We start from the raw sequence: 115,343 nt of genomic DNA on the forward strand, positions 1-115,343 counted from the left end.
TTGGCGATACCATGATCATTTCGCCGCCGCTGGTGATCAGCAAGGTGGAAATCGACGAGCTGGTGGACAAGGCGCGCAAGTGCCTGGATCTCACCGCCGATCAAATCAGTGATGCAGCAATCAACTGAGGTGCATGATGTCCGCTAAGCGCATTCGAATTTGCATCCTGGAAAACGGCAGGACGCCCGACGACTTGATCGATCGATTCGGCTCTTACCCGATGATGATTGAAAAGTGGCTGGCCCCTTTTCTGCCCCAGGCAGCATTTACCTACCTGTCTCCGGTCTCGGGAGACAAGCTGCCCTCGCCTGCCGAATTCGATGGTTACATCCTGTCCGGCTCCAAATACAGCACCTACGAACGCAGCCCCTGGATGGTCGGCTTGATCGCGTTCCTTCAGCAATTGCGCCAGGAACGCATCCCGGTTTTCGGCATCTGCTTCGGGCATCAGCTCATGGCGGATGCCTATGGGGGGCTGAACGCAAAATCCAGCAAGGGCTGGGGGGTGGGCTCGCAGCGTTATGAGCATGACACGCACACCTTGCCAGCGGAAAATGCCGCCTACGTCTTCCATCAGGACCAGGTGAACAAAATCCCGCCCGAAGCCACACGCATCGGCGGCTCGGCCCATTGTGAAAACGGTGTGTTCGCTTATTCGTTCCCGGCCATTTCAGTCCAGTATCACCCGGAGTTCACCGCTGAATATGTTCAAGCGCTCGCTGAAAAATTCCGCGGCGGGTTGCTGCCGGATCTCGTGTCGGCCAACGCGCTGGATTCAATAAGCCAATTACCCGTGGACGCAACGCCAATCGCCGAATGGGTGGCCGGTTTTTTCCAGAAGCACATTGACGGCTGATCCCGTCCCCGGAAGCAAAAGCCCGGCAGCAATTCGCATGTCGGGCTTTTTTGCGTTGGTTCAGGCAGCTTTGTAAAACCCGTGGGTCTCAAGCCTTTGGTTTTGGGCTGGCCAACGCAATGCCGGCAGCACTCAAGCGCTTGAGGATTTCAAACAGCAGCTCGCTCTTGGTCGTGCTGACGATTCTGGGGCTGCTGACATAACCGGTGATGGTCAGCGTGATGCCATCGGGCGTCAGTTGGCTGAAGCGAACCGAAGGCGCGGGTTTTTCGAGAATGGTTTCGTGCTCGGTATAGGCATCGAGCAGAAGGCTGCGGACCTGTTCCGGATCGATGTCCAATGGAAACATCAGTTCGAGTGTCGCCACGCCTTGAGCACTTCCCCCCAGGGTCACGTTGCGCAGGTTCTGCGAAATCAGCTGGGAGTTGGGGACGATGACGATCGAACGATCACTGAGCTGAATTTCCGTGGCCCGCACGTTGATCCGCCGGATATCGCCCTCGACCCCGCTGTCGCAGCCTGCTCCAGGCGCTCGTCGCCAATGCCCAGCAGTTGTTTGAGGGCTTTTCCGCTCGGGTTCCTCGGAGAAAAAATGTTATCGCAGCTATCTTTGACCAGTTTCGACAGCAGATAGAAACTCGCCACTACGATGAAAATCCAGACCAGTTCGTAAGTCAGAAAGCGTGCGAGCGTTGTATAGCCGATCAACAGGCAAAACACTGAAACCACAGTGACAATACTCGCGCCGGCGTACATCAGCCCCGCAAAGGTAGTCCCGGCTTCAGGGGCTTCACCACTGGCCGCCAGCGCCCTTCTTATGTGATTGGTGCGCAACAGCAACGCACCGATGATCAGCGTTGCGGCCAGGCCGACCACGCCACGTCCGAAGATGACGACCTGCGTACTCATGTCGGTGACAGCGCTCAGCTGGACCAGTGAGCCCAATACCATGAGCACACCGGCCAATATCCGCGGATACGGTTTGATCGCCAGTGCGACAGGGTCGGCAATGGCGGGCAAGCGCCACGAGGGATGCCGTGTACACAACAAGGCCCGGCTCAAGCCGGTAATCATGACGCAGATGAACGCCACCTTCTCGATTTCGTCCATGTAACTGAGCATTATCGGCGGCAAGGGCTGCAGCCGGGCCGGGATATAAAACACCAGTTGCAGTGCAAAGGCCGTGGTCAACACGGTGGCCAACGTTGTGGTGATCGCCAGTGAACTGCGCCGCAGTCGCCCTTCGGGTAGCCAGTGGATACAGCACCAGGTCAACATTCGCTCAGCCAATCGGCGCCCCAGGCTCCACACCGCCAGGGCCAACAGCAGCAGTGCCGCGGACATGGCCCGCTGACCCGGCAGCCACGCCGCTTGCATGGCTGGCCTGGCCTGCTCGCGGAACGCCTTCAGGCGCTGCTTGTCCACCTCGAACGGATCGAACAACGGTGACCAGAACCGGGGCCCCAGAATACTCCCGGTGCGCAGCACCAATTCGGACTCCAGTTGGTTGCGGCGGATACTGGCCAGCTGCAGGGTAAGATTGGCGGCACCCTCCTTGATCCCCGTCAGTTGTTTCAAGTCGTTATCCAACTGGGCCTTTCGACCGCTCAACTCCGCTCGCTGTAGCGCGATAGCCCCCTCTTCCGCCGCCGCCCCGACAGCGGGTGGCGGCCCCAGTACGTTCAGCTGCGCTTGCAACTGGGCCTGCTCGGGAAGCAGCAAGGTGACTTTGGTATTTACATCACTGATGAATTGATGGACCGCATCCTGGAGCCCGATCAGCTGGTTGTAATTGGTCGTGACCGAAACTTGTCGCTTGAGATCATCCAGTCGTGCCTGCAGACTTTTCAGCTCGTTTGCCGACAGGGTCGCACTTTCGTACCGGGGCGCCGCACCTGGACTATCAGCGGCCCAAAGCAACCTCGGGCTCTGGTGGAGCAGCAGTATGCACAGGACGCAGAGCGTTATTTTCAGGGCATTACACATAGGAGGGGCCCGACTCTGTGTGGTTGCCAAGCCGAAGCCTTAAGAATAGACCGAATGCGTCTGCGGATCGGGTTTTGGGACCATGCTGGCCCCATCGCTGGCAAGCCAGCTCCCACATTGGTCCGTGTCGGACCTCATACCTTTGTGGGAGCTGGCTTGCCAGCGATGGGCTGCAAAGCAGCCCCAAAAAACCGTCAACCCTCTTTCAAATTCCGACTCTCAATCCCATCCAACACCGCATCAATCAACCCCTTGGCCATCTGCACCGAATGCAAGGTAGCCCAGGCAAACCCTCGCCCGGCCTCGGCCGTGTATTCAAGGGCCTGCTGGCCGGTATCGCTGGCGCATCTCAGGTAAAGCGCAGCATGCACCAGCGCGTCTTCGGCGCTGATGCCAGGGCGGACGGTGAACAGTGGGGCGTGGCCATCGCAGGCGCCGAACAAGGTTTCGGCGGTTTCGTCGAGGTGGGAGGTGGGAGGATCGGGGACGATCTTTTTCATAGTGAACTCCAGGTCTTGATGGGAGCTACCACTGCACCGTCGCCAAACGAATGGGTGGCAGCCATGTGCGGGTTGGCGAACCGGGAAGACACTGGAGAAACCCGGCAGGGCCGAAACCCTCCCGCACACAGCTACCATTAAAGATGGAAGCGTTCTGTCAGTATCATTTTTGCCGGGTCGCCAAACCCGATCACCGAACATTCAGTGACCGAGCGAGACTAGTGTGAAGACCTTCCCCCGGGCAAGTTACTAACAGGCAACAGAATTCGTAGGGTAATTCCCAGGACCGCAGCCCCACCAGAGTTTAAATCTGCAGATACAAATTGCCGACGTAAATACCACCTCATTGAATCGACAATCGCCTTCCCTGTTGGCTTCCCCCCAACAGGAGCTCACCCATGTCGAGTACCGAACGCACAAGCGAAAGCGAAAATATCCACCAGGCCTTCATCCAGCAACATCTCCCCGGCTGGCTCAAACATGCCAGCGCCAAGGACTTGAACCGCCTGCACCAAAGCCAGGTACCCCACCAGGGCACCCCCCAGGAACAGGCCGACTGGTTCGCCAATGCCCCACCCGACCTGCGCGAAACCGTACTCGCCAGCCAGGCCCGCAGCCGCCGTTCGCGCCTGGTCCTGGCTCAGGCGCTCAAGAATTTGCAAGGCTTGGTCGAGTTTGCCGAGCCACGGCTCAAGGCACACCTTCAGACAGAATTCGAGTTAGGCCTGAGCGTCGACAAGGCCCAATTGATGCCGGTCTACATCAAGTATTACGGTCGAGGGCAAAGGGTATTGGTCAACGGCCAGCCGCAGAGCCTGCTGCAAGCGGCATTGCTGAACTTTGGCGATGACGTTCATTTCGATCCCACCAGTTACCTGCTGCGCACGCCCGAGGCTGGAGAACACCTGCCGCTCACGCCAGCGGCCTTCGCCACGCTGTGCCGCGAACTGGACCTTGGCGGGCAATATCAGGGACATCTGGCGGCGGTGTATGAATCGCCAACGACTCGGGCCCAGGTGCATGCCCTGTCCATCGACGCCTACAAGGACCAGTTGCGAGTCGACACGCATATTGCACTGATGCGCCATCGCATCAGCGGTCGCACGCAGGACAGGTTACTGACACTGCTCGACGGCCAGCCGGCGCGCTGCAGCCAGCTGAGTCTGTTCGGTGTCCCCCTGCATGACATCCTGCTGATCGCCCCGCAATCACGCAACGATGAACCACACCCGGTGGTGGCGTACATGCCCGGCGTTGTCGGCGCGCCACTGGAAGAATTCGCTTCGCTACAGGCGTTGCAAACCCACCTCAAAACCAACCTGTGCATGGCCGAGTACCGGGAGAGCTTCCAGCGCTTTGTTCCTCGCGACCAGCACGACCACTTCTTCAGTGTGCTCAAACGCAATCTCGCCGCGGACGCTTCCCAAGCCGAGGACACGACCTGGACACTTGCACCAGACGCCGACCTGCACCTGCGCGAAACGCCGATCGAACAGGAACTGTTCGGTTATCTGCAGGACCGGCACCTGGCCAGAATCAAGCAAGAAGCCAGGGCGCTGGCAGTGCCCACCGCCGACGCCGATGAAAAGGCTCGCCAGGCCCGCCTCGATTACTGGGAAAGCGCGGGGCTGAACTTCCTGAATGTGGCGGCCATGTTTGTTCCCGGCCTGGGTGAAGTGATGCTGGCGGTGGTCGCCGTGCAACTGCTCAAGGAAGTGTACGACGGGGTAGAAGCCTGGGAAGACGGCGATATCGATACGGCCATGGCCCACTTGAAGTCGGTGGCGCTTAATGTCGCGATCATTGGCGGGGGCGTGGCGATTGCCAAGGCTGCCAGCTTTCTCAAAAAGCTCGATGTCGTCACGCTGCCCAATGGCAGCAAACGCTTATGGAAAGCCGACCTTGCCCCCGACCAGAGCGACGTGACGCTGCTAGATGGGGTATACGAAGGGCTGTACCTGCCCGCGCTGGCCCTTGATGACAGCGACCGCCTGGCGCTCGCCTGCCTGGGCCGTCTCGACGGCTGGCCAGGCGAGGTATGCCTGGAGTTGCGCCGAGGTGGGCCGCAGGGGCCGCTGCTGGAGCGCGTGGGCCTGGCCTCGGCCCCGCAGCGCCGGGTTCTCGTCAAGTCCGCTGAAGGCTATTGTGCCTTTGAAGGCAGCACACCTTTGCAGCAACTGTCGGCAACGCCTGCCGACAATGACCTGTTCCAAGCCATCCTCGCTGCTTTACCCGCTGCACAGCGTAAGGCCCTCAGCCTCGACCTCCAAGCCAGCGCACAGCTCAAGGATCGTGTGCTGAACGTGGCCGAACGGTTTCGAAACGAGGCGCCCCAATGGCTCTGGTCGGGCCACACCCGCGGCTGGCCCGAACAAGGGCGCCTGCTCGGCGGAAGCGATCGACCGATCGGTTACCCCGCGGCCGCCCCCCAGGCTCCCTCCTCGCTCGTGCGCTACCGGCGGCTCTATCCCTCGGCGACCGACGCCCAGGCTCAGGCAACGCTCGACCACTGGGCCGTAGAAGGCATGCTGCCAAACCTTGAACTCAGGGCACTGGAAAACCAGCTCGGCGGCGTGCGCAGGGACCTGGCCCGCTGGGCCGGCGGCGACGCGCGACGGCGCATGGCACGGGACTTCATCATCGAGGCCTGGCAGTGCGACTCAATTCGTGAACTGGCCGATGGCAGCACGTCGGTGCAACTGAACCTGGACAGCCTGGACCTGACAACGTCCGACCTTGACGAGTTTCCCCAACTGCAGGCGTCTTTCGATCATGTACGCGAGCTGTCGATGGACGAAAACAGGCAATTGACGGAATTGCCCCACGCGTTCATTCGTCACTTTCAGAACGTGGAACGCCTGTCCCTGTGCGATTGCCGGGTTGGCAGAATTCCCACCGGCCTGAACAGCGAGCACCTGCTACTGATGGACCTGTCGAACAACCGCATTACCTGGGATGGCAACGCACAGGCGACGCTTGACGGTTATCGGAACCTGCGAACCCTGGGCCTGTCCGGCAATCCGCTGCTGACCGCGCCCGACCTGACCGCCCTGCCGGGCCTTGAGGGCGTTGATTTGTCCGAGTGCGTCCTGCCAGAGTTGCCGACGGGGCTGCACACTCTGCGGGCGCCGGTGTTGATCGATCTGTCGGCTAACGTGTTCACCGAACTACCCGACGATTTCCTCGTCCCCGAAGCCGTTGGCCAGGCCCTGCGACTGGAGCGCAATAACTTCACGGCGGCCACACGGTTGCGTATCGAGCACTATTACGCCAGTCATCGGGTCGACCTGCTGGTGGCGCAGACCGATTACGATGCGTTGCTCGAGCATGCCGGCGACGTGCAGCGCGCGGCCTGGCAGCGTCTGCGCGTGGCCGCCCCGCTGCAGTTTATCCGGGATCTGAGAGACGTCTACCAGCTCGGAGCCTATAACGTTGCACCGCAGGCAACCCGACGGCGCGTCTGGCGCCTGCTGGAGTGGATGGACAGCAGCCCGGCGGGCCAGCAGCGAATCCTGGCGCATCCTGGCAGCAGAATATTCGAACTCGAAACAGAGGCGGACGTCGCCCACGCTCTGGCAGCACTCGCACCTCGCGAACAAACCGAGCAGTTGCTCGCGGTGGTGGTCAATCGCGTCCGGGTAGACGAGGTTTCCTTTGCCTTGGACAGGCTATTTCCTGAAGCTTCGGAAGAGTCGTTCGAAGCATTGCGCCAATGGTCGTTGCAGCAGCTGGCCAGGGACCCGGCGATCGATCTGCCCCAGGCGCCGACCATTGATGAGCCGGTGTTCACCGAAGCTGCCGAGCGTGACATCCCGCTGTTGACCCCGGCGTGGCTCGAGCAGTTACGCAACCACCTGCTGAACCTCACCGGGCGTTCACAGGAGGGGCTCGATGCCATCCTGGCATTGAATCATCAGGATGAGTATGTCCATGGTTACTGGGTCGATCGGTTGCGCCAACGCTATGCCGGCCGGTTTGCGGCGCTGCGCACTGACCTGGACCACAGGCTGGAGTGGTCGGAGCAACACATGCCCGAAGGCGACTTCATCGATGAGGCCGCCCGCCTGCGTGATGAGTTCGAGCAACATACTACAGCGCTGACGAGGTACCTGACCGGGACCATAGCCGACGGGACCATGAACGAGTGGTGAGCCGCTGTTCGTGCGTACGGGCCGGGGCCTGGCGCCGACCCTGCGGTGCTGAAGGTGCAGGAAGCGATCAGCGCCTGTTTCGCTTGAGTGTTACTTGGCCGCCGCCATCAGGCGATTGACTTCGCTGCGCACCATGTTGGCGTACTCGGGCGGCGACATGCCGTCCAGTTCCGAGCGCACCCACTCGGCCCACTTGCCCTTGCGCTTGGATTTCTCGCCGATCAGGCGGGCGGCTTCGCCCTTGGCCTTGCCGAGGTTGGATTGCCATAGATCGAACAGACGCGACTTCTCGTCTTCGATCAGCGCTCGCTCGGCGAGGGTCTTGTTGGCCAGATTGAAGCTCATTGGTAATTCCTGCCGCTTGAAAATGGGCGCTATCTTACACTGTAGTCAGCCATTTCTCGGAATCACCCTTGATCGGATAGCCCCTGCAACTTTCCACGCCATCAGCTATCCATTGATCAATGCCCTTCACAATCATCAGGAGACTGGCAATGGCCCGCAAATCCGTCGAGCAAGCTGTCGAAGATCAAATCAAGGACCAGGTTTTCAGTGATCTGCAGGCACTGATCGAAGATTCGGAAAAACTGCTCAAGGACAGCGCCGCACTGGTCGGCGAAGAAGGTGAAACCCTGCGCAAGCAGGTCGGGATCAAACTCAGGCAGGCGCGCGAAGCCGTGAACCGCGTGCGTGGGCGGGCCCGGCCGGTGGTGGACGCCACGCAGGATTATATTGGCGGCCATCCATGGCAGACCGTGGTGATTTCGGCCGGGGTCGGGGTGGTGGTGGGGTTGTTGTTGGGGCGGCGTTCATAGGTCCGGGAATTTCCGTCGCCTGGCAGGGCCTCATCGCTGGCAAGCGAAGGGCCTTGGCAGGCACCCTACGAAACCGGTAATGCATGCGGCCGCAACTGTTTGGGCTTTCGGCACTGCAGTTTTGAAAATTTGAGATTGTCGCGGCCGCTACGCGCCCGCCAACTCCCGCAACCGCGCCAGCTCTTCAGCCGGCAGGCTGATACCTTCCTTCTCGACCCTGGCCCGTTCCCGGTAACGTCGATCGCCGGACAACCGCGTCTGCCCGGCCACATGCATCTGCTCGACCAGTTCGCGACTGCGCACGGCGAAGCCCTTGCCGGTCTCGCCCTTGGTCGGGTCGATCAGGATAATCAACTGCCCGGTCCAGGGCGTCTGGGCCCCTGGGTGTTTCGACCAGTCGAACTCGAACGAAAAATTCCCGCCGGTCAACGCCGCCGACAACAATTCGACCATCATCGACAATGCCGAGCCCTTGTGCCCGCCAAAAGGCAACAAGGCACCGCCATCGAGAATCGCTTTCGGGTCATCGGTCGGCTGGCCATGGCGGTCGACGCCCGTGCCCGGCGGTACCTTGACCCCCTGGCGTGCAGCGATCTGCACATCACCATGGGCCAATGCGCTGGTCGCCATGTCGAATACCAGCGGATCGTGGCCCTCGCAGGGCGCGGCAAAGGCGATCGGATTGGTGCCGAACAACGGCCGCTGGCCACCGTGGGGCACCACGCAGGTCATACTGTTGACCACGCTCAGGGCCACCAGCCCTTCGCGGGCGAACGGTTCGACGTCCGGCCAGAGCGCGGCGAAGTGATGCGAGCCGCGTATCGCCAGTATCGCTATGCCCGCCTCACGGGCCTTGGCCACCAACAAGGGGCGCGCCGCAGCCAACGCCGGCTGGGCAAACCCGTTTCTGGCATCGACCCGGACGAAGCCTGCGGCGACGTCTTCAACCACAGGTTGCGCCTGGCCATCGACCCAACCACTGGCCAGCGACGAGAGATACCCGGGAATGCGGAAGGTGCCATGACTGTGGGCGCCATCGCGCTGCGCGGTGGCGCAGTTGTGCGAGAGCACGTCGGCCACTTCGTTGGAGGTGCCATGGCGCAGGAATATCTGCCGCAGCAGCCGGACCAGATCCTCGAAAGACAGGGTTTCGCTTGCACCGCCTTCAGCGGTGTGAACAGGTGCGGACATCTGAAGCTCCATTGTTTGATTAATTCACGGGCACCAGGTTTAACCCCTCGATTAACCATGCCGGTGAAGTCCGCTGTCAAGACCCGCACCCCAGAACCAAAAGTGCACACAAAAACGTCACCATTTGTGACTTTTTTGTGCACAACCGTAGCACTCATTTCTTCGATTAAGCACCATTTTGGTGCACGATAGATTTTACAGAAAAATAAACCTGATCGAACGATCAATTTTTAAGCATTTAAAATCAACAACTTATGAGCAGAGGATGACAGTTTAAAATCGAAGAACCGAAAAATCAGCAGAAATATGGCATGGAACTGGCTTTATTCGTCACAGGTTTTGTATACACTTTTTGCACACAACAAAAACAGCGCCGTCATCAACAGCGCGCCAGGAGCCTGTCCGCATGAGCCAAAGCCCCGCACAATCGATTGCCCTGGAGGTGCCCGTCGCGGCACCGCGTTCCTCATCGCGCTCCTGCGGCGACCTGCCGCTGAGTCCGCGCCTGCACAACAGCGACCTGGCGCCCACCCAGGCCGAGGGTCGACGCTGGGGCTACTACAGCCTCTTCGCCCTGTGGACCAACGACGTCCATAACATCGCCAATTATTCGTTCGCCATCGGCCTGTATGCGCTGGGCCTGGGTGGCTGGCAGATCGTGCTGTCGCTGGCCATCGGCGCGCTGCTGGTCTACCTGTTCATGAACCTCTCCGGTTACATGGGCCAGAAGACCGGAGTGCCCTTCCCGGTGATGAGTCGCATCAGTTTCGGAATTCATGGCGCGCAGATTCCGGCGCTGATACGGGCGGTGATTGCCATCGCCTGGTTCGGGATCCAGACCTACCTGGCCTCGGTGGTGCTGCGGGTGTTGTTGACGGCACTGGCACCGAGCCTGGCGGCCTATGACCAGAATGCGATACTCGGGCTGTCGAGCCTGGGCTGGGTGTGTTTCGTCAGCATCTGGCTGGTGCAGCTGGTGATTCTCGCCTACGGGATGGAGATGGTCCGGCGCTACGAGGGCTTCGCCGGCCCGGTGATCCTGTTCACGGTGGCGGCCTTGGCGGCCTGGATGTACTTCAAGGTCGACGGAAATATCGCCTGGTCGATTCGCGAACCGCTGACCGGTGCCGAGATGTGGCGCAACATCTTCGCCGGTGGCGCACTGTGGCTGGCCATCTACGGCACGCTGATCCTCAACTTCTGCGACTTCGCCCGCTCCTCGCCGTGCCGCAAGACCATCCGCATCGGCAACTTCTGGGGCCTGCCGGTCAATATCCTGGTGTTCGCCGCTATCACCGTGCTGCTGTGCGGCGCGCAGTTCTCGATCGACGGGCGCATCATCGAAAGCCCCACCGACATCATTCGCTCGATCCCCAACACCCTGTTGCTATGCCTGGGCTGCCTGGCGTTTCTGATTGTCACCGTGGCGGTGAACATCATGGCCAACTTCGTCGCCCCGGCCTTCGTGCTCAGCAACCTGGCGCCGCGCTACCTGAACTTCCGTCGCGCCGGGATGATCAGCGCCGCCCTGGCGGTACTGATCCTGCCGTGGAACCTCTATAACAGCCCTCTGGTGATCGTGTATTTCCTTTCCGGCCTGGGCGCCCTGCTCGGCCCGTTGTACGGCGTGATCATGGTCGACTACTGGCTGGTGCGCAAAGGCCGGGTCAACGTGCCACAGCTCTACACCGAGGATCCGCAGGGAGCCTATTACTACAGCCGCGGCGTGAACCTGCGGGCAGTCGCGGCATTCATCCCGGCGGCGGTGATCGCCATTGTCCTGGCCCTGGTGCCGCACTTCGAACCGGTCTCACCGTTCTCCTGGTTGTTCGGTGCGGCAATCGCAGGTTTTGTCTATTTACTTATCGCCGACCGGCGCCGCGCCTTCGAGGAAGTCGACGGCGAGTCGATCGCCGTGGCCAACGCCAGTCATTGAATCTTGCGCAGGGCCAGCAGTGCCCTGCTTCACCCCTAACGAGGATTTCCCATGCGCATTCTGGTCGTCAACGTCAACACCACCGAATCGATTACCCACGCCATCGCCGAACAGGCGCGCCTGGTCGCAGCGCCCGGCACTGAAATCGTCGGGCTGACACCACGCTTCGGCGCCGAGTCGGTGGAAGGCAATTTCGAGAGTTACCTGGCCGCCATCGCCGTCATGGAGCGGGTGCTGTCCTACGACCAGCCCTATGACGCGGTGATCCAGGCCGGCTACGGCGAACATGGCCGCGAGGGCCTGCAGGAGTTGCTCGACGTGCCGGTGGTGGACATCACCGAAGCGGCGGCAAGCCTGGCCATGCTGCTGGGCCATGCCTATTCGGTGGTGACAACGCTGGACCGCACTGTGCCGCTGATCGAAGACCGGCTGAAGCTGGCCGGGCTTTATGAGCGTTGCGCGTCGGTGCGCGCCAGTGGCCTGGCGGTGCTGGAACTGGAAGAAGATCCGCAACGGGCGGTCGAGGCGATTGTCAGCCAGGCGGAGTTGGCGGTGAGCCAGGACAAGGCGGAAGTCATTTGCCTGGGCTGCGGCGGCATGGCCGGGCTCGACGAACAGATCCGCCAGCGCACCGGGGTGCCGGTGGTCGATGGCGTGACGGCGGCGGTAACCCTGGCTGAGTCCTTGGTGCGGCTGGGGCTTTCGACCTCCAAGGTGCGGACGTACGCCAAGCCGCGGCCGAAAAACATTGTCGGCTGGCCGGGGCAGTGGGTGCGTTGAGTCAGTCGGGATTGTGCGCTCCATTCGAAGATTTACGATCAATCTCCTGCATTTGAAGCACTCTAGCCAAAACAAACTTCAGCATTGATGCGTGATTGCCAGCAAACGCTGTTCTCGCGCACTGCGCTGGAAGGTTAGACTTGGCAAAACCAGGAGAGTCAATGAGCGAGCCACGCCCTTCCGAAGCCGACCACGACGCCATCACCGATGCCGCTGCACAGTGGTGCATGCGCTTGCATGCCGAGGATTGCACGGCGAGCGAAAGGGTGGCTTTCGAACAATGGCTCGATGCCGACCCTCTGCATGCCCTCGAGTACGAGGCCATGCGGGACATCTGGCAAACCGCCGATCATTTGCCCAGGCCCGAAACAGCCCAGGTCTTGCCCCTGCGTGCTCCGGTCGCCCGGCGCCCACGGCACTGGCGCACCTACGGCGTCGCTGCGGCCATCAGCCTGCTGGCCCTGCCACTGGCGGCCTGGACCGGCTGGAACCAGGGCTGGTTGCCCAATGCCTATGAGCGCTTCGAGAGCACCAACACGATCAGCCGGGTGATTCTGGACGACGGTAGCCATGTCGAACTGAACCTGGGTACACAACTGGTCTACAGCAACTACAAGCATGAGCGCCGGGTCACCCTGAAAAAGGGTGAGGCGTTTTTCCGCGTCGAGCATGACGGCCAGCACCCGTTCGTTGTCCAGGCGGCCGATGGCCGGGTCAAGGTTACTACAACACAGCCGACATCAAGCGCCTGGTCAGCACCCTGCCCAGGGTGTTGCCGATTTACCTGACGCAAGACACCCAGGGCAACACCCTGATCAATCAAATCACGCCCGCGCAAAAAAGCTGAAAAAAAGCTCCGGCGGTCATGCCATCGGAGCTTCTCGTGGTACTCGACGCCTATCCGATTGGCCAGGTACACCTTGTCATCCATGACCATGCGTTGCAGGTCGCGGGCGGGTGCTCAGGGCTTGACCTTGCGGCGCATGATCCCATTCAGGACGACGACGAGAATCGCCACGCCGATCGCGAGGTACTGAAACAATTGCTCGGTGATCACCCCGGCATTTTGCAGGTAGGACAGGCCCAGCATGACGCCCAGAACCACCAGGGAGATCAGGATGGAGTATTTCAAACGCTGAGATTGGGTCATTACGGAATTCCTGGATTGCAAGCGAGTCAACCGCTCAACGCGTAGCGGGTGTGCATCTTACAATGTCGGGCCTGGCAATGAACCCTTTCCGTCTGCCCCCTTTCCCTGCGACCTGAAAACATGATCGCTCCGGGCCCATGCCCGCCTGCATTGGAGAAGATCATGTTGATACGTAGCCTGCTGGGCCTGCTCGCGCTGTTGAGCTGTGCAGCCCACGCCCTGCAAACACCGGCCGCAAGCGATGCCACGCTGTTGAAGCTCGCGGCAACGCTGGAGAAAACGGCAGGCAACAGCCAATGGCAACAACTCTGGAGCCGTTCCCGGCAAGCCGGACACCTTGAAGCCAACCCCACGCAGCCGTACTTCACGGCGCCCATGCGAGAGATTCCCGCGCTGGTTTCGAAAACCCTGAACCAGGCACAGAGCGTCGAAGCCCTCAAGCAGACTCAAGCCTTGTACCGTCACGATTTCAGTCCCAGGGTCGTGGGCCAGCAGGGCTCACTGGCGCTGACGGCAGTCTGCCTCTGGGTCGATTGGCGAACCCTGCCTGAAAACCCGTCCGTCAATGAGCAGTCATCCATGCAACAGGTCGGCCTGCTGTTGACGCGGCCCTGCCGGTAGCACGGGTCGAGGTTTCGTGAAGCAGGAGCGCAGCAAAACAGGGTGCGTCGCGCGAATCCTGGCCTGTAGTACTCATGCCAGGTTTCTTACTACCGCTTGCGACATCAGAGCCTACTCAAAACCCTCCGAAAGGCTACTCACGCTGATCCGCTTGTGGCCTAGATATCGTGGCGGCGGTTGATTAAAAATCCCCTTACGCCAAGCGCAGGTTCTTCTTCGATGAAAGCCGGCGCAAACGATCACCGAATTCCATAACCGTGAACGGCATGCAGCAGGATCACCGATCCGAATCATGCCTTCGCTGCCCACCCATCGTTACAAGGACGTAAACATGGAAGTCATTGACCTCACTCAGATCGACATCAGCCAACTGCCTCATTCGCTCCAGATGCTGATCGATTGCATCGGCCTGGAGAATGCCTATCGGTTGACTTGCACCTATGGCGGCCGCCCCAAGTACATACCCAAGCATCCCGAGCGTACCTCGCTGGCCGAGATTCTGCCGCACGATGCCCTGCATGCACTGATCAAGCGCTATGCCGGCATGGCCCTGGAGATCCCCAAGTCTGACCATTTCTGCCGACAGTTGCGCAACCAGCAGATTCAGCGGGAAAGCTCCAACGGTTACTCACGCAGCGTACTGGCCGACAAATACGGCCTGAGCCTGCGTCAGATCGGCAATATTCGCCGCCAGGAATCAACAACCCACAGGTAACGTGTTCCACCTGCACCCCGTTGTGCAGGGCCCATAAGATGAAAGTGCGCACTCACGCGCATCAATGAAAAGGACTTCGCACATGGCACAAATCGATAACAGCCTGATTGGCTCCGTCATGAACGCCCTGCCGCTGGACCGGATGATTTCCGGCCCGCTGCAGGCAATGATTCAAGCCCAGATCTCGGCGAGCAAATCCTACGCCGACTTCCTCATGGGAGTCTGCATCCAGGATGGCAAGGCCGTCGCTATCCAGTTCGACTACGACGAAACCATTACCGATGAGCAAGGGGTCTACAAGGGCACCATCGCCAAGAAAATGCAGATTCCTCTGCTGGCGGCCATCACCCACCCGAACATCTGCATCGAAGAAGGCAACATCGAGTTCGAGCTGACCATCAGCCAGCAAGCCGAAAGCTCGAGCGAGACAGCTGCCGAAGCCGGCTTCCAGGCCTCAATGGGTTGGGGTGGTTTTAAACTGTCGGTCAAGGGCCAGGTCAGCCACAAATCGTCCCAGACTCGCAAGACCGACACCCGCGCCCGCTATGCATTCAACACTCGCGTGACCCGCCAGGACCCACCGGAAGCCCTGATGCGCGTCATCGACTTCCTGACCGAGGCGGCGACCAAACCCACGATGATCGCAAATACCGAAGCCAGCAATCTGGATGGCATGCCGGTCTCCGCCTTGCCGATGCCGGATAAAGCGGCCGCGAGCGCGACCGCCCCCTGACGCACCGCTTTAAACACGCAAAAAAATGCCTCGCCCCCAAGGCGGGGCGTCCTGCCGATAGCGCAAGGAGCCTAGATCCGTGGCACTTTTTTCCCGTAGCAAAGAGCCCATGACCGCCAGTGACCTGTGCGACATCACCCGCGGCCTGCAAGAGGCGGCCGCCGCTACCAACAACCTGATTGCCCAGCAGTACATCAAGCTGTTCGACCAGTTCTTCGACTATGACGCCGATGACCTGGGCACACCGATGAAAGCCAAGATGGTCGAGGTCGCGCTGGATGAGCAGCACGGCATGAAGATCCCGTTGATCGCGTTGGTCGCTCCCCGGGGCCTGGCACTCGAGCGCATGCAGGTTGATCTGTCGGTGAGGATCCAGGCCACCGAGCTGGCCACTGCGAGCCACGCACTGGAGAACGGAGTGGTCCAGAGCGAACGCTTCTTCGTCACCGTTGGGGCGGACAAGCGCCAGGGCCAGCAGCGCGACCCGAACGAGGTGCAGATCAGCATGCAGTTCCAGGCCTGCGAGCCACCGGAGGCGATCAACCGGCTGATCGAGGAATATACCCACCTGATCAGCCCTTTCCGCCCGAAGGCCTACACCAGACCGGACCCGGACCAACCCAATGAGTTCATCGAGGCCGCCACCGTGCGCTGAGAAGGACAACACCCATCAGAAGTCGCGCTTGTAAAACAGATCAAGAGAGCTGGCCAGCCCACTGGCCGCCTCCAGATACAAGCGCTTGCTCAGCATATAGCGCAAGGCGATGGTATTGGCCGGTTCAAATACGCCGACACCATAGCGCAAGCTCAGGCGTTCGGACAGGTTGCCGCTGGCAACCACGCTGGTACTGGCGCCGCTGCCTTGGGTACCGAGCTGGAAGTCATCGATGCCCAGGTCCTTGGCCAGGCTGCCGGTGAGCGAGGCACTCCCGGCCAACCCCAGGCCCAACGCCGCCTGGGCCAGCATATTGTTGTCTTCGCCGGTGGTACTGAGCGGTCGCCCCAGCACCAGATACGACAGCGCCTGCTCCTGGCTCATGGCCGGTTCCGAAAAGACCTGGGTGGTCGGCTGCTCGGCGTTGCCGGTCAGGCGGATACCGGCAATGACGTCGTCTGTCTTGCGGATGGCTTCGATATCCAGGTACGGCTGGTCGATAGGGCCGGCAAACAGCAGGCGCGCCCGGCGGATGGTCAGGCGTTGGCCATAGGCGCGATAGCGCCCGTCGATGAGCTTCAGCTCGCCGCGCGTGTCGAGGTTGTCACCGATATGAACATGCCCGGCCAGGTTCGCGGTCAAGCCGAAACCACTGAACGACAGCTTCTCCTGCCCCACCTCTACGTCGATGTCCATGGCCATCGCCAGGGGCGTCTTGCCCTCTTCGGTCTGATGGCCAATGATCACCGTATCGTCGGACAACTTGACCGTCGATGGCGGCAGTTCGCGCACGGTGATCGTCCCCTTGGGCACCAGGACCTTGCCGGCAATCGACAAGCGCTCGTCCTTGACCTGAATCTTCAGATCCGGCGCCACCTCCAGTGCAGCATAGGGTTCGACATTGACCGGCAGGCGCGTGCCCCGCAGATGAAGATCCACCGCCAGCGCCTGCTCCCAACTGACTTGTCCGTCCAGGCTGCCCTGCCCGCTATCGCCGCTTTTCCAGGTACCTTGCAGTTGGACATTTTCCCCGGCGATCAGCGCCTGTACCTGCAGATCCTTGACGCTGGTCGGCAGCTCGGCGCCACTGACCTCGCCCTCGCTGAGCCTCAGGCTGCCATTGACCTGCGGCGCTGTCAGCGTCCCGGATAGCCGGCCGCTGCCGTTCAAGTGCCCGGTCAGGCGTTCGACCATGGGCACGAAGGGCCGCGCCACCGAAAGGTCCAGCCCGGTGAGGCGGAAGTCGCCCGTCAAGGGCTTGTTCTGCGCCACGGGGTTGATCTGCGTGGTGACCGACAATTCGCCCAGCTTGTTACCCCGAAACGCCAGTTGGGTATCGATGCGCGTGGGTGCCAGCCTGCTGTCCAGGCGCAGGGTCTGATACGGGAAGTCCAGCCACCGGTCTTTCTCGCGAACACGCAGGGTACCGCCGCTGGCATCCACCACTACTTGGCCCTTGGGGCCGGAAGCCGGCAGGTCGAGTTGCACATCGGCATTGAGCCGCCCCTGCCAGGCGAAGTCCTTGGGCAACCACTGGGCCAGGCTCTCTATCGGGAACTGTTTAAGGTGATAGCGCAGACGCGGTTCAGGCATCAGGCGCTGGTCTTCGCCACACAGGCTGGCCGGCCCCGACAGCCAGCAATGAGCACCGAAATCGAGCTGGCCGCTGGCCTTGCGTTCGATTTTCGCCGGGGCCTGCAGCTTCCAGGCCTGGCCACCGGTCTGGATTTCACCGCTGGCCAGACGGCCTCGCCAGTCGCCTTTGTCCAGGTTGCCATCCAGGCCCAGGTCCAGCTTCAACTGCGGCCCTTGCAGGGCCAATTGCAATTGTTGCCGACGAGCATCGCCCTGCCCCTTGGCGGTCAGGGTGCCCAGAGAAGTTTCGCCGACCCGCAGGGTTCTGGCGCTGAGATCGATCACCGCGTGTTGTGCGCTATCGAGCCGGGCATCCAGGTCGAGGCTTTGCAGGTGATTGTCGGCCATGGTCAACCGTTGGCCCTGGAGCTTGAATTGCCCCTGTGGCGCCTTCGGCGTCCCGGCCACCTCCATCCGGCCCTTGAGCTGGCCCTGCAACCGGGGCCAGAGCTGGCCCAGGCGCGGCAGGTTGAGGTCGATCTGCCCGGCCAGGCGTTGTTGCAAACTCCCACTGCCGTTGATGCGGTTCTCACCCAGGCGGATATCCAGGGTGCCGAGGGTCCAGTTTTCGCCCGCCCCCTCAGCCTTGGCCAGCAGCACGGCGGTTTGCCCGCGCAGGCGACCCTTGAGGTCCAGGTCGGCGCTCAGTTGCAGCTTCTCGTTCTGCCATGATCCCTTGCTGCGCAACGGGCCTGCCAGGGTGCCCGGTAGCTCGCCAACCCAGTAGGCCGGGTTGATCGCGCTCAGGTCCAGCGCCGTGTCCCAGCCGATACCGTCGGCGAACTGCACCTTGAGGTATCCCTTGGCCTTGCCCTGCCCCGCGGCCAGTTCGAGCTGCGCGAGCGCAATCTGCTTGAGGTCGCCACTGAACGGGCTACCCAGCTTGAAGGGACCTGCCGGGCCCTCCAGGTCGCCATGGAAGTTGCCCTGGTAGGTGCCATCGCGGTACTGCACCTGGCCATTGAACTTGCGCAGCAGCACCTGCGGTGGCTCGTCGACGGGGTACAGCCGTTGCCAGGGAAAATCCAGCCAGTCGACCTGAACGTCGGCATCGAACCCTTCCTGCCAGGCCAGCCGGCCATTGAGCTTGAGCAGTTGTTCGGGGCTGGCAGTCAGGTCCAGCGCTGCGATATCCGCACCCCGGGCATCGACGCGACCTTGCAACTGCAGGCTGACCGGCCCCTGTTCGGCCGGCAGGCTGGCCTGCCCGGCTATTTGGTAACCCGCCTTGAGATCGCCCTTGCCGGTCAACACGACTTGATTCAAGCGCAGGGTATTGGGCAGGTCGGCGGCCGGCTTGAACCCGTCCGCGGTGATACGGACCTGTGCCGGCAGATCTTCGGCCAGCGGTTTCAGCTCGCCGCTCAGATGACCGTTGAGGTAGCCACTGCTGTCGCCGTCGAGCACCAGGGTCTTGAGCAGGTCGCCCTTGACCCTCACCGCCAGTTGCCAGGGCTGTTCACCCATACTGGGCAATTGCAGGTGCCCGCTGGCGCTCAGGGGCCAGTCTCCCCCCGGCTGCAATGAACCTTGCATAGCGAGGCGCAAGTCGTCGCGCTGTAGCTTGAGCGTATCGATCTGCAGGCCGGAAGCCGTCCAGCGAGCCGCCAACTGCAGATCGCCAAGCTGCCGGGTACCGTCAAGTTCCAGGCTGCCGATGCGCACGTCGCCCAACTCGATGGCCAGCGGCAGCTTCAGTTCCGGCAGTTGCAGCGGGCCGCTGTCGGCATTTTCGTCAGCGGGGGCGAACTGCAGCTCGATTTTTTCGACCTGCAGTTGCTCGATGCACAGGGTTCTGCGCAGCAGGCAAGCGGGTGACCAGCTGAACGATGGCGCCAGCAACTGCACCCGATCCTCGCCCTGCTGCCAGCGCAGCTTCGCCGCACGCCAGTGACCGCCCAGGCGCCCTTGAAAGTCTTCTACCTGCAATCCCGGCACTTGCGCCAATGCCCAGCGGCTGCCCGCCTCGGTGCCCAATAGCAGGACGACCGTCATCGGCACCAGCAGCAACAAGGCCAGCAGCCCGAGCAACACCCCTTTCACAACACGACTCAAAGTTCCGGCCCCATGGAGAAATGCAAGCGGATACCGCCGTCGTCATCCAGCGCCCGGGCCAGATCCAGACGCAGCGGCCCGACCGGAGAAACCCAACGCACACCGACGCCGACGCCAGTCTTGAGGCTGGGCAGCTCCAGATTATCGAACGAATTGCCCTGGTCGACGAAGGTCGCCACGCGCCACTTCTCGGCAATCGCGTATTGATACTCGACACTGCCGGCCACCAGATAGCGGCCGCCGATCCGGTCGCCATCGGAGTTCTCCGGCGACAGGCTCTGGTAATCGTAACCGCGTACGCTCTGATCGCCACCGGCGAAGAAGCGCAACGACGGCGGTATCGACTTGAAGCCGTTGGTAGCACTGCCGCCGAACTGCACCCGACCAAGCAACCGGTGGTTCTGGCCCAGGGTGGTCAAGCCCTTGAGCAGGACATTGCCGTGCAGCAGGTTGATGTCCGACAGCAGCCCTTCCTTGGCCACCTGGACATCGAACTGCAGGCGGTAGCCATTGTGCGGGTCGATGCGGTTGTCGCTGCGCAGGTAGGAATAGCTGACGCCGGGCATGAGCAAGGTACTCAACCCGGAGTCATCACCCAGGCGATACTCTTCGCGCTGCCACTTCAGGGAGATGACCCGCTGCCAGCCGCTGGGCAACTTGCTGTGCCATTCCGGGCCGAAGGTCAGCAGTTTGCTGAGACTGTCGGTATTGGCGATCTCTTCATACTGATAACCGCCAGCCCAGCGCAGCTTGTCGGTCAGCGGCGGATCGAGCGGGATGTCATAAAACAGCCCGACGTTCTGCCGGGGGGCCGACAGTTCCATTTCCCAGCCGTAACTATGCCCCTGCGGATTGACCCAATGGCGGGTCCAGTTGGCCTTGCCGCGCGGCCCGACATCGGTCGAGAAGCCAAGGCCCAGGCCCATGGTCCGGGGTTTGCGGGTTTCCAGCTGGACATCGACTGGAATCACCTGGCCGGTTGCCGCCATGGGCGCGGCATCGACCCGCACCCCTTCGAAGTAACTGCTGGACTGCAAGGCCTGGTTGAGTTCGGCAACCAGTTCGGAGTCGTAGGGTGTGTTCTCCTTGAACGGCACCATGCGCTGCAGAAGATCGTCGTCAAACGGCGTGTCACCTTCGAACTGCACCTTGCCCAATTTGTAGCGCGGCCCGCTCTGGTACACCAGCTCGATGTCGGCGACGCCGGCCTGTGGGTCTACCGCCAGGCGCTGGCGGGTGAAGCGCCCGCTGAAAAAGCCATAGCGCGAAGCCTGGTTCTGGATCAGCCGCTTGGCGTCTTCGTAATGCCCATGGTTGAGCACCGCGCCACTGCGCAGGGCCTTGCTGTCGGGAACGCGAAACGCTTTCAGCTCGCTGGCAGGGCCTTCGACCCGCACGGTGACATCGCGCAAAAGCACCGGCTCGCCCGGCTCGATGGTGAGCACCAGGCGTGGCGACTTGCCAGCTTTTACTTCGCTTTCGATCTGCGCCTGATAGTAGCCCAATGCCTGTGCGGCTTTTTTCGCCTGCTCCTCGGCACCTCGGCTGAACCGCAGCAAGGCTTCCTCGTCGCGATCGCCAAGGCTGCCGATATAGCCTTGGACGTTAGCCTTGAGTTCTTTATTGGCCGGTTTGATGTTTACGTCCAACTCACTCTGGGCGTGAGCGACGAACGTGCTGATCAACAGCATCAAACCGGCTGGGATTCGTCCTGAAAACTTCATAGGCGCGGATGCTATCACGAGCCCGATAGAAGCTCTAACTTCGGCTTTTCAGGCACGCGCCGCCACCACACGCTGTGGGTTGGAGTGAAAAAACACATGCTCAAGGACCGGTCCTATCGCAATCTGGCCGATTTCTTCATAGCCCTGACGCGTATAAAACTCCAGATAGCGCGGATTTCCGGTATCGAGCACCACCCCTTCGGAATGAGCGTCTTCGGCGCACCAGTTATGCAGCGCCTCAAGCAATTGCTCGCCATAATGCTTGCCCTGGAATTGCGGGTGAATACCCAGCAACGGCAAGACATGCACCTGCCCGGACGGCAGGCAGGCCAGGACCGCTTCGTGGTAGTCCAGGTAGCGGCGCGTACAGCGAAAACCGGTACTGAGCAGCATGCGCATGCGCCAGGCCCAGCTCTCGGTGATACCCAAACGGCGCTGCGGCGGGGCGATGAGGGCAATGCCGATCAAGCGGTCCTCAAGCAGCAGCCCCAATGCCGGCAGCTCCTGAAAGAAATGTTGCTTGACCAGCTCCCGCACCGTGGCCCGCACCCGGTGCTCATAGCCCGGCCGCTCGGCCTCCAACAGATAGCCGAACGTGGGCTCGTGCCGGTAGGCGTGGTAGAGCAACGAACAGGCCTCGCGGCCATAGCCGCCGTCGAGCAAGCGAACTTCAGCCACGGCAGTGGATGATTCAGGCATGGGACAGGACCTCGCGATAATCACGGCACTGCTCGGCTGGCAGTGTATGTTCCATTTGAGAGTCCTCCTTGCAAGCATGTTCCTGCGTGTCGATGGACCCATGTCCGACGTTAGCAGTCGATACGGCCTTGCGCCATGCTGGCGGTGGCAGATGATGTCCGCTAGCATCCCAGTTTTGCCAGGATTGCCGCCCCCATGAAGATCGTTTCATTCAACATCAACGGCCTGCGCGCCAGGCCTCATCAGTTGGCGGCGCTGATTGAAAAGCATCAGCCGGATGTCATCGGCCTGCAGGAAACCAAGGTCTCGGACGAGCAGTTCCCGCTGGCCGAGATTGAAGCGCTGGGTTATCACGTCCACTTTCATGGCCAGAAAGGCCATTACGGCGTGGCCTTGCTCTCGCGCCAGCCCCCCTTGAGCCTGAGCAAGGGCTTTGCCACGGACGAAGAAGACGCCCAGCGCCGCTTTATCTGGGGCACCTTTGCCGACGCCGATGGCCAGACCGTGACCATCATGAACGGTTACTTCCCCCAGGGTGAAAGCCGCGACCACCCCACCAAGTTCCCGGCCAAGCAACGGTTCTACAGCGACCTGCAAGCCCTGCTCGAGAGCCAGTTCCGCAATGATCAGCCACTGGTGGTGATGGGGGACGTGAATATTTCACCCGAAGACTGCGACATCGGTATCGGCCCGGACAACGCCAAGCGCTGGCTCAAGACCGGCAAATGCAGCTTCCTGCCGGAAGAGCGCGAGTGGATGGCGCGCCTGAAGAACTGGGGCCTGGTCGACAGCTTCCGGCACCTGTACCCGGAAGTGGCGGACCGATTCAGTTGGTTCGACTACCGTAGCCGCGGCTTTGACGACGAGCCCAAGCGCGGGCTGCGCATCGACCTGATCCTGACCTCCAGCCGCCTGCTGCCGCGTATCAAGGCGGCGGGGGTGGATTACGATTTGCGCGCCATGGAAAAACCGTCCGACCATGCGCCGATCTGGCTTGAGCTGAGCTGATTAGGTTGTGATCGTTGCGCCCGCTTCGCGCGCGAGCGCGTAGCGGTTGCGGTCGCGGCCTACCGTCATATTTCAGTCATCGATCTGACTTATTCTCCCGGCAGTTCCCCTCCCTTCAAGGTACTGCCGCATGCCGCTCGCCCTGACGATTCTGGCTGCCCTGCTCCTGCTCCCGGGCTTCTCGTTCGCCGAACAATCGGCACCGGTGCTGCGCATCCAGGGCTCCAACACCATCGGCGCAGTGCTCGGTCCGGCCCTGGTCAAAGGCTTGTTGCAAGAGCAGGAACTGCAGAATGTGCAGGTTCAAGCATCCGCCAACGTCAACGAACAGCAGATCAGCGGCCAGACCACCACCGGGCAAACGATCCGGATCGAGGTCGCGGCTCATGGTTCGAGCACGGGCTTCAGCGCGCTGAAGTCCGGAACCGCCGACCTTGCAGCTTCCTCTCGCCCAATCAAGGATGCCGAACTGGTCGAGCTCGAAGCGCTTGGCGACCTGAAAGACCCCGAAGCCGAGCAGGTCATCGCGATCGACGGCGTGGCCGTCATCCTGCACCCGGACAACCCGTTGCAGCAGTTGAACACCGAGCAACTGGCCGGGATTTTTTCCGGCAGGATCCAGACCTGGGAGCAACTGGGATCAGGCCAGGGTCCGATACACCTGTATGCCCGCGATGAACGCTCCGGCACGTTCGAAACCTTCAAGACGCTGATACTCGACCCGCTCGGCCAGAGCCTGTCAGCCAATGCCGTGCGTTTGGAGTCCAGCGAGCAACTCACAACCGAAGTCTGCCAGATCGTCAGGCCATCGGTTTCATCGGCCTGCCGTATGTGCACAAGGCCAAGGCGCTGGCCATCAAGGACGGCGATTCGCAACCCATGCTGCCGACGCCCGCCCTGATCGCCAGCGAAGATTATCCGCTGTCCCGTCGCCTGTATTTCTATTTACCTCCGGACAACCAAAACCCCTGGGCCCGGGCCCTGATGCGCTATGTGCAAAGCGATCAGGGCCAGGCCATCGTCAGTGCCAGCGGATTCGTCGCGCAAAGTATTCAGCCGATGCGGGTACCCCCCTTCAACGGCATGCCCCAGGCTTACCGGGCACTGGCCGATAACGCCATGCGCTTGTCGTTGAACCTGCGTTTCAGTGAAGGCAGCGCCACGCTCGACAACAAGGCCCGGGCGGACCTGGACCGGCTGTTCGCCTACCTCAAACAAACCGACAAGTTAGAGCGCAAAGTCACCCTGGTCGGCTTCGGCGACGCCAAGGACGATCCGGCGCGTGCCCTGCTGCTGTCGAAACTGCGGGCCATGGCGGTCCGCCGCGAACTGTTCAAGCAAGGGGTAATCCTGCGAGACCTGGTCGGGCTGGGTGCACAGATGCCTGTCGCCGACAATGATCAGGACCAGGGCCGGGTCAAGAATCGGCGCGTCGAGGTGTGGGTACATTGAGCAGTGCCTCAATCATTACATAGAGGCACTGGCCGCTGGTTCAGTGTTCGCTGCGCAGCAACTCCCTGGGCACGTATTTACCGATCTCGAACTTGCCGATGGCGGCGCGGTGCACTTCATCCGGACCGTCAGCCAGGCGCAGGGTGCGCTGCATGGCATACATATAGGCCAGCGGGAAATCATTGGAGACACCGGCGCCGCCATGGATCTGGATCGCCCGGTCGATCACCTTCAGGGCCACGTTCGGCGCCACCACCTTGATCTGGGCAATCTCGCTCCTGGCCACCTTGTTGCCCACGGTGTCCATCATATAGGCCGCCTTGAGCGTCAACAGACGTGCCATGTCGATCTCCATCCGCGAGTCGGCGATCTTGTCGACGTTGCCCCCCAGCCGCGCCAATGGGCGACCGAAGGCGGTGCGCTCCACCGAACGCTTGCACATCAGTTCCAACGCACGCTCGGCCATGCCGATCGAGCGCATGCAGTGGTGAATCCGGCCCGGGCCAAGCCGGCCCTGGGCGATTTCGAAGCCGCGGCCCTCGCCCAGCAATACGTTTTCATAAGGCACCCGTACGTTTTCGAACAGGACTTCGGCATGGCCGTGCGGGGCATCGTCGTAACCGAACACCGGCAGCGGGCGGACGATTTTCACGCCGGGTGCATCGGTGGGCACCAGAATCATCGAGTGCTGCTGGTGACGCGGGCCATCGGGGTTGGTCAAGCCCATGAAGATCATGATCTTGCAGCGCGGATCGCAGGCGCCGGAAGTCCACCATTTACGGCCATTGATGACCCACTCATCGCCCTGGCGCTCGGCCCGGGCGGCCATGTTGGTGGCATCCGAGGACGCCACGTCCGGCTCGGTCATCGCGAACGCCGAGCGGATCTCACCACGCAGCAGCGGCTCGAGCCATTGTTGCTTCTGCGCTTGGTTGGCATAACGCACCAGCACTTCCATGTTGCCGGTATCGGGCGCCGAACAGTTGAACGGTTCTGGCCCCAACAAGGAGCGGCCCATGATTTCTGCCAGCGGCGCGTACTCGAGGTTGGTCAGGCCGGCGCCCAGTTCAGACTCGGGCAGAAACAGGTTCCACAGGCCCTCGGCCTTGGCCCTGACCTTGAGCTCTTCCATGATCGCAGTCGGCTGCCAGCGATCGCCTTCGGCGACCTGGCGCTCGAACACCGCTTCGGCCGGGTAGACATAGGTGTCCATGAATGCGGTCACGCGTTCACGCAGTTCCTGGACCTTGGGGGAGTAGGCGAAATCCATGGGCAGCTACCTTCTGAGGGAGGTTGTCGGGTTCATGAAACCGATGCTAGATCAGCCGCCAAAATTTACCTAACCTATTCTCGGCGTGTATAAACATTCATAACCGATATATGATCGGCTGATGCAACCGCAAAAAAACACAACAAGAGCGCAGCCCATGAATCTGAGCAAGGTCGACCTGAACCTCTTCATCGTCTTCGATGCCATCTACACTGAAGCCAACCTGACCCGGGCCGGACAGATCGTCGGCATTACCCAGCCGGCGGTGTCCAACGCCCTGGCGCGCCTGCGCGAAACCTTCAATGACCCGCTGTTCGTACGCACCGCCCAGGGCATGGTGCCCACGCCCATGGCCCAGAACATCATCGGCCCGGTGCGCAATGCGCTGTCGTTGCTGCGGGTGTCGGTTCAGGAAAGTCGCATTTTCAACCCGCTGCAAGCGAACAAGACCTTCCGCATCAGCATGACCGACCTGACCGAGGCGGTGATCCTGCCGCCGCTGTTCCAGCGCCTGCGCCGCCAGGCCCCGGCCGTGGTCATCGAAAGCTTCCTGTGCAAGCGCCGGGAGACCACCAAGGAACTGGCGGCCGGGCGCCTGGATTTCGCCGTCGATGCCCCGCTCAACACCGACCCGCAGGTGCGCCACGTCAAGCTCATGCAGGACCAATACGTCTGCGCCATGCGCAAGGGCCACCCGCTGTACAAGGACAAGCTCAGCCTGGACGAGTACCTGAGCATGACCCACATCCACATCTCCAGCCGCCGCAACGGCCTCGGTTATGTGGACCTGGCCCTGGGCAAGATGGGCCTGCAGCGCAAGGTCGCCCTGCGTTCGCAGCATTACCTGATGGCCTCGCAAGTGCTGCAGCAGACGGACATGGTCATGACCGTGCCGGAGCGTTTTGCACGTCGGCATGAGCTGAATTTCGTGAGTTTGCCGGTCAAGGATGTGCCGCCGGTGGAGACGCATCTGTACTGGCATGAGAGTACGGACCAGGACCCGGCGAACCGGTGGATGAGGGAGCAGATGATTGATTTGTGTCAGTGGGTGACGGCGCAGGATGAGCGGGTGGTGAAGGCGTAAGCGACCGAAGCACTTTCGGCCGCTGAAATGTGTGGAAGGGGAGCCCCGCGTTCAAAAGCGCGGGGGTAAGTTACTTAGGTTGATGTGGTGCAAGATACGTTTTTACAAACGCTGTAGTAGCTGCTTTACGATAAACCCCACCTCCCCCCATCCCGCGTTGCTCTGGAGTCTTGAAATGAACGGCTACAAAGTCCTCCAGACGATACGGCTTTTGCTTGTAGTGTAGATGCATAAAGGCGTAATCGGTATTCTCGGCGTACCCTGCAATGCCTTTACCTATACGCAATGGGTATTCCACCACAATATCCGTCTCACCATTCCGGTTGACTTTGTTCGGCAACTCGCGCCCCTGATTTACTTTGATGGCTTTCCGATTCAGCAGTGTCTCCACGGCCTCTTCAGTGATGTTTTGAGTAAACGAATGCTTAACGAGAAGTTCATCCGCAAGTTTCGTGAGGTTGCTTTTTTCGCTACTCAGGCTAGAAAGTAACCTTTCGCGATCAACCGTGCTCAGCAATTGATCCTCCTGTATCTGTTTATGTCGAAAGGCACACTCACCCGCCAAGTCATTTGCTCTTTTTTGGGCCGCTTTCCCCTCAATTCCGGACTTAAGGGTTTGTAAGCCTGTCTTTCTGTCAGCCAGTTTGGCAATGAAACTATCCGTCTCCGTTGCGAGCTTCGCAGTCTCTTTTTTGGGTGATGCACCAGGGAACCGATCCGGTACCTTTTGCCATAGTTTCTGGTCGGCGCCTGCGGAAATCACCTCGAACCTTTCTGAGAGAGAGTCCAGGGCCTTGCTCACGCCCGAGAGATCAGCGGCTTCTATGGAGGTTCTATTGGCGAAACTTCCGATCCCGCCGTCAACCGTTCGCATCAATCCTGTGAACTCGGAATCGCCTCCCAGACGTCTGTTCATCGCCGTCTGAAATTTTCGGAATTCCTTTTGAACGCCTTGATACGCACTCGCCAGATTAGCAGCGCTGCCTGGGCTACCCAACTCGCCCAGTGTGTTCAAGCTACTCTTATAGTTCTTGATCGCCGCATCGACTGCGTCCTTGAATGCCTCCTCCCCTGCTCCCAAAGCGGTGAACGCACTGTCTGCTTGTGCAAAGCCACCCTGCCCTTCGCTCACAGCTTTTTTCGCTTGCTCAATCTTTTTCTTCAACGCCGCGGGTTTCAGCCCTCTCGACCCAGCCGGCACCGAAGGCACCCTGGCAGCAGCATCAACAACCTCATCGACCGCTTGCCGGGCGATTGCCGCTTGTCGACCCCGCCCCCCGCCGCCCCATATATCCCGAAGCATGCTCAGCACAGGGCCGCCACCTTGCAGCCCGCCATCAACTAGACGGCCGCTGAACTGGCCATGAGTCACCCATCGACCGTCATCGCCCAATCGAATCGGCTGCCGATAGAAATGGCTCGGCGTTTTAGCGAGCCGCCAGGTGCGATAGGACGCGTCCCACTCCACCTCGTAAGTCAAACCGTCGCGCTGGATGTAGTGTTTGCTCCCGACCGAGTAGGTGCCCTTGGCCTGCCCTGCGTCAATGCGCGTTTTGCCATACAGGGCCATTTTACTTTGACGTCCCTCGAAAGCGTCATAAGCATAGTGACGGACTCGGCCCGAACTGCTGGCAGCCTTGGGCGTTAGCGCCACGCTGCCATCATGCCCAAGCTTGAACGTTATCTGCCGCTGCCGGGCAATGCCTTGCAGCCTTTTGACCTTGGTGAACCGACCGGCCCCTACCACCCCCGGCGCGACATCAAGGACGACATCGACCAGGGACATCATCGCCGACGCCAAGTGGTCTATGCCTTCATTGACCCGGCCCTGGAGGAACGCATTCACCGCCCCGTTGGCAGCGATCCAAAAGTCATAGACCGAAATGACTGAGCCTAGAATCGGCATGAAGCCCAAGGTCATTTTCAAATAACCATATATTGCCTGGTGCTCCAGCGCCGCCTCCTCGAGATACAACTCTCGGTTCGAGCGTGAAGAGGCGCGATGCGCGGTAACAAGCCGGCCCATTTCCAGATTGCACAAATGCGTTGGCAGGCTGGTAGACATCGGCCAAGGGGAACTGGCTCCGACAAAGCTTCGAAACCCGCTGCGCAATGCCCGTCGAACCTTGGCGGCATGCGCGTCTGCGTTGCCGTCATCCGCATGTGCCGCCAGATAGTTCAGCATCACAGCGTCCAGGGTCATATCGGCAAGCGCCATTTGCGCTTGCTCCAAACTGCTGTATTCCCTGAATGCATTACCTCTGGGAGTACCCGGCAAATACAGTATGGTAGCGTCGGTTTGCTGGTTAACCAGGAACAACAAACCTGACAATGCGACCTCTGAAGTGCCACCCAGAGCATCTCGCCCCGGGAAGAGCGTTGCAGTCTGAATATTGATATCCAACCCTTGGCTCAAGAGTTGGGCAGGGGTCGATCCATCAGCCAATTGCTCAAGAAGCCGATACGTTGACGTCGACATCCCTCGTCCCTTGACCAACAGCAGTTCGACCTTCAACAGCAACTGCCAGGGCAGCTCCAACCTTTCGCGATGCAGTTCGCGCACGAAGGCACTGCCAACCGGAAGGCGATACGCCGAAGTGATGCGTTTTTCATACTCGCCAGCCGCATCGAGCGACTTCACCAGCTGCTTGACATAATGCTGGCTGAGTTTGCCTCCTAGACTGGCATTGCTTGCTATTGGCGAGTTGATGATGACCTCCATGAAGCTCAAACGTCGCTTCATCGCATCATCAATATTTGCCAGGGCCAAATCCGAGAGTGTCATTTGTACCCAGTCATCGCTGGGCAAATATTCAATTTTTCCAGAAGGGCGCTCGCCAACGGCCGTCGGAATATCGGGGCCCAACACCGTCTCTTCTCTTACGGACTCCGGAAGATCCAGAATCACCTGGAACGGCCAAATCATGCCGATGTCTGACTCCAGGCGTTGACGAATAAGGCCATCGACAAAAGTCTCTCGATCAGGCAGTTCCTGCCTTAATAATTCACGTGCCCCAATGAAAGCTGTGCGATACGCCGCCAAGTTGTTTTGCACGGCGGTGCGATCCGCTTCCGGCAATTGATCGAAGCGTTGTTTGATCTGCTCGGCAGCCGGTACCGTGCGCAGTTGCTCAGCCACGCGTTCAAGAGCGACCTCTCGTGCTTCGTTGACCGGGATTGCGAGCTTGGTGAATGTTTGCGACTCAAGAAAACCCTGCGACTCTGCAGTGCTGGCCGTATCAGGATACGACGCAGTACCGGCGCTGATCGCCCGTGCATGACGGGGGAAGTGGGTAAGCTGATCTTTCAGGCTTTGGATAAAAGGCTTACCCGTCACTTTGACGAGACTGAGCGCAACGTCCAGCCCTTCGTCCAAACACTTGTTCAGATAATCATCAATAGCCTGAGCCTGATCGAAAGGAACATTGTCCCGAAAAACCGACTCTGTTCTTGCCAGCAAGGTGTCGACAAGCGCCTCTTTCAATGCCCCAACGTTCGCAAAGGCCAGTAAGCCACCCTGCAGGCCTGGCATGTAGAGCAACGCACTGGTCTGTTCGTCAGGTCCACCGTCGCCATTTTCGTCGACCAGAATCAACGCCCCGGCGATTTTCCAATCGTGCACCGTCAGGTCGAATACCTGGGTCTGGCGGCCGGCATATCCGTCAGCGTCGGACGAAAACACCACCTCCTCGACCATTGCCTGTTGCGCCAGGGTCAGAATGCCGAGCTTGTGCTGCAGCCTGGCTTCATCCACCACGCCCTGCGCACGGTCGTTGCAGCAGGTCAAAAATGCAGCGTCACCTTGCGCTACCCAGCCCAAGGCGTTGCTCGCGCTGAGCAAGGCTTTCAAGCGCCCGCTGGCCTCATTACGATGGTGCGTTGCGTCGAGGCTGTCCTGCATCAACAGCCCCAACCTGAACTGTGCGGCGTCGCTCCGAGGCGACTCACCCAGGTAGGTCAGGATGGCTTCCTCCTGACGCTCTACCGCTGCCTCGCGGTAAGCCAGCGCAAGCGCCTCATCGAGGCTGCCGAAGTTAATCAACGCGCGATCGCTATGGCCTTCCCGAGCCATTCGCTCTTGGATTTGATTGCGGTCGGCGGTGGAGAGGTCCCTGGCAAGCAAGCTTGAAAGATACTCGGGGTGCTTATCCCATCGCCGCTGCGCTGACTCGAAGACAACTTCGAATGGATTGCGCAGTAGTTCTGAGAACACGATCTCTTGAGCCTGTTCAAGCTGCTCCACCGTATACATTCCCTCCCACAGACTAACTCTGTTATCGAGCAGGAACGCCTCTAGGTTAGAACGATTCGAAAACCATACAGCCCCCCTGTCCCAGCCTAGCGTGAAGAGCAGGTACGCACCCCCGCGAGACACGACAATACTACCCGGCAAGGTGTCTGAGTCCTCATCAGGTACATCCACATAAACGTAGTGATATTTCGTGCCCAGTGCCGGCAACCAACTCGGTGTGATTTCAGCGGGGCCGTCGCGCCGGGCCTTCTCGATCAGTTCCCGACCCCACCGCCATCCCTGACGCGGCAATCTGAGCAACCCATATTCGATGTCCAGCCGGGCTTCAAGGTAATCATATAGGGTATCGGCTACATACTGACGGTGGCTGACCCTCGTGCCACGCGCACGAGCGTTCCAGAATTCATCCGCCGTGCCTGTCTCTTTCGAAGCCGCGCCGAGCAACCGCTGCAGGCGCTGATGTGTTGTTTCAAATTGGTGCCATGCCCGAAACAGACCATTGCCCGATCCTTCGCGGCTCTCAAGCCACAATGGATCGACTTTCATGGTGGACGGGGCAGTGCTGAGTTTGTCTGTCATTGGGCTTCTCTTCCTTGAATCGCTCAAAAAACGTGCGCACATTTGCGCTCATGCCGACTCGGCATTTGCCGAGAAGGGATAAGTATCCTCAGACAGCCCGGCGCTGAGCACTTGGAAATACTTTCAGCATGACAGGTGCAGATGCACCTTGACGTAAACGTCAACCAGCAATTAGCTTAACGTCATGCCTTAACCCGAGCCCCACCATGAGCACCCAGACCTACAGCATTTCCGACCTGTCCCGCGAGCTGGACATCACCACCCGGGCCATCCGTTTTTATGAAGAACAAGGCCTGCTCAGCCCCGAGCGGCGTGGCCTGGAGCGGATCTATTCGGCGCGTGACAAGGTCAGCCTGAAGCTGATTCTGCGCGGCAAGCGCATCGGTTTTTCCCTGGCCGAGTGCCGCGAGCTGATCGAGCTCTATGACCCCAGCAGCGGCAACGGCAAGCAGCTCAACAGCATGCTGGTGAAGATCGCCGAGCGCCGGGCACAGCTGGAGCAGCAACTGCTGGACATCCAGCAGATGCAACTGGAGCTCGATACCGCCGAAGAACGCTGCGTGCAGGCATTGGCCGAAACCCTGAAAAATCAAAAAAATGGCCGCCAGGCCTCCTGAACAGGAATAACCCTCATGTCACTGCCAAACAAAGTGCGCCTGGTCGAAGTGGGCCCGCGCGATGGCCTGCAGAACGAAGCCCAGCCCATCAGCGTCGCGGACAAGGTCCGGCTGGTCGATGATCTGACCGCCGCAGGCCTGAGTTATATCGAGGTCGGCAGTTTCGTCTCGCCCAAGTGGGTGCCGCAGATGGCCGGCTCGGCCGAGGTGTTTGCGCAGATCCAGCGCAAGCCCGGTGTGACCTATGGCGCCCTGGCGCCGAACCTGCGTGGCTTCGAGGATGCGCTGGCGGCCGGGGTCAGGGAGATTGCGGTGTTTGCGGCGGCGTCCGAGTCGTTTTCCCAGCGCAACATCAACTGCTCGATCAGCGAAAGCCTGGAGCGCTTCGTGCCGATCATGGAGCAGGCCCGCGAACACGGGGTAAGCGTGCGCGGTTATGTTTCCTGCGTATTGGGCTGCCCTTATGAAGGCCAGGTCAAACCCGAGCAGGTCGCGGTGGTCGCCCGTGAACTGCACCTGATGGGCTGCTACGAAGTGTCCCTGGGCGACACGATCGGCACCGGCACCCCGGGCGCGACGCGCAAGATGTTCGACGTGGTGGCCGCGCATGTGCCCCGCGCACAACTGGCCGGGCACTTCCATGACACCTATGGCCAGGCCGTGGCCAACATTTACGCCAGCCTGCTGGAGGGCATCGCGGTGTTCGACAGCTCCATCGCCGGCCTCGGCGGTTGCCCCTATGCCAAGGGCGCCAGCGGCAATGTCTCGACTGAAGACGTGCTCTACATGCTCCAGGGCCTGGGCATCGAAACCGGTATCGACATGGAGTTGCTGCTCGCGGCGGGCCAGCGGATCAGTGCCGTGCTGGGACGCCCCAGCGGCTCCCGAGTGGCTCGGGCACGCAGCGCACAATGAAAGTGGGGAGGTAACGCTGGCACAGTGTTACCTCCCCCTCACATTCCCCCGGAAAAGCGAGTAACACGGAAACAATTTTCCGGCTTTTTTTCGTAAGCTATTCTTTCTCATCTGCCAAACCATTGATTTTATTGGCTTTTACAAAGCTGGCACGCGGAATGCTATATCTTTGGTACAACAACAATAAAAACTGCAAAAAACCCAATAAAAATAAGACGTAACGACTCTGACATAACAAAAACAACACGACAGAGACGCAGCTAACAGATTTTTTTGGAGAGGATGTGCTTTCCAGGGGCTTGCCCCGCGACCGGACAGAGAACAATAAAACTACCCCAAGGTAGCTGCCGTATCGGTTGGATCAGCAATGATGAAGGTAGATCAGCGCTCAAAAAAATACGTTTGCTCTTGACCCCGGATGGGGGTCGCAAAAAAGCAAGAAGGGCCAAGGTCGACAAAAACAAGAACAGGCCAACCCTCAATAACAAAAAAAGAGCATGCAACAATCCTAGAGGGGAGCTTCGGCTCCCCTCAGTGCTTTCTGGGATATGTACCCATCAGTCGCCAACCCCCTTGTGGGAGCTGGCCGGGCGGCGTTCCGCTTGCCAGCGATGCTGGCAATGCGGTCTCCCTGAATCACCGCAGCGATGCCATCGCTGGCAAGCCAGCTCCCACAGAGTCCCCCCACCCCCGCACCGCATTGCTGCTACCTGTTCGCCAACTCCTCGATACTGATCTCGCGCATCCGGAACTTCTGCACCTTGCCCGTCACGGTCATGGGGAATTCTTCGACGAAGCGGAAATACCGCGGCGTCTTGAAATGCGCGATGCGGTCCTTGCACCAGGCCTGAAGTTCCGGCTCGGTGGCGCCATGGCCGGGGTGGAACTTGATCCAGGCAACGATCTCCTCGCCGTAGCGGTCATCGGGAATGCCGATCACCTGCACATCGGCAACAGCCGGATGGGTGAAGAAAAACTCCTCCAGCTCGCGCGGGTAAATGTTCTCGCCGCCGCGAATGATCATGTCCTTGTTGCGCCCGGCAATGCACACATAGCCCTGCTCGTTCATGGTCGCCAGGTCGCCGGTGTGCATCCAGCCGGCAGGATCGATAGCCTCGGCAGTGGCCTGGGGGTTACCCCAGTAGCCGAGCATCAAGCTGTAACCCCGGGTGCACAACTCGCCAATCTGCCCGCGCGGGACAATGCAGCCCTGCTCGTCGATGATTTTGCTTTCCAGCTGCGGCTGGGTGCGCCCCACCGTGGTCACGCGCAGTTCCAGGTCGTCGCTGGGGCCGGTTTGCAGAGACACCGGGCTGGTCTCGGTCATGCCGTAGGCGATCTGCACTTCACTCATGTGCATGTCGCTGATCACTCGGCGCATCACCTCGATCGGGCACGTCGCCCCGGCCATGATTCCGGTGCGCAGGCTCGACAGGTCGAATTCCTGGCGCTGGGGGTGATCGAGCATGGCGATGAACATGGTCGGCACGCCATACAGGGCGGTGGCCCGCTCCTGGGCAACGGTGCTCAGGGTCAGCAAGGGGTCGAAGGCATCGTTGGGGTAAATCATGGTGCTGCCATGGGTCATGCAGCCGATATTGCCCATGACCATGCCGAAGCAATGGTACAGCGGCACCGGAATCACCAACCGGTCGCGGTCGGTCAAACCCAGGCTCTCACCGACCATATAGCCGTTGTTGAGGATGTTGTAGTGGCTGAGGGTGGCGCCCTTGGGGAAGCCGGTGGTGCCGGAGGTGTACTGGATGTTCACCGCCTCGTCGAACTGCAGGCTCTTCTGTCGGCCTTGATAGTCGCTATCGCTGACGCCGTCGGCCAGTGCAGCCAGCTCGGCCCAGGGCAGGAAGCCCTTCGGCGGCTGCGCGTCCAGGCTGATGACCCCACGCAACTGGGGCAGCAGCTCGCTGCGCAACTGCCCCGGCGCGTGCTCGCCCAATTCGGGCAACAAGCCCGTGAGCATCTCGTGGTAATTGGAGGACTTGAACGCCCCGGCGCAGATCAGCCACTGGCAACCGGACTGCTTGAGCACGTATTCCAGTTCACTGCTACGGTAAGCCGGGTTGATGTTGACCAGGATCACGCCGATCCTGGCGCTAGCGAACTGGGCAATGCACCACTGGGCGCAATTGGGCGCCCAGACGCCCAGCCGGTCGCCGGTCTGCAGCCCCAGGGCGAGCAAGGCCCTGGCGTGCACTTCGACCGTCTCGGCCAGTTGCCGCCAGCTGTAACGCACCTGTTGGTGACGCACCACCAGCGCCTCGCCATCGGGGAAACGGGCCACGGTGTCATCGAACGCCTGGCCGATGGTCTTGGCCAGCAGCGCTTTGTCTTGCAGGCCTTTGGAGTAGCTTGGTTGATCCATGACGATCCCTTTTTTGTTTGTATTGGGAGCATGCTTGAACTGCCCGCCGCGAGGCCGGCGACCGAAAAATCGCCTTAACTCTGGCGTAAATTAACGTTAACGTAAAGGTCAATAAACACCTTTTCCCGATCAACGATTCAAAACCAATATACAGCGTTGACAGTCCCCGGCATCAGGTTTACGTTAACGTAAAGGTTATAGCTGAATCAGCCGCGACTTTTCGCGCCCTTCCACAAGAATAAACAGCAAAGGTGCAAGCATGAATTACCCATCCCTGAACTTCGCCCTGGGCGAAACCATCGACATGCTGCGTGACCAGGTCCAGGCCTTCGTCGCCGCCGAACTGACCCCGCGCGCCGCGCAGATCGATCACGACAACCTGTTCCCCGCCGACATGTGGCGCAAGTTCGGCGACATGGGCCTGCTGGGCATCACCGTGCCGGAAGAGTACGGCGGCGCGGGCCTCGGTTACCTGGCGCACGTGGTAGCAATGGAAGAAATCAGCCGCGGTTCGGCCTCGGTCGCCCTCTCCTACGGCGCCCACTCCAACCTTTGCGTCAACCAGATCAACCGCAACGGCAACCACGAGCAGAAATCCAAATACCTGCCCAAGCTGATCAGCGGCGAACATATCGGCGCCCTGGCCATGAGCGAGCCCAATGCCGGCTCCGACGTGGTCTCGATGAAGCTGCGCGCCGACAAGCGCGGCGACCACTATGTGCTCAACGGCAGCAAGACCTGGATCACCAACGGCCCGGATGCCAACACCTATGTGATCTACGCCAAGACCGACCTGGAAAAGGGCCCGCACGGCATCACCGCCTTCATCGTCGAGCGCGACTGGAAAGGCTTCAGCCGCAGCAACAAGTTCGACAAGCTGGGCATGCGTGGCTCCAACACCTGCGAGCTGTTCTTCGATGACGTCGAAGTACCGGAAGAGAACGTGCTGGGTGTCGTCAACGGCGGCGTGAAGGTCCTGATGAGCGGCCTGGATTACGAGCGCGTGGTGCTCTCCGGCGGCCCGACCGGGATCATGCAGGCCTGCATGGACGTGGTCGTGCCTTACATTCACGACCGCAAACAGTTCGGCCAGAGCATCGGCGAGTTCCAGCTGATCCAGGGCAAGGTCGCCGACATGTACACCCATCTCAACGCCGGCCGCGCCTACCTGTATGCGGTAGCCCAGGCTTGCGAGCGCGGCGAGGCCACCCGCAAGGACGCCGCCGGGGTAATCCTCTACACCGCGGAGAAAGCCACACAAATGGCTCTCGACGCGATCCAGATCCTCGGTGGCAATGGCTACATCAACGAGTTCCCGGCCGGCCGCCTGTTGCGCGACGCCAAGCTCTACGAGATCGGCGCCGGTACCAGCGAAATCCGCCGGATGCTGATCGGTCGCGAACTGTTCAACGAAACACGCTGAGCCACCCAGATAAGGAAGTGCGCCCCATGGCAATCCTGCACACCCAGATCAACCCGCGCTCGGCGGAGTTTTCAGTCAATAGCGCGGCCATGCTCGAACAGGTCCAGGCGTTGCGCAATCTGCTCGCCAAGGTGCACCAGGGCGGTGGGCCGAAGGCCCAGGAACGGCATACTTCGCGCGGCAAATTGCTGCCGCGCGAACGGATCAACCGGCTGCTCGACCCGGGCTCGCCATTTCTCGAAATCGGCCAGTTGGCCGCCCATGAAGTCTATGGCGAAGACGTGCCCGCCGCCGGCGTGATTGCCGGCATCGGCCGGGTCGAAGGCGTCGAGTGCATGATCGTGGCCAACGACGCCACGGTCAAAGGCGGCTCGTACTATCCGCTCACGGTGAAAAAGCACCTGCGCGCCCAGGCCATCGCCCAACAGAATCGCCTGCCCTGCCTGTACCTGGTGGATTCGGGCGGCGCCAACCTGCCCCGCCAGGATGAAGTCTTCCCGGACCGCGAACACTTCGGGCGAATCTTCTTCAACCAGGCCAACATGAGCGCCCTGGGCATCCCGCAGATCGCGGTGGTCATGGGTTCCTGCACCGCCGGTGGGGCCTATGTTCCAGCCATGGCCGACGAAGCGATCATGGTCCGCCAGCAGGCGACCATCTTTCTTGCCGGCCCGCCACTGGTCAAGGCGGCCACTGGCGAGGTGGTCAGCGCCGAGGACCTGGGCGGTGCGGATGTGCATTGCAAGGTTTCCGGGGTTGCCGACCATTATGCCGACAACGACGAACATGCCCTGGCCATCGCCCGGCGCTGCATCGCCAACCTGAACTGGAAAAAGCTCGGCGAAGTCCAGCAACGCGCTCCGATTGCGCCGCTGTATGCCAGCGAAGATCTGTACGGAGTGATTCCGGCCGACGCCAAGCAACCCTTCGATGTGCGCGAAGTCATCGCCCGTCTGGTCGACGGCTCGGTGTTCGACGAGTTCAAGGCATTGTTCGGCACTACCCTGGTGTGCGGCTTCGCCCACCTGCATGGCTACCCGATCGCGATCCTGGCCAACAACGGCATCCTCTTCGCCGAAGCTGCGCAAAAAGGCGCGCACTTCATCGAGCTGGCCTGCCAGCGCGGCATCCCGCTGCTGTTCCTGCAGAACATCACCGGCTTCATGGTCGGCCAGAAGTACGAGGCCGGCGGTATCGCCAAGCACGGCGCCAAGCTGGTGACCGCGGTGGCCTGTGCCAAGGTGCCGAAGTTCACGGTGATCATCGGCGGCAGCTTCGGTGCCGGCAACTACGGCATGTGCGGCCGCGCCTACGACCCGCGCTTTCTGTGGATGTGGCCCAACGCGCGCATCGGCGTGATGGGCGCCGAACAGGCGGCCGGGGTGCTGGCGCAGGTCAAGCGCGAGCAGAGCGAACGCACCGGGCACAGCTTCAGCGCCGAGGACGAGGCCCGGTTGAAGCAACCGATCCTCGACCAGTACGAGCACCAGGGGCACCCCTACTACTCCAGCGCACGGCTGTGGGATGACGGCGTCATCGACCCGGCACAAACCCGCGACGTACTGGGCCTGGCCTTGTCGGCGGCCCTGAATGCGCCCGTCGAACAGAGCCGTTTCGGCATTTTCCGGATGTGACCCATGAACGACTTCACTACCCTTGAGTTGCACAAAGACCCTCGCGGTTTCGCCACGCTCTGGCTCAGCCGCGAAGACAAGAACAACGCCTTCAATGCCCAGATGATCCGCGAACTGATCCTGGCGCTGGACCAGGTCGCAGCCGACGCCAGCCTGCGCTTCCTGTTGCTGCGTGGCCGTGGCCGGCACTTCAGTGCCGGCGCGGACCTGGCCTGGATGCAACAGTCGGCCGAGCTCGATTACCAGACCAACCTGGACGATGCCCGGGAACTGGCCGAGCTGATGTACAACCTGGCCAAGCTGAAGATCCCGACCCTGGCCGTGGTTCAGGGCGCGGCCTTTGGCGGCGCGCTGGGCCTGATCAGTTGCTGCGACATGGCCATCGGTGCGGTGGACGCACAGCTGTGCCTGTCCGAAGTGCGCATCGGCCTGGCGCCGGCCGTTATCAGCCCCTTCGTGGTCCAGGCCATGGGCGAGCGTGCTGCCCGCCGCTATGCCTTGACCGCCGAACGCTTCAGCGGCGAACGCGCCCGTGAACTCGGTTTGCTGGCCGAAGCCTACCCGGCGGCGGAGCTGGAGCAACGACTCGGCGAATGGGTCGACAACCTGCTGCAGAACAGCCCGCAAGCCATGCGCGCCACCAAGGACCTGCTGCGTGAAGTCGGCCATGGCGAGCTGACCCCGGCCCTGCGCCGTTACTGCGAAAACGCCATCGCCCGCATCCGCGTCAGCCCCGAAGGCCAGGAAGGCTTGCGTGCCTTCCTGCAAAAACGCCCACCGAACTGGCAGCCCACTTCGACCGCGAAGGAGCCGCGCCCATGAGCCGCCCGCACCTGACTACCCTGCTGGTCGCCAACCGTGGCGAGATCGCTTGCCGGGTGATGCGCACCGCCAAGGCCATGGGCCTGACTACCGTGGCCGTGCACAGCGCCATCGACCGTGACGCCCGACACAGCCGTGAAGCCGACATCCGCGTCGACCTGGGCGGCGCCAAGGCTGCCGAAAGTTACCTGGACATCACCAAGTTGATTGCCGCGGCCAAGGCCAGCGGCGCCCAGGCGATCCACCCCGGCTATGGTTTTCTGTCGGAGAATGCCGGATTTGCCCGCGCCATCGAAGAAGCCGGGCTGATCTTCCTCGGCCCACCGGCCTCGGCCATCGACGCCATGGGCAGCAAATCAGCGGCCAAGGCTCTGATGGAAACCGCCGGCGTGCCGCTGGTGCCCGGCTATCACGGTGAAGCCCAGGACCTGGAAACCTTCCGCGCCGCCGCCGCACGCATCGGCTACCCGGTGCTGCTCAAGGCAACCGCCGGAGGTGGCGGCAAAGGGATGAAGGTGGTCGAACAGGAAAACGAGCTCGCCGAAGCCCTGGCCTCGGCCCAGCGTGAAGCCCTGTCTTCATTTGGCGACTCGCGCATGCTTGTGGAAAAATACGTTCTCAAGCCGCGCCATGTCGAGATCCAGGTGTTCGCCGACCAACACGGCAATTGCCTGTACCTCAACGAGCGCGACTGTTCGATCCAGCGCCGCCACCAGAAGGTCGTGGAAGAAGCCCCGGCCCCCGGCCTGACTCCGGAGCTGCGCCAGGCCATGGGCGAGTCGGCGGTCCGCGCCGCCCAGGCCATCGGCTACGTCGGCGCCGGCACGGTGGAGTTTCTGCTCGACGCGCGCGGCGAATTCTTCTTCATGGAGATGAACACCCGGCTGCAGGTCGAACACCCGGTGACCGAGGCCATCACTGGCCTGGATCTGGTCGCCTGGCAGATTCGCGTGGCCTGCGGTGAGCCGCTGCCGATTACCCAGCAGCAGGTACCGCTCAATGGCCACGCGATTGAAGTGCGCCTTTATGCCGAAGACCCGGGCAACGACTTCCTCCCGGCCACCGGCACCCTGCAGCTGTACCGTGAGCCGGCAGCGGGCGCGGGGCGCCGGGTCGACAGTGGCGTGGCTGAAGGCGACAGCATCTCGCCCTTCTACGACCCGATGCTGGGCAAGCTGATCGCCTGGGGTGAAGACCGCGAACAGGCGCGCCTGCGCCTGCTGAGCATGCTCGACGAATTCGCCATCGGCGGGCTGAAAACCAACATCGGCTTTCTGCGGCGCATCGTCGCCCACCCGGCCTTCGCTGCGGCCGAGCTCGATACCGGCTTCATCCCGCGCTATCAGGAGCAATTGCTGCCAGCGCCGGCGGCACTGCCGGAAACCTTCTGGCAGGCGGCGGCGCAGGCCTATATTCAAAGCCAGCCAGCCCAGGTGCGCGACGATGACCGGCATTCACCCTGGAGCTCGACCCAAGGCTTTCGTGCCGGCTTGCCCGCGCAAACCAGCCTGCACCTGAGTTGCAACAGTCAGGAACAAGCCCTCACGCTCAGCCAGAGCGCAGCGCCGACCATGCGCCTGGTCGGTGAACAGTTGCAGGTCGATGACAATGGCTTGCGTCGCCAGCACCTGGCCATCCGCCGTGGCGGCTCACTGTACCTGCACTGGCAAGGCGAGCTGCACAGCGTCAGCCTGCTCGACCCGATCGCCGAAGCCGACGCCAGCCACGCCCATCATGGCGGCCTTGCCGCGCCCATGAACGGGAGCATCGTGCGAGTGCTGGTCGAAGCCGGGCAACAGGTCGAAGCCGGCACGCAACTGGTGGTGCTCGAAGCGATGAAGATGGAGCACAGTATTCGTGCCCCGCATGCCGGCGTGGTCAAGGCGCTGTATTGCCAGGAAGGCGAGATGGTCAGCGAAGGCAGCGCCCTGGTCGAGCTGGAAGCGGCCGAGGCGTGATCGATGGCGCTTCGATGCGGTGCCCACAAGCACCGCATCGAGGCCGTCCTAGAATTTCACCGTGGCTTGCACCACCACACCGAGCAGGCAGCATTGCTCGGTGAGCAGGACCTTGGGGTACGTCGGGTTGAGCGGCCTGAGATAGCGTTGCCCGCCCTCCTCGCTCAATTGCCGGAATGTCGCCCCGGGCCGGCCATGGCACTTGGCGATGACCAGTTTGCCCACGACGGCCTCAATGGCCGGGTCCACCAGAATCAACATCCCCTCAGGCACGCTCAGCCCCAGCGGCGCCGTCATGGCATCCCCCTGCACTTCCAACCAGAAAGCGGCGCCCCTGGCCTGGTAATCGGTCGTTTCGAAGCGGCCATCGGGGTAGGTAAAAGGCCCAGGCTCGGCCAATTGCCCGGCGGCCTCCCAGCTGATCACCGGATAGCGAAAATACAATTCGTGTTGTGGGATCAGTGCCGATGGGATCGTAGTCGAATCGCCCGCCACACAGTAGGAACCATCTGGTTCGGCGATCTGAACCATCGGGCTAATGCGCAGGTGGGCCAGATCGAGGGCTGCCAGAATCTGGTTCATTACCTCGAGCTTGGGCTCCCGGCGTTTGTTCAGCCAATGGCCCACGGCGCCTTGGGAGACCCCGATGCGTTCTGCGAGTTGTTCTTGCGTGACGTTGAGTTCACGCATCCTGGCCTTGACCAGGGAAATCCATTTATCCATCGCTGGCACGATACGTACAGAAATTTCGCGCTCAATACACAAATTGTATTATGTTGGATTTGGCAACAAATACGTAGCGTACTAGCCTGATAAATCCATTTATCTGCTAACAAGGACGAACATGACCACCCTCCCCCCGGAAAACCCAAGTAACAATCAAGACCTCGAATCCGCTGCACTGATCGACAGTGACGCTGCCAGGCGTGCACTGGACTATTACCTCAACCCGGCACCGGCGAATGACAAGGAAGACGCGCTGCTGTTTACCGCACGCGAGGACTTGACCCTCGCGCAAGCCTTGATTCATGCCTCGTCGCTGCTGCGTTGCGCCGCCGCGACAGCCTATGAATCAGCCGACGGCTTGCAGGGGGCCCGAAGGGATCTGGCGTTTTCGGTGATGCACATGATCAACCTCGCCCGGGCGATGGTCGAGCGCACGCTCAACCAGCAGAACGCCTGACACCGGAGCAGGTTCGCCGGCTGCGGCGAACCTGCATGCCGGACTTTACGCTGCGTTCAGACGCTCCAGCGCCAGGCTGTCGGCGATCGCCGTGGTGTTGCGGCCCTCAGCCTCGGCCCGCTGGAAGATCTGCCGCAGGGTCTCGCCGATGCCCTCTACATGCAGACGAACCTGCTCGGGCGAACCGCCACTGTACTCGTAGGCCACATCGATGACGCCACCGGCGTTGATCGCGTAATCAGGCGCATGCAACTGCCCCCTGCGCCACAGCTCCTCGGCATGCCCGGGTCGGGCCAGCTGGTTATTGGCAGCGCCGGCAATCACCGGCGTGCGCAGCACCTGCAAGGTCTGGTCATTGATCACCGCGCCCAGGGCGCAGGGCGAGAACACATCGACATCCAGGCCATGGATCGCGTCCTGGCTGACCACCTGGGCGCCGAGCTGGTCGCGGGCGCGCTGCAGATTGCCGGCGTCAATGTCGCTGACCCAAAGCTCGGCACCGGCAGCATGCAGCTGCCGCGCGAGGTCGAAACCGACTTGCCCGACCCCTTGAATCGCCACTTTCAGGCCATTGAGGTCGCGGCCGCCCAAACGCTGCCGGACCGCCTCGCGCAGGCCGATGAATACACCCAGCGCGGTAGAGGGCGACGGGTCGCCGGTGCGCAGGCCGCCTCCGAACGCCTCCCGCTCGCCGGCACCGACCACATGCCGGGTGCGCTGGCGGATCTGGGCCATCTCGGTGACACCTGTGCCGGAGTCGGCCGCAGTGATGTAACGCCCGCCCAGGCGATCGACGAACGCGCCCATGGCCTGGAACAGTTCCGGTGTCTTGTCCTTGCGCGGGTCGGCAATGATCACCGCCTTGCCGCCACCGAGCGGCAGACCGGCCAGGGCCGATTTATAGGTCATGCCCCGCGACAGGCGCAGCACATCGTTGAGCGCCTGCTGTTCATCGGCATAGGGCCATACCCGGCAACCGCCCAGCGCCGGGCCCAGCCGCGTGTCATGGATAGCGACGATAGCCTTCAGGCCAGTGGCCTGGTCATGGCAGAAAACCACTTGTTCATGTTGATCGAATTCGGGATGAGCAAAGATCGGCATTTCCATTCCTCGGGGCTGCTTGTTGTTTTTGTGCGGCGATCGAGCCTGCGGGTAAACAGCTGTGACTCATTGGTCACACCCCAAAAATATGCCTGTAGCGGGCGGGCTTTTTCTTTCTAAATGACCGGGTTCTGGCCAATAATCTGCATGATCGATTCACCAAAAATAAAAAAACGGACTGATTCATGCAAACACCCCTGAGCAGCCTCGACCGCAAGATTCTTCGCCTGCTGCAACACGATGCCGACCTCTCCGCCGCCGAGATTGCCGAGCGTGTGGAGTTGTCACAATCGCCCTGCTGGCGTCGCATTCATCGGATGCAGGAAGAAGGTCTGATCGAGCGCAAGGTCGCCCTGCTCAACCCGAAAAAACTCGGCTTGAACATGACCGTGTTCGTCAATGTGAAGCTGTCGGGCCATGGACGACGCCACCTTGCCGAATTCGAGGAAGCCATTACCGGCTACCCCGAGGTGCTGGAGTGCTACACCATGGCCGGCAACATGGACTTCATGCTCAAGGTGGTGACGCAGGACATTGCCAGTTATGAACGCTTTCTACGCGACCATCTGTTGCAGAAGCCGCATGTTCAGGAAGCCTATTCCAACATCGCCATGAGCGAGGTCAAGCGCACCACGGAGTTGCCGCTGGATTAGCGGGCGTGGAATTTTTGGCGGATGACAGGAAATTCATTTGACTTGCAAATGATAATGATTATTATTGCAGGCAACTGGTCGCGAGATCGGTTGGGTAACCTGAAAGACCTTAGGTCGGACTTTCAGATTATCTCCTCATCAGGCTAATCACGGTTTTTGACCCGGCTTTTTGCCGGGTCTTTTTTTTGGTTTCTTCAGGCTAATGAAGAGGGGTGGTGCTTGAATGGCGGCGATGATATCAAAGGACCTTCGCCCAGCGAAAGGCTAAAAACGTTCATCTTCGCGGTGCACGCGATTTAGCACTTGAGAATCAATTGCATGTAGCCTAAGCTGCCATGGCGTCATGGAGGACGCCCCCCCTTTTCACGCCGGTTTGACCGTCACCCGCAGGGAGCTACCCATGACCAGTCTGCTTTCGTCTTTTCAGAATCTGTTCCAGCATGCGCCTGTCGATCACGAGTGCGACGCTCTATCGGCCAACCTGAAAAAACTGCCCAGACGCGTGCAACAGGTTTTCCTGCTCAGCCGCCTCGACGACCTCCCCTTCGCTGCGATTGCGCAACGGCTGGATGTGCCGCTGAGTACCGTGGAAAAGCACATGACCCTGATTCTGGAGCACACTCGGACCCCCTCCCCGGGCGACCCGTTACCAGGTACCGCCAGCCATTGGTACAGCCGACTGCAGAACCCGCTGACCACCGCCAGTGAACGCATCGACTTTCGTCGCTGGCTGGACGCCTGCGCTACCCATCGGGATGCCTTTCACACTACAGAATTGCACTGGCGCAAGCTGCTGGCCCCGGCCCGCGAACTTGGCGCCGGCCAATGGTATCGCCAGCCACGCACGCACTTGGCGCCAATCGGCTATGCACTGGCAGCGCTGGTTCTGGCCACCCTCGCGGCGGTCGCTATCTGGGCCTGACGCCGCCCCATCGCTACGGGTAAGGTAAGCTGTAGAAAAACTTCTACAGGTACCCAGGCGATGACCGTGGCGCTGACCCCTCTTGAAATCTCTGCCGACTTCGACAGCGGCAATATCACCGTGCTCGATGCCAGTGACCCTCTCCAGGTTCGCCTGGCCATCCGGCCCGACACCCGTAGCCCACACTTTCAGTGGTTTCATTTCAAGGTCGATGGGCTCACGCCGGGGCAACCCCACAGGTTCAGCCTCGAAAACGCGGGCCAGTCTTCCTATAACAAGGCCTGGAGCGGTTACCAGGCCGTGGCCTCGTACGATCACATCAACTGGTTCCGCGTACCGACCGAATTCACCGACGGCAAGGCCCTGCGGTTCACCCTGGAGCCGACCGAAACGCAAGCCTGGTTCGCCTATTTCGAACCCTACAGCCGTGCCCGCCATGACACACTCATCGAACACGCCGTGACCACGGCCGGGCTGGAGTTGCTGGCAGTGGGCAAGAGCGCCGAAGGTCGGGACATCCAGCTGCTGCGCAAGGGGGACGGTGCCGAAGGCAAATTGAAACTCTGGATGATTGCCCAGCAGCACCCGGGCGAACATATGGCCGAGTGGTTCATGGAGGGCGTGATCGAGCGCCTGCAGCAAGTGGACGATGCCGAAATACAAGCGCTGCTGGCCATTGCCGATCTGTACCTGGTACCGGACATGAACCCCGACGGTGCCTTTCATGGCCACCTGCGCACCAACGCCATGGGCAAGGACCTCAACCGCGCCTGGCAGGATTCGAGTGCCGAGCACACCCCGGAAGTGTTTTTCGCCCAGCAGCAAATGACCAAACATGGGGTCGATCTGTTCCTCGACATCCATGGCGATGAAGAGATTCCCTACGTGTTTACCGCAGGGTGCGAAGGCAACCCCGGCTTCACCTCGCGCATCGATGCGCTGGAAAAAGCCTTTCGCAGCCATCTGGGCAGCCTCACCCGCGAGTTCCAGAGCGTGCATGGCTACGCCCGCGACTTGCCTGGCGAGGCCAACATGACCCTGGCCTGCAACAGTGTCGGGCAGAAATTCGACTGCCTGTCATTGACCCTGGAGATGCCGTTCAAGGACAACAACGACGCACCCGATGCACTCACCGGCTGGTCGGGCAAGCGCTCGAAACGGCTGGCCTGGGATGTACTCAGTACCGTGGCCCATATGGCCACGACCCTGCGCTGACGATCAGTCCTGGCCTTTGAGCATGCTTTCGAGCACCCCATCGCGCCGGATCCAGCCGTGGAACAATGCCGCTGCCAGGTGCAGCAGTATGGTCAGGAAAAGCAGGTAGGCCAGGTAACCATGGGCCTTGCGCAGCACGGCAAAGGTCGCTGCATTGGCCGGGAGGATCGGCGGCAGCTGCAAGGCGCTGGTGAGCATGACCGGGTCCCCGGCCGCCGACAGCATTGCCCAGCCCAACAGCGGCAGTATCAGCATCAGGGCGTACAGCAGGAGATGCGAAAGCCTTGCCGCCAGCACCTGCCAGCCGGGCATATCGGCGGGCAGCGGCGGCTGCCGGGTGCTCAGGCGCACTACCAGGCGCAGGATCACCAGTACCAGCAGCAATGCACCCAACGGTTTATGAATATGGATCAACCATTCGTGACGTTCCGACACCGAGGCAACCATGCCCGCGCCGATGAACAACATCGTCAGGATCAATAGCGCCATCGACCAGTGCAGCAGACGCGCCAACGGCGCGAAATGGGTGGGTTGGGCGCTCATTGGCGAGACTCCTGAATGGCAGTGGTCGTGGGCAACTTGCCCACTTCACTGGTACGGCGCAGGTAGGAATTGGCATAGGCAGCGGAACGTGTGACCAACAACGGATCGTCCGAGCCCTCGATACCACCGGGCAAGATCAACGGGTCATAGTTGATATCGCGGCACTCGCCACTGTTCTGCGGCTGGATGTCTTGCAATACAACCGTACCGGCGTTCAGCACCGTTCGGTCACTGGGCCACACTTTGCTCGCATCGCTGGTCGGGTCTTCGGGGTTGCCCAACGTGATACGCAGTTGCCAGCGCAAAGGTCCGGCTGCCAAGCGCCGGGCCAGATCTTGTTCGAGAACGTCCGCACCCGGAGCGCTCACTGCATCCGCGGCATTCTGATCGAGCGGCACCACGCTCCAGCGCACGGCCTGGCGCTTGCCGGCTGCATTCACCAGATAGAAGGCATTGAGACCGTTGTAGGTTTCGGTCGCATAGCTGGCGGACGGCTTGGCGCTCTTGACCCATTGCAAAAAAGGCGCGGACTCGGGATGGGCGGCGAAAAATGTCGGCATGCCCGATGGGTCCGGTTTACCAGTGGCAGGGTCCGGGCGACTCGCCTGGAGCATCTGGTAAAACGCCTCCGGCGTACCCACCGGGAACACCGGCATGTTGTTCATGCCAGTGCGCCATTGCTCGCCATTGGCAAGCTCGAAACGCAACGCCAGGCTGCGAACCGGCGCACCGCTGTCCGGTGCAAAAGGGTTACCGCCAGCCAAGGCGAAACGCCCCACCAACGGCGTGCGGGCATCCTTGAATACCTCGGCGCTGGAGTACTCCCGCGCCAGGCCATTGTTCTCGAAATAACCGACGACGCAGACGCCCTTGGCATGGTTGCGACGATAGCCTTCATAGACACCGTTGTTGGTTTCCAGACTGTCGACCAGTTTTTTGGGTGTCAGGCGATTGGGGTCGAGACTCCCGTTGAAGTAGGCAAACGTACCGGCGATGGCCGCCACCACCAGGGCGATGCCGGTCAGGCGCATGACCTTGCTTGCAGTGCTTAAGGGGCGCCGTGATGGCGCCGAGCGGTCTTGCATGGCGAACTCCTCGGCCAGCGGCCGTAGGGTGAAGGTGCTATAGGACGTAACCCCCCTTCTCTTTATTCCCAATGGGCTGTACTTATTTTTTGCCGTATGGAATAAACCCCGGGGCTCAAGCGTCTTCCGTGTCCAATGCACAATAGCTGGCCAGGACCCGATAACACTCAATGAACGCCCTCGATGAAGAAATCAGGCAGTTGTTGCCACGCCTGCGCCGCTTCGCGCTGTCGTTGACCCGCGAGACCAGCAGCGCCGACGACCTGGTCCAGAACTGCCTGGAACGGGCCTTGTCACGCTGGCGCGGCAAGCGCCCGGAGGGCGATTTGCGGGCCTGGCTGTTCTCGATTCTCTATCGGCAGTTTCTCGATGCCCACCGCCGCGCCGGACGCTACGCGCGCATGCTGGAGTTCTTTACCGGCCGTGAAGAACACCAGCCTTCGGTCGAGCGCAGCGTGATCGCACAAACGACGCTGCAAGCTTTCGAGCAACTCAATGCAGAACAACGCGCCCTGCTCTACTGGGTCTCGGTCGAAGGCCTGAGTTACAAGGAGATCGCCGAGATTCTCGAGGTCCCCATCGGCACGGTGATGTCGCGTCTGTCCCGTGCACGCCAGGCTCTGCGTCAACTCAGCGACGGCGAAATCCCGGGCCCTGTCTTGCGGAGACTGAAATGATTACCCTGCCCCCCAACGAACACGACCTGCAAGCCTACGTCGATCATCGACTGGAGCCAGCCGATCGCCTGCGGCTCGACACCTACCTGGCCGCCCATCCGGACCTTGCCGCCCAGGTTCGGGCCTGGCAGCAGGATGCCCAACGCCTGCGCCTGGCACTGGCGGGTGGCGGGCAATTGCCGGCAAGCCCCGCACTCGACCCGGCCATGATCCGCCAACGCATGTACCGGCAATCACGACGCTATCTTGCGAGCGCTGCCGTGCTGTTGCTCGCCATCGGCGTCGGCGGGTTGAGCGGCTGGCAGGCCCGGGAAATGGCCCTGGGCGGCAGCACCCTGCCCATGACCGACGCCCTGCAGGCCTACCGAATGTTCGCCGTGCAACAAATCCTTGCGGCCGACCTGCGTGTGCAACAAGGCAGCGAACTGCAAAGCTGGCTCGATCGTTATTTCCATCACGCCCATCGCCTGCCGGACTTGCAGGCTGCCGGTTTCAAACCGGTGAGTGGCCGTCTGATGAGCACCGACCAGGGCCCTGCGGCCATGGTCCTGTACGAAGACCCGAGCGGACGACGGATCAGCTTCTACATCAGGCCGCCAGGCCCGAACAATACCCTGCTGCCCCGCGGCAGCCGTCGCGACGGCGAGCTGCAAGCCGAGTATTGGTCGAGTGCAGACTACAACTACGCGATGGTCAGCCCGATCGACGAACCGGCAATGACCCTGCTCAAGAACGCCATCGGGGGGGTGATCTGACCGGCCGTGGCGTAACACCGCACGCCTGCTTTGTTTCGATGAATTCCCATGTACACGAGCCGGGCCCTGCACGTGCCTCAACCGGCGCGCGGCAAGCTGGCCAGAACCGCCGCGATCTCATCCAGAATGGCCGGGTCGTCGATGGTCGATGGCGCGACAACGTCCTGCCCATCGGCAATCTTGCGCAGCACCGCCCGCAGGGTTTTCCCCGAACGGGTCTTGGGCAGGCGCTTGACCACTCGCACCTGGCCAAAGCAGGCCAGGGCGCCAATCTGCTCACGGACCTTGGTCACCAGCTCTATCTGCAACTGCCCCTCGGCAATCCCGGCACCATCCTTGAGCACCACCAGCGCCAGTGGCACCTGGCCCTTGATCTCGTCATGCACGCCGATCACCGCACATTCGGCCACCGCCGGATGCTGCGCCACCAGGTCCTCCATCTCGCCCGTCGAGAGGCGGTGCCCGGACACGTTAATGACATCATCGGTGCGGCCCATTAAAGGGCGAATGCTCAGTATGGACGCAACGGCCAGCCTGCCATGGGACGAAGGTCGTAACGCGCGCCCCGTATCGCTATGATGGCCGCCGCGATCGCCTGAACAAGACAGTCCCCCCGATGAATACCCTTGAAGACTTGAAAGCTGGGCGGTTGGCCAGCAATAAACGCCTCGACCTGGCCTGCGGCCTGACGGAGTTCCCCCGGGAAATTTTCGCCCTGGCCGACACTCTGGAAGTGCTCAACCTGACCGGCAACGCCCTGTGCAGCCTGCCCGACGACCTCGGTCGACTTCAGCAATTGCGTGTGCTGTTCTGCTCGGACAACCGTTTTACCGAGCTGCCGGCCAGCATTGGCCAGTGCCCGCAACTGCGCATCGTCGGCTTCAAGGCCAACCGGATCGAACGCGTGCCGGCCCGCGCACTGCCTCCCAGGCTGCGCTGGCTGATCCTCACCGACAACCGCATCAGCGAACTGCCCGAAACACTGGGCGATTGCCCTGACCTGCAGAAGCTGATGCTCGCCGGCAACCGGCTGACCTCCCTGCCCGCTTCCCTGGCCCGTTGCCAGCAATTGGAACTGGTGCGCATCGCCGCCAATCGACTGACCCAACTGCCGGACTGGTTGTTGACCCTGCCGCGCCTGGCATGGCTGGCCTATGCCGGCAACCCACTGCCCGGTGACTTCAGCACGCCCCATACTCTCGGCCTTGGCGACGATATCGACTGGCAACATCTGGCGCTGCAACAGCAACTCGGGGAAGGTGCCTCGGGGGTCATCCACCAAGCCCTGTGGCAGCCCCCGGCGCGCGCCGGCAAGGCGGTCGCGGTGAAACTGTACAAGGGCGACCTCACCAGTGACGGCTCGCCGCTCAATGAAATGAACGCGTGCATTGCCGCCGGCGTTCATCGGCACCTGATCCGCGTCGAAGGTCGGGTCAGCGGCCATCCGCAAGGGTGTCCAGGACTGGTGATGGACCTGATCGATCCAGGCTTCGCCAACCTGGCGGGCCCTCCCAGCCTGGACTCCTGTACCCGCGATATCTATGCCCCCGACACTCGCTTCGATACCGGGGTGGCGCTTCGCATGGCCCGTGGCATCGCCTCGGTTGCCACGCACCTTCATGGCCTGGGTATCGCCCATGGCGATCTGTACGCGCACAACATTCTCTGGAATGCGCAGGGTGAATGCCTGCTCGGGGATTTTGGCGCGGCGTCGTTTTATCCGCTGGAAGGTGGACAGGCTCGTGCCTTGCAGCGAATAGAAGTGCGGGCGTTTGGCGTGCTGCTGGGGGAGTTGCTGGCACGGATCGATTCAGGACCCGGCCGCGATAGACTGGAGGAACTACAGGTGCGTTGCTGCCAACCGAATGTGCTGGAGCGGCCAGACTTTGTACAGGTCAGTGAAGAGTTACTGCATGTAGCCTGAACACGCGATCGATGTAGCCGCTGCCGCCAGGCTGCGCTGGAGTCCTGCAGGGGCTCCCCGGCGACCTTCAGATCCTGCGCCTGCTCTGCACGCGAGCGCAGGCTTCGCCAGCGGCTACAGAAATCGCGCCTGTCGTAACATTACCGATAGGCGCGAGCTTTTCTTAACCCGCCAGCCCGACGAACATGTCCTGCACGTCGTCGTGGTTGTCCAGGGCTTCAAGGAAGGCTTCGACCTCGGCCATCTGCTCGTCGCTCAAGCCGCTGACCGGGTTTTTAGGCTGATAGCCCAATTTGGCCGACAACACGGTAAAGCTCTGCGCAGGCAATGCCTTTTGCACGGCATCCAGATCGGCAGGCTCGGTGAGGAACAAGGTTGCGCCGTCTTCACCGGGCTCGAAGTCCTGGGCGCCCGCTTCGATAGCGGCCAGCTCCGGGTCGGCATCCGGGCTGTCAGGGGACGCCTCGATCATGCCCACATGATTGAAGTCCCAGGCAACCGAACCCGAAGCCCCCAATTGCCCCTTGCGAAAGGCCACGCGAATTTCAGCGACGGTGCGGTTGATATTGTCGGTGACGCACTCAACGATCAGCGGAACCTGATGCGGCGCGAAGCCCTCATAAGTCACCCGATGGTATTGCACGGTTTCGCCCAGCTGGCCCGAGCCTTTCTTGATCGCACGGTCCAGGGTTTCGCGCGGCATCGACGCTTTTTTCGCCTGCTCGACGACCAGACGCAGGTGCGCGTTGGTGGCGGTATCCGCGCCGTTGCGGGCGGCAATGGTGATTTCCTTCACCAGCTTGCCAAAGATCTTGCCCTTGGCATTGGCTGCCGCTTCTTTGTGTTTAACCTTCCACTGTGCGCCCATTACTCACTCTCTCGATCGATGGCGCCGAGACAGCCGGCGCTTTGCGCCAGTTTATACGGCCTGAATTCGGCAATCGACCAAAAACTCACACTCACCCCTTGTCCGCCTTCCCCGCCGCCGCCGCAAACTTCGCCAACCGCGCGGGGTAATCGGAAAAGGAACGCTGCGACGCCGAGGGCATGGCGTCGCAGATCGAGGTGGTTCAGGTCCGCAGCGGTGTGACCGCTATCGCCTGGTTGGGAACTGTCGCTGACCCATCAGTAATGGTGACTGGGCGGCTGTTCCAGTGCGGCACCAGCACCAGGGCCGAGAACAGGGCGCAACCGGCGAAGACGAAGAACACCGTGACCGTGTCGAAATACCCCGGCAGCAGGCCGCCAAGAATGGCGCCCACCGAACCGCAGCCATTGACGAACCCGGCAGCGGTGGCGCCGGCCTTGGCGGTACCGAAGTCGATGGCGGCCGCGCCGCTGATCATCGAGTCCGGTCCGTACAGGGTCAGGCCCATGACGAACAGCAGGGCCACCACCAGGATCACGCTGCCGCTGTGCAGGGCGCCCATGAAGAACGCCAGCGAGAGGGTCAGCGCCAGCAGGCTGAGGACACAGGCCGGCATGCGGCGTGCACCGAAGATCTTGTCCGATGCCAGGCCGATCATGATCGGCCCGAGCAGGCCGGCCAATTCGAAGGCGGTCGGAATGATCGCCGCGCCGACCTTGCCCACCGATGGCATCTGTTCGAAGACGATCACCGGGCCCCAGAGCAGAATGGCATAGCGCGCAGGCTTGAGCATGAAATACGCCAGGCCCAGGGTCAGCACCGTACGATTGCGCAGGATTTCCCGCAGTGGCGCCCAGACGCTGCAAAGCGTGGAGGCACCGCCCACCGGCTCGGGCTCCGGCTCCACCGCGGGCAGGCCGACGTCTTCGGGCTTGTTGCGCTGGAAGATAAAGAACAGCACCGCCACCACGCCGACCACGGCCGCGCTGGAAATGAATGCTGCCTGCCAATTGCCGATGGCGGTATAGGCCCACCAGCCGGCGAACGGCGACGCTACCAGGCCGCCGAAGGCATAACATGAACTCCAGAGGCCGAGCACACGGCCGCGTTGCTGCGCCGGGAAGAAGCTGCCGATGTTCTTGCACAGGCCCGACCAGCCGGTCGATTGCGCCAGGCCCTGGATCAGCATGCAGGTCGCAAAAATCGGGAAGGTCGCATAACTGCCCATGGCCACTGCCGCCAGGGCCGAAATCACCAGGCCGCCCAATACCACCACGCGCGGGCCGAAGCGATCGGCGAGCATGCCCCAGGTAAACTGCCCGACCGCGTAAGCCGTCAGATAGATCGCGTCGAGGTTGGCCATGGCCATCTTGTCCAGATGGAAGGCCGGGTCCTCGCCGATACCGAGTTTGGCGACGGAGAAGGCTTTACGGGTGAAATAGAAGGCCGCGTAGGCCAACCAAGTGATGGCGAAAATCTGCATGCGCCAGCGCTTGATGGTTGCTATCTGCTTATTCATGGTGAGTCTGACCTCAGGGTTTGAGTGTGCCGGCAGAATTGGAAAAAAACGCCTGTTTTTTTATTGTGTTGAGCACTTGAGTGACGATCGGTACGGATCGCACTTGGTCAGATGAGTCTTGGCAGGCACGCGACTGTTGTTGGCGTTGTTGCGCGCCAAGGCTCATGGCCCGCCAACGCAATCGACCGACTTGCGCCCTGGGGCTGAGAACGATGGAAACAATTACTGACTAATAAGTGAAATCGATTTATCGTATTTCAAACATAAGCTCAGCTTGTCAGAGGTGGTGCGATGTCGGTTTCCCATGCGCAGTTGAAAGCCTTCCATGCCGTTGCCCAGCACGGCAGCTTCACCCGTGCCGCCGAACGCTTGTTCCTGACCCAGCCGGCGATATCCGATCAAGTGCGCAAGCTTGAGGAACGCTTCGGCGTCCTGCTGTTTCATCGCAATAAACGCTCGGTGCGTCTGACCGACCTGGGCGAACGCCTGCTGACCATTACCCAGCGCATGTTCGTCTGCGAAGCCGAGGCTCATGAGTTGCTGCAGGACTCACAGGCGCTGCAGACCGGCAGCCTGGTCCTGGCCGTCGATGCGCCGGTGCATGTGTTGCCGCAGATCGCCCGCTTCTGCGAGCGTTACCCGGGCATCAGCGTGAAGATCGAAACCGGCAACACCGACGAATCGCTGCTGCGCCTGTTCAACTACCAGGCGGACCTGGCCCTGCTCGGTCGCGATGTGAGTGACGAGCGCCTGCTCTGTGTGCCGCTGCGCAATGACCCGATGGTGGCCTTCGTTTCCCATCAGCACCCTTGGGCGACCCGCGGTTCGATCAGCCTCGCCGACCTGGACGATACGCCGCTGGTGCTGCGTGAAACCGGCTCGGTGACCCGCCAGACGCTGGAGGAGGAAATGCAACGGGCCGGCCTGCGCATCCGCCCCGCGATCCAGGTCGAAGGCCGCGAGGCCGCGCGTGAGGCGGTGGTGGTGGGGATTGGCGTGGGGGTGGTTTCGGCGGCAGAGTTCGGCGCCGATGCCCGGGTGTGCGCGCTGCCGATCATCGACTGCGAGCGGCGCTTGACCGAGACGCTGGTGTGCCTGCGCGAGCAGAGTTCAAGGCGGGTGGTGGCGACGTTTCTGGAGATGGTGCGCGAGAGTCTTTAGGTTTTCTATTGCCTGGGCCAGCCTCATCGCTGGCAAGCCAGCTCCCACAGAAGTCATCATCGGGCCATTATTTTGTGATTTGCAGATACCCCTGTGGGAGCTGGCTTGCCAGCGATGCAAGCGCCGCGGTCTAACCGGCCGGCGCCAAATCCAGAAACGCCTTGATCAAGCGCAACTCCCGCCGCCGCTCCAGGCAGCCGATCATGTGCCGGTTGACCAATCCTTCACCAGCGATCGGCACCGCCTGCACACGTGGGTCATGACTGACTTCCACTGACGAGACGATACCGATCCCCAACTCGGCCGCCACCGCTTCGGTTACCGCCTCGCGGCTGTCGAGTTCCAGCAGCACCCGTGGCTGAACCTTGGCCAGTGCACAGGCTTCATCGAAGGTACGCCGGGTGATCGAGCTCGGTTCACGCAAGACCATGATCTGCTGATTGAGCTGCGCGATAGCGATCCCTCTCCCATCCTCGGCCCAAGGGTGCCCTGCCGGCACCAGCGCGCAAATGCGTGAAGGCGTCAGGTTTTGCAGATGCAGCCCCTTGCGCGGTTCCACCTCAGTCAGCACTGCCACATCGGCATGCTCGGACAGCAGCGCGGCCAGGGTTTCCTGGGCGTTGCCCAGACGCAGGTTCACGGTGATCCCCGGATAGCGCGCACGCAGGCTGGCGAGCATCGGCATGACCCGGTGCGGCCCGTCTGCCGCCACTTCCAGGCGACCGGTGAGCAATTGCCGATTGGCCTCGAGCATGGCCTGGGCTTCTTCGGCCATGCCGAACATGGCGCGGGTGATCGCCGCCAGGCGGATGCCCTCCTCGGTCAACTCCACCCGTCGCGCGGTTCGACGCAACAAAGTGATCTGGTAGTGCTCCTCCAGCGCCTTGATGTGCCCGGTCACTGCCGGCTGGCTGATGAACAAGCGGCTGGCGGCGCGGGTAAAGCTGCCCTCGCGGGCCACCGCATCAAAGGCGCGGAGCTGGAACAGATTCATATCTATCGGCCTGACTTATGATTGGCATAACAACAAACAATTTGATTGATAGCCAACGAAATTGCAACTTAGGCCCCGTAAGTTCAGCCCACCGCTTGTGAGGAAACCAGAATGAGTACTGCTGCCCCAATCCTGCTTACCCCTGGCCCACTGACCACTTCGACCCGTACGCGGCAGGCGATGATGGTGGATTGGGGTTCATGGGACAATTCCTTCAACCAGTTGACCGCCAGCCTCTGCGAGCAACTGCTGGCCATCATCAACGGTGCCGACAGCCACCACTGCGTGCCTCTGCAAGGCAGCGGCACCTTCGCCGTGGAAGCCGCCATCGGCACCCTGGTGCCACGCGACGGCAAGGTACTGGTGCTGATCAACGGCGCCTACGGCCAGCGCCTGGCCAAGATCTGCAAGGTCCTGGGGCGTGACTTCAGCACTTTCGAAACCGCCGAAGACGAGCCAACCACCCCGGCCGACGTCGACCGCCTGTTGCGCGCCGACAGCAGCATCACCCACGTAGCGCTGATCCACTGCGAAACCAGCACCGGCATCCTCAACCCTCTGCCCGAAATCGCCCACGTCATTGCCCAGCACGGCAAGCGCCTGATCATCGATGCCATGAGCTCCTTCGGCGCACTGCCGATCGATGCCCGCGATGTACCTTTCGATGCCTTGATCGCCGCCTCCGGGAAATGCCTGGAGGGTGTGCCCGGCATGGGCTTCGTTTTCGCCAACAAGGCTTCGCTGGCCAAGGCCGAAGGCAACTCCCACTCGCTGGCCATGGACCTGCACGACCAGTTCACCTACATGGCCAAGACCGGCCAATGGCGCTTCACTCCGCCGACCCACGTCGTCGCTGGCCTGCACGAAGCGCTGCTGCAATACAACGAAGAAGGCGGCCTGCCGGCCCGGCATCAACGCTATGCCAACAACTGCCAGGTCCTGCTCGATGAAATGGCCAGGCTCGGCCTGCGCAGCTTCCTGCCCGCCGCGATCCAGGCGCCGATCATCGTCACCTTCCACGCACCGAAGGATCCGCGCTACCAGTTCAAGGAGTTCTACGAGCGGGTCAAGGCCAAGGGTTTCATTCTCTACCCCGGCAAGCTGACCCAGGTCGAGACCTTCCGCGTCGGCTGCATCGGCTGTGTCAACGAGGGCGAGATGCACGCCGCCGTGAACGCCGTGGCCGAGGTGCTGCGCGAAATGGAAGTTCTGGAAATCTGAACCCGAGTGATCGCTTTTTCTCCCCCTATTGCGCCATGAACCGATAAAGGAACACAGAGATGAACTACAACAACCCTACCAAACTCCAGGCTGCGATCCTTGACTGGGCTGGCACTGTCGTCGACTTCGGCTCCTTTGCGCCGACCCAGATTTTCGTTGAAGCCTTCGGCGAGTTCGACGTAGAGGTTTCCATCGACGAAGCCCGCGGCCCGATGGGCATGGGCAAGTGGGATCACATCCGCACCCTGTGCGACCAGCCGCAGATCAGCGAGCGCTATCGCAAGGTCTTTGGCCGTACGCCGAGCGACGACGATGTCACTGCCATCTACAACCGCTTCATGCCGCTGCAGATCGAAAAGATCGCCACGCATTCGGCACTGATCCCCGGCGCTCTGGACACCATCACCCAGCTGCGCAAGGACGGCATCAAAATCGGCTCCTGCTCCGGCTACCCTGCCGTGGTCATGCAGAAAGTCGTCGAGCTGGCCGCCACCAACGGCTATGTCGCCGATCACGTAGTTGCCACCGACGAAGTCCCCAACGGCCGCCCATGGCCAGCCCAGGCCCTGGCCAACGTGATCGCTCTGGGCATCGATGATGTCGCTGCCTGCGTCAAGGTCGATGACACGGTACCTGGCATCCTCGAAGGCCGCCGCGCCGGCATGTGGACCGTCGCCCTGGTGTGCTCCGGCAACGCCCTGGGCCTGACCTACGAGGGCTACCGCGCCCTGGGCTCGGACACGCTCGATGCCGAACGCAAGCGTATCCACGCCCTGTTCGAAGGCTCGCGTCCACACTACCTGATCGACACCATCAACGACCTGCCGGAAGTGATCGCCGACATCAATCGTCGTCTGGCCGCCGGTGAAATGCCTCAGTCGGCCTGAGTCAGCCACCGCTGAACACGCCGCAGTTCCCTTCGGGGCCTGCGGCGTGTGCATTTCAGAGGCCTGGAAAACTCAAGGATCAATCACAGCTTCTTGTGCTGTTCTACCCACAGGGCATAGGCATCGATAAATTTTTGCAGAAAATCCCTGGATCTATCCACCAGCCTGCCGGCTTCGTCGAACAGCGTACCCGCCCCACCCACATAGGCTTCGGGCTGCTGCATGCAGGGGACATTGAGAAACACCATCGACTGACGCACATTGTGATTGGCACCAAACCCGCCGACCGCACCCGGCGAAACAGTGATGACCGCACCCGGCTTGCCATTCCAGGCACTTTTCCCATAGGGGCGCGAGCCGACGTCGATGGCATTTTTCAGCCCGCCGGGCACTGAGCGGTTGTATTCCGGGGTCACGAACAGCACGGCATCGCTCGAGCTGATCTGCTCGCGAAAGGCGTTATAGGCCGCCGGCGGGTTGGCGTCGAGATCCTCGTTGTAGAGCGGCAGGTCACGGATCTCGACAAACTTCAGATCGAGGCTGACCGGGGCCAGCTCCACCAGGACGTTGGCGACTTTTCGGTTGATGGAGTCTTGTCTCAAACTGCCGACCAGCACGGCCACCGAATAGGCTTTGCTCATAAGAGTTTCCGACTTATCTGGCTAAAGGAGTCTAAGTTATAGATGATGTACAAGGATTCTACCGTTGAGGTATTGCCTAGCCGCATCATGGTGCAGTGCATTATTTTTCCTTTTCGGCAAAACTCCCCTATAAAACAGTGGTCTACTGCAGACTCGAATACGTGGATTTCTCCAGAGGTTGTAAATTAAATGGCTGCAGTTCTCGTCGGACAATTTCATGCAAGGGATGCCGAAGGTCGGATCTACCCTGTGCATGAGTTTCAGGAAACCACGCAAGAAGCGGGTGGCAGCACCACAACTACCTATCGCCTGGCCATTGGCGACCGCGTCAAACATGTAGAAGACGATCGGTTCGTGTTGGTTTCGAGCGGTGTGGAAATCATCCGCGAACCCAAGCAGTAATAAAGCCCGCCAGCCGCCCTGCACTACCGGCGGCCAGGGTGAAGCCCAACGCACCGTGCCCGATATTCAGCCACAGGTTCGCTAGCGGTCCTGGGCCGACCAACGGCACCCCGGTGGGCGTCGCCGGGCGCAGGCCGGCCCAGCACTCGGCCTGCTGGTAATTTCCGGCCCGAGGGAAAGTCGCCTCGGCCAATTGACGGATCGCTTGTAGCCGGCTCAGTTCCAGACTCAAGTCATACCCCACCAGATCGACCATCGCCGCGACCCGCAAACGCTGGTCCAACCGCGCATATACCACCTTGTTGTCGAAATCGGTCACGCTCAATTGCGGTGCACCGGCCTGATCCAGCAGTGGCAGGCTCAAGCTGTAGCCTTTGAGCGGATACAACGATGCACGCACCTTGAGCTTTGCCAACAGCGGCACGCTGGCCAGCCCGGTGGCGAGAACGAAATGATCGGCCTCGATTTTCTCTCCGTTTTCACTCGATACGGCACTCAATCGCTCGCCCATGCGATGCCAGTCCCGAACGCAGTAGCCCGTGCGCAGCTGAAAATGAGGCGAGCGTTGCATCTGCACCAGCAGGCGCTGACAAAACAAATGGCAGTCAGCCACCTCATCGCCGCTGCTGAGAATGCCCCCCGCCAGCGATCCTTTTAGCTCACCCAATGCCGGTTCAGCCTGAACACATTGCGCCGCGCTCAAGACCTGCTGATTTTGCGCATCGACCAATTGCCGGCGTGCCATGTCGAACCCCTGGCGCTGCCGATGGATGACCAGCTTGCCATTGGCCCGCCAGGCGAATTCGCCCAGCTCACCGGTCTCACGCCATTGCTTCAAGACTTGCTGGCTGAGCAGGGCCAGCTCCAACAAGGCCGCGGTGTTGCGGCGGTTGACCGAACGCCGGCATGCCAGCATGAACGCCAGCAGCCAGCGCCACTGCGCCGGGTCCATGGCCAGCCGCAGCCGCAGAGGCGCCTGCTCACCCCGCAACATCCAGCCCAGGGCCTTCAATGGAATGCCGGCGTCGGCCAGCGGCGATACGTAGCGGTAGCTGAGCTGGCCGCCATTGGCAAAACTGCTGCCCTGCCCCACCTCATCGCCGGCTTCCAGCAACGTGACGACATGCCCGGCCTGCAGCAATGCATAAGCGCTGGTCAATCCGATCACCCCGGCACCCATGACCACGATGTGTTTCATAACGGCCTCCTGCTGGCAGGTTGGCGTCGATCATAGGCAGGCACCTGGCCGCGCAGCCAGTTCACAAACAGCGAGCAGACATAACCTCAGGTTATGCGCCGGTCTTTGGGTTAGGATGAAGCCAGTCATACACGAGCTGCTGCATTCAATCTGCTGGACAGGGATTTCACGCATGCGACTACGCCACATCGAAGTGATCCAGGCGATCCTGCAAACCGGTAACCTCAGCGCTGCCGCGCAATTGCTGCATATTTCCCAGCCCGCCGTGAGCAAGACCCTGCAACACGCCGAGCAACAACTTGGCTTCCTGTTGTTCGCCAGGGTGCGGGGCAAGCTCCAGCCAACCCGTGAAGCCCTTGAGTTGCAGGGAGAGATCAATCACCTGTACGAAGACCTCGATCGTGTCCGGCGCCTGGCCAGCAGCCTGCGCCAGCATCAGGACCAGCCGCTGCGCGTGGTCTGTACGCCGGCCCTCGCACAGGAGCTCCTGCCGCAAAGCGTCGCCGCCTTGCGTCGGCGTTTTCGCGAGACGCCGTGCAACCTGTCCAGCCAGCACACGCGGGAAATCGTTCGCAGCCTGCTGCTGCGCGAAAGCGAGCTGGGCTTGAGCCTGCATAGCCCGGATCATCCCGCCATCCAATGCGTCGAACTGGCCGCGGGCAAATTGCAATTGCTGGCACCACACGGCTGGTTGCAGCTGCGCCATAAATACATCGGCCTGCAGGAACTGGCCGGCCAGACCATGGTGGGTCTCGACGGCCAGGACCCATTGAGCCTGTTGCTGGACGCAAAGTTGCAGGCCCTGCAGCCACCTCCGCTGATCCAGACCCGGGTACAGACTTACCAGATGATGCGCAGCATGGTCGAAGCCGGCGAAGGCCTGGCGGTCGTCGACCCCTTCACCGCCATCGGCGCCAAGGCCGCCGGGCTGGACGTCTGCCCGATCTCACCGGCAATCCCGGTGACCCTTTACGCCCTGACCCTCAGCGAGTGCGCGCCCTCGCCGGCACTGAAGGCATTGCTGGAGATCATCACGGAGAAGGCCCAGGCAATGCTGGGTCGCTAGAACATGAGATACCAGAACAACGCCACTTCCTCGGTTTCAGAGTCGATGCCCCGGTAGCGCATCCGATCGATCCCTCCTAGTACGAAGCCGTAATCCTGGTACAGGCGGCACGCGCCCAGATTGTTGTTCTGGGTCTCGAGCATGACGCCTGGCAGCTGCTTCTTGCGGCTCCAGAAGCAGGCTACATCCAGTAATGCGCGGGCAACGCCACAGCGCCGTGCCGCTGCGTCGACAGCCAACTCGTCGATATGGGCCAGCCCATTCCAGTTGGTGCTGACCACCACATGCCCTACCGCCTTGCCCTGGAGATAGGCCATGAACACGGCACTGTCGGCCGAGTCGCGGTAGCTGCGAAACTCTTCCGGATCGATGCCATAGCATTTGCGGTAGGGCTCGACCTGCTCCACCGCCCAATTCTCGACCCGCTTGTCCAGCGCCGCAATTGCATAACCGCCGACACTGAAGCCGAACTCACTGTCGAGGATGTAGTCGGTGAAGCTGTCATCGGCGACCCGGATGCTGACGTCGGGATTGGGTGGATGCATAAATACTCTCTTGTACATTGCAGGCCGGGCTGACCTGGTTTCGTTCGCTCAAGTGTCGATCAGCTCTTGATACAGTCGACGGTGTAGCACCGCCCCTGCCCCTCGTCTTCATGTTGCAGCCCATGCACATCGGCGATGAATCCGGGAAACCCGGTGTCGAAAGTCCGCGCGAAGGCCAGGTAATCGATGATCGAACGCGTCGCTTCGGTGAACCGCTCGCCCGGCATGATCAACGGGATACCGGGCGGGTAAGGTACCAGCATCACCGCCGCGATGCGCCCGAGCAGTTGGTCGATCGGCACCGCCTCGACTTCACCACGCACCAGTTTGTCGTAGGCATCGGCTGGCTTCATGACCACTTCCGGCAACACCGTGTACATGCGCTTGAGGTGCCTGGCCGTGGCGTTGCTGCGGTAGCAGGCGTGCAACTGGTCGCACAGGTCGCGCAAGCCCAGGCCCTGATAGCGCACGGGGTCCAGGCGGGCGACGCAAGGCAGGCTTTCGAGCAGGTCGACATTGCCATCGTAGCTGCGCTTGAACTCCAGCAGTTCGGTCAACAAGGTGCTCCATTTACCCTTGGTAATCCCCATCGAGAACAACACCAGGAAAGAGTACAAACCGGTCTTCTCCACGACCAGACCGCGTTCCCAGAGAAACTTGCTGACTACCGCCGCCGGAATGCCGTGCTCGCTCAGGGTGCCGCCGGCGTTCACCCCGGGCATCACCAGCGTCACCTTGATCGGATCGAGCAACACGTAGTCTTCGGCGACATCACCGAAGCCATGCCACTGCGCCTGTGGCTGCAACAGCCAGTCCTCGGTCGCGACCCGGTGAACGCCCTCTACCAGCGGCGGCTGCCAGATGCTGAACCACCAGTCGTTCGCCGCCAGGTGTTCGCGCAGGTTGGCCAGCGCCCGGCGAAAGCTCAAGGCCTCGTCAAACATTTCCTGCAACAGAGAACGCCCGGCCGGACCTTCCATCATGGCCGAGGCGACATCCAGCGAAGCGATGATGCTGTATTGCGGTGAGGTCGAGATGTGCATCATGAACGCTTCGTTGAAACGGTCCCGATCCAGCTGACGGGCGCCACCGTCCTGGACGTGGATCATCGATGCCTGGCTGAACGCCGCCAACAGTTTGTGCGTGGAGTGTGTGGTGAACACCAGCGGGCCGTCAGGGCCGCGAGAGGTGCCCATGCCATAGCGGCCGGCAAAGAACTCATGGAAGGCGGCATAGGCATACCAGGCCTCGTCGAAGTGCAGGACCTCGACGCTGTTGCCGAGCGTCTGCTTGATCAACTCAGCGTTGTAGCACAGGCCGTCGTAAGTGGAGTTGGTCACCACTGCCAGCTTGACCTTGGGCTTGCGGCCCTTGGTCAGCGGGTTGGCCTGGATCTTGGCCTGGATCGATTCGCGACTGAATTCGCTCAGCGGGATCGGCCCGATGATCCCCAGCTCGTTGCGCTCCGGGCACATGAACAGCGGGATGGCCCCGGTCATGATGATTGAATGCAACACTGACTTGTGACAGTTGCGGTCGACCAGCACCAGGTCGTCGCGACCGACCATGGCGTGCCAGACGATCTTGTTGGCGGTCGAGGTGCCGTTGATGACGAAAAAGGTGTGATCGGCGCCGAAGTTGCGCGCCGCCCGGGCCTCGGCTTCTGCCAGGGGGCCCGTGTGATCGAGCAGCGAAGTTCAGGCACCGACACCGAGAGGTCCGAACGCAGGGTATTTTCCCCGAAAAACTGATGAAAAGCCTGGCCCACCGGGCTCTTGCGATAGGCCACGCCGCCGCCATGGCCCGGGGTGTGCCAGGAATAATTGGACTGCGCCGTGTGCTGGACCAGCGCCTTGAAGAACGGCGGCAGCAGCCCATCCAGATAATTACGCGCCGCCCGGGCAACCTGCCTGGCCAGGAATGGCACCGTGTCTTCGAACAAATAGAGAATGCCGCGCAGCTGGTTGAGTTCGCTCATGGCGTCGGCCGGCGCGTTTTCCAGGGTTACCTGCTCGCCCAGGGCGAAAATCGGCAGATGCGGCGCCCGAACGCGCGCCAGGCGGATCAGCTCGACCATGTTCTGCAGCAGGTGGGTATTTTCCCCGGCGCCTTCGGCGGCAATCAGCAAGCAGGCCAGGCCATGGTGGGTCGAGGCCACCAACCGCCCTTCGGCATAGTCCACCGCCGGCAGGATACTGAAGCCTTCCTGCTCCAGCTCGCGGGCAATGCCACGTACCCGCTCGCCGGCAACGCTGTCGGCCTTGATATCGCGATGAACGATGAGGACAGGGAATTTCAGATCTTTGTACATCACAACAGCGCCCTGAAACGGCTGACTCGGTCGGCCAATGGTTTCAGGGTAGAAGCTCGTCGCTGTTAGCGTGCGGCTTCTTTACGTGCCTGTGTAACAAATCGTGGGAGCGGCCCTGGCCGCGAATGGGCGCACCGCACCCACCGGATGCTTCGCATCCATCGCGGCCAGGGCCGCTCCCACAGGTTCAGGCCTGCGCCTGGGCTTCCTGCAACTGCACCCACAACGGTGGCCCGCCGGCGGACTTGGCGATGGCTTCCATGCGCGCGGCATGCTCGGCCAGTTCGCTTTCGCTGGCGCGCAGGATCGGCGTCAGTTGGCGATCGGCCGGCAGGCGACGGATTTCGCTGCCCTGGTTGCCCGCCCCTTCACCCGCGCCGTCGCTGCTGTTGCCAGCCAGCGACAGGCTGGTTTGCCCGCCCGTCATGGTCAGGTAGACGTCGGCGAGAATCTCGGAGTCGAGCAATGCGCCGTGCAGCTCACGCCCGGAGTTGTCAACGCCGTAGCGCTTGCACAAGGCATCGAGGCTGTTGCGCTGCCCTGGGTGCCGCTCGCGGGCCATCAGCAATGTGTCGAGAATCGTGCAGTGCTGGGTGATGTCGGCCCGGTCGCGCTGCCCCATCAGGGCGAATTCGTTGTTGATGAAGCCAACGTCGAACGCCGCGTTGTGGATGATCAGCTGCGCGCCCTTGATGAACTCGAAAAATTCATCGGCGACTTCAACGAAGCGTGGCTTGCCGACCAGAAACTCGTTGGTAATGCCGTGAACGCCGATGGCGCCCTCGTCGCTCTCGCGGTCCGGCTGCAGGTACACATGGAAGTGCCGACCGGTGAGACGCCGGCCCATGAGTTCGACACAGCCGATCTCGATGATCCGGTGACCATCGGTGACCGGCATACCCGTGGTTTCGGTATCGAGTACTACAGACCTCTGTGCCATTGACTGTGAATCCTCAACGATAAAGCTAAAGGACACAATCTTAGCACGACCTGAATTCTCGGGCTATTTAGCTGCACATCCAACCATGACAAGTGGCACCGCATCGACGGAAAGCAAAAATACTGAAACAGCCTGATAGAAAGTAAAAAGTTGACATCCTGCACCCAATCCGACCGTCAGAGCCCAATAAAACATCACTCGTTACGCTCTTTCAAAAGCACCTCTAAATCCACCACATACAAACTCTCGGAAAAATAATCAGCCACCGGGTATTCACCAGACGCATGCCCCATATGATACGAAACGTAAAACACCAGAATCAGAATAATCATGACCCCTACAGCACAACTATAAAAAACCACCATCAACCCAATCAAAAAAACCAGATCAACACCAAACTAACTCGCCTCACACCCCCTCCCAGAACCCTGAACCAACACTACAAAGCAAAGGAATTGCGCAACCGTTCAAAAAAGAAAATAAGCAGAATGAACACAATGTATAGAAAAGCCTGCACCTCAAAAAAAAACCTCACCCCCTCTTCACTGCCGACTCTGGAAGCCACCCAAAAAACCAACATCCCAAAACATCCCATTAACATATTAAATGCAGCATAAACCCTCCCCTGCATGTTTGGATCAGTTACCTTTTGCGCACAGCTCAAACCTATGACTGATGTCTGACAACCAACACCAACTCCCAAATATGAACAAAACGCCATAACACCGCCGTCCGAGATTGAAAACACAAACAAAGAGAATGACAAAATAGCCAACCCAGCAAACAAAACTGTTAGCGAACCAAAATATCTTACAACTCTAAAAACAAGCACCCCCCCTAAAATTGCGCCCACCGAATATGCAGCATCAATTTTTCCATATGCACCTGCATCAAGCTGCAAAACATCCTTGACAAATGGCGCAAGCAAAGCATTAACCGAATATAAAACGCTCACATTCAACGCAATCAAAAAATAATAAAGAAACAGTACCGGATGTCGAAAGGCGTAATCAAAACCCAAAAATAGAGATTTTAAACTCCACAGCCCTCCCTCATGCAAACCCACTTTATCAACATCAAACTCTGCGCCTCCAAAACTCAACACCCGCAACAGAACAAAAACAAACATAAGCGATAATAAAAAAATACCAGCAGACAAAAAAATAGTACACGCAGCGCCCAGCAATAAAAAAACGATTCCTGAAAGTCCGGCACCTACCACAACTCCTGCCTGCCCACTAACAATTACAAGCGCATTAAGTCTTAAATTATTCGAGGATTGTGAATATCTACATATCACGACTCGCCAAGATACAAGCTGAACTTCACCACAAATGGACATAAGAAAACTTGTAACATAAGCCAGGCTTGCAGTTGACTTACCGAAAAGGCACAGCGCGGCATAGACAACCAAAATAAAAATCCTGGATATCTCGGAAAACAGAACCAGCTTTAAAGGTGAGAGACGGTCTGCCATATCACCAATCAATGTAGAAAACAGCACACACGGGATTACTGCAAACATCAAACTTATAGCAGCAGTAGAATTATCTCCTGTAAGATAAACGACCAACCAGGTATTTATGAAAAAAAATAATCCAACGCCAACTTTTGAGAAGAAAATCGCTGCAGCAAAAAAGCCAGTTGACATATACCACCCCAACGCACTAGAGCCTCTAAAAAACAGGCCGCCTAAGCCGGCCTATAGCGACTACCCACCCCCTCGGCGTTCACATCGAACACATCGAGGTGAAATTTTTTTAAATACTCATCGCTCTCAAGCAAATGCCCCGAAACTGTTTGTTTAAGAAGGTATTCAAGCTCACTTACATTTGAAGACCAATAAGCACCAGAAAAAAATTCGAAACCTTCGAAATGGGACTTATACATAAACCTCAAAGCGTAGCATGTCCCCATATATACGTACGTGTAATTCCGTTCATGAAAATAATTAATTATGGCTGTCAACATGAAAGTCCCTAACGATTTTTTCGGGAAGCTCATGTCATAAAATGCAAAATTATAGTGAGCCATTTTACCTGCTATGTTTATGGTAACCAAACCAACAACCCTGCCAGCTCTCTTAAATCTCATCACACCTGTTGCATTTTGCGGCATAAAAATGCGCGTCAATCGCGACGAATCAACAACGCCTTTTCCGTACCTTAATTCCGCACAATGCAAACACATATCTGCAACCTCCGGAGTAAGCTCAAATGAATTCGCCTGTACGAAGTCAACCTCGACATCTTGACATTTTCTAAGATTTCTTCGATTACTATAAGAGAGCCTAAAGTCACTTAAGACAATACGAGCACTGCGAGCCAAGTAAAACCTAGCACTTTGCGACGGCAAGAACCCTCTATTATAAAGCTCTGGAATTTCTGATCCTGTCTCAGGAACCGCCCAGACCACATAAGGAAATGTATAGGACGAATATTTAGGTTCGCACTCCGAAAAAATAAACTTCATATTTACTTTACTCCAACAACCACCATCCTGCTGCTTTCCAGACCGTACTGCATTCCATTGCTATCATATCCCGCGACATCTTTGAACCCGGAGTACTCCATCCAATCTTTAAGCTCAGGATAAGTCAAAAGCCTAATACTATATGGTGAGCTCGTAACGACACCCTCCTTACTGTAACGCCTATCTACAAAAAGCCTCCCACCCTCCACATCATAATTAAAAAAATCAATCATAAAATCATCACCTCGATCATGAACACTTGCCGGCGGCAAGCTTTTCAAGCAACGATCTCTATTTATGTGATCCAGCACAAATCGCCCCCCCTTCTTTAAGGAAGCATAAATGCTACGCAACTGCCCCCTACATGCTCTATCATCCGAATATCCAAAAGAGGTATACCAACTCAGAGCACAATCAAATTTTTCCAACTTATCAATGTTGAAAAAATCCATTTTTATGTACTCCACCGCCAGCCCAAGCACGCGTGCCTGCTTGACCGCCACCTCCAACGCAAACTCATTTATATCGATACCTATTACCTTATAACCACGAGACGCTAACTCATTTGAAATCCTCCCATGACCACATCCGACATCCAAAACACGGTCCCCTTTTCGAAGCCCACATGCATTTTCGATCAGATCGCAATCAGCCCTGGTTCTTTCAGCAGTAAGATATTTTTCAGCAAAGTAGAGATATTGCTCATCAAAATTTTCAATCATACACCCTCCTTTTTTGCTTCATTCCAACCATCTCAGAATACTAGCCAGTGTTGAGTACCTAGCCTCAGGATGTTTATTGAAGTGCTTAGCCAAATCATGATCGGCATTACGAATACAATGATGCTCTGCACTTGAGCAGCGCTCCGCGCGCTCAGTCAGTCGACAGGGTATTCCAGATGGAATTATCGAGTCCTGCTCAGCAGATATAACCAAAAGCTTCCCAGGAAACGCCTTCACCATATTAAAACACTCACTATCAATCCAACTCTTGTGCTTGCGAATACATACTGTAAACGACTCATCAAAATTCAGTTTCGCAGCTTCACTTGAGTACACTGCAGGTATTGCCAAGCCTAAACGCGCAACTGTCAGTTTGGTAGCTATATGCAATGCATTATAAGCGACCATGCTAAAGCCAATTAAATTAAGCTCCTTTCTGTGGAGTCCGAACTCCTTTATTACCAGCAACGCTTGCTCGGTTCGCTTTTCCAAACTCGAACTCTTAATGCTTCCGCCAGATTCGCCATGCCCCATAAAGTCAAATGTTATAGATTCGTAATTGTGTGCGTACAAATACGCTTGCAAGCCACAAAACCCTTTCCTATTTGACCCACCCGCCCCATGCATTATTACTACGGTTCTAGTCGGTTTTTGACACCTCCACCGCTCGCCACTTAGGTGGACACCCCCATAACCCACCTCAAACTTTTCAACTTGCAAGGCCATAAGACTCCCTTCCAATTTACTCTGCCACTTTAGGGACAACGAGGTATACGTCCTTATAAACCGGAAGCCCTACCTGGTACACCTACCAAATTAGGTAGTCAAACATGGCACAGCATGTGCTAATAATTAAGTGCTGCCCCCCCTGATAAATCCACACTTTCCAGTTGAAAACACATGCAAAATATCAGCTCACCCGCCACAGGCCGTTGGTGATATGCTTCCATTCGACAATGCCCAGGTGGAGATAGTGTCAAATTCCAACAGTTTGCTGTTTCCACCGTAACGGCATCAAAAAACAAGTACACAATCTTTGAGGGTTTTCCCATGCAATATCATGCTCAAAACCTGGACTCTCTAGGCCATGTATCACATGCATTTTCTAGAACTGGCGACCCGTCCTTACCCACTAACCTCTTCTGCCCCGCCCAAGAAAATGGAGTGAAGGTGATGGAGGTGACGCTTGAGCACAAATCCGGGTTGGTGACAGCTGACGCAATTTACACATCAACTAACCGACCTATAGGGATAATTACTGCGGATTGCATACCGCTTTTGATCGGCGCATGCGAGCGGCAGTTTGTCGCCGCTATACATGGTGGTTGGAAGGGGTTAGTTTCAAACATCATAGGAGATTCGTTTCGAGCGTTTCGACAGGCGGGGGTCTCAGCTAACGAACTACGCATTGGACTTGGGCCTTCTATCCATTCTTGTTGTTATGAAGTCAGCTTATCCATGATCGAGACATTAGAGGCAGTTCATGGACACCTGTGGAAAGGCAAATCAGCTCCTTGGTCTCGAGAGCAAGGTCATCCATCAGTCAGACCACAATTAGCGACCGCGAAAAGTACTCACAACGAGGCTTGGCTTGACCTCAATAGGTATTGCGATTACTTACTGGAAGCAGAAGGAATTACTAAAGCACAGGTATGTAAAATTGATATTTGCACTTACTGCTCAAGCCAATGTTTCGGAAGCTACAGGAGGCGATCACATCTTTGTGAGCCGAAAAAATTTCAGTACTCCTGGATTCGAGCAAACCTGCAAACAGCCCACTCAACCAGGCTACCAATCTCTGGCACTCAAGATCAAATATAGCCTTGAGCAATCGCATAGGCTACTGCCTGCACTCGGTTATTTGCCCCGATCTTCTCTTGGATGTTTTTCTGATGAAAATTTATCGCATCTACCGTCACTCCTAAAATAATACTTATTTCTTCTGACGTTTTCCCATCCGCTGTCCAACGCATAACCTCTTTTTCCCTACCAGAAAACTCTAGATCAGTAGACTGCAACATAAAGCCAAGAGACACTTTTTCTATAATCTCCCTAGCCAACAATTTAATCTTCGGCTGAAGACATTCACACTCACATTGACTTACATCATTTTCCCTCCTCGCCAAAGAAATATAGCCAGAAAACTCACGCAACCTGATAGAGGGAAAGGTCAAACCAAACGAAAGCCCACACTCACTTGAACAGCCCCACAACCGAGGATCTTTGAGGAAAATATCAGACGCCCAGACAAACACTTCATTTGATATTTTGCAGTGCTGCACCCGAGAATCCATCACAGCGTAATTCGACGCCCTATAACAGCGCACCCACTTCTCGGGATAATTTCCAATCACATATATTTCAGGACGCATATATGGGATAACCTTGAACACTTCAATGGCAAAATAATCAAAATCTAATTTTCGAGCAATATTTCCAAATACACCAAAAGACTCTCCGCCCGCGTTAAGCCTTGAGAGTTCACCTTGAACAAATTTTTCCCAGACTGGAAATTCCGCATCCATAGACAAGCCACCTTTATACGTACGCTCAGCCAGTTTTTTTCTACTGGAGGTAATAGTGCGCACGTATTGCCACCTAGGTTAATAGGTTTTTTCCCACGTCGTCGTGGTCTATTTAGTGAATTCCGGAAAGTAAACTCCTACACGCTCGCTCGACGAGTTCTTCAGCAACACGGAAAAACCCGGATGTCTTCGGGTCTGGGGGAGGGCGGAAGCCTCACTTGATCATGCGCTGAGCCCCAATCTCGGTGGCAAAAGCAACAAGCTTGAAGATTCTACAAAGTGAACGGATACCTCTGCGCCTCGCATTGCAGCAACCTCCTCAACACAATGGGTTGCTGACAGTAGCTACGACGCAGAGCATGTTAGGCGCCATTACAATTGGCTACTGATCGTTGATGATCAAAAGGAGAAATTCCGACGATTGACGATACCTCGTTTGAGCGGAGAACGATTAGTCCCCTTCCGAACTATCGCATTCCCCTCACTTCATCCACGCCACGATTGGCCAGTAAGTCGGCGCGCTCGTTGCCGTGGTGACCGGTATGGCCGCGGACCCACTTCCAGGTCACTTTATGGCGGCCAACCTGCTCATCGAGCTGCTGCCACAGGTCGGCATTCTTGACCGGCTGCTTGGCCGCGGTTTTCCAGCCGCGCTTCTTCCAGTTGACCATCCACTCGTTGATGCCTTTCATGACATATTCGGAGTCGGTCACCAGCAGCACGTCACAGGCACGCTTGAGTTCTTCCAGACCGCGAATCGCGGCCGTCAACTCCATGCGATTGTTGGTGGTTTCGCGCTCGCCACCCCACAGTTCTTTCTCTACGCCCTTGCACACCAGCAGGGCACCCCAACCACCCACGCCCGGGTTACCTTTGCAGGCGCCATCGGTGTAGATCTCGACGCTATCACTCATTCAACACTATCCATCAATAATTGCCGGGCGATCATTGCTCGGAATGACGCCGGTTGACCTTGGCCATCGGCAGCGGCAGCAGTTTGCCCATGGGCTCGCGGCGGGTCTGGCGCAGTGGACGCAAACCCACTACCAGCTTGCGTGCCACTAATATATAGAAGCCACCACCGGCACTTTGCCAGCTCCCAGCCATGCGCTCCCAGCCTTCAAGCCGTGCCTGCCAGGCCGGCGAAGCAAGCGGCGGACGATAGCACCCGAAGCGACGTTTCTCCAGTGCGAAACCAAGCAAGTTGAGCCAGTCGCCGACCCTCGAGGCGGAAATGCAGCGAGCCTTGCGCAGGGCGTCGTGCGCGAACACATGGCGCAGGCCCCAGGCGCTCCAGGGGTTGATGCCGACGATCAGCAGATGCCCGCCGGGCCGCACACTGCTGGCGGCCTCGCGCAGCAGGCCATGGGGCGACAGGCTGAAATCCAGGCCATGTTGCAGCACCACCACATCGGCGGCGTGCTCGCTCAGGGGCCAGGCCTGCTCCTCGCAGACGATCTCGACCCCCGGCAGCGGCGCCCCGAGGCGCACATTGCGCTGCACCTGGCGCGCGGTGGGTGGCGGTTCGGCGCTGGGCCCGTAATGCACCAGATAACCGCCGAAGAACCGACCCAACTCATCCTCTAGCAGGCGCTGCTCTTCGTGCAGCAACAATTGCCCCAAGGGCCCGGCAAACCAGTCTCGGGCCAGGCTGATCAGTTCCAGCCAGTCAGGATCTGCCTGTGCAAACGCTTTATCGGTCATTGCAGCCTCCTACTCGAGGTTCACCTGGAACCCCATAGGCTCTAAGATGCACCATTGTCTTCCGCTTGGCGAACTGCACCATGATACAGATCGATGCCCTGCCCGCTTTCACTGACAACTACATCTGGTTGTTACAAGACACTGCAAGCAAACGCTGCGCAGTGGTCGACCCGGGCGACGCACAACCGGTGCTGGACTGGCTGGCCAGGCACGGCGACTGGCAGCTCAGCGACATTCTGGTCACCCATCACCATCATGATCACGTCGGCGGGGTCGAGCGCTTGAAAAACGCGACGGGCGCACGCGTGCTCGGGCCGGCGGCGGAAAACATTCCGGCAAGGGATGTGGCCTTGAACGACAACGACCGCGCCACTGTGCTGGGCCTGGATTTTCAGATCATCGCCGTGCCCGGGCATACCCTGGGTCACATCGCCTATTATCACGGGCAGACGCCAGCGCCCTTGCTGTTTTGCGGCGATACCCTGTTCGCCGCCGGTTGTGGCCGCTTGTTCGAAGGTACTCCGGCACAGATGCATGCGTCTCTGAGCCGGTTGGCCGCGTTGCCCGACAACACGCTGGTCTATTGCACCCATGAGTACACCCTGAGCAACCTTCGCTTCGCCAGGGCGGTGGAACCCGACAATCCGCAGGTTGCCCAACGCTTCGACGACGTTACCCGACTGCGCGCGCAAGATCGCATCACGTTGCCATCAAATCTAGCCCTGGAAAAGCTGACCAATCCCTTTCTTCGCGCCGAAGAAACATCTGTTAAAGAAAAAATAGACGAACGGACCTCCCGCTCAAACCCGTCTCCGACCTCTGTTTTTGCTGCCTTGCGCGCTTGGAAAGATACGTTCTAAACAGCTTCGGCTGGTTCCTGGAAGTTCTGAAAGGTTGACCGTGAACAGGGCGCTTCCTAGAATCGCCCGACATTTTTGCCCGGAACTTCTTCCAGCCAATGCCGTCACTTATACGCAGAACCTTCAATTCAGACGCATTGACGCGCTTGGCACAAGCCATCGCGGTTGCACTGACGGCCACTCTGGTCGGCTGTCAGAGCAGCGGTCACGTCCAGGATTCGGAGAGTGTTCGCGCGCACAATCTTTCGGCGCGGGTCAAGCAAAAGCCAATCATTGTGCCCAAGCCCGTGGCACAAGCGCCGCAGGACGTCTGGGAACGCATGCGACAGGGTTTCAAGCTGCAGGATGGCATAGCCGTCAACCCGCGCATCGAACAGCAACGCCTGTGGTTCGCCAGCAACCCGTCATTCCTCGAAGGCGCCGGCGACCGCGGCAGCCTCTACATCCATTACATCGTCGAGCGTCTTGAAGAACGCGACATGCCGCTGGAACTGGCCCTGCTGCCAGCCATCGAGAGCGCCTACAACCCGATGGCCTATTCGCGCAGCCACGCGGTCGGCCTATGGCAGTTCATCCCGTCCACCGGGCGTTACTACAACCTGCGCCAGACCAGCCTCTATGACGGCCGGCGCGACATCACCGCCTCGACCATCGCCGCGCTGGATTACCTGAGCCGCCTGCACGACATGTTCAACGGCGACTGGTTGCTGGCCCTGGCCGCCTACAATGCCGGCGAAGGCACCGTCAGCCGTGCCATCGAACGCAACGAAAAGCTCGGGCTGCCGACCGACTACTGGAACCTGCCGCTGCCGCAGGAAACCAAGGACTACGTCCCCAAGCTGCTGGCCCTGTCCCAGGTGGTCCTGGCGCCGGAAGCCTATGGTGTAAACCTCAACCCGATCGCCAACGAACCCTACTTCGAAGTGGTCAGGATCAACGATCGCCTGGACCTTTCGCGGGTTGCCGCACTGGCCCAGATCGACGAAGACGAGCTGGTCCAGCTCAACCCGGCCTACAAGAAACGCGTGACGGTAGACGGCCCGCAGCAATTGCTGGTACCAACGGCCAAGGCGCAGCTGCTGACCACCAGCCTTTCGAACATGAAGCCCGAGGAACTGCTGAGCCTCAAGCCCAAGCAACGGGTATTCGAGGAAGTGGCCAGTCAGGCGCCTGCCAGGATCACCGCCAAGCGCAGCTATCGGGTCAAGCCGGGCGACAACCTGACCACGATCGCCAAGGCCAACAAGGTCAACGTCAAGGACCTGCAGCACTGGAACCAGCTCTCCGGCAAGGGCCTGAAAGCCGGCCAGACCCTGGTCATGCAGGACACCAGCGCCGGCAGCAGGAAGAAAACCACCCTGTACAAGGTACGCAAGGGCGATTCTCTGTACCTGGTCGCCAAGCGCTTCAATGTCGAGATGCAACACCTCAAGCGCTGGAACCCACGCAGTGGCCGCGCCTTGAAGCCCGGCCAGACACTCACCGTCCACCTGCCGCATTGATCGGGCGCCTTGGCCAACCTGCAACAACCTTGGCCAGGGCGTTGATTTCCCGCCGTCCCGCCCTTCAGAGCGCTCTTTTTCCAACGGATACAAGCTGTTACTGTAGCCGGAATAAAGCCCAAGCCGCCTGGATCGGATCTCTGACTTGATGCGTCCCCTCCTCCTGCTGTCACTCAGCCTGGCCTTGAGCTTTTCCGCAAGCGCAACAATCATCGAAAGCCATGGTTACGCGCAGTTCGGCACGCTCAAGTATCCGGCCAAATTCACCCACTTCGACTGGGCCAATCCCGAGGCGCCCAAGGGCGGCACCTTGCGGGCCATGGCATTCGGCACCTTCGATACGCTCAACCCTTATACATTCAAGGGCACAAGCCCGGTGCAGACGCCGAATTTCTTGCAGTATGGCGCCTTTGAGCTGAACGAACCGCTGATGGTCGGCACCGGCCAGTACGACCCTTCCGGAGATGAGCCGGCCTCCAGTTACGGGCTGATCGCCCAGTCGGTGGAATACAGCGAAGATCGCAGCTGGGTGGTCTTCAACCTGCGCCCCCAGGCACGGTTTCATGATGGCGTGCCCATTACCGCTGCCGACGTGGCGTTCTCCTACCGCACCTTGCTCAAGGAAGGCCATCCGCTCTATCGCACCAACCTGCAGGAAGTCCAGCGGGTCGACATACTCAATGCCCACCGGATTCGCTTCGTCTTCAAGCGCGCCGGCAACTCCCTGCTGATCCTGCGCCTGGGCGAACTACCGGTCCTGCCCCGTCATTACTGGAAAAACCGCGACTTCAAGGCCACGACCTTCGAGCCTCCCCTGGGCAGCGGGCCTTACCGCATCAGCGAGGTGCAACCGGGACGGCACCTGGTGTTCGAGCGGGTCAAGGACTGGTGGGGCAAGGACCTGGCAGTCAACCGCGGCAAGTACAATTTTGATCGGGTCGAGGTGGAGTTCTATCGCGACAGCGACGTGGCCTTCGAAGCCTTCAAGGCCGGCGAATTCGACATCTATATCGAGCACCAGGCCAAGAACTGGGCCAACGGCTATAACTTCCCCGCCTTGAGGCGCGGCCAGGTGATCAAGGCGCAGATCCCGCACCAGATCCCGACGCAGACCCAGGGCCTGTTCATGAACAGCCGCCGAGCGACCTTCAGCGACCCACGGGTGCGTCAGGCCCTGGGCCTGATGTTCGACTTCGAGTGGACCAACCGCACCCTGTTCAGCGGCGCCTACCAGCGGGCGACGAGCTACTACCCCAACAGCGAGTTCGCCGCCACCGGGCTACCCATCGGGCGTGAATGGCTGTTGCTCTCGGCCGAACGCAGCCGGCTGCCGCCCAGCCTGTTCACCCAGCCGTTCAGCGTCAGCCGCACCGAAGGCCGTGGCATCCCCCGCGAGACCATGCGCCGCGCCCTCGGGCTGCTCGCCGAGGCTGGCTGGAACCTGTCCGGCCAGCGCCTGCTCAACGCCAAAGGGCAGCCCCTGCGCATGGAAATTCTGCTGGTCAATCCGAACCTGGAGCGGATCCTGCAGCCTTATGTCGAGAATCTGGCAACGATTGGTATTGATGCACGCTTGCGCACCGTCGACCGGGCCCAGTACAAACAACGGCTCGATCAATTCGATTTCGACATGATTCTGATGACCCTCAACCAGACCCTGAGCCCGGGCCTCGAGCAATGGCAATACTTCCATTCCAGCCAGGCTTCGAACAGGGGCAGTAAAAACTACGCCGGCGTGTCCAACCCCGTGGTCGATCACCTGCTCGAACAGTTACTCGGCGCCCAGAGCCGCGACGAGCAAGTCGCGACTGCCCGCGCCCTGGATCGGGTCCTGCTGTCGCAGCACTACATGATTCCCAACTGGTACCTCAATTCTCACCGCCTGGCGTACCGCAACCGGTTCGCCTTCGTCACCACGCCGCCCTATACATTGGGTTTACGTGCCTGGTGGCAGAAGCCTTCGGAGAAAGCCCAATGATGTCCCTGCGCAACCTGCGTCTGCCGGCATGCGGACTGCTGCTGGCCTGCCTGGCCAACCTGGCCCATGCCACCGCGCAACACGCCGTGACCCTGTACAACGAAGCGCCGAAATACCCGGCCAGCTTCCAGCACTTCGACTTCGTCAATCCCGATGCGCCCAAGGGCGGCACCTTTCGCCAGGCCGGTTTCGGCGGCTTCGACAGCCTTAACCCGTTCATCAACAAGGGCGTGCCGGCCGACGACATCGGCCTGATCTACGACACCCTGGCCCGCCAGAGCCTGGATGAGCCCTTCACCGAGTACGGCCTGGTGGCCGGCAAGATCGAAAAGGCCCCGGACAACAGCTGGGTACGCTTCTACCTGCGCCCCGAAGCGCGTTTTCACGATGGCCACCCGATGCGCGCCGATGACGTCGTGTTCAGCTTCCAGACCCTGATCAAGAGCGGCGCGCCCTTGTACCGTGGCTATTATGCCGACGTTGCCGAAGTCGTGGCCGAAGACCCGCTGCACGTGCTGTTCAAATTCAAGCACAGCAACAACCGCGAGCTGCCGCTGATCCTCGGGCAGCTGCCGGTATTGCCCAAGCATTGGTGGGAAACCCGCGATTTCAACAAAGGTAACCTGGAGATACCGCTGGGCAGCGGCCCCTACAAGGTGGCCTCGGTCAAGGCCGGCCGCTCGATCCGCTATGAGCGGGTCAAGGATTACTGGGGCAAGGACTTGCCGATCAATCGCGGCCTCTACAATTTCGACGTCATGACCACCGACTATTATCGGGACAACACCGTTGCACTCGAAGCCCTCAAGGCCGGGCAGTTCGACTATTGGCTGGAAACGAGCGCCAAGAATTGGGCAACGGCCTACGATACGCCGGCGGTGCGCGAAGGGCGCCTGATTCGCGAACAAATCCCCAACGGCAACCCGACCGGCATGCAAGGGTTCATCTACAACCTGCGTCGTCCGGTGTTCCAGGATGTGCGGGTACGCGAAGCCTTGAGCCTGCTGCTGGATTTCGAATGGACCAACAAGCAGTTGTTCAACGGCGCCTACACCCGCACCGGCAGCTACTTCGAGAACTCGGAGATGGCCGCTCGCGGGCTGCCGGACAAGGACGAGCTGAAGATTCTCGAACCCTTTCGCGGCAAGATCCCCGAGCAAGTGTTCGACAAGACCTTCGAGAATCCGGTCAGCGATGGCAGCGGCATGATCCGCGCCCAACAGCGCAAGGCGTACCAGTTGCTGCAGGAAGCCGGATGGCGCATCGTCGACGATAAAATGGTCGACGCCCAGGGCAAACCGGTGTCGATCGAGTTCCTGCTGGCCCAGACCGAATTCGAGCGCGTGCTGCTGCCGTTCAAGCGCAATCTCTCGGACCTGGGCATCGACCTGGTGATTCGCCGCGTCGACGTCTCGCAGTACATCAACCGCCTGCGCTCAAGGGATTTTGACATGATTGTTGGCGGCTTCCCCCAGTCCAATTCCCCCGGTAACGAACAGCGCGAGTTCTGGCAGTCGTCCAGCGCCGACAGCCCCGGCAGCCGCAATTACATCGGCCTGCGCGACCCGGCCATCGACAGCCTGGTCGAAAGCCTGATCAACGCCGATTCGCGGCAGAACCTGGTGGCCCATGCCCGCGCCCTGGACCGCATCCTGCTCTGGGGCTACTACCTGATCCCCAACTGGCATATCAAGACCTGGCGCGTGGCCTACTGGGACCACATCGGCCACCCGCAAGTCGCGCCAAAATATGACGTCGGTACCAGCACCTGGTGGCTCAAGCCCGATGCCAAGCCCGCCGTGACACCAGAACCGCAAGCGCAAGCCGAGCCGGCGAGCATGGAGCAATAAGATGCTGGCATACATTTTCCGGCGACTGCTGCTGATCATTCCAACCTTGTTCGGCATCCTGATCATCAACTTCCTGATCATCCAGGCCGCCCCCGGTGGCCCGGTAGAACAGATGATCGCCAAGCTGGAGGGTTTCGAAGGCGCCACCAGCCGCATCGCCGGCGGCGGCGCCGAGGTCTCGGTCGCAGGTTCCACCTACCGCGGCGCCCAGGGCCTGGACCCGGCCCTGGTCAAGGAAATCGAGCGCATGTACGGCTTCGACAAGTCCGCCCCCGAGCGCTTGTGGATCATGATCAAGAACTACGCCCGACTGGATTTCGGCGACAGCTTCTTTCGCGACGCCAAGGTCATCGACCTGATCGCCGAGAAAATGCCCGTGTCGATATCGCTGGGGCTGTGGAGCACCCTGATCATGTACCTGGTGTCGATTCCGCTGGGCATCGCCAAGGCCACCCGGCATGGCAGCAGCTTCGACGTCTGGACCAGTTCGGCGATCATCGTCGGCTATGCCATTCCGGCATTCCTGTTCGCCATCCTGCTGATCGTGGTGTTTGCCGGCGGCAGTTACTTCGACTGGTTCCCCTTGCGCGGGCTGACCTCGAACAATTTCGATGAGCTGAGCCTGGGCGGCAAGATTCTCGATTACTTCTGGCACCTGGCACTGCCTGTGACCGCCCTGGTGATCGGTAACTTCGCGACCATGACGCTACTGACCAAAAACAGTTTTCTGGACGAGATCAACAAGCAGTACGTGGTGACCGCGCGCGCCAAGGGCCTGAGCAGGAATCGGGTGCTCTACGGCCACGTGTTTCGTAACGCCATGCTGCTGGTCATCGCCGGCTTCCCGTCGGCACTCATGGGCATTTTCTTCACCGGCTCGCTGTTGGTCGAGGTTATCTTCTCCCTCGACGGCCTGGGCCTGATGAGCTTTGAAGCCGCGATCAACCGCGACTATCCGGTGGTTTTCGGCACCCTGTTTATTTTTACCCTGCTGGGCCTGGTGGTGAAATTGATTGGTGACCTGACCTACACCCTGGTCGATCCGCGCATCGACTTTGAAAGCCGGGAGCATTGAGATGAACCTGTCCCCTCTCAATCGCCGCCGCTTCGAGCTGTTCAAGGCCAACAAACGTGGCTGGTGGTCGCTGTGGCTGTTCCTGATCCTGTTCGGCCTGAGCCTGGGCGCCGAGCTGGTCGCCAATGACAAGCCACTGGCCGTGCGCTACGAAGGCCAATGGTATTTCCCGGCACTCAAGCGCTACCCGGAAACCACCTTCGGCGGTGAGTTTCCGCTCGAAGCCAACTACAAGAGCCCCTACCTCCGTGAGCTGCTGGCGGCCAAGGACAGCTGGGTCCTGTGGGCGCCCATACCGTTCAGTTACCAGAGCATCAACTACGACCTGAAAGTTCCAGCCCCCGGACCACCCTCGGCACAGAACTGGCTGGGCACCGATGACCAGGGCCGCGATGTCCTGGCCCGGGTCATCTATGGCTTTCGCGTCTCGGTACTGTTCGCCCTGACCCTGACCGTGCTCAGTTCCATCATCGGCGTGATCGCCGGCGCCCTGCAGGGCTTCTACGGCGGCTGGGTGGACCTCGCCGGGCAACGTTTCCTGGAGATCTGGTCGGGCCTGCCGGTACTCTACCTGCTGATCATTCTCGCCAGCTTCGTACAACCGAACTTCTGGTGGCTGCTGGGCATCATGTTGCTGTTTTCCTGGATGAGCCTGGTCGACGTGGTGCGCGCCGAATTCCTGCGCGGACGCAACCTGGAATACGTCCGCGCCGCCCGTGCGCTGGGGATGCAGAACGGAGCTATCATGTTCCGGCATATCCTGCCCAACGCCATGGTCTCGACCATGACCTTCATGCCGTTCATTCTCACCGGCGCGATCGGCACCCTGACAGCGCTGGACTTCCTGGGCTTCGGCCTGCCGCCCGGTGCGCCGTCGCTGGGCGAACTGGTGGCGCAAGGCAAATCCAACCTGCAGGCCCCCTGGTTGGGCATCAGCGCCTTTGCCGTGCTGGCCTTGATGTTGAGCCTGCTGGTGTTTATCGGCGAGTCAGCCCGCGATGCCTTCGACCCGAGGAAATAAGATGAATCAGGACAATTTGATCGAAGTCCGGGACCTCGCCGTCGAGTTCACCACTGGCGAGCAACAGCAGCGCGTGGTCGAAGGCGTCAGTTTCGACATCCGTCGCGGCGAGACCCTGGCCCTGGTCGGCGAAAGCGGCTCGGGCAAGTCGGTGACCGCCCACTCGATCCTGCGCCTGCTGCCCTACCCGCTGGCGCGGCATCCAGCCGGCACCATCACTTATCGCGACCGCGACATGCTGACCATGGGCGAGAAGCAGATGCGCCACATCCGTGGCAATCGCATTGCGATGATCTTCCAGGAGCCGATGACCTCTCTCAACCCGCTGCACAACATCGAAAAACAGATCAACGAAATCCTCACCCTGCACAAGGGCCTGCGCGGCAAGGCCGCCACCAGGCGCACCCTGGAGCTGCTCGAGCTGGTCGGCATCCCTGAACCACACAAGCGCCTGAAGGCCTTGCCCCATGAGCTCTCCGGCGGCCAGCGGCAACGGGTGATGATTGCCATGGCCCTGGCCAACGAGCCGGAACTGCTGATCGCCGACGAACCCACGACGGCACTCGATGTCACTGTGCAGTTGAAAATTCTCGAGTTGCTCAAGCAATTGCAGGCCCGCCTGGGCATGGCATTGCTACTGATCAGTCACGATTTGAACCTGGTCAAAAGAATTGCGCACCGAGTATGTGTCATGCAGCGCGGACGCATCGTCGAACAAGCGTCATGTGAAGAACTGTTCCGTGCACCGCAGCATCCGTACACCCAGGTACTGCTTGGAGCCGAGCCCAGCGGCGAACCGGCCGACAACGTCGTCGGCCCGCCCGTGCTGGAAGTCGAGGATCTGCGAGTGTGGTTCCCGATCAAGAAGGGGCTGCTGCGCCGGACCGTCGATTATGTGAAAGCGGTGGACGGCATCAACTTCAGCCTGCCCCAGGGCCAGACCCTGGGCATTGTCGGCGAGAGTGGTTCGGGCAAGTCCACCCTGGGCCTGGCGATTCTGCGGCTGCTTGGCAGCCAGGGTGCCATACGCTTTCAGGGAAAAACGCTAGACTGCCTGACGCAGCAACAGGTTCGTCCATTGCGCCGGCAGATGCAGGTGGTCTTCCAGGACCCCTTCGGCAGCCTGAGCCCGCGCATGTGCGTGAGCCAGATTGTCGGCGAAGGTCTGCGTATCCATGGCATCGGCACACCAGCCGAGCAGGAACTGGCGATTATCGAGGCACTCAAGGAGGTAGGCCTGGATCCGGAAACCCGGCATCGCTACCCTCATGAGTTTTCCGGGGGGCAACGGCAGAGGATCGCCATTGCCCGGGCATTGGTGCTGAAACCGGCGCTGATACTGTTGGACGAGCCCACATCGGCGCTCGACCGGACAGTGCAACGCCAAGTGGTGGAGCTACTGCGTTCACTGCAGAAAAAGTACAACCTGACCTACTTGTTCATCAGCCATGACCTGGCGGTGGTCAAGGCGCTGAGCCACCAATTGATGGTGGTCAAGCAGGGCCAGGTCGTCGAACAAGGTGCGGCGCAAACCATCTTCGCCACACCGCAACATCCATATACACAGCAGCTGCTGGAAGCCGCCTTTTTGGCTCCAACAGCTGTCGATTAACCTGAAGAGGAACAACACATGGGTTTTCTCGCCGGTAAGCGCGTACTGATCGTCGGTGTCGCCAGCAAACTGTCCATCGCATCCGGCATCGCTGCCGCCATGCATCGCGAGGGTGCAGAACTTGCCTTCACTTACCAGAACGACAAGCTCAAGGGTCGTGTCGAAGAGTTCGCGGCAGGCTGGGGCTCGGGTCCGGAATTGTGCTTCCCTTGTGACGTTGCCAGCAATGAAGAAATCGCCAAGGTCTTCGAAGAACTGAGCAAGAAGTGGGACGGCCTGGACGTCATCGTTCACTCCGTAGGTTTCGCCCCGGGCGACCAACTCGATGGCGACTTCACCGAAGCCACCACTCGTGAAGGTTTCCGCATCGCTCACGACATCAGCGCTTACAGCTTCGTAGCCCTGGCCAAGGCCGGTCGCGAAATGATGAAGGGCCGCAATGGCAGCCTGCTGACCCTGTCGTACCTGGGCGCCGAGCGCACCATGCCGAACTACAACGTGATGGGCATGGCCAAGGCCAGCCTGGAAGCCGGCGTTCGCTACCTGGCCGGCAGCCTGGGCCCGGAAGGCACTCGCGTCAACTGCGTCTCGGCCGGCCCGATCCGCACCCTCGCGGCATCCGGCATCAAGAACTTCCGTAAAATGCTGGCCGCCAACGAAGCGCAAACGCCACTGCGCCGCAATGTGACCATCGAGGAAGTCGGCAACGCCGGCGCATTCCTCTGCTCGGACCTGGCGTCGGGCATCAGCGGCGAGATCATGTACGTGGACGGTGGTTTCAACACCACCGCCATGGGCAATATCGAAGAGTAATCGCTTCGCTGCTGCACTCAGAAAAGGCCGTTGTAGGAGCGGGCTTGCCCGCGATGGCCTCACTGCGGTGCTTCAGATAATCCGCGGTGTCTGCATCGCTGGCAAGGCTAGGCGCCCCCGCCGCTCCTACAGAAGAGCAGGTGGCGTGTAGAAAGAAGTCGAAAAAAAGAAAAGGCCGCATCAGCGGCCTTTTCTTTTATGCGCAGATCACCTTAGTAACGGGTGATTTCCGCCTTGGCTTCCAACTGCTTGCGATAAGCAGCGAAGTCCTGCTGACCGGCACGCGAGGCCAGGAAACGACGGTAGGCTGCCTTTTCTTCGGCCGTGGCCGCCGAGCCTTCATTCACGCCATTGAGACGCAAAACGACGACACTGCCATCGGACAGCTTGACGCTGCTGTAGGTCGGCTTGTCCTTGGCTTCAGGCTTGCCCATGCGGAACAGTGCCTGCAGCTCGATCGGATCGATACCTTCCTGGCTACGGGTAACCGCCTCCAGTACCTTCCACTCCTGACCGTCCTGGCTCTTGGCCAGAGAGATCTTGCCATCGCGAAGACCGGCGATCAGCGCTTGGGCCTTGGCCTGTATTGCAGCACTGGCGTGCTCCTTGGCCAACTGGGCGCGGATGCTTGCAGCGACGCTTTCGAGCGGCAGCTGCTCAGGCTTGCGGTGCTCTTTGACGCGGATCACGATCACGGTTTCAGGATCCAGTTCGATAGCCGAACTGTTGGAACCTTCTTCCAGCACTTGCGGACTGAACGCGGCCTGGATCACCGCACGGTTGGCCGTGATGCCCTCGCCGCCCTCACGGCCGAACGCTGGCGAGGTGTGCACCTTCAAACCCAGCTCCTGCGCGGGCTGAGCCAAATCGGACGCTTCGAACGAAGAGTCTTCCAACTGCTTGGTCGCCTCGACAAAACGCTGCTCGACCTGCTGAGTCTTCAGCTCGCGAGTCAGTTTGTCCTTCAGGCTGGCAAAACTCGGAACCTCTGGTGCTTCCACGCCCAGCAGCTTGATCAGGTGCAAGCCGTAGGTCGTTTTCACCGGTGCCGACACCTGGTCCTTGCTCAAGGCATACAGCGCGGTCTCGAAGTCCGGGTCGTAGACGCCAGGGCCCGCGTAACCGAGGTCACCGCCGTTGTTGGCAGAACCCGGATCCTGCGAGAACTCCTTGGCCAGGGTAGCGAAATCTTCACCCTTGGCCAGGCGCTGCCGGACCTCTTCGATTTTGGCCTTGGCCTGCGCTTCATTCACCTTGTCGTTGACTTCGATGAGGATGTGCGCAGCACGACGCTGTTCTGCCAGGTTGGCGATCTCTTTCTCGTAGAGGTCCTGCAACTCGTCATCATTGACCGATACCTGGTCGAAGAATGACGACTTCTTGAGCTCCAGGTAGTCAATCACCACCTGATCGGGGCTCATGAACGCCTTGGCGTGTTCGTCGTAGTGCGCCTTGATCTCTTCGTCCGTAACCGTGGCGGCTGCCGGGTCTGCCTTGAAGGTCAGGGAGGCGAAGTCGCGGGTCTGCTTCTCGAGACGGGCGAATGCGTCGACCTGAGCGTCGGTGACAAAACCACTGCCAGCCAGGCCTGTACGTAGCTGACCGATCAGCATTTCCTGCGCCAGCATCTGACGGAATTGCAGGCGGCCATAGCCCATCTGGCGGATGACCTGGTCGAAACGCTCGGGGCTGAACTTGCCTTCAACCTGGAATTCCGGCGTTTGCAGGATCAACTGGTCGAGCGCTTGCTCGGAGAAGGCGAAGTTTGCGTCTTCGGCGCCTTGCAGCAAGAGCTTGCGATCGATCAGGCCCTTGAGCGCCGCCTCGCGCAGCAGTTTTTCGTCAAGCAGGGCAGGATCGAAATCCTTGCCCAACTGCTGCATCAGCTGACGACGTTGCATGTCGACAGCCTGGCTCAGCTCGGTCTGGCTGATCTTGTCGCCATTCACCTTGGCCGCATCCTGGCTGGTGGTGGTGGCTTGAAAGATGGCATCGAAGCCGGTCAGTGCCATCAAGGCCACGATTACGCCGATGATGGTCTTGGCAATCCAGCCTTGTGAATTGTCCCTGATATTCTGCAGCATGCGTCCCCCGAAAACGGTTGTACTGATTAAGCAACCGCGGAGAGTGGGTGGAATCCGGATAGAAGAAAGGCGCATCCGTGGATGCGCCTTCTTGTAACTGGCGGAGCGGACGGGAGTTTGAACCCCAGACTCTCGGCGTTACAGGTCGGCATGGACCGGACTGTGCTACCGCCCCGCTGCCAAGCCAAGAATGAACCTGACCCGGATAGGCAAAAGCCTGAAAAAGCTAACTTAGTTGACAGCTTCTTTGAGTGCTTTACCAGCTTTGAAACCTGGTTTTTTGGCCGCTGCGATTTCCAGCGTCTTGCCAGTCTGTGGGTTACGGCCTACGCGAGCAGGACGATCGGTCACAGAGAAAGTACCGAAACCAACCAGTACCACAGACTCGCCATCCTTCAGAGCGTTAGTGACGGATTCGATTACTGCGTCCAGCGCGCGGCCAGCAACAGCTTTCGGGATGTCAGCAGAATTGGCGATAGCATCAATCAGTTCCGACTTGTTCACTCTAAGTCCCCTTATATCTATATTGAGTTTGTTTCTAAATGTATGTGAAAGCAAAAACGTTGCGCGCAATGGCCTGCTGACACTTTAAGAGCCGCTTTATAACAAGGGCTCTAAAAAGCTGTCAAGGAAGCCATCCGCCAAATGCGTACTAGTGCGTGCTGATTCTTTCTTTCGAATCGGACTCGCGCTTTTCATCCTTTGCGACAATCTCGGGAGCCACATCCGGCAAGGGCTCTGGGGCGTATTGCAGCGCAATTTGGAGGACTTCGTCAATCCATTTAACCGGTTTAATCTGAAGATCCTGTTTGATATTGTCCGGAATTTCTTTCAAATCCCGCACATTCTCTTCCGGAATGATCACAGTCTTGATTCCGCCGCGATGCGCTGCCAGCAATTTCTCCTTCAACCCACCAATGGCCAATACTTGTCCGCGCAAGGTAATTTCACCGGTCATGGCGACATCGGCACGCACCGGGATCTGCGTCAGGGCAGAGACCAGGGCCGTGCACATGCCTACGCCCGCGCTGGGACCATCTTTGGGCGTTGCCCCTTCCGGCATATGGATATGGGTGTCGCGCTTCTCGTGGAAGTCCAGAGGGATGCCCAGGCTCTTGGCACGGCTGCGCACCACCGTCAGCGCGGCGGTGATCGATTCGACCATCACATCGCCCAGGGAACCGGTCTTGATCAACTGCCCCTTGCCCGGCACCACGGCCGCTTCGATGGTCAGCAACTCGCCACCGACCTGGGTCCAGGCAAGCCCGGTAACCTGGCCGACCTGGTCCTGCTGCTCAGCCAGGCCATAGCGGAATTTACGCACGCCGAGGAAATGTTCGAGCGTGTCGGCCGTCACGCTCACGGTGAAATGCTTCTCGCGGGCGTATTCCTTGACCACCTTGCGGCAAACCTTGGCAATCTGCCGCTCAAGCCCGCGCACACCGGCCTCGCGGGTGTAGTAGCGGATGATGTCGCGAATGGCTGAAGTATCCAATTCCAGCTCGGTTTTCTTCAGTCCGTTGGCCTGAATCTGCTTGGGTGACAGGTACTTGACCGCGATGTTGATCTTCTCGTCCTCGGTGTAGCCGGGCAGACGAATCACCTCCATCCGGTCGAGCAGTGCCGCCGGAATGTTCATCGAGTTGGCGGTGCAAAGGAACATCACATCGGACAGGTCGTAGTCGACTTCCAGGTAGTGATCGTTGAAGTTGTGGTTCTGCTCGGGATCGAGCACTTCAAGCAATGCCGAGGCCGGGTCGCCACGCATGTCGCTGCCCATCTTGTCGATTTCATCGAGCAGGAACAGCGGGTTGCGCACACCCACCTTTGTCATTTTCTGAATCAATCTGCCCGGCATCGAACCGATATAAGTGCGCCGGTGACCCCGAATTTCAGCTTCGTCACGCACGCCACCCAGGGCCATGCGCACAAACTTGCGGTTGGTTGCATGCGCAATCGACTCCGCCAGGGAGGTTTTACCGACCCCGGGAGGACCGACCAGGCACAACACCGGACCGCGAATTTTTTTCACGCGCTTTTGCACGGCGAGGTATTCAAGGATGCGCTCCTTGACCTCTTCGAGACCGTAGTGATCGGCATCGAGAATGTCTTCAGCGCGCGCCAGGTCCAGGCGGACCTTGCTCTGGGCCTTCCACGGCACCTGCACCAGCCAATCGATGTAGGAACGCACCACGGTCGCTTCAGCAGACATCGGCGACATCTGCTTGAGCTTGTTCAGCTCGGCCTGGGCCTTGGCCAGGGCCTCCTTGGGCAGCCCGGCAGCGTCGATGCGTTTTTTCAGCTCTTCGACTTCGTTGTGGCCTTCGTCGCTGTCGCCGAGTTCCTTCTGAATGGCCTTCATCTGCTCGTTCAGGTAGTACTCGCGCTGACTGCGCTCCATTTGCTTCTTCACGCGACCACGAATGCGTTTCTCGACCTGCAACAGGTCGATTTCAGCGTCCAGCAGGGCCAATACGTGCTCGACCCGTGCGGACAGATCGATGATTTCGAGAATTTCCTGCTTCTGCTCGATCTTCAAGGCCATGTGCGCGGCCATGGTGTCGACCAGGCGGCCCGGCTCATCGATGCTGTTGAGCGAAGACAGGACTTCGGCCGGGACTTTCTTGCCCAGCTGAACATATTGTTCGAATTGTGACAGCAGGCTGCGCACGAATACTTCCGATTCGCGATCAGGCGCCTGGGTTTCTTCGATCAGGGCGACTTGCGCCCGGCAGTGGCCGTCGACCTCGATGAAACGTTCGACCGTGCCACGCTGCTCGCCCTCGACCAGAACCTTCACGGTACCGTCAGGCAGCTTGAGCAGCTGTAGAACAGTGGCAATGGTACCGACACGATACAAAGCGTCTTCACCAGGATCATCATCAGCAGGATTTTTCTGCGCCAGCAGCAGAATCTGCTTTTCGCCGGTCATCGCGGCCTCAAGGGCTTCGATGGACTTCTCGCGCCCCACGAACAGCGGGATAACCATATGCGGATACACAACGACATCACGCAATGGCAGGAGAGGCAATTCGATGGTTGTCTTCATGATTTCGCCTCTACAGCGGCCAATTGGCCGTAAACAGATGGAATTTGAGCTTGGAGTTAATGTGGGGGCAGCCCCACAAAAAAACAAGCACTACGACAGGAAAAGCAAAAGGGGCCCGAAGGCCCCCCTGTTTATTCCAGACGCATTGCAACTCAGGCGTCAGGTGCGACCTTGGCCGGCGGCTCGCTGTTTTCATAGATCAGCAGCGGCTTGGACGAGCCTTCGATGACGCTTTCGTCGATCACCACCTTGCTTACGTCGGCCTGCGAAGGGATCTCGTACATTGTATCGAGCAGGATGCCCTCGAGAATCGAACGCAGGCCACGGGCACCAGTCTTGCGCTCCAGCGCACGACGCGCCACCGACTTGAGCGCATCACTGCGGAACTCAAGATCGACGCCTTCCATCTCGAACAACTTGGCATATTGCTTGGTCAGGGCGTTTTTCGGTTCGGTGAGGATCTGCATCAAGGCAGCCTCATCGAGCTCGTCCAACGTCGCCAATACCGGCAGACGGCCAACGAATTCCGGGATCAGACCGAACTTGACCAGATCGTCAGGCTCGACTTCACGCAGCGATTCGCCGACTTTCTTGCCTTCCTGCTTGCTGCGAACTTCGGCGTTGAAACCGATGCCGCCGCGAGTGGAACGGTTCTGGATGACCTTTTCCAGGCCCGAGAACGCACCACCACAGATAAACAGGATGTTGCGCGTGTCGACCTGCAGGAACTCCTGCTGCGGGTGCTTGCGGCCACCCTGGGGCGGCACCGAGGCCACCGTGCCTTCGATCAGTTTGAGCAATGCCTGCTGCACACCTTCCCCGGAAACATCGCGGGTAATCGAAGGGTTGTCGGACTTGCGCGAAATCTTGTCGATTTCATCGATATAGACAATGCCCATTTGAGCCTTCTCTACATCGTAATCGCACTTCTGCAGCAGCTTCTGAATGATGTTTTCCACATCCTCGCCCACATAACCCGCTTCAGTCAGCGTGGTCGCGTCGGCGATGGTGAACGGCACGTTCAGCAGACGAGCGAGGGTCTCGGCGAGCAGGGTCTTGCCCGAACCCGTAGGCCCGATCAGCAGGATGTTGCTCTTGCCGAGCTCGACATCGTCGTTTTTCTTGTCACGTTGATTCAGGCGCTTGTAGTGGTTGTACACCGCTACCGCCAAAACTTTCTTAGCGCGCTCCTGGCCAATTACATATTGGTCCAGAATGCCGCTGATTTCTTTCGGCGAAGGCAATTTATGCGCGCTGCTCTCTGCCTGGGCTTCTTGCACCTCCTCACGGATGATGTCATTGCACAGGTCGACGCACTCGTCGCAGATAAAGACCGAGGGGCCGGCAATCAATTTGCGTACTTCATGCTGGCTTTTGCCACAGAAGGAGCAATAGAGCAGCTTGCCGTTGTCCTCGCCGTTGCGGGTGTCAGTCATTCGATCGATCCAATCCGGTAGGCTTGCAACACAAGATGAAGGCAATTGCGGGCTTTTTCAAGTCCACAGGTGGTCAGTTCGCCCGACCACCTGCTTTTGCGCTGCTTATGCAGACATTAGACGCTTCTGCAGCACCGAATCAATGAGGCCGTATTCGGCCGCACGCTCGGAGCTCATGAAGTTGTCGCGATTTGTGTCCTGCTCGATCTTTTCGATCGGCTGGCCGGTGTGGAACGCCAGCAGCTCGTTCAGGCGCGCACGAATGGACAGGATTTCCTTGGCATGGATGTCGATATCCGACGCCTGACCCTGGAAACCGCCCAACGGCTGGTGAATCATCACGCGCGAGTTCGGCAGGCAGAAACGCTTGCCCTTGGCACCGCCGGCCAGCAGGAAGGCGCCCATGCTGCAGGCCTGGCCGATGCAGGTGGTGGAAACGTCCGGCTTGATGAACTGCATGGTGTCGTAGATCGACATGCCCGCCGTCACCGAACCGCCTGGTGAGTTGATGTAAAGATGGATGTCCTTGTCCGGGTTTTCCGCTTCAAGGAACAGCAATTGCGCGGCAACCAGATTGGCCATGTAATCTTCTACCGGGCCGATCAGGAAGATCACCCGCTCCTTCAGGAGGCGCGAGTAGATATCGTAGGCGCGTTCGCCACGAGCGGATTGCTCGATAACCATCGGGACCAGACCGCCTGCGGCCTGGATGTCAGAGCTCTGCTGAATATAAGAATTGCGGGACATGGCCTGCACTCACTCCCAAATAGTCATGTCTTGAATACGCATAAGCCAGCGCGAAGGCTGGCTTATGGTGTTTTCCAACGAGAGAAAAAATCAGTCGGCTTGTGGTGCTTCAGCCGGCTTGACAGCTTCTTCGTAAGAGACCGATTTGTCGGTCACAGTCGCTTTCTGCAGAACAGTATCCACAACTTGCTCTTCCAGCACAACCGAACGAACTTCGTTCAGCTGCTGGTCGTTTTTGTAGTACCAGGCAACGACTTGCTCAGGCTCCTGGTAGGCCGAAGCCATTTCCTGGATCAGCTCGCGAACGCGGGCTTCGTCTGGCTTGAGTTCGTTCTGCTTGACCACTTCAGCGACGATCAGACCCAGCACGACGCGGCGCTTGGCTTGTTCTTCGAACAGCTCGACCGGCAGCTGCTCAGGCTTGATGTTGCCACCGAATTGCTGAACGGCCTGGACGCGCAGACGGTTCACTTCGTTTTCCAGCAGCGCTTTTGGCACTTCGATCGGGTTGGCAGCCAGCAGGCCGTCCATTACCTGGTTCTTGATCTTGGTCTTGATCGCCTGGCGCAGCTCACGCTCCATGTTCTTGCGAACTTCGGCGCGGAAACCTTCCAGGCCCGATTCCTTGATGCCGAACTGGGCGAAGAACTCTTCGGTCAGCTCAGGCAGCTTCGGCTCGGAAACGCTGTTGACGGTGACGGTGAACTCGGCGGCCTTGTTGGCCAGGTCCAGGTTCTGGTAGTTCTCTGGGAAGGTCAGGTTCAGAACGCGCTCTTCACCGGCCCCGGCACCGACCAGACCGTCTTCGAAGCCCGGGATCATGCGGCCGGAACCCAGTACCAGCTGGGTGCCCTTGGCCGAACCACCGGCGAACTCTTCACCGTCGACCTTGCCGACGAAGTCGATGTTCAGCTGGTCTTCGTTCTGAGCAGCGCGATCGGTCGCTTCGAAACGGGTGTTCTGCTTGCGCAGGATTTCCAGCATGTTGTCCAGATCGGCGTCCGCCACGTCAGCGCTCAGGCGCTCGACAGCGATGGACTCGAAACCGGCAACGGTGAACTCCGGGAATACTTCGAAGGTTGCGACGAATTCCAGGTCCTTGCCCTTCTCCAGCACTTTAGGCTCGACCGAAGGAGCGCCAGCCGGGTTCAGCTTCTGCTCGACGATGGCTTCGTAGAAGGAAGCCTGGATCACATCACCGACGGCTTCGTGACGCGCATCAGCTTCGTAACGCTGACGAATGACGCTCATTGGCACCTTGCCAGGACGGAAGCCTGCAATCTTGGCCTTTTGGGCAGTCTGCTGCAGACGCTTGTTGACTTGAGTCTCAATGCGCTCAGCAGGCACGGTGATGCTCATGCGGCGCTCAAGAGCAGAAGTGTTTTCAACAGAAACTTGCATGGATATTCCTCGTTGCACAGACGTTAGCCGGCCATTTCCGACCCCAGATCAAGGGCAAGTATTCTAGTGGGTCAAACACAAGAAGTCACCCTACTCCAACAGACTGGAAAATGGATGGTACGCCAGCGATGATTTTCAGGGAAAAACCCCAACGAAAAAAGGCGCCGGATCCTGGATCCGGCGCCTTTTCGATATATGGGGTGGACGATGGGGATCGAACCCACGACAACAGGAGTCACAATCCTGTGCTCTACCAACTGAGCTACGCCCACCATAACGCTGCTGCCTTGCTTACCAGGAGACACACCCGGCAAAACTTTTTTAAATGGTGCGGACGAAGAGACTCGAACTCTTACAGCTTGCGCCGCTGGAACCTAAATCCAGTGTGTCTACCAATTTCACCACGTCCGCATTTGAAGCTTTTTAAAGCAAAGGCGCCAGACTCTTCATCGGGCGCCTTTTTCGAATATGGGGTGGACGATGGGGATCGAACCCACGACAACAGGAGTCACAATCCTGTGCTCTACCAACTGAGCTACGCCCACCATATTGCAATTTGCCGCTTTACTTGTGCCAAAGCTGCCTTATGGCGCACCCGGCAGGACTCGAACCTGCGACCATCCGCTTAGAAGGCGGATGCTCTATCCAGCTGAGCTACGGGCGCTTATTTAAGGACCTGCCCGACAAGTGCGACGAATGTTATAGACGACCGGTAGGTGCGTCAACCGATTTCTAAAAAAAATTCATTTAATTAAAGGGCTTAGGTTAATTCACAGACCAAGCGCCTTTGCCCTGCGTTCATGACATGCGAGAATGGGCGATCTTATTCACTTCCTTTCGATGGTTAATCACGCGTCATGACTGCACAACTTATCGACGGCAAGGCGATCGCCGCTAGCCTGCGCCAGCAGATCGCCCAACGTGTCGCCGAGCGTCGCCAGCAAGGCCTGCGCACTCCAGGCCTTGCGGTGATTCTGGTCGGCAGCGACCCGGCCTCTCAGGTTTATGTCTCGCACAAGCGCAAAGACTGTGAAGAAGTCGGTTTTCTCTCCCAGGCCTATGATCTGCCCAGTTCCACCACGCAAGAAGAATTGACCAACCTGATCGATCGTCTGAACGACGATTCCAGCATCGACGGCATCCTGCTGCAGTTACCCCTCCCCGAGCATATGGACGCCTCCAAACTGCTGGAGCGCATCCGCCCGGACAAGGACGTGGATGGTTTCCATCCTTATAACGTCGGCCGCCTGGCCCAGCGCATTCCGCTGCTGCGCCCCTGCACGCCCAAGGGCATCATCACCCTGCTGCAAAGCACCGGGCAGGACCTGTACGGCATGAACGCCGTGGTCGTCGGCGCCTCCAACATCGTTGGCCGGCCAATGGCCATGGAATTGCTGCTGGCCGGCTGCACCGTTACCGTGACCCATCGCTTCACCAAGGATCTTGCCGGCCATGTCGGCCGCGCCGACCTGGTGGTGGTGGCCGCCGGCAAGCCCGGCCTGGTCAAGGGTGAGTGGATCAAGGAAGGCGCGATCGTCATCGACGTGGGCATCAATCGCCAGGAAGACGGCAAGCTGGTCGGCGACGTGGTCTTCGAAACCGCCCTGCCACGGGCCGGCTGGATTACCCCGGTGCCGGGTGGTGTTGGGCCGATGACCCGTGCCTGCCTGCTGGAAAACACCTTGTATGCGGCTGAAACCTTGCATGCCTGAGTGAACACGGCCGCTTCGCGGCCGATCGCTGGCAAGCCAGCTCCTACAGGTTCAGTGCAATCTTTGTAGGAGCTGGCTTGCCAGCGATGACGGTCTATCAGACGATAAACAGGCCCCTCAGTCAGCCAGACGCCAGGTAGTCCCACCCTTGCCATCTTCAAGCACCACACCCATCGCCGTCAGCTGGTCGCGAATGCGATCGGACTCAGCCCAATCCTTGCCCGCCCGCGCCGCCAGACGCGCCTGGATCAGCGCCTCGACTTCAGCGGCATCGATCCGACCTTCTGCACCGGCACGCAGGAAGTCATCAGCCTCAAGCTGCAACACGCCGAGCAACCCGCCCAGTTCGCGCAAGCGTGCGGCAAGGCCCGCCGCCGCATCCAGGTCGGACTCACGCAGACGGTTGATCTCACGCACCAGATCGAACAGCACCGCGCACGCTTCCGGCGTGCCGAAGTCGTCGTTCATCGCTTCGGTGAAGCGTGCCACATAGGCCTCGCCTCCGGCCGCCGCAACCACCGGCAAGCCTTTCAAGGCGTGATAGAAGCGCTCCAGCGCCCCTTTCGATTCCTTGAGGCTGTCTTCGGAATAGTTGATCGAACTGCGGTAATGACTGGATACCAGCAGGTAGCGCACGACTTCCGGGTGGTACTTGGCGAGTACATCGCGAATGGTGAAGAAGTTGTTCAAGGACTTGGACATCTTCTCGCCATTGATGCGGATCATCCCGCAATGCATCCAGGCATTGGCATAAGGCTTGCCAGTGGCCGCCTCGCTCTGGGCGATTTCGTTCTCGTGGTGCGGGAACTCGAGATCGTTGCCGCCACCATGGATATCGAAGGTATCGCCCAGGCAGCAGGTCGACATCACCGAGCATTCGATGTGCCAGCCAGGGCGCCCGGGGCCCCACGGCGATTCCCAGCTCGGTTCGCCCAGCTTGACGCCCTTCCAGAGGACGAAATCCAGCGGATCCTGCTTGGCTTCGTCGACTTCGATGCGAGCGCCGATGCGCAGGTCTTCGATCTTCTTGCGCGACAGCTTGCCGTAGCCGACGAACTTGCCGACGCGGTAGTAGACGTCGCCGTTGCCCGGCGCGTAGGCATAGCCCTTGTCGATCAAGGCCTGGATCATCGCGTGCATGCCAGGGATATGGTCGGTGGCACGCGGCTCCATGTCCGGCTTGAGGATGTTCAGCCGGGCTTCGTCGTCGTGCATCGCTGCGATCATGCGCTCGGTCAGGGCGTCGAACGACTCGCCGTTCTCCCGCGCACGGTTGATGATCTTGTCGTCGATGTCGGTGATGTTGCGCACATACGTCAGGTCATAACCGCTGTAACGCAACCAGCGGGTGACCAGGTCGAAAGCCACCATGCTGCGGCCATGGCCCAGGTGGCAGAAGTCGTACACGGTCATGCCGCACACGTACATCCGCACCTTGTTGCCATCAAGCGGCTTGAAGACTTCCTTGCTCTTGGTGAGCGTGTTGTAGATCGTCAGCACGTTGTTTCCTCAGCTCCACGAGTCACGCAGGGTCACGGTGCGGTTGAAGACCGGGCGACCGGGCTTCGAGTCCTTCAAGTCGGCACAGAAGTAGCCTTCACGCTCGAACTGGAAGCGGTCTTCGGCCTGGGCCTGGGCCAGCGAAGGTTCGGCGCGGCAACCGCTGAGCACCTGCAGCGAATCGGGGTTGATGTTGTCCAGGAAGCTGGCGCCCTCTTCGGCCTTTTCCGGGCTAGGCGAACGGAACAGGCGGTCGTACAGGCGCACTTCGCATTCCACGCTGGTGCTTGCCGGCACCCAGTGGACCACGCCCTTGACCTTGCGCCCCTCAGGGTTCTTGCCCAGGGTGTCCGGATCGTAGGAGCAGCGCAGCTCGACGATGTTGCCATCGGCGCCCTTGATCGCCTCGTCGGCGCGGATCACATAGCTGCCACGCAGGCGGACTTCACCGGCAGGTTCCAGGCGCTTGTAGCCTTTTGGTGGCTCTTCCATGAAGTCGTCGCGGTCGATGTACAGCTCGCGCTCGAACGGCAGCTCGCGCACGCCCATGTCTTCCTTCGGGTGGCACGGCAGCTCGAGGTCCTCGACCTTGCCTTGCGGATAGTTGGTGATCACGACCTTGAGCGGACGCAGCACGCACATGGCACGCGGGGCGGTACGGTCCAGGTGGTCGCGGATGCTGAATTCGAGCATGGCCACGTCGACCAGGCCGTCGGAACGGTTGGTGCCGATCATTTCGCAGAAGTTGCGGATGGACTCAGGCGTGTAACCACGGCGGCGGTAGCCGGACAGTGTCGACATGCGCGGGTCATCCCAGCCCTGGACGTGCTGCTCGTCGACCAGTTGCTTGAGCTTGCGCTTGCTGGTCACGGTGTAGCTCAGGTTCAGGCGGCTGAACTCGTACTGGCGCGGCTTGGCCGGCACCGACAGGTTGTCCAGGAACCACTCGTACAACGGGCGATGGCCTTCGAACTCCAGGGTGCAGATCGAGTGCGTGATGCCTTCGATGGCATCGGACTGCCCGTGGGTGAAGTCATAGTTGGGGTAGATGCACCACTTGTCGCCGGTCTGGTGGTGGTGGGCATGGCGGATGCGGTACAGGATCGGGTCGCGCATGTTCATGTTCGGCGAGGCCATGTCGATCTTGGCACGCAGTACGCGCTCGCCGTCCTTGAACTCGCCGGCTTTCATGCGGGCGAACAGGTCCAGGTTTTCTTCGACCGAACGATCGCGGAACGGGCTGTTCTTGCCCGCCTCGGTCAGGTTGCCACGATACTGGCGGGCCTGCTCCGGGGTCAGGTCGCAGACATAGGCCAGGCCCTTTTTGATCAGCTCGACGGCCCACTCATGCAGCTGGTCGAAATACTGCGAGGCGTAGCGCACCTCGCCATCCCATTCGAAGCCCAGCCATTTGACGTCGCTCTGGATGGCGTCGATGTACTCCTGGTCTTCCTTGGCCGGGTTGGTGTCATCGAAACGCAGGTGACAGACACCGCCGAATTCCTTGGCCAGACCGAAGTTCACGCAGATCGACTTGGCGTGACCGATGTGCAGGTAGCCGTTGGGTTCAGGCGGAAAGCGGGTGACGATGCTGCTGTGCTTGCCCGAGTCCAGGTCGGCCTGCACGATCGGGCGCAGGAAGTTGGTGGGTACGACGGGGGCGCCTTTTGCATTGGCGGCGGCGTTGGCAGCGGTGTCGGCTGTGGGCTTGCTCATAGGATCCTTGGATACTGGTACACGGCCTGGGCAGGCCGACTCAATCAAAGCGCCTATCATAGCCCAAGCGGGTGCGCGTTGGCTTGTTCCCTTGATCGCAAGTTCTCATGCAAAAAGCCCATCAATTGCCCGGCTGCCGGCGACAGGCTGCGGCCCTTGCGGCACAGGATGCCGATCTGGCGCTCGACCTTCGGTTGCGACAGCGGCAGGAACACCAACTGCTCGTTTGCAGCCGGAAACGCCAGATACGGCAGCGTGGTAATACCGATACCCTCCTCGAGCATGGCGATCAGGGAAATCATGTTGGAGACGAACAACAGGCTGCTGTCGAGCAAGCCCGCCGCCTCGGTGCCTTCGAGCAGGCGCGAGGTACCGTTGCGCACCAGGGGCCAGGATTGCAGGCTGGACCAGTGCAAGGCGCCACCGGCCGCCGCCAGCGGATGATCGCGGCGGCACACTACCCCCACCTGGTCGCTGAGCACCGGCTGGAAGTCAATGCTCTCGTCGGGCATCCACAGGCTGCTGATGGCAAAGTCCACCTTCCCTTGCGCCAGCAACTGCTGGACGCTGTCGGCATTGCCGTCCTGGATGCTGATCTGAACTTTCGGGTGTTCGCCGACAAAGCGCGCCAACAGGTGCGGCAACAAGCGGCTGGCCACCGAAGGCACGGTGGCAATGCTGACCTGGCCGATTTCGTGCCGGGCCATCTGGGTCAGCTCATGGGCGATGCGGTCATGGTGCGCGAGCAAATCCTGGAATAACGGCAAGCAATGTTCGCCGAACGGCGTCAGCTCGACCCGGGCACCTTTCTCCAGCAAAGCCAGGCCCAGCTTCTGCTCCAGCTCGCGGACAGCCAGGGACAGCGCCGGCTGGGTGCGGCAGGCCTGGCGGGCGGCACCGTGAAAGCTCTTGAGCGTCGCCACGAGCACGAAGTAGCGCAGCTGGGTGATCTTCAACTCGGGCAACATGGTAAGTTTTCCTTATCGATTCATTTTTATTATTAATTTTTATTTGTGAAGTAATACTCTCAAGATGAGAACCACGCAATCGGAGGTTCTCATGTCACAGCAACCCTATAAAAACTACATTGCCGGCAGCTGGTGCGAAGGCCAGGGCGTAATCGCCAACCACAGTCCTTCCGACGTCCATGATGTCATCGGCCACTATTGCCAGGCCAGCGCCGAGCAGACGGCCGACGCCATCACCGCCGCCCGCCAGGCCCAGGTACAATGGGCCGCCAGCGGCCTGGAACAGCGCCAGCAGGTGCTGATGGCCATCGGCGATGAGTTGATTGCCCGCAAGGAGGAACTGGGCCGCCTGCTCTCGCGCGAAGAAGGCAAGCCGCTCAACGAAGGTATCGGCGAGGTCAACCGTTCCGGCCAGTTCTTCCATTATTACGCGGCTGAAGTCCTGCGCCAGATGGGCGAGACCGCCGCCTCGGTACGCCCCGGCATCGACATCGAAGTGGTGCGCGAACCGGTCGGCGTGGTCGGCATCATCACGCCGTGGAACTTCCCCATGGCCACGGCGGCCTGGAAAATCGCCCCGGCCCTGGCGTTCGGCAACGCCGTGGTGTTCAAGCCAGCCAACCTGGTGCCAGCCAGCGCCTGGGCACTGACTGAGATCATCAGCCGCCAGGCCCTGCCCGCCGGTACATTCAACCTGGTCATGGGCACGGGCGCCAGTGTCGGCGAGAGCCTGATCCATTCACCCGACATCGACGCCCTGACCTTCACCGGCTCCCTGCCGACCGGTCGCCGCGTGGCCGTTGCCACCGCTGCCAACCTGGTGCGTTGCCAACTGGAAATGGGCAGCAAGAATGCCCTGGTGGTGCTCGACGATGCCGACCTCGACATCGCCGTGGAATGTGCGCTCAACGGTGCTTTCTTCGGCACCGGGCAAAAATGCACCGCCTCCTCGCGGCTGATCGTCGAAAACGGTATTCATGACCGCTTTGTCGCTGCCCTGACCGCACGCATGCGCCAGCTCAAGGTCGGCCATGCCCTGGAGGCAGGCGTGCAGATCGGCCCGGTGGCCGAAGCCCGACAACTGGAGCAGAACCTGCATTACCTGCAACTGGCGCAGGAAGAAGGCGCGACCCTGGTCGAAGGCGGCGAGCGCCTGGCACTGCAGCCTGAAGGGTTCTACATGCGCCCGGCACTGTTCGTCGACAGCCACAACCAGATGCGCATCAACCGCGAAGAAGTGTTCGGGCCGATCGCCTGCGTGATCCGCGTCAACGACTACGAGCAGGCCCTGGCGGTGCTCAATGACACCGAATACGGCCTGACCGCCGGGATCATCACCCAGTCCCTGCGCCATGCCAGTGACTTCAAGCGCCGTGCCAAAACCGGCTGCGTGATGGTCAACCTGCCCACCGCCGGCACCGATTATCACGTGCCGTTCGGCGGCCGCAAGGCTTCGAGCTTCGGCCCGCGCGAACAAGGGCAGTACGCCCGCGACTTCTACACGGTGGTCAAGACCACGTACGTGCGCCCCTGAATCGGAGATTGCCGTGAACGATACATTCATGCACGACCTATTGATGATCGATGGCCTGCAATACTCCAACTGGAGCCCGGAGATTTTCCGCCAGATGCAGGCCGGCGGCCTGAGCGCGGTGCACGCCACCATCGCTTACCACGAGAACGCCCGGGAAACCCTGTCGCGCATCGGTGAGTGGAACCGCCGCTTCGAGGCCTACCCGGAGCTGATTCGACCGGTGCGTGATGCCGCCGATATCCGCCTTGCGCAGCAGGAAGGCCGGGTCGGTATTTTCTTCGGCTTCCAGAATTGTTCGCCGATCGAAGACGACATTAGCCTGGTGGAAGTCTTCCGCCAGTTGGGGGTCTTCATCATGCAATTGACCTACAACAACCAGAGCCTGTTGGCCAGCGGCTGCTACGAAAGCGAAGACAACGGTATCAGCCGCTTCGGTCGCCAGGTGATCCGCGAGATGAACCGCGTCGGCATGCTGATCGACATGTCCCACAGCGCCGAACGCAGCACCCTGGAAGCCATCGAGCTGTCGAGCCGGCCGGTGATCGTGTCCCACGCCAACCCCGCCAGCTTCCACGCGGCCAAACGAAACAAATCGGACGCTGTACTGCGCGGTATCGCTGAATCCGGCGGCCTGCTGGGTTTCAGCACTTACCCCTTCCATCTGAAGGGCGCCTCCCAGTGCACCCTTGAAGCGTTCTGCGACATGGTTGCCGCCACGGCCGAGTTGATGGGCGTCGAGCATATCGGCATCGGCACCGACCTGTGCCAACAGCAACCGCTGCAGGTTTTGGAATGGATGCGCAATGGACGCTGGAGCAAGGACAAGGACTACGGCGAGGGCTCGGCCGACAATGCGAACTGGCCCGCGCCCCTGCAATGGTTTCGCGACAGCCGCGATTTCCCGGTCATCGCCGAGGGCCTGCAAGCCCGCGGTTTCGCCGAGCATGAGGTACGCAACATCATGGGCCTGAACTGGCTGCGCCTGCTGGAGACCGCCACTCCCGCACAAGCCTGAACATCAATGTGAGGACAGCATGAAAAACAATAACAATCGCCCCTCGTCCGCCTCCCTTCAAGCGGACGGCCCCTACATCGCTGATGTGCAGCCGCAGGCGCGCACTCTGGAGGCCTCATGAAAACGTCCACGACACTGCAAGCCGAGAGCAAGCCATTGAGCCTCGCGGCACGACAAGGAATCGACTGGCCGCTGTTCTTGATCAGCGGCGGCTTCCTCGGCGCCTTCCTGATCGCCGCCCTGGTCGATATCACCGCCGTCTCCGGCCTGGTCAACATTCTGTTTGCCTGGTCAACCCGATTCTTTGGCCTGTACTGGCAGGTATTGATGCTGCTGACCTTCCTGGTCAGCCTGGGCATCTGCTTTTCCAAATGCGGGCGAGTGCGCCTGGGTGGAGTCGACCAACGCCCCGACAGCAGCACCTTCAACTGGATCGCCGTCATCATGTGCGCCCTGCTCGCCGGTGGTGGCGCATTCTGGGCGGCTGCCGAACCGCTCATGCACTTCGCCAGCCCGCCACCACTGTTCGCTGGCATGCAGCCGAACACTGAAGCAGCCGGCCATGCCGCGCTGGCCCAGTCTTTCGTGCACTGGGGCTTTTTGGCCTGGGCGGTGCTTGGCAGCCTGCTGGCGATCGTGTTGATGCACCTGCATTACGACAAAGGCCTGCCATTGGCGCCACGCACCCTGCTCTACCCGCTGTTCGGCCAACGCGCCATCGACGGCCCGATCGGCACCCTGGCCGACGCCACCTCGATCATTGCCGTAGTGGCCGGCACCATCGGTCCGATCGGTTTCCTGGGCCTGCAGATCAGCAACGCGCTGCACGCGGTGTGGGGCATCCCCAACGACATCACCACCCAGGCCATCACCATCATCCTGGTCACGGTGCTGTACACCACTTCGTGCCTGGTGGGGCTCAAGGGCATCCGTTTCGTCAGCGAGATAAACGTGTGGCTGATGATCGGCCTGGCGGTGTTCATGATTGCGTTCGGCCCGACGATGTTCATCCTCGGCGGTTTCCCGACAGCCTTCACCCTGCACCTGCAAGAGTTCATCCCGATGACACTGTTCCGTGCCGACACCAAATGGCTGGACTGGTGGACGGTGTTCTACTGGGGCTGGTTCATCGGCTACGCGCCAATGGTCGCCCTGTATGTGGCCAGGATCTCCCGGGGGCGCACAATCCGTGAAGTGATCCTGACCCTGTCGATCATTGCCCCGATCGTCACCATGTTCTGGTTCACCGTGGTCGGCGGCACTGGCATCGGCCTTGAACTGCAAACACCGGGCAGCGTCACAGCCAATGGTGCGCAACCCGAAGCCCTGCTGCTGGGTGTTACCCAGAACCTGCCGCTGGGCGGCCTGATCTCGGCGCTGTTCCTGTTCCTGAGCTTCATCTCGGTCGCCACCAACGGTGACGCCATGGCCTTCACCGTTGCCATGGCCATGTCACGCAATGACAAGCCCAAGGGCTGGCTGCGCGCGTTCTGGTGCATCGGCATGGGCCTGGCCGCCGTGGTCTTGATCACCATCGGCTCGGGCGGCGTCACTGCACTGCAATCCTTTATCGTCATCACCGCGGTGCCGGTGTCGCTGCTGATCCTGCCATCACTCTGGGATGCGCTGCGGATCGCCCGGCAAATGGCTCGCGAGCAGGCGGTTTGACCATGAATTGTTCAGGAATCGCAAACATGTCAGCCACCGCTACCGCCCTGCGACCAGCCGCCCAGGTCATGGACCTGGACCGCCTGGGCAGTCACTTCCAGAGCCGTCTGAGCTTCGTGCGCAGCAGCATGCGCAAGATGATGAGCGAGCAATGGCAGATCCAGCGCAGCTGTTTCGACCTCGACGGCGAAGGCTATGGCACGGCCATCTATCGCATTGAGACCCCCACCCAGCGCTACCACTGCGTGATCTTCTCGATGTACCTGCCGCCTGAAAAACGCAGTGACCGGGTCATCGCCGACCAATGGGACGTCACCTTTGCCCTGCTCGCCGGCGACGTCGACGAAGCGCAACTGACCGACCTGCGCCGCAATGTGCCGCTGCAGGAAGCCGGCCGCTTCGATGCCCGGGTGCTGGTGCTGTCGCGGGCCAATCGCAGCCTGCGCAACTTCGAGCGTTTCGTCGCAGCCCTGGCCGAAGGTTGCCAGCCACAACCGGAGCAACTGGCCAAGGTGGGTTACCTGTATCGCACCACGGCGGTCTATGGCAACGGCAAGTTCGGCATCGCCGACTTCAGTTGCCTGCAGGACAATACCGATTTCAGGCAACCGTTCAGCGCGCAGATGTTCACCGTCTACCTGCTGCGCCATTTCAGCATCGAACAGATCGAACACATGGCCCGGGCGCGTGCACCCCAGCGCGCCGTCGGGCTGGACATTACCCTGCAACGCTATCTGGGCGTCGGCAACTCCACCGGGCTGGGCATGGCACCGTTCCTGATCAATCACCCGCAACTGCTCGACCGCTGGCTATCGACCCGGGAATCGGCCCTGGCCTTAGTCATGGCCCAGTCCGCCGACCTGCCCCGGCGGCAACGCTTGCAGGCATTGCTGGAGCGGGCGCAGCGGCATCTGCAGCAAACCATCACCGAGGACGCACGACAAAGCGCGGCCGACCAGCGCACCCTGGCCGACCTCGAGCAGCTGGATCAATGGCTCGACCGCCAGCCCTTGAACACCGACCTCTGGCCGCGCTTGCGCCAATGGAGCGAACAGCATGCCGGCCTGGGTTGCCAGGAATTGCTGGTCAGCCTGCTGCTGGAGTTGTACCCCGAACAGGTCGACCCGCTGGCCGCGCGGATGGATGTCAAAGAAGGCTTTCGCCTCGATGCCCGGATGCCGCTGCATCAACTGCGCGCCGTGATCGAAAACCAGTACCGCTGGGCCCTGGACTATGACCTGGACAGCGCCGAGGCCAATCACTTTTTCTGGTACCGCTCGGCCGAGAAAGAAGAGCCGCGCCTGGGTGAACGTGCACAAGAGTCGGGGGCCGAGAAGGAAATGCAATTGGGCATCGCGCGCAATATCCAACGCTGCCATGAGGCCCTGCTGCGCCACCTGGAAGAGCACCCGGAACACCTGACGGCGCATTTTTTGATTGCCGAACCGCGCTTCAAGGGCACCGTCTGCCGTCTGCAAGGCATGGCCCGCTGCACCTATGGAGAAATCCGCGCCAACCTGCTGGACCGGGCCATGCTGCCGATCCACCTACTGCGCTGCAAACTGGCGTTTTTCGGCGCCGGCAAGTTCGACCCCAAGTCCAGCCGCTGGGTACGTATCACCTTGTTCCAGGGTGCGCCACTGGTCAGTGAGATAGGCCAACCCTTCGATGACGACTGGAACTTTGCCGTCATGCCACAACTGGCAGCACCTGCCGGAGAACGATGAAATGCGTGTATCGCTCAATGAAATCCAGGTTGTCTGCCGCAAGGCGTTCGAAGGCATCGGATTCGCCCCGGGAGACTGCGACGACGCCGCCGAGATGATCGCCTGGTTGCAACTGCACGGCCTGGACGGTATCGGCACCCTGGAAAAAGCCTTGGCCTTTCTCGAGACCGAAACCGACCGGCCATTCAACACCTGCTACGAAGACGCCGCGCAACTGACCCTCGATGCCTTTGGCCAGAGTGTGTTGCGCTGCGCCGCCCAGGCGGTCGAGCTGGGTATCGCCAAGGCCTTGGGCACAGGTTCGGCCTCAGTGCGCATTCGCCATTGCCACAACCGCCTGCTGTTGCTGGGCTACCTGGCACGCTGCAGCGAGCAAGGCTTGAGTTTTTGCGTGCATTGGCGCGACGCCCGCCAGCAATGGCTGGCCACCTTCGCTGCCGGGCAAGCCAGCCCAAGCCTGCAGGTCCTTGACCTGGCCCAGCCGGCACAAGCGGACGAGCAGAGCATCAACGTGCTCGTGTCACGGGACTTCAGCCTGCTGCCAGCCCCCAATGAGCCGGGCGCAGCGACACGGCTGAACCTCGGCTGGCAGGACCTCGCCGCCACGGCCGCCAGCCAGCGCGCCAACGGCCTTGCGGTCGATGACCAGGTCTGGGCCGCCTTGAAGAAGCTGGGTGAGCGGGTGCTGGTGGAAAGCACCGAAGAATCACGCCGGCGCGGCGCCGGCGAAGGCAGCGACGCCTCTTGAGCGCACTTTACTTACCCCAATCAGGAAACCGCCTATGAAACATGCCATCAAGACTGACCTCTTCGCCTCGCGTGCCCCGCTGGAATGGGCCGTGGTCGGCAACGGCACGCTCTACACCGCGCAAATTCCCATCGACCAGCAAGGCCAGGTGGTAGCCGGTGGCATCGAAGCCCAGGCCCGTCAGACCCTGGACAACCTGCGCCATACCCTCGAAGCCGCCGGCAGCAACCTGGACGCGGTTACTCAGGTGTTGATCTACGTGACCGATCGAAGCTACCTGGCCACGGTCAATGCCCTGTATACCGAGTACTTCCAGGCCCCCTACCCCAACCGCGCAGCCATCGTGGTCGCCGGCCTTGCCCGGGAAGAAATGCTGGTGGAACTGGTGGTCTATGCCTGCGTCGAAGCGGCGAATGCTTGAGGCGGCAACGACTCTTGGAGAAAAGCGGTTATTATTGTTGCCGCTGCGTTATACAAAAAAATCAGCCACGCATTGCGTATCGCCACCTGTAAACTGAGCGTCAAGGTGGTAATACACATTTTTGCCTTACCCGCTGAATTCTCTACAAGAGCGATTTACATAATGTCCAAAGTCAAACTGAGCACCAACTTCGGCACCATCGTCCTGGAATTGAACGCTGAAAAAGCCCCGCTGACCGTGGCCAACTTCATCGAATACGTTAAGGCCGGCCACTACGAAAACACTGTTTTCCACCGTGTCATCAGCAACTTCATGATCCAGGGCGGCGGTTTCGAGCCTGGCATGAAAGAGAAGAAAGACAAGCGCCCAAGCATCCAGAACGAAGCCGACAACGGCCTGTCCAACGACAAGTACACCGTTGCCATGGCCCGCACCATGGAACCGCATTCGGCTTCCGCGCAGTTCTTCATCAACGTTGCCGACAACAGCTTCCTCAACCACAGCGCCAAGACCGTTCAAGGCTGGGGCTATGCCGTATTCGGTAAAGTGGTCGAAGGCAGCGACGTGGTCGACAAGATCAAGGGCGTAGCCACCACCATGAAGGCCGGCCACCAGGACGTACCCGCAGAAGACGTGATCATCGAGAAAGCCGAGATCGTTGAGTGATACTGCTGATCTCCGATCTTCACCTGCAAGAAGAACGCCCGGACATTACCCGGGCGTTTCTTGATCTACTCGCCGGGCGTTCGCGCTCGGCCGAGTCGCTCTACATCCTCGGCGACTTCTTCGAAGCCTGGATCGGCGACGACGCCATGACGCCTTACCAGACCTCGATCTGCCAGGCGTTGCGCGAGCTGAGTGACAGCGGTACCAACATTTTTCTGATGCACGGCAATCGCGACTTCATGCTCGGCAAGGCCTTCTGCAAGGCAGCCGGTTGTACCCTGCTGCAGGATCCTTGCCTGGTCATATTGAATGATGAGCCCGTGCTACTGATGCATGGCGACAGCCTGTGCACCCGCGATGAAGCCTACATGCGCCTGCGCCGCTACCTGCGCAACCCGGTCAGCCTGTGGATCCTGCGGCACCTGCCGCTGGGCGCGCGCCAGCGGCTGGCACGCAAGCTGCGCAGCGAAAGCCGTGCGCAAACCCGGATGAAAGCCAACGACATCATCGATGTGACCCCGGAAGAAATTCCACGGATCATGCAGGAATATGGTGTACGCACGTTGGTCCACGGGCACACCCACCGGCCGGCGATTCATAAGCTGCAGGTGGGTTCCGAGGCGGCCCGGCGCATTGTGCTGGGTGATTGGGACAGCCAGGGCTGGGCGTTGCAGGTGGATGAGCAGGGGTTTCATCTGGCGGCGTTCGACTTGTAGGAGCTGCCGCAGGCTGCGATCGGGCACGCAGTGGCCGTAATGGCCGCCACCGCTATAGGTCTTCCGGACCGATTCGCAGCATCATGCAATTGCAGGTCGATCAGTGGGCGACGGGGACGCCGCTGTGGAAACGAAATTCTTCGTCCGGACTTTCGATCAGCTCGCGCTCAACCTCCCGAATTTCCTCGACTTTGGCATCAATGTCGGCTTGATCGCCATACAAATACGCCAATTTCAGGTAATCCTGGAAATGCCGGGCTTCAGACTTGAGCAAGCCGCCGTAGAACTTGGCCAGGTCTTCATCCAGGTGCGGCACCAGGGCGGCGAAGCGCTCGCAGGAGCGCGCCTCGACAAAGGCGCCGACCACCAGCGCATCGGTCAGCCGGTACGGATTGTGGTTGCGCACACATTTGCGCAGCGCTCCGGCGTAGCGCGCCGAACTGACGTTGGCCATGGCGATGCCGCGCTTCTTGATGATGCCCAGCACCTGTTCGAAATGACGCAGTTCTTCCCGGGCCAGACGCGACATCTTGTTCAACAGGTCGGGCTTGTCGTTGTACTGGAACATGAACTGGAACGCCGCCCCGGCCGCCTTCTTCTCGTTGTTGGCATGGTCGATCAGAAGAATGTCGAGGTTGCGCAATGCCGCCTGGACCCAGGCATCGGGCGTACGGCAGAGCAGGAAGGATTCGATTTCAGGGATCAGTTGCATAGACTCACAAGCATGGTAACAGCACCGGGCGGCGCGACAAGGCGAGCGATTATACCGGGACCGGTGTCGACCGCCAGCCGCTATGCTTGATATGTATCAAGACTGCTTTTGTTGGGGGACATCCATAGTTGTGCATTCGTTGCCACATTTAGGGAGTTCACGATCATGCAAGCCGTCCGCAGCATTCTGGTGATACTCGACCCCGAACACACCCATGGCCTGGCATTGAACCGGGCGAAACTGATCGCCAAGGCGACCCAGGCGCGCCTGCACCTGCTGATGTGCGACAAGAAGCAGGATCACAGCGCCCAGCTCGCCTTTCTGAAAAACGAAATGCTCGATGATGGCTTCGACGCCACAACCGAACAGGCCTGGCATGGCTCGATCCACGAAACCATCGTCTCTGCCCAGCAGGCCGAAGGTTGTGGGCTGGTGATCAAGCAGCACCGCCCCGACAGCCCGCTGAAAAAAGCCCTGCTCACGCCTGAGGACTGGAAACTGCTGCGCTACTGCCCTTGCGCCGTGCTGATGGTCAAGACCGACAAGCCCTGGACGGGCGGCGTGATCCTGGCCGCCGTGGATGTGGGCAATACCGATGAAGAACACCGCCACCTGCACGCCAACATCATCGACCACGGCTATCAAATTGCCAGCATGGCCAAGGCCGAGCTCCATGTCATCAGCGCCCACCCCTCGCCAATGCTCTCAGCGGCGGACCCGGTGTATCAGCTCAAGGAAACCATCGAGGCGCGTTATCGCGAACAGTGCCAGGCGTTCCAGTCCGAGTTCGATATAGATGACGACCATTTGCACATCGCCGAAGGTCCGGCCGATGTGTTGATACCCTATACGGCGCACAAGCTGGGTGCTGCCGTTACTGTCATCGGCACGGTGGCGCGCACGGGGATTTCCGGCGCGTTGATCGGCAACACCGCCGAGGTGGTGCTCGATGCGCTGGAAAGTGATGTGCTGGTGCTCAAGACCCAGGAGATCATTGATCATTTGGTGGAGGTGGCCCGCGGTTAGGCAGGGCCGGCCTCATCGCCGGCAAGCCGGCTCCCACAGGGTTCACCGCAGACTACTGTGGGAGCGGGCCGGGCGGCGTTTCGCTTGCCCGCGATGAGGCCCTCAAATCCTACCCCAAGGCATCCTTGAGAAACCCCGGCGCGATATACCGCTGATAATGCGCCTCGGACAGCAGGAAAAATTCCCGATCAATGGCATCGCGTAATTGCGGCAATTCCCACTCGCGAAACTCCGGCATCAACACCATGCCATAAGCCTCGAGCTGGTTGATCACCCGCGCCCCCCGGGCAATCAGCTGATACGCCCAGCAGTATTCCGACTGCTGCGGCACGAAGCGAATCTTGCGCTGCTCCAGTTGCAAACGCAGTTTCGAGCGGTCGAACACCTCCAGCTTGCCGGCCATCACCTGCACCAGCAATTGCTCCAGGCGCAGCCATACCGCACGCTTCTCGTCCTCGTTGTAGCCGTTCCAGTTGATCACTTCATGGTGGAAGCGCTTGCAGCCACGGCACACGAGGTCCCCGTAAACGGTTGAACAAAGGCCGACGCACGGCGTCTTGATGGACTGATTGGACATGAGGGCAGGTGCTGAGCGATCGAACAAGCGACCATGTTAGCCCTTTGTCTAACCAGGGTCACGCCAGAAGTCTGCCCTGGCAACTTACCTTTATCGCGTTTTTACCGTAGAATCATGCAGCCTTTTTAGGCGCCAAATGTCCGTTAGAAGCTGTTTTCAAAGCGTCACGAGCACAGTTGATCCAGCAGAGCGGTGTTGACCCGGGAAATTCGCCCTCGAATCTCCCGCGCCAGCCCTCATCAGCCCGCCGTTCTGCAGGCGTAAAACTTTGAAAGCAGCTTCTGTAAGGATTTCCTGTAACCCTGGCTAAGCGGCCCAAAAAGCCACGCAGCGCATGGGTACATGAATTTCTGGATGAGCGTCCCGGACACCCATTTGGGACCACTGATGAGGGTAATAACTGTGCTTGAAGCCTACCGCAAACACATCGAAGAGCGTGCCGCCCAGGGTATCGTGCCCCAGCCGCTTAACGCCGAACAAACAGCAGGCCTGGTCGAGCTGCTGAAGAATCCCCCTGCTGGCGAAGAAGCCGTCCTCGTCGACCTGATCACCAACTGCGTTCCACCAGGCGTGGACGAAGCCGCCTACGTCAAGGCCGGTTTCCTGTCTGCCGTGGCCAAAGGTGAAGCCAAGTCCCCCCTGATCGATAAAAAGCGCGCCGCTGAGCTGCTGGGCACCATGCAAGGCGGTTACAACATCGCCACCCTGGTCGAGCTGCTGGACGACGCCGAGCTGGCACCTGTTGCCGCCGAAGAGCTCAAGCACACCCTGCTGATGTTCGATGCGTTCCACGACGTGGCCGAAAAAGCCAAGGCCGGCAACGTCAACGCCAAGGCCGTGCTGCAGTCCTGGGCCGACGGCGAGTGGTTCAAGAACCGTCCGACCCTGGCCGACAAGATCAGCCTGCGCGTGTTCAAGGTCACTGGCGAAACCAACACCGACGACCTGTCCCCTGCGCCGGACGCCTGGTCGCGCCCTGACATCCCGCTGCACGCCCTGGCCATGCTGAAAATGGCCCGCGACGGCATCGTGCCGGACGAGCAAGGCGTGACCGGCCCGATGAAGCAGATCGAAGAGATGCGCGGCCAGGGCTTCCCGATCGCCTACGTCGGTGACGTGGTCGGTACCGGTTCTTCGCGGAAGTCGGCGACCAACTCGGTACTGTGGTTCTTCGGCGACGACATCCCTTACGTGCCGAACAAGCGCGGCGGTGGTTTCTGCTTCGGCTCCAAGATCGCCCCGATCTTCTACAACACCATGGAAGACGCCGGCGCCCTGCCGATCGAATTCGATGTGTCGAACATGCACATGGGCGACGTGATCGACCTGTACCCGCACGCCGGCAAGGTCTGCAAGCACGGCAGCCTTGATGTCATCACCACCTTCGAAATGAAAACCCCGGTGCTGCTGGACGAAGTCCGCGCCGGCGGCCGTATCCCGCTGATCGTCGGCCGTGGCCTGACCGAGAAGGCGCGCGCCGAGCTGGGCCTGGGCCCAACCGACCTGTTCAAGCTGCCTGAAGCTCCGGTCGACACCGGCAAGGGCTACACCCTGGCGCAGAAGATGGTCGGCAAGGCCTGCGGCCTGCCAGCTGGCAAGGGCGTACGCCCAGGCACCTACTGCGAACCGAAGATGACCACCGTCGGCTCCCAGGACACCACTGGCCCGATGACCCGCGACGAGCTGAAAGACCTGGCGTGCCTGGGCTTCTCCGCCGACCTGGTCATGCAGTCGTTCTGCCACACCGCTGCCTACCCGAAGCCAATCGACGTCACCACCCACCACACCCTGCCGGATTTCATCCGCACCCGTGGCGGCGTGTCCCTGCGTCCAGGCGACGGCATCATCCACAGCTGGCTGAACCGCATGCTGCTGCCGGACACCGTCGGCACCGGTGGTGACTCGCACACCCGCTTCCCGATCGGCATCTCCTTCCCGGCCGGTTCCGGCCTGGTCGCCTTCGCCGCGGCAACCGGCGTGATGCCACTGGACATGCCGGAGTCGGTACTGGTGCGCTTCAAGGGCAAACTGCAACCGGGCATCACCCTGCGTGACCTGGTGCATGCCATCCCTTACTACGGCATCAAGCACGGCCTGCTGACCGTCGAGAAGAAAGGCAAGATCAACGCCTTCTCCGGCCGCATCCTGGAAATCGAAGGCCTGGACGACCTGACCGTCGAGCAAGCCTTCGAACTGTCCGACGCCTCGGCCGAACGTTCCGCGGCCGGTTGCACCATCAAGCTGCCGGAAAAGGCCATCGCCGAGTACCTGAAGTCGAACATCACCCTGCTGCGCTGGATGATCAGCGAAGGCTACGGCGATGCCCGCACCATGGAGCGTCGCGCCCAGGCGATGGAAGCCTGGCTGGCCGACCCGCAGCTGCTGGAAGCCGACAAGGACGCCGAGTACGCCGAGGTCATCGAGATCGACCTGGCCGACATCAAGGAGCCGGTGCTCTGCGCGCCGAACGACCCGGACGACGCACGCCTGCTGTCCACCGTTCAAGGCCAGAAGATCGACGAAGTGTTCATCGGTTCGTGCATGACCAACATCGGTCACTTCCGCGCGGCCGGTAAACTGCTGGATCAGGTCAAGGGTCAGCTGCCCACCCGTCTGTGGCTGTCGCCGCCGACCAAGATGGACGCTCACCAACTGACCGAAGAGGGCTACTACGGCATCTACGGCAAGGCTGGCGCGCGCATGGAAATGCCGGGCTGCTCGCTGTGCATGGGTAACCAGGCACGCGTCGAACCGAACTCCACCGTGGTCTCGACTTCGACCCGTAACTTCCCGAACCGCCTGGGCGATGGTGCCAACGTGTACCTGGCTTCTGCCGAACTGGCCGCTGTCGCGTCCATCCTCGGCAAGCTGCCAACCGTCGAAGAGTACATGGAGTACGCCGGCAAGATCGACAGCATGGCGGCCGATGTCTACCGCTACCTGAGCTTCGACCAGATCGCCGAGTTCCGTGAAGCGGCGGCGAACGCCAACATCCCGGTCGTTCAAGCGTAACGAAACACCGCGTTGAAAAAGCCCCGCCATCTGGCGGGGCTTTTTTATGCCTGGCAGTTGGAATGCAATCCCTGTAGCCGCTGCCGCAGGCTGCGCTCGCGTGCGAAGCAGGCGCAAGATCTTGAGATCGCCAAGGGAGCCCCTGCGGGACTCCAGCGTCGCAGCGGCGCACCGAGCCTGACGGCAGCGGCTACAAGGATCGCGGCGACTCCAAATCTCAGATCACAAACAAATCCATGAACCGGTTGACCGGCGTCGCCTCTAACCTCGCCTGATCCTTGCATAACGCAAAAATCTCAGCCGACCGCTGCGCCGCAAACCGCGTCGCCAGGTTGGCCTTGAACTTGTCTTCCAGCAAGGGAATCCCCTCGCCACGACGCCGCCGATGACCAATCGGATACTCGACCACAACCTGCCCGGTACTGGAACCATCCCTGAAGAACACCTGCATCGCGTTGGCGATCGAGCGTTTGTCGGCCTCCAGGTATTCACGTGTAAAGCGCGGTTCTTCGACGATGACCATCTTGGCGCGCAACTCGTCGATGATCGGATGGGCCGCATGAAAATCATCTTCGTAATGCTCGGCCACCAGATCGCCGAAGGCCAGCGGTACGGCGGTCATGTACTGGATGCAGTGGTCGCGGTCGGCGGCATTGGCCAGCGGGCCGACCTTGGAGATGATGCGGATCGCCGACTCATGAGTGGTAATGACAATCCTGTCGATTTCATGCAGGCGATCCTTGACCTGCGGGTGCAGGGTCACGGCAGCTTCGCAGGCGGTTTGCGCGTGGAACTCGGCCGGGAAGCTGATCTTGAACAGCACGTTTTCCATCACGTAGGTGCCGAATGCCTGAGAGAAACTGAATTGGCGCTTGTCTTCAGGCTTGAGCGCCAGGTCCTTGTTGGTGTGACTGAACAGCACGTCGTAGAAGCCCCACTGTGGCGTGGTCAGCACGCTCGGGACTCCCATTTCGCCACGCATGGCGATATCGGCAAGACGCACGCCACGACTGCTGGCATCGCCCGCCGCCCAGGACTTGCGGGAACCGGCATTGGGCGCGTGGCGATAGGTGCGCAGGGCCTGGCCGTCGACAAAGGCATGGGACAGTGCCGACAGCAACTGTTCGCGGCTGGCGCCCATCAGTCTGGCGCAGACGGCGGTGGAGGCGACCTTGACCAGAATCACGTGGTCCAGGCCGACTCGGTTGAATGAGTTCTCCAACGCCATCACGCCCTGGATCTCGTGGGCCATGATCATCGCTTCGAGGACGGTGCGCAGGGTCAGCGGCGGCTCGCCATTGGCCACGCGCTTTTGCGACAGATGGTCGGCGACCGCGAGAATGCCGCCGAGATTATCGGACGGGTGCCCCCATTCGGCAGCCAGCCAGGTGTCGTTGTAATCGAGCCAGCGGACGATGCAGCCGATGTCCCAGGCGGCCTTGACCGGGTCGAGACAAAAGCGAGTGCCGGGCACACGAGCGCCATACGGCACGAGGGTGCCTTCCACGATCGGGCCCAGGTGTTTGGTGCATTCGGGGAAGCGCAGGGCCAGCAGGCCGCAGCCCAGGGTATCCATGAGGCAGTTGCGGGCGGTATCGAGGGCTTCCGGGGATTGGATCCTGTAGTTCAGGACGTAGTCGGCGATGTCCTGCAGGACCTGGTCGTAGTCGGGGCGGATGTTCAGATCAACGTTGGCGCTCATCTTCGAACCCTCTATTGCCTGTTCGGGCCTCATCGCGGGCAAGCCCGCTCCCACAGGTTTAGCACAGTCCCTGTGGGAGCGGGCTTGCCCGCGATGAGGCCCGAACAGGCAATAAAGAATCCCTCCACAGAGTCCGAGGCGACCTTTAGACCGAATCCCCCGGCACTCGCACCCAACCTTCCATCAACACCCGCGCACTGCGGCTCATGATGGCCTTGGTCACGGTCCATTCACCATTGATCCGGCTGGCCTCGGCCCCCACGCGCAAGGTGCCCGAAGGATGACCGAAGCGCACCGCGACACGTGAACCGCCACCGGCAGCCAGGTTCACCAGCGTGCCGGGAATCGCGGCAGCGGTGCCGATGGCGACGGCCGCCGTCCCCATCATGGCGTGGTGCAGCTTGCCCATGGACAGCGCGCGCACGAGCAGGTCCACGTCCCCCGCCGCTACCGGCTTGCCACTGGAGGCAAGGTAGTCGGCCGGCCCGGCGACGAAGGCAACCTTGGGCGTGTGCTGGCGCGTGGCGGCTTCATCGATGTCCTGGATCAGGCCCATGCGCAAAGCACCGTAGGCACGGATGGTCTCGAACATGAGCAGCGCCCTGGCGTCGCCGTTGATCGCATCCTGCAGTTCAGTACCCGTGTAGCCGATGTCTTGCGCATTGACGAAGATCGTCGGGATGCCGGCATTGATCATCGTCGCCTTGAGCGTACCGACACCCGGCACCTCGAGGTCATCCACCAAGTTGCCGGTGGGGAACATCGAGCCGCCCGCGCCTTCTTCGTCGGCAGCCGGGTCCATGAATTCGAGCTGGACTTCGGCGGCGGGAAAGGTCACGCCGTCGAGCTCGAAGTCACCGGTTTCCTGGACCGCACCATCGGTGATGGGCACATGCGCGATGATGGTCTTGCCGATGTTGGCTTGCCAGATGCGCACGGTCGCCATGCCGTTTTGCGGAATGCGCTCGGCATCGACCAACCCGGCGCTGATGGCAAACGAACCGACCGCCGCCGACAGGTTGCCGCAGTTGCCGCTCCAGTCGACGAAAGCCTTGTCGATCGACACTTGGCCGAACAGGTAGTCGACGTCGTGGTTGGGCTTGCTGCTTTTGGCGAGGATGACCGTCTTGCTGGTGCTGGAGGTCGCCCCGCCCATGCCATCGATCTGCTTGCCATAGGGGTCGGGGCTGCCGATCACGCGCAGCAGCAGTGCATCGCGGGCCGGGCCCGGAACCTGTGCACGCTCGGGCAAATCCTGCAGACGGAAGAACACGCCTTTGCTGGTGCCGCCACGAATGTAGGTGGCGGGAACTTTGATCTGGGGAACGTGAGCCATGGGAATCTTGTCCTGTTAGGCCCCGTGGGAGCCGGCTTGCCGGCGATTGCATCAATGCGGTGCGCAGGGCAGACCGCATCGTCAGCATCGCTGGCAAGTCGAGTCGTCGAACCGCAGCTCCCACAGGGGGGTTGTCTTTAACTCAAATGATCAAACCGTCGCAGCCGACTCCAGGAAGTCCTGGGCGAAACGCTGCAGCACACCACCGGCGTGGTAGATCGACACTTCTTCGGCGGTGTCGAGGCGGCAGGTGACCGGCACGTCGACACGCTCGCCATTCTTGCGGGTGATCACCAGGTTCAACGTGGTACGCGGGGCAAGCTCACCGA

93 protein-coding genes, 4 tRNA genes and 5 pseudogenes (2 of these 102 only partly in view) are annotated in these 115,343 nt (G+C 60.2%); 52 read left to right on the top strand and 50 right to left on the bottom strand.

Features of this window, described 5'->3' with window-relative positions:
• Both NVV94_RS16925 and NVV94_RS16930 read left to right on the top strand, forming a co-directional pair.
• Window positions 1-128, top strand: the final stretch of a protein-coding gene (locus NVV94_RS16925) for an aspartate aminotransferase family protein (RefSeq protein WP_258443539.1). It extends 1,255 nt beyond the left edge of the window; only the last 128 of its 1,383 coding nucleotides appear in the window; the start codon falls outside the window, past its left edge; the stop codon is at window positions 126-128.
• A 5-nt stretch (window positions 129-133) separates the two neighbouring features.
• The gene (locus NVV94_RS16930; RefSeq protein WP_258443540.1) at window positions 134-856 is read left to right on the top strand and encodes a type 1 glutamine amidotransferase; all 723 of its coding nucleotides are present in this window, start codon (window positions 134-136) and stop codon (window positions 854-856) included.
• Between the two features lie 88 nt (window positions 857-944).
• On the opposite strand, the pseudogene NVV94_RS16935 reads toward NVV94_RS16930, so the two are convergent.
• Together NVV94_RS16935 and NVV94_RS16940 are read right to left on the bottom strand one after the other, a co-directional pair.
• Window positions 945-2,842 (bottom strand): annotated as a pseudogene (locus NVV94_RS16935) (DUF3772 domain-containing protein).
• Window positions 2,843-3,036: 194 nt separating this feature from the next.
• On the bottom strand, window positions 3,037-3,342 hold the full coding sequence (locus NVV94_RS16940; RefSeq protein WP_258443541.1) for a DUF3077 domain-containing protein: 306 nt from the start codon (window positions 3,340-3,342) through the stop codon (window positions 3,037-3,039).
• Between the two features lie 398 nt (window positions 3,343-3,740).
• Between NVV94_RS16940 and NVV94_RS16945 the strand changes: the two genes are divergently transcribed.
• Entirely contained in the window at window positions 3,741-7,493 is a 3,753-nt protein-coding gene (locus NVV94_RS16945) for a leucine-rich repeat domain-containing protein (protein ID WP_258443542.1), read from the top strand.
• Window positions 7,494-7,583: 90 nt separating this feature from the next.
• Here the strand turns inward: NVV94_RS16945 and NVV94_RS16950 are convergent, their stop codons facing one another.
• Window positions 7,584-7,838, bottom strand: coding sequence for a hypothetical protein (locus NVV94_RS16950; RefSeq protein ID WP_258443543.1), 255 nt, complete (start codon window positions 7,836-7,838; stop codon window positions 7,584-7,586).
• 149 nt (window positions 7,839-7,987) lie between these two features.
• On the opposite strand from NVV94_RS16950, the gene NVV94_RS16955 reads away from it, so the two are divergent.
• Window positions 7,988-8,308: a YqjD family protein gene (locus tag NVV94_RS16955; RefSeq protein ID WP_258443544.1), complete on the top strand. Its 321-nt coding sequence runs from the start codon at window positions 7,988-7,990 to the stop codon at window positions 8,306-8,308.
• A gap of 147 nt (window positions 8,309-8,455) precedes the next feature.
• Here NVV94_RS16955 and NVV94_RS16960 read toward each other — a convergent pair whose 3' ends face one another.
• Window positions 8,456-9,499, bottom strand: coding sequence for an Ldh family oxidoreductase (locus NVV94_RS16960; RefSeq protein WP_258443545.1), 1,044 nt, complete (start codon window positions 9,497-9,499; stop codon window positions 8,456-8,458).
• A 406-nt stretch (window positions 9,500-9,905) separates the two neighbouring features.
• Between NVV94_RS16960 and NVV94_RS16965 the strand changes: the two genes are divergently transcribed.
• The 3 genes and pseudogenes from NVV94_RS16965 to NVV94_RS16975 all read left to right on the top strand — a co-directional run.
• Window positions 9,906-11,435 (top strand): NCS1 family nucleobase:cation symporter-1, encoded by a 1,530-nt coding sequence (locus NVV94_RS16965; protein ID WP_258443546.1) that lies wholly within the window; start codon window positions 9,906-9,908, stop codon window positions 11,433-11,435.
• Between the two features lie 51 nt (window positions 11,436-11,486).
• The gene (locus NVV94_RS16970) at window positions 11,487-12,215 is read left to right on the top strand and encodes an aspartate/glutamate racemase family protein (protein WP_258443547.1); all 729 of its coding nucleotides are present in this window, start codon (window positions 11,487-11,489) and stop codon (window positions 12,213-12,215) included.
• Between the two features lie 161 nt (window positions 12,216-12,376).
• Window positions 12,377-12,949 (top strand): annotated as a pseudogene (locus NVV94_RS16975) (FecR family protein); the annotation flags it as partial.
• Between the two features lie 227 nt (window positions 12,950-13,176).
• Here the strand turns inward: NVV94_RS16975 and NVV94_RS16980 are convergent.
• Window positions 13,177-13,365, bottom strand: coding sequence for a hypothetical protein (locus NVV94_RS16980; RefSeq protein ID WP_258443548.1), 189 nt, complete (start codon window positions 13,363-13,365; stop codon window positions 13,177-13,179).
• A gap of 162 nt (window positions 13,366-13,527) precedes the next feature.
• Between NVV94_RS16980 and NVV94_RS16985 the strand changes: the two genes are divergently transcribed.
• The 4 genes from NVV94_RS16985 to NVV94_RS17000 all read left to right on the top strand — a co-directional run bounded on the left by NVV94_RS16985 (window position 13,528) and on the right by NVV94_RS17000 (window position 16,089).
• Window positions 13,528-13,986, top strand: a complete 459-nt coding sequence (locus NVV94_RS16985) for a hypothetical protein (RefSeq protein WP_258443549.1) — start codon at window positions 13,528-13,530, stop codon at window positions 13,984-13,986.
• 331 nt (window positions 13,987-14,317) lie between these two features.
• Window positions 14,318-14,701: a Mor transcription activator family protein gene (locus tag NVV94_RS16990; RefSeq protein ID WP_258447733.1), complete on the top strand. Its 384-nt coding sequence runs from the start codon at window positions 14,318-14,320 to the stop codon at window positions 14,699-14,701.
• Window positions 14,702-14,783: 82 nt separating this feature from the next.
• Window positions 14,784-15,434 carry a DUF2589 domain-containing protein gene (locus NVV94_RS16995; RefSeq protein ID WP_258443551.1) on the top strand — a complete coding sequence of 217 codons (651 nt, stop codon included), beginning with the start codon at window positions 14,784-14,786 and terminating at the stop codon, window positions 15,432-15,434.
• A 79-nt stretch (window positions 15,435-15,513) separates the two neighbouring features.
• Window positions 15,514-16,089 (top strand): DUF2589 domain-containing protein, encoded by a 576-nt coding sequence (locus NVV94_RS17000; protein ID WP_258443552.1) that lies wholly within the window; start codon window positions 15,514-15,516, stop codon window positions 16,087-16,089.
• 15 nt (window positions 16,090-16,104) lie between these two features.
• Here the strand turns inward: NVV94_RS17000 and NVV94_RS17005 are convergent, their stop codons facing one another.
• The 3 genes from NVV94_RS17005 to NVV94_RS17015 are packed head-to-tail and all read right to left on the bottom strand — an operon-like array spanning window position 16,105 to window position 22,202.
• Window positions 16,105-19,719, bottom strand: a complete 3,615-nt coding sequence (locus NVV94_RS17005) for a translocation/assembly module TamB domain-containing protein (RefSeq protein ID WP_408733512.1) — start codon at window positions 19,717-19,719, stop codon at window positions 16,105-16,107.
• 56 nt (window positions 19,720-19,775) lie between these two features.
• Complete coding sequence (locus NVV94_RS17010; RefSeq protein ID WP_258443554.1) at window positions 19,776-21,503, bottom strand: autotransporter assembly complex family protein; 1,728 nt, start codon at window positions 21,501-21,503, stop codon at window positions 19,776-19,778.
• A 48-nt stretch (window positions 21,504-21,551) separates the two neighbouring features.
• Complete coding sequence (locus NVV94_RS17015) at window positions 21,552-22,202, bottom strand: N-acetyltransferase (protein ID WP_258443555.1); 651 nt, start codon at window positions 22,200-22,202, stop codon at window positions 21,552-21,554.
• Between the two features lie 195 nt (window positions 22,203-22,397).
• On the opposite strand from NVV94_RS17015, the gene xthA reads away from it, so the two are divergent.
• Window positions 22,398-23,210, top strand: a complete 813-nt coding sequence (gene xthA, locus NVV94_RS17020; RefSeq protein ID WP_258443556.1) for an exodeoxyribonuclease III — start codon at window positions 22,398-22,400, stop codon at window positions 23,208-23,210.
• 130 nt (window positions 23,211-23,340) lie between these two features.
• Window positions 23,341-24,662 (top strand): annotated as a pseudogene (locus NVV94_RS17025) (substrate-binding domain-containing protein).
• A gap of 40 nt (window positions 24,663-24,702) precedes the next feature.
• Here NVV94_RS17025 and NVV94_RS17030 read toward each other — a convergent pair.
• Window positions 24,703-25,932 carry an acyl-CoA dehydrogenase gene (locus tag NVV94_RS17030; RefSeq protein ID WP_258443558.1) on the bottom strand — a complete coding sequence of 410 codons (1,230 nt, stop codon included), beginning with the start codon at window positions 25,930-25,932 and terminating at the stop codon, window positions 24,703-24,705.
• A gap of 157 nt (window positions 25,933-26,089) precedes the next feature.
• On the opposite strand from NVV94_RS17030, the gene NVV94_RS17035 reads away from it, so the two are divergent.
• Window positions 26,090-27,016 carry a LysR family transcriptional regulator gene (locus tag NVV94_RS17035; protein WP_258443560.1) on the top strand — a complete coding sequence of 309 codons (927 nt, stop codon included), beginning with the start codon at window positions 26,090-26,092 and terminating at the stop codon, window positions 27,014-27,016.
• Window positions 27,017-27,086: 70 nt separating this feature from the next.
• On the opposite strand, the gene NVV94_RS17040 is transcribed toward NVV94_RS17035, so the two are convergent.
• Window positions 27,087-31,847, bottom strand: a complete 4,761-nt coding sequence (locus NVV94_RS17040; RefSeq protein WP_258443561.1) for a dermonecrotic toxin domain-containing protein — start codon at window positions 31,845-31,847, stop codon at window positions 27,087-27,089.
• 206 nt (window positions 31,848-32,053) lie between these two features.
• Here NVV94_RS17040 and NVV94_RS17045 point away from each other — a divergent pair, with 206 nt between their 5' ends.
• Together NVV94_RS17045 and NVV94_RS17050 are read left to right on the top strand one after the other, a co-directional pair.
• A complete protein-coding gene (locus tag NVV94_RS17045) occupies window positions 32,054-32,464 on the top strand; it encodes a MerR family DNA-binding transcriptional regulator (RefSeq protein ID WP_258443562.1) in 411 nt (136 codons plus the stop codon).
• Window positions 32,465-32,479: 15 nt separating this feature from the next.
• A complete protein-coding gene (locus NVV94_RS17050) occupies window positions 32,480-33,379 on the top strand; it encodes a hydroxymethylglutaryl-CoA lyase (protein ID WP_258443563.1) in 900 nt (299 codons plus the stop codon).
• A gap of 706 nt (window positions 33,380-34,085) precedes the next feature.
• Here the strand turns inward: NVV94_RS17050 and NVV94_RS17055 are convergent.
• A complete protein-coding gene (locus NVV94_RS17055; RefSeq protein ID WP_258443564.1) occupies window positions 34,086-35,759 on the bottom strand; it encodes an AMP-binding protein in 1,674 nt (557 codons plus the stop codon).
• Between the two features lie 259 nt (window positions 35,760-36,018).
• On the opposite strand from NVV94_RS17055, the gene NVV94_RS17060 reads away from it, so the two are divergent.
• The 4 genes from NVV94_RS17060 to NVV94_RS17075 are packed head-to-tail and all read left to right on the top strand — an operon-like array spanning window position 36,019 to window position 41,596.
• The gene (locus NVV94_RS17060; RefSeq protein ID WP_258443565.1) at window positions 36,019-37,182 is read left to right on the top strand and encodes an isovaleryl-CoA dehydrogenase; all 1,164 of its coding nucleotides are present in this window, start codon (window positions 36,019-36,021) and stop codon (window positions 37,180-37,182) included.
• Window positions 37,183-37,208: 26 nt separating this feature from the next.
• A complete protein-coding gene (locus NVV94_RS17065) occupies window positions 37,209-38,816 on the top strand; it encodes a carboxyl transferase domain-containing protein (RefSeq protein ID WP_258443567.1) in 1,608 nt (535 codons plus the stop codon).
• Between the two features lie 3 nt (window positions 38,817-38,819).
• Window positions 38,820-39,638 carry a gamma-carboxygeranoyl-CoA hydratase gene (locus tag NVV94_RS17070; protein ID WP_258443568.1) on the top strand — a complete coding sequence of 273 codons (819 nt, stop codon included), beginning with the start codon at window positions 38,820-38,822 and terminating at the stop codon, window positions 39,636-39,638.
• Window positions 39,635-41,596 (top strand): acetyl/propionyl/methylcrotonyl-CoA carboxylase subunit alpha, encoded by a 1,962-nt coding sequence (locus NVV94_RS17075; protein ID WP_258443569.1) that lies wholly within the window; start codon window positions 39,635-39,637, stop codon window positions 41,594-41,596. The genes NVV94_RS17070 and NVV94_RS17075 overlap by 4 nt, the downstream gene beginning before the upstream one ends.
• A 48-nt stretch (window positions 41,597-41,644) precedes the next feature.
• On the opposite strand, the gene NVV94_RS17080 is transcribed toward NVV94_RS17075, so the two are convergent.
• Window positions 41,645-42,319 (bottom strand): LexA family transcriptional regulator, encoded by a 675-nt coding sequence (locus NVV94_RS17080; protein ID WP_258443570.1) that lies wholly within the window; start codon window positions 42,317-42,319, stop codon window positions 41,645-41,647.
• Between the two features lie 121 nt (window positions 42,320-42,440).
• On the opposite strand from NVV94_RS17080, the gene NVV94_RS17085 reads away from it, so the two are divergent.
• Complete coding sequence (locus NVV94_RS17085; protein WP_258443571.1) at window positions 42,441-42,779, top strand: DUF6124 family protein; 339 nt, start codon at window positions 42,441-42,443, stop codon at window positions 42,777-42,779.
• A gap of 45 nt (window positions 42,780-42,824) precedes the next feature.
• Here the strand turns inward: NVV94_RS17085 and NVV94_RS17090 are convergent, their stop codons facing one another.
• Complete coding sequence (locus tag NVV94_RS17090) at window positions 42,825-43,880, bottom strand: Glu/Leu/Phe/Val dehydrogenase dimerization domain-containing protein (protein WP_258443572.1); 1,056 nt, start codon at window positions 43,878-43,880, stop codon at window positions 42,825-42,827.
• Window positions 43,881-44,065: 185 nt separating this feature from the next.
• Between NVV94_RS17090 and NVV94_RS17095 the strand changes: the two genes are divergently transcribed.
• From NVV94_RS17095 to NVV94_RS17105, 3 genes are all read left to right on the top strand, one after another.
• On the top strand, window positions 44,066-44,533 hold the full coding sequence (locus tag NVV94_RS17095; RefSeq protein ID WP_258443573.1) for an Lrp/AsnC family transcriptional regulator: 468 nt from the start codon (window positions 44,066-44,068) through the stop codon (window positions 44,531-44,533).
• Between the two features lie 400 nt (window positions 44,534-44,933).
• Window positions 44,934-45,455, top strand: a complete 522-nt coding sequence (locus tag NVV94_RS17100) for a sigma factor-like helix-turn-helix DNA-binding protein (protein WP_258443574.1) — start codon at window positions 44,934-44,936, stop codon at window positions 45,453-45,455.
• A 60-nt stretch (window positions 45,456-45,515) separates the two neighbouring features.
• On the top strand, window positions 45,516-46,670 hold the full coding sequence (locus tag NVV94_RS17105) for a M14-type cytosolic carboxypeptidase (protein WP_258443575.1): 1,155 nt from the start codon (window positions 45,516-45,518) through the stop codon (window positions 46,668-46,670).
• A 3-nt stretch (window positions 46,671-46,673) separates the two neighbouring features.
• Here the strand turns inward: NVV94_RS17105 and NVV94_RS17110 are convergent, their stop codons facing one another.
• Both NVV94_RS17110 and NVV94_RS17115 read right to left on the bottom strand, forming a co-directional pair.
• Complete coding sequence (locus NVV94_RS17110; RefSeq protein WP_258443577.1) at window positions 46,674-47,213, bottom strand: cytochrome b; 540 nt, start codon at window positions 47,211-47,213, stop codon at window positions 46,674-46,676.
• The gene (locus NVV94_RS17115) at window positions 47,210-48,298 is read right to left on the bottom strand and encodes a catalase family peroxidase (RefSeq protein WP_258443579.1); all 1,089 of its coding nucleotides are present in this window, start codon (window positions 48,296-48,298) and stop codon (window positions 47,210-47,212) included. Before NVV94_RS17115 ends, NVV94_RS17110 begins: the two co-directional genes overlap by 4 nt.
• Before the next feature lie 170 nt (window positions 48,299-48,468).
• On the opposite strand from NVV94_RS17115, the gene NVV94_RS17120 reads away from it, so the two are divergent.
• Together NVV94_RS17120 and NVV94_RS17125 are read left to right on the top strand one after the other, a co-directional pair.
• The gene (locus NVV94_RS17120) at window positions 48,469-48,975 is read left to right on the top strand and encodes a sigma-70 family RNA polymerase sigma factor (RefSeq protein ID WP_258443580.1); all 507 of its coding nucleotides are present in this window, start codon (window positions 48,469-48,471) and stop codon (window positions 48,973-48,975) included.
• Entirely contained in the window at window positions 48,972-49,730 is a 759-nt protein-coding gene (locus NVV94_RS17125; RefSeq protein ID WP_258443581.1) for an anti-sigma factor, read from the top strand. Before NVV94_RS17120 ends, NVV94_RS17125 begins: the two co-directional genes overlap by 4 nt.
• 77 nt (window positions 49,731-49,807) lie before the next feature.
• Here NVV94_RS17125 and NVV94_RS17130 read toward each other — a convergent pair.
• A pseudogene (locus NVV94_RS17130) lies at window positions 49,808-50,230 on the bottom strand (AMP-binding enzyme); the annotation flags it as partial.
• 116 nt (window positions 50,231-50,346) lie between these two features.
• On the opposite strand from NVV94_RS17130, the gene NVV94_RS17135 reads away from it, so the two are divergent.
• A complete protein-coding gene (locus NVV94_RS17135) occupies window positions 50,347-51,654 on the top strand; it encodes a leucine-rich repeat-containing protein kinase family protein (RefSeq protein WP_258443582.1) in 1,308 nt (435 codons plus the stop codon).
• 163 nt (window positions 51,655-51,817) lie between these two features.
• Here the strand turns inward: NVV94_RS17135 and NVV94_RS17140 are convergent, their stop codons facing one another.
• On the bottom strand, window positions 51,818-52,522 hold the full coding sequence (locus tag NVV94_RS17140; RefSeq protein WP_258443583.1) for a YebC/PmpR family DNA-binding transcriptional regulator: 705 nt from the start codon (window positions 52,520-52,522) through the stop codon (window positions 51,818-51,820).
• A gap of 202 nt (window positions 52,523-52,724) precedes the next feature.
• A complete protein-coding gene (locus tag NVV94_RS17145) occupies window positions 52,725-54,041 on the bottom strand; it encodes an MFS transporter (protein WP_258443584.1) in 1,317 nt (438 codons plus the stop codon).
• 291 nt (window positions 54,042-54,332) lie between these two features.
• On the opposite strand from NVV94_RS17145, the gene NVV94_RS17150 reads away from it, so the two are divergent.
• The gene (locus tag NVV94_RS17150) at window positions 54,333-55,202 is read left to right on the top strand and encodes a LysR family transcriptional regulator (protein ID WP_258443585.1); all 870 of its coding nucleotides are present in this window, start codon (window positions 54,333-54,335) and stop codon (window positions 55,200-55,202) included.
• A gap of 130 nt (window positions 55,203-55,332) precedes the next feature.
• Here NVV94_RS17150 and NVV94_RS17155 read toward each other — a convergent pair whose 3' ends face one another.
• On the bottom strand, window positions 55,333-56,196 hold the full coding sequence (locus tag NVV94_RS17155) for a LysR substrate-binding domain-containing protein (RefSeq protein WP_258443586.1): 864 nt from the start codon (window positions 56,194-56,196) through the stop codon (window positions 55,333-55,335).
• A 111-nt stretch (window positions 56,197-56,307) separates the two neighbouring features.
• Here NVV94_RS17155 and NVV94_RS17160 point away from each other — a divergent pair, with 111 nt between their 5' ends.
• Together NVV94_RS17160 and phnX are read left to right on the top strand one after the other, a co-directional pair.
• Window positions 56,308-57,417, top strand: coding sequence for a 2-aminoethylphosphonate--pyruvate transaminase (locus NVV94_RS17160; RefSeq protein WP_258443587.1), 1,110 nt, complete (start codon window positions 56,308-56,310; stop codon window positions 57,415-57,417).
• A 59-nt stretch (window positions 57,418-57,476) separates the two neighbouring features.
• On the top strand, window positions 57,477-58,304 hold the full coding sequence (phnX, locus tag NVV94_RS17165; RefSeq protein WP_258443588.1) for a phosphonoacetaldehyde hydrolase: 828 nt from the start codon (window positions 57,477-57,479) through the stop codon (window positions 58,302-58,304).
• 83 nt (window positions 58,305-58,387) lie between these two features.
• On the opposite strand, the gene NVV94_RS17170 is transcribed toward phnX, so the two are convergent.
• Window positions 58,388-58,945, bottom strand: coding sequence for an NADPH-dependent FMN reductase (locus NVV94_RS17170; RefSeq protein ID WP_258443589.1), 558 nt, complete (start codon window positions 58,943-58,945; stop codon window positions 58,388-58,390).
• 189 nt (window positions 58,946-59,134) lie between these two features.
• Between NVV94_RS17170 and NVV94_RS17175 the strand changes: the two genes are divergently transcribed.
• On the top strand, window positions 59,135-59,347 hold the full coding sequence (locus NVV94_RS17175) for a hypothetical protein (protein WP_258443590.1): 213 nt from the start codon (window positions 59,135-59,137) through the stop codon (window positions 59,345-59,347).
• Here NVV94_RS17175 and NVV94_RS17180 read toward each other — a convergent pair.
• A complete protein-coding gene (locus NVV94_RS17180; RefSeq protein WP_258443591.1) occupies window positions 59,325-60,545 on the bottom strand; it encodes a D-amino acid dehydrogenase in 1,221 nt (406 codons plus the stop codon). The two genes, NVV94_RS17175 and NVV94_RS17180, sit on opposite strands and share 23 nt — an antisense overlap.
• A gap of 172 nt (window positions 60,546-60,717) precedes the next feature.
• On the opposite strand from NVV94_RS17180, the gene NVV94_RS17185 reads away from it, so the two are divergent.
• Window positions 60,718-61,611, top strand: coding sequence for a LysR substrate-binding domain-containing protein (locus NVV94_RS17185; RefSeq protein ID WP_258443592.1), 894 nt, complete (start codon window positions 60,718-60,720; stop codon window positions 61,609-61,611).
• Here the strand turns inward: NVV94_RS17185 and NVV94_RS17190 are convergent.
• The 8 genes and pseudogenes from NVV94_RS17190 to NVV94_RS17225 all read right to left on the bottom strand — a co-directional run bounded on the left by NVV94_RS17190 (window position 61,608) and on the right by NVV94_RS17225 (window position 69,093).
• On the bottom strand, window positions 61,608-62,156 hold the full coding sequence (locus NVV94_RS17190; protein WP_258443593.1) for a GNAT family N-acetyltransferase: 549 nt from the start codon (window positions 62,154-62,156) through the stop codon (window positions 61,608-61,610). The genes NVV94_RS17185 and NVV94_RS17190 overlap by 4 nt on opposite strands.
• Before the next feature lie 59 nt (window positions 62,157-62,215).
• Window positions 62,216-64,467 (bottom strand): annotated as a pseudogene (locus tag NVV94_RS17195) (Orn/Lys/Arg decarboxylase N-terminal domain-containing protein).
• Window positions 64,468-64,654: 187 nt separating this feature from the next.
• Complete coding sequence (gene dnaQ / locus NVV94_RS17200) at window positions 64,655-65,407, bottom strand: DNA polymerase III subunit epsilon (protein ID WP_258443594.1); 753 nt, start codon at window positions 65,405-65,407, stop codon at window positions 64,655-64,657.
• A 194-nt stretch (window positions 65,408-65,601) separates the two neighbouring features.
• On the bottom strand, window positions 65,602-65,739 hold the full coding sequence (locus NVV94_RS17205; protein ID WP_258443595.1) for a hypothetical protein: 138 nt from the start codon (window positions 65,737-65,739) through the stop codon (window positions 65,602-65,604).
• A 107-nt stretch (window positions 65,740-65,846) separates the two neighbouring features.
• The gene (locus tag NVV94_RS17210; protein ID WP_258443596.1) at window positions 65,847-67,058 is read right to left on the bottom strand and encodes an MFS transporter; all 1,212 of its coding nucleotides are present in this window, start codon (window positions 67,056-67,058) and stop codon (window positions 65,847-65,849) included.
• A 41-nt stretch (window positions 67,059-67,099) separates the two neighbouring features.
• A complete protein-coding gene (locus NVV94_RS17215) occupies window positions 67,100-67,879 on the bottom strand; it encodes a GNAT family N-acetyltransferase (protein WP_258443597.1) in 780 nt (259 codons plus the stop codon).
• 2 nt (window positions 67,880-67,881) lie between these two features.
• The gene (locus NVV94_RS17220; RefSeq protein WP_258443598.1) at window positions 67,882-68,601 is read right to left on the bottom strand and encodes a bifunctional 2-polyprenyl-6-hydroxyphenol methylase/3-demethylubiquinol 3-O-methyltransferase UbiG; all 720 of its coding nucleotides are present in this window, start codon (window positions 68,599-68,601) and stop codon (window positions 67,882-67,884) included.
• Between the two features lie 18 nt (window positions 68,602-68,619).
• Window positions 68,620-69,093 carry an alpha/beta fold hydrolase gene (locus NVV94_RS17225; RefSeq protein ID WP_258443599.1) on the bottom strand — a complete coding sequence of 158 codons (474 nt, stop codon included), beginning with the start codon at window positions 69,091-69,093 and terminating at the stop codon, window positions 68,620-68,622.
• Between the two features lie 558 nt (window positions 69,094-69,651).
• On the opposite strand from NVV94_RS17225, the gene NVV94_RS26975 reads away from it, so the two are divergent.
• Window positions 69,652-70,422, top strand: a complete 771-nt coding sequence (locus tag NVV94_RS26975; RefSeq protein WP_408733417.1) for a polyphenol oxidase family protein — start codon at window positions 69,652-69,654, stop codon at window positions 70,420-70,422.
• Here the strand turns inward: NVV94_RS26975 and NVV94_RS17230 are convergent.
• The 3 genes from NVV94_RS17230 to NVV94_RS17240 all read right to left on the bottom strand — a co-directional run bounded on the left by NVV94_RS17230 (window position 70,413) and on the right by NVV94_RS17240 (window position 72,830).
• Window positions 70,413-71,189, bottom strand: coding sequence for an autoinducer binding domain-containing protein (locus tag NVV94_RS17230; protein ID WP_258443600.1), 777 nt, complete (start codon window positions 71,187-71,189; stop codon window positions 70,413-70,415). The two genes, NVV94_RS26975 and NVV94_RS17230, sit on opposite strands and share 10 nt — an antisense overlap.
• A 404-nt stretch (window positions 71,190-71,593) precedes the next feature.
• Window positions 71,594-72,040: a ribonuclease HI gene (gene rnhA, locus NVV94_RS17235; RefSeq protein ID WP_258443601.1), complete on the bottom strand. Its 447-nt coding sequence runs from the start codon at window positions 72,038-72,040 to the stop codon at window positions 71,594-71,596.
• Between the two features lie 31 nt (window positions 72,041-72,071).
• Window positions 72,072-72,830 carry a class I SAM-dependent methyltransferase gene (locus NVV94_RS17240; RefSeq protein WP_258443602.1) on the bottom strand — a complete coding sequence of 253 codons (759 nt, stop codon included), beginning with the start codon at window positions 72,828-72,830 and terminating at the stop codon, window positions 72,072-72,074.
• A gap of 80 nt (window positions 72,831-72,910) precedes the next feature.
• On the opposite strand from NVV94_RS17240, the gene gloB reads away from it, so the two are divergent.
• From gloB to fabI, 8 genes are all read left to right on the top strand, one after another.
• The gene (gene gloB, locus NVV94_RS17245) at window positions 72,911-73,690 is read left to right on the top strand and encodes a hydroxyacylglutathione hydrolase (RefSeq protein ID WP_258443603.1); all 780 of its coding nucleotides are present in this window, start codon (window positions 72,911-72,913) and stop codon (window positions 73,688-73,690) included.
• A gap of 98 nt (window positions 73,691-73,788) precedes the next feature.
• Window positions 73,789-75,192 carry a transglycosylase SLT domain-containing protein gene (locus NVV94_RS17250; protein ID WP_258443604.1) on the top strand — a complete coding sequence of 468 codons (1,404 nt, stop codon included), beginning with the start codon at window positions 73,789-73,791 and terminating at the stop codon, window positions 75,190-75,192.
• A 148-nt stretch (window positions 75,193-75,340) separates the two neighbouring features.
• The gene (locus NVV94_RS17255; RefSeq protein ID WP_258443605.1) at window positions 75,341-77,170 is read left to right on the top strand and encodes an extracellular solute-binding protein; all 1,830 of its coding nucleotides are present in this window, start codon (window positions 75,341-75,343) and stop codon (window positions 77,168-77,170) included.
• The gene (locus NVV94_RS17260; RefSeq protein ID WP_258443606.1) at window positions 77,167-79,020 is read left to right on the top strand and encodes an extracellular solute-binding protein; all 1,854 of its coding nucleotides are present in this window, start codon (window positions 77,167-77,169) and stop codon (window positions 79,018-79,020) included. Before NVV94_RS17255 ends, NVV94_RS17260 begins: the two co-directional genes overlap by 4 nt.
• Before the next feature lies 1 nt (window position 79,021).
• The gene (locus NVV94_RS17265) at window positions 79,022-80,095 is read left to right on the top strand and encodes a microcin C ABC transporter permease YejB (protein WP_258443607.1); all 1,074 of its coding nucleotides are present in this window, start codon (window positions 79,022-79,024) and stop codon (window positions 80,093-80,095) included.
• Window position 80,096: 1 nt separating this feature from the next.
• Complete coding sequence (locus tag NVV94_RS17270) at window positions 80,097-81,116, top strand: ABC transporter permease (protein WP_258443608.1); 1,020 nt, start codon at window positions 80,097-80,099, stop codon at window positions 81,114-81,116.
• A gap of 1 nt (window position 81,117) precedes the next feature.
• The gene (locus NVV94_RS17275) at window positions 81,118-82,728 is read left to right on the top strand and encodes an ABC transporter ATP-binding protein (RefSeq protein ID WP_258443609.1); all 1,611 of its coding nucleotides are present in this window, start codon (window positions 81,118-81,120) and stop codon (window positions 82,726-82,728) included.
• Window positions 82,729-82,746: 18 nt separating this feature from the next.
• Window positions 82,747-83,541 (top strand): enoyl-ACP reductase FabI, encoded by a 795-nt coding sequence (fabI, locus tag NVV94_RS17280; RefSeq protein ID WP_258443610.1) that lies wholly within the window; start codon window positions 82,747-82,749, stop codon window positions 83,539-83,541.
• Window positions 83,542-83,753: 212 nt separating this feature from the next.
• Here fabI and NVV94_RS17285 read toward each other — a convergent pair whose 3' ends face one another.
• The 10 genes from NVV94_RS17285 to NVV94_RS17330 all read right to left on the bottom strand — a co-directional run bounded on the left by NVV94_RS17285 (window position 83,754) and on the right by NVV94_RS17330 (window position 92,922).
• Window positions 83,754-85,625 carry a SurA N-terminal domain-containing protein gene (locus NVV94_RS17285; RefSeq protein WP_258443612.1) on the bottom strand — a complete coding sequence of 624 codons (1,872 nt, stop codon included), beginning with the start codon at window positions 85,623-85,625 and terminating at the stop codon, window positions 83,754-83,756.
• Between the two features lie 231 nt (window positions 85,626-85,856).
• Complete coding sequence (locus tag NVV94_RS17290; RefSeq protein ID WP_258443613.1) at window positions 85,857-86,129, bottom strand: HU family DNA-binding protein; 273 nt, start codon at window positions 86,127-86,129, stop codon at window positions 85,857-85,859.
• Window positions 86,130-86,277: 148 nt separating this feature from the next.
• Window positions 86,278-88,674, bottom strand: coding sequence for an endopeptidase La (gene lon, locus NVV94_RS17295; protein WP_258443614.1), 2,397 nt, complete (start codon window positions 88,672-88,674; stop codon window positions 86,278-86,280).
• Between the two features lie 152 nt (window positions 88,675-88,826).
• Entirely contained in the window at window positions 88,827-90,110 is a 1,284-nt protein-coding gene (gene clpX / locus NVV94_RS17300; protein WP_258443615.1) for an ATP-dependent Clp protease ATP-binding subunit ClpX, read from the bottom strand.
• A 105-nt stretch (window positions 90,111-90,215) separates the two neighbouring features.
• Window positions 90,216-90,857 (bottom strand): ATP-dependent Clp endopeptidase proteolytic subunit ClpP, encoded by a 642-nt coding sequence (gene clpP / locus NVV94_RS17305; RefSeq protein ID WP_258443616.1) that lies wholly within the window; start codon window positions 90,855-90,857, stop codon window positions 90,216-90,218.
• A gap of 90 nt (window positions 90,858-90,947) precedes the next feature.
• The gene (tig, locus tag NVV94_RS17310) at window positions 90,948-92,258 is read right to left on the bottom strand and encodes a trigger factor (RefSeq protein WP_258443617.1); all 1,311 of its coding nucleotides are present in this window, start codon (window positions 92,256-92,258) and stop codon (window positions 90,948-90,950) included.
• 196 nt (window positions 92,259-92,454) lie between these two features.
• A tRNA-His gene (locus NVV94_RS17315) sits at window positions 92,455-92,530 on the bottom strand.
• Between the two features lie 54 nt (window positions 92,531-92,584).
• Window positions 92,585-92,669 (bottom strand) — tRNA-Leu (locus NVV94_RS17320).
• Between the two features lie 58 nt (window positions 92,670-92,727).
• A tRNA-His gene (locus tag NVV94_RS17325) sits at window positions 92,728-92,803 on the bottom strand.
• A gap of 42 nt (window positions 92,804-92,845) precedes the next feature.
• Window positions 92,846-92,922: transfer RNA gene (locus NVV94_RS17330), tRNA-Arg, on the bottom strand.
• Between the two features lie 193 nt (window positions 92,923-93,115).
• Here NVV94_RS17330 and folD point away from each other — a divergent pair.
• Window positions 93,116-93,970 carry a bifunctional methylenetetrahydrofolate dehydrogenase/methenyltetrahydrofolate cyclohydrolase FolD gene (gene folD, locus NVV94_RS17335; RefSeq protein WP_258443618.1) on the top strand — a complete coding sequence of 285 codons (855 nt, stop codon included), beginning with the start codon at window positions 93,116-93,118 and terminating at the stop codon, window positions 93,968-93,970.
• A gap of 117 nt (window positions 93,971-94,087) precedes the next feature.
• Here folD and cysS read toward each other — a convergent pair whose 3' ends face one another.
• The 3 genes from cysS to NVV94_RS17350 are packed head-to-tail and all read right to left on the bottom strand — an operon-like array spanning window position 94,088 to window position 98,154.
• Window positions 94,088-95,470, bottom strand: a complete 1,383-nt coding sequence (gene cysS, locus NVV94_RS17340) for a cysteine--tRNA ligase (protein ID WP_258443619.1) — start codon at window positions 95,468-95,470, stop codon at window positions 94,088-94,090.
• A gap of 9 nt (window positions 95,471-95,479) precedes the next feature.
• Window positions 95,480-97,186 (bottom strand): glutamine--tRNA ligase/YqeY domain fusion protein, encoded by a 1,707-nt coding sequence (locus tag NVV94_RS17345; protein ID WP_258443620.1) that lies wholly within the window; start codon window positions 97,184-97,186, stop codon window positions 95,480-95,482.
• A 56-nt stretch (window positions 97,187-97,242) separates the two neighbouring features.
• Complete coding sequence (locus NVV94_RS17350; RefSeq protein ID WP_258443621.1) at window positions 97,243-98,154, bottom strand: LysR family transcriptional regulator; 912 nt, start codon at window positions 98,152-98,154, stop codon at window positions 97,243-97,245.
• A 91-nt stretch (window positions 98,155-98,245) separates the two neighbouring features.
• Here NVV94_RS17350 and NVV94_RS17355 point away from each other — a divergent pair, with 91 nt between their 5' ends.
• The 8 genes from NVV94_RS17355 (at window position 98,246) to NVV94_RS17390 (ending at window position 106,649) form a co-directional block, all read left to right on the top strand.
• Window positions 98,246-99,688, top strand: a complete 1,443-nt coding sequence (locus NVV94_RS17355; RefSeq protein WP_258443622.1) for an aldehyde dehydrogenase family protein — start codon at window positions 98,246-98,248, stop codon at window positions 99,686-99,688.
• Window positions 99,689-99,716: 28 nt separating this feature from the next.
• Entirely contained in the window at window positions 99,717-100,703 is a 987-nt protein-coding gene (locus NVV94_RS17360) for a dipeptidase (protein ID WP_258447734.1), read from the top strand.
• 117 nt (window positions 100,704-100,820) lie between these two features.
• Complete coding sequence (locus tag NVV94_RS17365; RefSeq protein ID WP_258443623.1) at window positions 100,821-102,371, top strand: BCCT family transporter; 1,551 nt, start codon at window positions 100,821-100,823, stop codon at window positions 102,369-102,371.
• 26 nt (window positions 102,372-102,397) lie between these two features.
• Window positions 102,398-104,098 (top strand): hypothetical protein, encoded by a 1,701-nt coding sequence (locus NVV94_RS17370; protein ID WP_258443624.1) that lies wholly within the window; start codon window positions 102,398-102,400, stop codon window positions 104,096-104,098.
• Between the two features lies 1 nt (window position 104,099).
• On the top strand, window positions 104,100-104,846 hold the full coding sequence (locus NVV94_RS17375) for a DUF3726 domain-containing protein (RefSeq protein WP_258443625.1): 747 nt from the start codon (window positions 104,100-104,102) through the stop codon (window positions 104,844-104,846).
• 34 nt (window positions 104,847-104,880) lie between these two features.
• Window positions 104,881-105,267: a RidA family protein gene (locus tag NVV94_RS17380; RefSeq protein WP_258443627.1), complete on the top strand. Its 387-nt coding sequence runs from the start codon at window positions 104,881-104,883 to the stop codon at window positions 105,265-105,267.
• Between the two features lie 162 nt (window positions 105,268-105,429).
• Window positions 105,430-105,933 carry a peptidylprolyl isomerase gene (locus NVV94_RS17385; RefSeq protein WP_258443629.1) on the top strand — a complete coding sequence of 168 codons (504 nt, stop codon included), beginning with the start codon at window positions 105,430-105,432 and terminating at the stop codon, window positions 105,931-105,933.
• Window positions 105,930-106,649: a UDP-2,3-diacylglucosamine diphosphatase gene (locus tag NVV94_RS17390; RefSeq protein ID WP_258443630.1), complete on the top strand. Its 720-nt coding sequence runs from the start codon at window positions 105,930-105,932 to the stop codon at window positions 106,647-106,649. Before NVV94_RS17385 ends, NVV94_RS17390 begins: the two co-directional genes overlap by 4 nt.
• 100 nt (window positions 106,650-106,749) lie before the next feature.
• Here NVV94_RS17390 and NVV94_RS17395 read toward each other — a convergent pair whose 3' ends face one another.
• On the bottom strand, window positions 106,750-107,361 hold the full coding sequence (locus NVV94_RS17395; protein WP_258443631.1) for a tRNA-(ms[2]io[6]A)-hydroxylase: 612 nt from the start codon (window positions 107,359-107,361) through the stop codon (window positions 106,750-106,752).
• A 165-nt stretch (window positions 107,362-107,526) separates the two neighbouring features.
• Here NVV94_RS17395 and NVV94_RS17400 point away from each other — a divergent pair, with 165 nt between their 5' ends.
• Complete coding sequence (locus tag NVV94_RS17400) at window positions 107,527-108,387, top strand: universal stress protein (RefSeq protein WP_258443632.1); 861 nt, start codon at window positions 107,527-107,529, stop codon at window positions 108,385-108,387.
• Between the two features lie 109 nt (window positions 108,388-108,496).
• Here NVV94_RS17400 and NVV94_RS17405 read toward each other — a convergent pair whose 3' ends face one another.
• Window positions 108,497-108,964 carry a DUF1289 domain-containing protein gene (locus NVV94_RS17405; protein ID WP_258443633.1) on the bottom strand — a complete coding sequence of 156 codons (468 nt, stop codon included), beginning with the start codon at window positions 108,962-108,964 and terminating at the stop codon, window positions 108,497-108,499.
• A gap of 402 nt (window positions 108,965-109,366) precedes the next feature.
• Here NVV94_RS17405 and acnB point away from each other — a divergent pair, with 402 nt between their 5' ends.
• Window positions 109,367-111,976 (top strand): bifunctional aconitate hydratase 2/2-methylisocitrate dehydratase, encoded by a 2,610-nt coding sequence (acnB, locus tag NVV94_RS17410; protein WP_258447735.1) that lies wholly within the window; start codon window positions 109,367-109,369, stop codon window positions 111,974-111,976.
• 217 nt (window positions 111,977-112,193) lie between these two features.
• Here the strand turns inward: acnB and prpD are convergent, their stop codons facing one another.
• The 3 genes from prpD to acnD form a co-directional block, all read right to left on the bottom strand.
• Window positions 112,194-113,678: a 2-methylcitrate dehydratase gene (gene prpD, locus NVV94_RS17415; protein ID WP_258443634.1), complete on the bottom strand. Its 1,485-nt coding sequence runs from the start codon at window positions 113,676-113,678 to the stop codon at window positions 112,194-112,196.
• A gap of 145 nt (window positions 113,679-113,823) precedes the next feature.
• Window positions 113,824-115,014 carry a 2-methylaconitate cis-trans isomerase PrpF gene (gene prpF, locus NVV94_RS17420; RefSeq protein WP_258443635.1) on the bottom strand — a complete coding sequence of 397 codons (1,191 nt, stop codon included), beginning with the start codon at window positions 115,012-115,014 and terminating at the stop codon, window positions 113,824-113,826.
• 150 nt (window positions 115,015-115,164) lie between these two features.
• Window positions 115,165-115,343: the 3' portion of a Fe/S-dependent 2-methylisocitrate dehydratase AcnD gene (gene acnD / locus NVV94_RS17425; RefSeq protein WP_258443636.1), read on the bottom strand. The gene runs 2,413 nt beyond the window's last position; 179 of the gene's 2,592 nt are visible here — the last part of the coding sequence; the start codon falls outside the window, past its right edge — the gene reads right to left on this strand; it ends in the stop codon at window positions 115,165-115,167.

This window comes from Pseudomonas sp. LS1212, from assembly GCF_024741815.1.
GTDB lineage: Bacteria > Pseudomonadota > Gammaproteobacteria > Pseudomonadales > Pseudomonadaceae > Aquipseudomonas.

Excerpts from the sequence above, each read along its gene's own strand:
- NVV94_RS16930 (WP_258443540.1), top strand. The coding sequence starts at position 134 with ATGATGTCCGCTAAGCGCATTCGAATTTGCATCCTGGAAAACGGCAGG.
- NVV94_RS16940 (WP_258443541.1), bottom strand. The coding sequence starts at position 3,342 with ATGAAAAAGATCGTCCCCGATCCTCCCACCTCCCACCTCGACGAAACC.
- NVV94_RS16945 (WP_258443542.1), top strand. The coding sequence starts at position 3,741 with ATGTCGAGTACCGAACGCACAAGCGAAAGCGAAAATATCCACCAGGCC.
- NVV94_RS16950 (WP_258443543.1), bottom strand. The coding sequence starts at position 7,838 with ATGAGCTTCAATCTGGCCAACAAGACCCTCGCCGAGCGAGCGCTGATC.
- NVV94_RS16955 (WP_258443544.1), top strand. The coding sequence starts at position 7,988 with ATGGCCCGCAAATCCGTCGAGCAAGCTGTCGAAGATCAAATCAAGGAC.
- NVV94_RS16960 (WP_258443545.1), bottom strand. The coding sequence starts at position 9,499 with ATGTCCGCACCTGTTCACACCGCTGAAGGCGGTGCAAGCGAAACCCTG.
- NVV94_RS16965 (WP_258443546.1), top strand. The coding sequence starts at position 9,906 with ATGAGCCAAAGCCCCGCACAATCGATTGCCCTGGAGGTGCCCGTCGCG.
- NVV94_RS16970 (WP_258443547.1), top strand. The coding sequence starts at position 11,487 with ATGCGCATTCTGGTCGTCAACGTCAACACCACCGAATCGATTACCCAC.
- NVV94_RS16980 (WP_258443548.1), bottom strand. The coding sequence starts at position 13,365 with ATGACCCAATCTCAGCGTTTGAAATACTCCATCCTGATCTCCCTGGTG.
- NVV94_RS16985 (WP_258443549.1), top strand. The coding sequence starts at position 13,528 with ATGTTGATACGTAGCCTGCTGGGCCTGCTCGCGCTGTTGAGCTGTGCA.
- NVV94_RS16990 (WP_258447733.1), top strand. The coding sequence starts at position 14,318 with ATGGAAGTCATTGACCTCACTCAGATCGACATCAGCCAACTGCCTCAT.
- NVV94_RS16995 (WP_258443551.1), top strand. The coding sequence starts at position 14,784 with ATGGCACAAATCGATAACAGCCTGATTGGCTCCGTCATGAACGCCCTG.
- NVV94_RS17005 (WP_408733512.1), bottom strand. The coding sequence starts at position 19,719 with ATGACGGTCGTCCTGCTATTGGGCACCGAGGCGGGCAGCCGCTGGGCA.
- NVV94_RS17010 (WP_258443554.1), bottom strand. The coding sequence starts at position 21,503 with ATGAAGTTTTCAGGACGAATCCCAGCCGGTTTGATGCTGTTGATCAGC.
- NVV94_RS17015 (WP_258443555.1), bottom strand. The coding sequence starts at position 22,202 with ATGCCTGAATCATCCACTGCCGTGGCTGAAGTTCGCTTGCTCGACGGC.
- xthA (WP_258443556.1), top strand. The coding sequence starts at position 22,398 with ATGAAGATCGTTTCATTCAACATCAACGGCCTGCGCGCCAGGCCTCAT.
- NVV94_RS17030 (WP_258443558.1), bottom strand. The coding sequence starts at position 25,932 with ATGGATTTCGCCTACTCCCCCAAGGTCCAGGAACTGCGTGAACGCGTG.
- NVV94_RS17035 (WP_258443560.1), top strand. The coding sequence starts at position 26,090 with ATGAATCTGAGCAAGGTCGACCTGAACCTCTTCATCGTCTTCGATGCC.
- NVV94_RS17040 (WP_258443561.1), bottom strand. The coding sequence starts at position 31,847 with ATGACAGACAAACTCAGCACTGCCCCGTCCACCATGAAAGTCGATCCA.
- NVV94_RS17045 (WP_258443562.1), top strand. The coding sequence starts at position 32,054 with ATGAGCACCCAGACCTACAGCATTTCCGACCTGTCCCGCGAGCTGGAC.
- NVV94_RS17050 (WP_258443563.1), top strand. The coding sequence starts at position 32,480 with ATGTCACTGCCAAACAAAGTGCGCCTGGTCGAAGTGGGCCCGCGCGAT.
- NVV94_RS17055 (WP_258443564.1), bottom strand. The coding sequence starts at position 35,759 with ATGGATCAACCAAGCTACTCCAAAGGCCTGCAAGACAAAGCGCTGCTG.
- NVV94_RS17060 (WP_258443565.1), top strand. The coding sequence starts at position 36,019 with ATGAATTACCCATCCCTGAACTTCGCCCTGGGCGAAACCATCGACATG.
- NVV94_RS17065 (WP_258443567.1), top strand. The coding sequence starts at position 37,209 with ATGGCAATCCTGCACACCCAGATCAACCCGCGCTCGGCGGAGTTTTCA.
- NVV94_RS17070 (WP_258443568.1), top strand. The coding sequence starts at position 38,820 with ATGAACGACTTCACTACCCTTGAGTTGCACAAAGACCCTCGCGGTTTC.
- NVV94_RS17075 (WP_258443569.1), top strand. The coding sequence starts at position 39,635 with ATGAGCCGCCCGCACCTGACTACCCTGCTGGTCGCCAACCGTGGCGAG.
- NVV94_RS17080 (WP_258443570.1), bottom strand. The coding sequence starts at position 42,319 with ATGGATAAATGGATTTCCCTGGTCAAGGCCAGGATGCGTGAACTCAAC.
- NVV94_RS17085 (WP_258443571.1), top strand. The coding sequence starts at position 42,441 with ATGACCACCCTCCCCCCGGAAAACCCAAGTAACAATCAAGACCTCGAA.
- NVV94_RS17090 (WP_258443572.1), bottom strand. The coding sequence starts at position 43,880 with ATGCCGATCTTTGCTCATCCCGAATTCGATCAACATGAACAAGTGGTT.
- NVV94_RS17095 (WP_258443573.1), top strand. The coding sequence starts at position 44,066 with ATGCAAACACCCCTGAGCAGCCTCGACCGCAAGATTCTTCGCCTGCTG.
- NVV94_RS17100 (WP_258443574.1), top strand. The coding sequence starts at position 44,934 with ATGACCAGTCTGCTTTCGTCTTTTCAGAATCTGTTCCAGCATGCGCCT.
- NVV94_RS17105 (WP_258443575.1), top strand. The coding sequence starts at position 45,516 with ATGACCGTGGCGCTGACCCCTCTTGAAATCTCTGCCGACTTCGACAGC.
- NVV94_RS17110 (WP_258443577.1), bottom strand. The coding sequence starts at position 47,213 with ATGAGCGCCCAACCCACCCATTTCGCGCCGTTGGCGCGTCTGCTGCAC.
- NVV94_RS17115 (WP_258443579.1), bottom strand. The coding sequence starts at position 48,298 with ATGCAAGACCGCTCGGCGCCATCACGGCGCCCCTTAAGCACTGCAAGC.
- NVV94_RS17120 (WP_258443580.1), top strand. The coding sequence starts at position 48,469 with ATGAACGCCCTCGATGAAGAAATCAGGCAGTTGTTGCCACGCCTGCGC.
- NVV94_RS17125 (WP_258443581.1), top strand. The coding sequence starts at position 48,972 with ATGATTACCCTGCCCCCCAACGAACACGACCTGCAAGCCTACGTCGAT.
- NVV94_RS17135 (WP_258443582.1), top strand. The coding sequence starts at position 50,347 with ATGAATACCCTTGAAGACTTGAAAGCTGGGCGGTTGGCCAGCAATAAA.
- NVV94_RS17140 (WP_258443583.1), bottom strand. The coding sequence starts at position 52,522 with ATGGGCGCACAGTGGAAGGTTAAACACAAAGAAGCGGCAGCCAATGCC.
- NVV94_RS17145 (WP_258443584.1), bottom strand. The coding sequence starts at position 54,041 with ATGAATAAGCAGATAGCAACCATCAAGCGCTGGCGCATGCAGATTTTC.
- NVV94_RS17150 (WP_258443585.1), top strand. The coding sequence starts at position 54,333 with ATGTCGGTTTCCCATGCGCAGTTGAAAGCCTTCCATGCCGTTGCCCAG.
- NVV94_RS17155 (WP_258443586.1), bottom strand. The coding sequence starts at position 56,196 with ATGAATCTGTTCCAGCTCCGCGCCTTTGATGCGGTGGCCCGCGAGGGC.
- NVV94_RS17160 (WP_258443587.1), top strand. The coding sequence starts at position 56,308 with ATGAGTACTGCTGCCCCAATCCTGCTTACCCCTGGCCCACTGACCACT.
- phnX (WP_258443588.1), top strand. The coding sequence starts at position 57,477 with ATGAACTACAACAACCCTACCAAACTCCAGGCTGCGATCCTTGACTGG.
- NVV94_RS17170 (WP_258443589.1), bottom strand. The coding sequence starts at position 58,945 with ATGAGCAAAGCCTATTCGGTGGCCGTGCTGGTCGGCAGTTTGAGACAA.
- NVV94_RS17175 (WP_258443590.1), top strand. The coding sequence starts at position 59,135 with ATGGCTGCAGTTCTCGTCGGACAATTTCATGCAAGGGATGCCGAAGGT.
- NVV94_RS17180 (WP_258443591.1), bottom strand. The coding sequence starts at position 60,545 with ATGAAACACATCGTGGTCATGGGTGCCGGGGTGATCGGATTGACCAGC.
- NVV94_RS17185 (WP_258443592.1), top strand. The coding sequence starts at position 60,718 with ATGCGACTACGCCACATCGAAGTGATCCAGGCGATCCTGCAAACCGGT.
- NVV94_RS17190 (WP_258443593.1), bottom strand. The coding sequence starts at position 62,156 with ATGCATCCACCCAATCCCGACGTCAGCATCCGGGTCGCCGATGACAGC.
- dnaQ (WP_258443594.1), bottom strand. The coding sequence starts at position 65,407 with ATGGCACAGAGGTCTGTAGTACTCGATACCGAAACCACGGGTATGCCG.
- NVV94_RS17205 (WP_258443595.1), bottom strand. The coding sequence starts at position 65,739 with ATGATTATTCTGATTCTGGTGTTTTACGTTTCGTATCATATGGGGCAT.
- NVV94_RS17210 (WP_258443596.1), bottom strand. The coding sequence starts at position 67,058 with ATGTCAACTGGCTTTTTTGCTGCAGCGATTTTCTTCTCAAAAGTTGGC.
- NVV94_RS17215 (WP_258443597.1), bottom strand. The coding sequence starts at position 67,879 with ATGAAGTTTATTTTTTCGGAGTGCGAACCTAAATATTCGTCCTATACA.
- NVV94_RS17220 (WP_258443598.1), bottom strand. The coding sequence starts at position 68,601 with ATGATTGAAAATTTTGATGAGCAATATCTCTACTTTGCTGAAAAATAT.
- NVV94_RS26975 (WP_408733417.1), top strand. The coding sequence starts at position 69,652 with ATGCAATATCATGCTCAAAACCTGGACTCTCTAGGCCATGTATCACAT.
- rnhA (WP_258443601.1), bottom strand. The coding sequence starts at position 72,040 with ATGAGTGATAGCGTCGAGATCTACACCGATGGCGCCTGCAAAGGTAAC.
- NVV94_RS17240 (WP_258443602.1), bottom strand. The coding sequence starts at position 72,830 with ATGACCGATAAAGCGTTTGCACAGGCAGATCCTGACTGGCTGGAACTG.
- gloB (WP_258443603.1), top strand. The coding sequence starts at position 72,911 with ATGATACAGATCGATGCCCTGCCCGCTTTCACTGACAACTACATCTGG.
- NVV94_RS17250 (WP_258443604.1), top strand. The coding sequence starts at position 73,789 with ATGCCGTCACTTATACGCAGAACCTTCAATTCAGACGCATTGACGCGC.
- NVV94_RS17255 (WP_258443605.1), top strand. The coding sequence starts at position 75,341 with ATGCGTCCCCTCCTCCTGCTGTCACTCAGCCTGGCCTTGAGCTTTTCC.
- NVV94_RS17260 (WP_258443606.1), top strand. The coding sequence starts at position 77,167 with ATGATGTCCCTGCGCAACCTGCGTCTGCCGGCATGCGGACTGCTGCTG.
- NVV94_RS17265 (WP_258443607.1), top strand. The coding sequence starts at position 79,022 with ATGCTGGCATACATTTTCCGGCGACTGCTGCTGATCATTCCAACCTTG.
- NVV94_RS17270 (WP_258443608.1), top strand. The coding sequence starts at position 80,097 with ATGAACCTGTCCCCTCTCAATCGCCGCCGCTTCGAGCTGTTCAAGGCC.
- NVV94_RS17275 (WP_258443609.1), top strand. The coding sequence starts at position 81,118 with ATGAATCAGGACAATTTGATCGAAGTCCGGGACCTCGCCGTCGAGTTC.
- fabI (WP_258443610.1), top strand. The coding sequence starts at position 82,747 with ATGGGTTTTCTCGCCGGTAAGCGCGTACTGATCGTCGGTGTCGCCAGC.
- NVV94_RS17285 (WP_258443612.1), bottom strand. The coding sequence starts at position 85,625 with ATGCTGCAGAATATCAGGGACAATTCACAAGGCTGGATTGCCAAGACC.
- lon (WP_258443614.1), bottom strand. The coding sequence starts at position 88,674 with ATGAAGACAACCATCGAATTGCCTCTCCTGCCATTGCGTGATGTCGTT.
- clpX (WP_258443615.1), bottom strand. The coding sequence starts at position 90,110 with ATGACTGACACCCGCAACGGCGAGGACAACGGCAAGCTGCTCTATTGC.
- clpP (WP_258443616.1), bottom strand. The coding sequence starts at position 90,857 with ATGTCCCGCAATTCTTATATTCAGCAGAGCTCTGACATCCAGGCCGCA.
- tig (WP_258443617.1), bottom strand. The coding sequence starts at position 92,258 with ATGCAAGTTTCTGTTGAAAACACTTCTGCTCTTGAGCGCCGCATGAGC.
- folD (WP_258443618.1), top strand. The coding sequence starts at position 93,116 with ATGACTGCACAACTTATCGACGGCAAGGCGATCGCCGCTAGCCTGCGC.
- NVV94_RS17345 (WP_258443620.1), bottom strand. The coding sequence starts at position 97,186 with ATGAGCAAGCCCACAGCCGACACCGCTGCCAACGCCGCCGCCAATGCA.
- NVV94_RS17350 (WP_258443621.1), bottom strand. The coding sequence starts at position 98,154 with ATGTTGCCCGAGTTGAAGATCACCCAGCTGCGCTACTTCGTGCTCGTG.
- NVV94_RS17355 (WP_258443622.1), top strand. The coding sequence starts at position 98,246 with ATGTCACAGCAACCCTATAAAAACTACATTGCCGGCAGCTGGTGCGAA.
- NVV94_RS17360 (WP_258447734.1), top strand. The coding sequence starts at position 99,717 with ATGCACGACCTATTGATGATCGATGGCCTGCAATACTCCAACTGGAGC.
- NVV94_RS17365 (WP_258443623.1), top strand. The coding sequence starts at position 100,821 with ATGAAAACGTCCACGACACTGCAAGCCGAGAGCAAGCCATTGAGCCTC.
- NVV94_RS17370 (WP_258443624.1), top strand. The coding sequence starts at position 102,398 with ATGTCAGCCACCGCTACCGCCCTGCGACCAGCCGCCCAGGTCATGGAC.
- NVV94_RS17375 (WP_258443625.1), top strand. The coding sequence starts at position 104,100 with ATGCGTGTATCGCTCAATGAAATCCAGGTTGTCTGCCGCAAGGCGTTC.
- NVV94_RS17380 (WP_258443627.1), top strand. The coding sequence starts at position 104,881 with ATGAAACATGCCATCAAGACTGACCTCTTCGCCTCGCGTGCCCCGCTG.
- NVV94_RS17385 (WP_258443629.1), top strand. The coding sequence starts at position 105,430 with ATGTCCAAAGTCAAACTGAGCACCAACTTCGGCACCATCGTCCTGGAA.
- NVV94_RS17395 (WP_258443631.1), bottom strand. The coding sequence starts at position 107,361 with ATGCAACTGATCCCTGAAATCGAATCCTTCCTGCTCTGCCGTACGCCC.
- NVV94_RS17400 (WP_258443632.1), top strand. The coding sequence starts at position 107,527 with ATGCAAGCCGTCCGCAGCATTCTGGTGATACTCGACCCCGAACACACC.
- NVV94_RS17405 (WP_258443633.1), bottom strand. The coding sequence starts at position 108,964 with ATGTCCAATCAGTCCATCAAGACGCCGTGCGTCGGCCTTTGTTCAACC.
- prpD (WP_258443634.1), bottom strand. The coding sequence starts at position 113,678 with ATGAGCGCCAACGTTGATCTGAACATCCGCCCCGACTACGACCAGGTC.
- prpF (WP_258443635.1), bottom strand. The coding sequence starts at position 115,014 with ATGGCTCACGTTCCCCAGATCAAAGTTCCCGCCACCTACATTCGTGGC.